Genomic DNA, 109065 nt, shown 5'->3' on the forward strand with positions numbered 1-109065 from the left:
GGGCGCCGCCCCACCACCCCCACCCTACCACCGGCCCGGACGGGGCATCCGACGCGCCCCCCCCAAACACCTCGACGCCGGCCCCCGGGGGGGCCGCCCGCCGCAAGTCCAGCTAGTTCTGGCCGATCCCCGACTTCAGGCTGACGAACCAGTCGACGGTCGGGTCGAATTCCTTACCGCCGGCGATCCGCGGGAACTCGATCGCGCGCAGCTCGTCGCCGCGCTCCTCGTCGTGGCCGACCACACCGCTCTCACCGCGCAGCGCCGCGTCGACGGCGTAGTCGGTGCATTCCTTGATCAGCGCGAGGTCGCGGTCGTTGGACGCGGCCGAACGGCTGAAGTACCCGCTCTTCTGAACCATCGTCTTCTCGGCGCCGATCCGCTCGGCGAACTGCTTGGCGAACCAGGCGCCGGGGTTGATCGTGTCCAGCTTCACGTGCCCGAACGGGTCCCGCGGGACATCCTCGCCGCGGGCCTCGAGCTCGGCCACGATGGACGGCACGCCGGCACCTTCGGACAGGAAGATGTTGACGCAGTCCTCGGAGTCCATCACCTTGCGCAGCCGCTCGGCCTCGGCGTCCAGGTCGATCGTTGCCTCCGGCACGTATACGGCGTGCACCGACCAGCCGGACTTGTCCAGGCCGATACCCGGGTTCCACTCCTGCTCGTCGACCCATTGCTGGTACTCCTGAGCCGTTGCCGCGGTCAACCATCCGCAGTTCCGGCCCATCACCTCGTGGACGATCAGCATCCGCGGGTTCGAGCTGTGCTCGGCGATGATGTTGCGGGCGAACAACGCGCCCTGCTCGGCCGCGGTCCACGCACCCAGGCTCTGCCGGATCGGGATCACGTCGTTGTCGATGGTCTTCGGCAGGCCGACCACGGTCAGGTCGTAGTCGTGCTCGTGCAGGTACGCCGCGAGGTCGGCGGCCGTGGTGTTGGTGTCGTCACCGCCGATGGTGTGCAGTACGTCGACACCGTCCGCGACCAGCCGCTCGGCCGCGACCTGGAGGGCGTTCTGCCCGTCCTGGATCAGGCCGCGCTTGACCAGGTCGGCGGTGTTGGTCAGCTTCACCCGGCTGTTGCCGATCGGGCTGCCGCCGAACTTGTGCAGCAGCGACGCCTTCGCCCGCACCTCCGGCGTGACGTCGAGGAACCGGCCGCTGAGCAGGCCGTGGTACCCGTTCAGGTAGGCGATGATCTCCACGTCGGGCGCCACCTCGGTGTAGCGCTCGATCAGTCCGCCGACGGCGGACGACAGGCAGGGCGCGAGCCCGCCGGCGGTGAGCAGGGCAACTCTGCGGACAGACTTGTCGGCAGCCATGGGCCAGGGTCCTTCCGGGAACGTCGCTGAAGTCGGCACCAGACTAGTGATGCAGACCACTCCGAGCGCTGGTTGGGGTTCACCCAGCGGACAACGGCACCGACCGTGGCGCGACCGGCGTCGAGACGATGAACGAGCTGGTGGTCTGGCCGTGCACCAGGAACTTGTCCAGAACGTCCTCGAGGGCAGCGATCTCGGCGACCTGGACGCGCATCAGGAAGCAGTCCTCGCCCGAGATCCGGTGGCACTCGACGACTTCCGGCGTACGACCGGCCAGCTCGATGATCCTCGGGATCTGGTTCGGCCCAGGCCGTAGCCGCACCCAGGCGGCGACCGGACGACCGAGTGCCGCCGGGTCGATGTCGACGCGGTACCCGCGGATCACGCCGGACTCCTCCAGCCGCGCGACCCGCTCCCGCACGGTCGGTGTGGAGACGCCCAGCCGGCGAGCCAGCTCGGTGGTCCGCAACCGGGGGTCGGCGATCAGCTCGTCCAGGATCCGAGTATTGAGCTCATCCAGCATCTGGCTTCTCGTTTCGGTAAGCACAACCGCCTCCTAGGCTCCGATCTGCCATGGAAACACGCAGACTCCGTTCTTACTGTAGTGACCGTGACAACCCTCGCAGAAGCCCCGCCCCGGGCCGGTCTCGCCGCCGGCGCCGCTGCCGTGACCGTCGTCCTGTGGGCCTCGTCGTTCGTCGCCATCCGGCATGTCGGCACCGAGATCTCGGCCGGAGCGCTGTCGCTGGCCCGGCTCGGACTCGGCAGCATCTTCCTCGGCGCCCTTCTGTTCACCCGCCGCACGCCCGCCGTACGCCGGTGGCCCACTCGGCGCGACTGGCTGCCGCTGATCGCCTGCGGCGTGCTGTGGTTCGGCGTCTACAACATCTCTCTCAACGAGGCCGAGCGGCGTCTCGACGCCGGTACGTCGGCCATGCTCGTCCACATCGCCCCACTGCTGATCGCCGTACTCGCGGGCCTTGGTCTCGGCGAAGGCTTCCCGCGGCAGCTGGTGATCGGCGGTCTGGTCGCGTTCGCCGGCATCGTCATCATCGGTACGTCGACCTCCAGCGGCCGCGCCGAGACCTGGGGCGTCGTCCTCTGTGTCGTCGCCGCGATCTCGTACGCCGTCGGCGTGGTGACGCAGAAGCCACTGCTGAGCCGACTGCCGGCCGCTGAGGTCACCTGGCTCGCCTGCACGATCGGCGCGATCGTCTGCCTGCCCTTCGCGCCCACGCTGGTCGATGAGCTCGGCACTGCCGACGCATCGACCATCTGGTGGGTCGTGTACCTGGCTGCCTTCCCCACCGCGCTCGGCTTCACCACGTGGGCCTTCGCGCTCCGCCGTACGAGTGCGGGACGGATGGGCGTGACGGTGTACGCCGTACCGGTGGTGGCGATCGTGCTCGGCTGGCTGTTCCTGGGCGAGACCCCCGCCGTACTTGCGCTGGCCGGCGGGGCGCTGTGCCTGACTGGAGTCGCAATCTCTCGGAGGACCGCATGAAGTTCGGAGTGTTCGTACCGCAAGGCTGGCGGATGGATCTGGTCGAGCTGGAGGACCCGGTCGAGCAGTGGGAGGCCATGACCGCCGTGGCCAAAGCAGCGGACGCAGGTCCGTGGGACTCGATCTGGCTCTTCGACCACTTCCACACCGTCCCGGAGCCGGTCCGCGAGTCCGTCTTCGAGATGTGGACCACGACGGCCGCTCTGGCCCGTGACACGTCTCGGGTGAACCTGGGCCAACTGGTCGGCTGCAACGGCTACCGGAACCCCGCCCTGGTCGCGAAGCTGGCCGCGACGGTCGATGTGGCGAGCCACGGGCGCATGTACGCCGGACTGGGCGCCGGCTGGTCCGAGCACGAGTGGAAGGCCTACGGGTACCCGTGGACGAGTCAGAGGGAGCGGATGGGTTCGTTCGTCGAGTCCGTCGAGCTGATCCATCGGCTGTGGACCGAGGACGACGTCGTGTTCGAGGGGCAGTACCACTCGGTCGACAAGCCGTTCGTCGTGCCGCGGCGCAAGCCCAAGCTGTGGATCGGCGGCGGTGGTGAACGCGTTACATTGCGACTAGTTGCAAAGTACGGTGACGCCTGCAACTTCGGCACCGGACGTGTCGACGTGATCAAGCACAAGCTGGCGATCCTCCGGCAGCACTGCGAGGACGTCGGCCGCGACTACGACGAGATCATCAAGTCGACCAGCCTGAACGTGTTCCCGATCGAGTCCGGCGCCGATCCGGTGACCGCGACAGCCAAGGCCCGTCGGCGGTACAGCCTGGAGGAGTTCCGGGAGATCGGTTCCGGCGGGACGTCCCATGTGTTGGCCGACGTGATCACGACGAAGGAGCTCAGCGAGCACGTGGAGCAGCTCGCCGAGGCGGGGATCGACTACGTCATCTCCTACATCCCTGGCGTCGCGTACGACCACGAGCCGATGCAGCGATACGCGGAGGACGTCGTACAGCAGTTCAGCTGAACGCGGTGCGCAGGTGCTGGTGGATGCCGTCGTACGCCGTGACCGGTGGGAGCAGGCGCTTCGGGACCTTGGTGACCACGCTGTAGTTGGCGTCCACCACGTTGGCCAGCGGGACCTCACTGACCTGGCTGAGCAGTTGGTACGCGTCCAACTTGTCGAGGCCGTAGAGCGAGCCGAGCCAGTTGACCATGTCGACCTGGCCGGCTCGCCACGCGTCCTCGAGCGGGCGGGCCGAACCGATGACGGCGAGGTACTCGTCGTTCTCCAGCCGCGGCCAGACCGGTCCGGGCGTCTTGAGCAGGTCGACGATCAGTACGACGTTCATCGCGCCCTCGACCGCCGTACCGCAGGACTCGCCCTCGCCCTGGCGGTAGTGGCCGTCGCCGACCGAGAACAGTGCTCCCTCGACGTTCACGCGCAGGTAGCAGGTCGAGCCGGCACGCATCTCCGGCGTGTCCATGTTGCCGCCGAACATGTCCGGGACCAGCGCTGACCGGACCTCACCGGCGGCGGGCGCGACGCCGACCGTGCCGAGCATCGGCTCGAGCGGCAGGGCGATCTCCAGGTCACTGCCCTGCGCCTGGAACCCGACGGTCTGGTTGACCGTGTCCACCTCGTAGATCCAGGTCCGCTCCGGCAGCGGGTCCTGCAGCGTGGCGGTCCGGTCGGTGCTGGTCAGGCCGCCGAAGAACGGGATGGTCGCCGAGGCGCCCCAGCTCCGGGCCGGCGTCAGCTCGACGAAGTGCAGCGCCAGGGTGTCCCCCGGCTCGGCGCCCTCGACGTAGAACGGTCCGGTCTGCGGGTTGACGAACGGCATGTTCAGCGAGGCGCTGGCCAGATCCGTCGTACTGCGGAGGCTGCCGGCGAATGCGTCCTCGGTCCACAACCGCAGGGCGGTACCGGGCTTGACCCGGCGTACGGGCGGCGCACCGCCGAAGGTCCAGGCGAGTTCGGCGGGCTCAGGGGTGAATTCGAGAAGGTCCACGTCTGGCAACCTAAGGTGTGCTGGAGGTGTTGTGCGAGCGATCAGCGGGTTCTCAGGCGATTCTCAAAGAAGCGACCTACTCTCGGCTGAGCGGAACTTCGAGCGGAGCGGGGCAAGACGATGCGGGTACTGGTGGTGGACGACGACCGGGCGGTCCGGGACTCGCTGCGCCGTTCGCTGGAGTTCAACGACTTCGAGGTGGTGACCGCGTCCGACGGCGCCGAGGCGCTCGCGGTGATCGGCAACGTCGAGCCGGACGTCGTGGTGATGGACGTGATGATGCCGCGGCTGGACGGCCTGGAGACCACCAAGGCCTTGCGGGCCGCGGGCAACAATGTGCCGATCCTGGTGCTGACCGCGCGGGACGCGGTCGCGGACCGGGTCGACGGCCTGGACGCCGGCGGTGACGACTACCTGACCAAACCGTTCGCGCTCGAGGAGCTGCTGGCCCGGCTGCGCGCGCTGCTGCGACGCAGCACGACGCCCGGCGAGGGCGGCCAGCGCGGCGAGGTGCTGCAGTACGCCGACCTCGTGGTCGACGTCGACGCGCACGAGGTGCACCGCGGTGACGTCGCGATGCAGCTCACCCGGACCGAGTTCTCCCTGCTCGAGCTGCTGATCCGCAACCCGCGCCGCGTGCTGGAGCGCGCGGTCATCCTGGACGCGGTCTGGGGCTACGACTTCCCGACCACGGCGAACTCGCTCGAGGTCTACATCGGCTACCTGCGCCGCAAGACCGAGGTCAACGGCCTGCCCCGCCTGATCCACACCGTCCGCGGCATCGGGTACGTGCTGAGGGACACCCCACCGTGAGCCAGCAACACCCCGACGACTTCCCGTCGTACGCCGGACGACCGCAGCAGCCGCAACAACCCGCACAACCTGTTGCCAAGAGCAACGGAAACCGCGTGGCGGCGACTGCCGCCCGGACCCAGAGCTGGTGGAACGAAACCCTCCACAAGCTGAGCCTGCACGCCCGCGTGACACTGCTCGCCGCGGTCGCGGTCGGGTTGGCGGTCGCAATCGTGAGCGTCGCGGCGTACATCACCGTGCGCCAACAGATGTACCAAAACCTCGACAACAGCCTCACCCAGCGCGCCGCCGCGGCCGCGAAGAAAGGCGTTCTGACCGACCTCACGATCCTCCAGGGCGTTCCCTCCGACGCTCTCGGCCTGAGCGACATCCGCGTCGGCGTGATCAGTGCGCAGGGGCAGCAGTTCGGGCCGCCGAACAGCCTTCTGCCGCCGATGGGTCAGGACGAGCTCCAGGTGGCACGGGAGCAGGGCAACGAGGCCAGCCTACGGACGGTCGGCGTACGCAACGGCGGCTCGCACTTCCGCGTGGTCGCCGTCCCGGCGAGCTACTGCCCGCAGGGCCGGAGCCAGGCCTGCCAGGCGGAGCCGGACAACTTCCTTCAGCCCGGGGCGCTGGTTGTCGCACAATCGCTGGGACCCATCGACGAGACCCTCCACAACCTCGGCGTGGTGCTGTGGGCGTTCGGGCTCATCGGCGTGATCGGCGCCGCGCTGGCCGGCAACGCGGTCGCGCGGTCTGGTCTGCGGCCGTTGGCTCGGCTGACCGGTGCGGCGGAACACGTCGCCCGGACCGAGGACCTGAAGCCGATCCCGGTAGGCGGCACGGATGAGATCTCGCGCCTGGCTATGGCGTTCAACGCGATGCTCGGCGCCCTCGCACAGTCGCGCGACCGGCAGCGTCGCCTCGTAGGTGACGCCGGCCACGAGCTCCGGACACCCCTCACCAGCGTGCGCACCAACCTCGACCTGCTCGCCCAGGCGGACAAACGCGGCGGACTCCGCCCCGAGGACCGTCAGCAGCTGCTCGACGACGTACGCGCCCAGATGGACGAGCTGACCACCCTCATCGGTGACCTGACCGAGCTGGCCCGCGACACACCGCAGGTACGCAACGCGGAGCTGATCGAGCTCTCCAACGTCGTCGAGGACGCGGTGATGAAGGTACGCCGCCGCGCGCCCGGACTGGAGTGGGACGTGCAGATCACGCCGTTCCCGGTCTGGGGCGACGAGCGCCTCCTCGGCCGTGCCGTCACCAACCTGCTCGACAACGCCGCGAAGTACAGCACCCCTGAGGGCGCGGAGCAGCGCAGCGACGGGCAACCGATCGGACACGTCACAGTCCGCCTGCTGGACGGCGTACTCACAGTCACGGACTCCGGCCCCGGCATCGCCGAGGCGGACCTGCCCCACGTCTTCGAGCGCTTCTACCGCTCCAGCGAGGCCCGCAGCCGCCCCGGCTCCGGCCTGGGCCTGGCCATCGTCAAACACGCAGCCGAACAACACGGCGGCATGATCTACGCCCGAAACGTCCCCGGCGCCGGCGCCCAGTTCACCCTGTGGCTCCCACACGCGGCCACGCAGACCCGCTGAAGACTTCCTGACAGGTCCTTCAGAGGATCTTCATGGAGTTCTTCGGTCACTCCGAGCGGATCTTCAGGGCCCTCTCAGGTGCGGCGGAGACAGTAATTGCCATGACCGAGAACCAGCCGCCGCAGAACCAGCCCGGCCAGAACCCGCAAGGTCCGCAGGGGCCGGAGCGGACGCAGCAGTTGCCGATGTACGGGCAGCATCAGCAACAGCAGTTCGCGCCGCAGGGTGGTCAGCCGGGTCAGCAGAGGCCGGAATCGGGGCCGCAGGGGCAGCGGCCGGGACAGTACCCCTCAGGTGGGAGTACCTACCCGCAGTTCGGCGCGCCGGGGACGCATCAGGGGACGTCTCCGGGCCCGAACTGGCCCTTCGGACCGCAGCCGGCCACGGCTACGGCCGAGAAGCCGAAGAAGCGGGCCGGTCTGGCCGCGGTGGCGCTGACCGCGCTGCTGGTCGGTCTGGCCGGCGGTGTCGGCGGCGCGGCCGTCTACTCGGCCTCCAACGACCACACCACGAACAGCCCGTCCGTGACCGCACCGCTGAACGGCAACCAGGCCGCACCCGCGGCCGCGCCGGACGGCTCGGTGCAGAGCGCCGCGGCCAAGGTGCTGCCGAGCGTGGTGAAGATCGCGGTCGCGACGTCGCAGGGCGCGGCGACCGGGTCCGGCATCGTGATCAGCAAGGACGGCCTGATCGTCACCAACAACCACGTGGTCGCGGGTGCCGGTCAAGGCGCCACGATCACCGTGATGCTGAACGACGGCCGCACGGTCAACGCCACGGTGAAGGGCACCGACCCGCTCACCGACCTCGCCGTCATCCACGCCAACGCGACCGACCTGACCCCGGCCACGCTGGGGTCGAGCGGCAAGCTCGCGGTCGGGCAGGGCGTGGTCGCGATCGGTTCGCCGTTCGGCCTGGAGGCGACCGTGACCAGCGGTATCGTCTCGGCGCTGAACCGCCCGGTGACATCGGGTGACGAGCAGCAGGACAGCACGACAGTCTTCCCAGCAATCCAGACGGACGCCGCGATCAACCCGGGTAACTCCGGCGGCGCCCTGATCGACCTCGCCGGCCAGGTGGTCGGTATCAACAGCGCGATCAAAACCGCCGGCGGATCGGGACAATCCGAAGGCGGCAACATCGGCCTGGGGTTCGCTATCCCGATCGACCAGGCCAAGCCGATCATCGACGAGCTGGTGGCCAAGGGCAAGGCCACGCATGCGCGGCTCGGTGTGACGGTCGGCGACGCGCAGTCCTCCGACGGGCTCACGAACGGAGCACGCCTGGGCGAGGTCACGTCCGGCGGTGCGGCGGACAAAGCCGGTCTCCAGTCAGGTGATGTGGTGACCGCTGTTGACGGCAAGGCGATCGCGTCAGGGGACGCGTTGGTCGCCGCAGTCCGTTCGCACCGCCCGGGCGATCAGGTCACCCTGACCGTCACCCGCGCCGGCAAGCAGCAACCCATCAAGGCAACCCTCGGCTCCGACAACGGGAACCCCACCGGCTGACCAGCCGTCGTACCAGAACCGGGACTGCGCCGCCCACCGAGCGGCGCAGTCCCTCTCGTTCTCGCGGTGAACACAGCGTTGGCTACGGTCCTCGCATGAATCTCTACGCGGCACGACCGCCTCTGACTGCCGACGAGCGCACGCAGCTGATCGGCTGGCTGGACCTGCAGCGGGTGCTGGTACGCCGGAAGCTCGAAGGCCTGAAGCCCGAGGACGAGCATCGGTCCGTGTTCCCGACGTCGCCGCTGATGACGCCGGCCGGGCTGGTCTCGCACCTGCGGTGGAACGAGCACCTCTGGTTCCACGCCGTGTTCCTGGACGAGCCGGGCGACAACCCGGGCTTCCAGAAGGAGCCGGAGAACGCCGACTGGCGGGTGGACGGCGTACCGCTCGCGCGGCTGCTGGACGAGTTCGACGCGCAGTGGGCCGACTCGAACGAGATCACCGCCGCCCATGCGCTGGACGACGTCGCCAAGGACCCCAGGTTCCAGCCGTCGCTGCGGTGGATCCTGATTCACATGGTCGAGGAGACGGCACGGCACGTCGGGCAGCTCGACACCATGCGCGAACTGCTCGACGGCGAGACGGGGTATTACTAGACCCCATGGAGATCCGGCGGGCGGACGAGCGGTTCCGGACGGTCAGCGAATGGCTGGACTCGCGGCATTCGTTCTCGTTCGGGCCGCATTACGACCCGGCGAACGTCGGGTTCGGGTTCCTGGTCGCGCACAACGACGAGACAGTTGCCCCAGGCACCGGGTTCGAGACGCATCCGCATCAGGACCTGGAGATCGTGACCTGGGTACTGCGGGGCGCGCTGGCGCACCGGGATTCGCAGGGGAACAGCGGGATCGTCTACCCGGGGCTGGCGCAGCGGATGAGTGCGGGCTCGGGGATCCAGCACTCGGAGTGGAACGACGGCGGCGAACCGGTCCATTACGCACAGATGTGGGTACGGCCGGACGCGTTCGATCTGCCCCCGTCCTACGAGCAGGCGGAGCTGGATCTGACGACGGGTGAGCTGATCCCCGTCGCCTCGGGGCTGGCCAAGCACGCCTCGAGTACGGCGATCCGCCTCAACCAGCCTCAGGCCGGGATGTCGGTCGCGCGGCTGGCCCCGGCGCAGGCAGTCGAGTTGCCGGCAGCGCCGTACCTGCATCTGTTCGTGGCGACGGGTACGGCGGAGCTCGAGGGGGCCGGCGAGCTGGGGACCGGGGACGCCGTACGGCAGGCCGACTCGGGCGGGCGTCTCACCGCCGGGCCGGGCGGCGCCGAGGTGCTCGTCTGGGAGATGTACTAGTCGATCTGCTCGCTCATGGTCCACACGTGGCGGAGGGACTGGCCGGCCACGCCTTCCGGATTCTGCGCGAAGCCTTCGACGAACTGGCTCATGTGTTGCTGCCAGCGTTGGTCGGTCGGGTCGGTGCGGAGGTACTCGACCGATGCCTCGAAATCGTCGGCGTCGACCAGGTGGAACAGGTCGCGGCCGCTGCGCCAGATCGACCAGTCGCTGATGCCGGCGGCGTGCATCGAGGCGATCAGCTCCGGCCAGACGCGAGCGTGCTCGATCTCGTAGGCCTCTTCGGTACCGGGAATCAGGCGGCTGTGCAGCGCAAGGCGGGTCACAAAGGAGCAGAATACGCCGCGTGCGCCGAGGCTGGAACGCGGTTCCAGAACCTGGCCGGGCCGATTCACGCAACCACTTGCCCCTGATTCACGCTCACTCTGACGCCAACTCCTGAGCGGTCGGCCGCGTCGTACTTGCGTGGACTGAGTAGTTTCGCCCTCGTGGCGAGATGCCACACGCCGAAGACTGTGCCCGGTGTCCACCCGTCGTCGTGCGAGAGTTGGGAAAGTGAAGCGAACCACTGCGATCGTCTGTCTGAGTAGTCTGCTGATCACGGCCGGTTGTTCCGACAGCAAATCCGGCGGCGGCAAGTCCGGGAACGACGAGCAGAAGGCCTCCGGCGCTGTCATCAAGCAGTTCGCCGACGCATGGGTGAAGGCGTGGGCGCCGGACGGCAAGCCGGACGCTGCCGGAGCGCTCACCGACAACCCGACTGTGTTCGCGAAGCGGCTCGACGACACCGACACCGCGCTGGTCGCCAGCACCGTGACGGTCACCCCGCAGGGCGACCCGAAGTGCAGCGACGCCAACAACTGCACCCAGGAGCTGGCGGTCGAGGCGCAGCTGCGCGGCATCGGCGCCATGAAGTGGACGAGTACGGCGACGGCGGTGAAGACCGCGGACGCGTGGAAGATCAAGGCCTCCGGCGACACCATCTACCCCGGCCTCGGCGACACCAACTACCTCAAGCGTGTCCGTGCCCTGCCCGCGCGTGCCTCGATCCTTGACCGCAACGGTGTCGCGCTGACCGCGAACCGGCCGGTCGTGATCGTCGGCGTCGCATCCGGCGCGGTGGCGACGCCGGCGACGTACGCCGCGTTCACGAAGTACCTGCAGGTCGACGGGACGAAGCTCGCGGCCCGCGCGAAGGCAGCCCCGGCCGGGCAGTTCGTGGATGCGATCACGATCCGCGCCGAGCAGTGGGAAGCGCTGCGGCCGACGATGGGCAAGCTGCCGGGCGTACTGACGATGGGCGGCACGCAGTCGCTGCCGCCGACCGCAACGTTCGCCAAGAACCTGATCGGCACGATGAAGACCGCGACCGCGGACACCCTGAAGAACGCCGGCCCGGCCGCGTCGGCGCAGGACCAGGTCGGTACGACGGGTCTGCAGTACGCGTTCCAGCAGCAGCTCGCGGGTACTCCGGGCGGCACCGTCACGCTGCGGGACGGCAAGACCAAGCTGACGATCAAGACCGTCTTCAGCCAGAAGGGCACTGCCGGCAAGCCGGTGAAGACCACGCTCGACACCGCCATGCAGAAGTCGGCCGAGGCCGCGCTGGCGACGAGCAAGCTGCCGGCGTCGCTGGTCGCTGTACAGGCATCGACCGGGCAGATCCTCGCCGCGGCGAACGGTCCGACGGTGGCGAGCTACAACCGCGCGTTCCAGGGCCAGTACGCGCCGGGTTCGACGTTCAAGATCGTCACCTCGGCCGCGTTGATCGGCAGCGGCGAGACCGGCGCGACCGCGCTGCCGTGCACGAACACGATCAACGTGTTCGGCAAGACGTTCAAGAACTACGACGGTCTCGCGGCGTACGGCGCGGGCACGATGCAGAAGGCGTTCAACGAGTCCTGCAACACCGCGTTCATCTCGCAGCATGCGCGGCTGCCGAAGGACGGGATGACCAAGGCCGCGGCGATGTTCGGCATCGGGCGCGACCTGAACCTGTCGATCAACGCGTACGGCGGTCAGGTACCGCTGCCGAAGGATGACGTGGCCGAGGCCGCGTCGATGATCGGCCAGGGCACGGTCACCGCGAGCCCGCTGGCGATCTCGCTGGTCGCCGCGACGGTCGACCACGGTACGGCGATGAAGCCGGTACTGGTACCGGGTAAGGACGCGGCCGGCGCAGCGGCCTCTCCGTTGCCTGCGGCAACTGTTGCGGCGCTGCGGACGTTCATGCGGACCACGGTCACCGGCGGTACGGCGAAGGTGCTGGCCGGCAACGGCGCGGTCGCGGCGAAGACCGGTACGGCCGAGCTCGTCTCCGGCGGCAAGGTGATCACCAACGCCTGGATGGCCGGCTATCGCGGCGACGTCGCGTTCGCGGTCATCGTCGAGGGCGGCGAGTCCGGCTCGCACACCGCCGGGCCGATCCTGAAGACGTTCCTCTCCAGCTTCAAATGAGGACTTGCTGAGAGTTCGCTGAGAGTAGACCTGTGGGCGGATTTCGTCACTTAGGGTTGCTGGATGGAGAGCTTGAAGTGTCCCAAGTGTCGTGGCCAGATGCGTTCGTACGAGCGCAACAGCGTCACCGTCGACCAGTGCGGAGAGTGCCGCGGGATCTTCCTCGATCGCGGTGAGCTGGAGCGGCTGGTGGACGCCGAGCTGCAGTACAACTCCCCGTCACCGCAGCCTCGCTACGAAGAGAAGCGGTACGAGGAGAAGAGGCGGTACGACGACCGCGCGTACGGGAATCAGCACTCACGCAAGAAGAAGAAGTCGTTCCTCGAGGAGCTCTTCGACTAGCGGGTGATGACCGTGCCCTGGGCGATCGCGCACAGGGTCGGCGTACCGGCGTCGTCGATCGTGGTGAGTTCGCAGGTGCACGTCGCCTGACGCCTGCCCGCGTGGGCGACCTTCGCCTCGGCCCGGAGGATCGCGCCCCGGGCCGGGCGCAGGTAACTGATCGTGAACCCGCCGGTCAGCACGTCCGGGCCGAGCGCCGAGCCACCTGCGAAGGTGATCGCGTTGTCCGCGGCGTACGCGAGAACGCCTCCGTGCAGGAAACCGTTCTGCTGCTGGAGTTCCGTACGGATATCAAGCTCCAGCGTCGCGCCGCCGTCCCCGAACGCGGTCACCCGCGCGCCGACCAACAGGCTGAACGGCTGCGCCGCCAACAGCTTCTGAGCCACTTCGAGCGTCAATTCCGTCACCCGCGCACGATAGCCGGGCTATCGTCAGGGCGTGACCACGCCTGCGGTGCTGCTCCGCCCGATCACCGAATCCGAGTACCCGTCCTGGATGGACCGCGCCGCCACTTCGTTCGCGGCCGGGATCGGCCCGGCCCGTGGGCTGGCTGAGGACGAGGCGCTCAAGTTCGCGTACGACGAGACCAAGAAGCTGCTGCCGGATGGGCCGGCCACCGAGCACCAGCTGATCTGGACCGCGTTCTCAGGCGACGAGCCGGTCGGCAGCTTGTGGATCAGCACGCGCGCACGGGTTCCGTTCATCTACGGCATCGAGGTCGACAGCAACCAGCGCGGCAAGGGGTACGGCCGCGCGATCATGCTCGCCGGCGAGGAGGAGTGCCGGCGCCTCGGCCACAAGCAGCTCGACCTCAACGTCTTCGGTGACAACAAGACCGCGATCGGCCTGTACGACTCGCTCGGCTACGCGGTCATCTCCCAGCAGATGCGCAAAGAGCTCTGATCAGACCGGCGAACTCGCCCGGCTGGTCCAGCGGAATGAGCGTGTAGCTGTCAGGAACCTCGACGAAGGTTGCCTGTGGCAATAGTTCGGCGAGACGCCGGCCGTGCTCTGTCGGCATTACCCGATCGTCCGCAGCCCAGACGACGAGCGCCGGTCGATCGAAGCGGCGCAGGTCGGCCGCGGCTTCGGTCAACAGATCTTGGTCCGCGAAGACGGCGCGGAGCATCCGCACGGTTTCCGCGCGTAGCTCGGGTTGCTCGAGCAACGGCCGGATCCATTGCGCCGTGGTCGCGTCGCCGCGCTTGGTCAACGTCCCGAAGGCGAGCGGCGACCGGCGTACCGCCTTCAGCCGCATCTGCTGCATGAACGCTCCGAACAACCGCGGCGACAACCGTCCGGACAACGCGAGCACCCGTCCCGTCAGCCCGGGCGGCAGGTTGTCGAACGCCTCGCACGACGCCAGCACAGCCTTCGCGACGCGCTTGGGCTCAGCTCCGAGCACCAGCTGCGCCACCGCGCCGCCGGTGTCGTTCCCGACGAGTACGACGTCCTGCAGGTCGAGCCGTTCGAGGAACTCGAGCACCAGGTCGGCGATCCCGCGCAGCGACAGATCGGCGCCGTCGTTCATCCGTCGCCGATGCGCTCCGAACGGAAGCGTCGGTGCGATACATCGATGGTCGGAACGCAGGTCGGAGATCACGCCGTCCCAGAGCGACGCGTCCATCAACAGCCCATGCAGCAGTACGACGACCGGCCCGTCGCCGCTGTCGACGTACTGAAGGACTCCGGCAGACAGCTCGATCTCATTCATACGGAAAGCATATTATATGAAACCCGTAGCAGATAGATATCCGGTGGACGGCGCTTTCCGGCTCGCTCTACGGTGGTTGCGGTAGCCGCATCGAAAGGACCACAGGGAGCGATGTCGTCACCTCGCCTGACTATGGGTTAGCGAACTCCGCGATCGGATCGGGTCGCGTAGCCGGGACGGACCTCGGGGTCCCCCGGCCGAATTCATGTCGGCGAAGTGCGTCCTGCGCTCTGCGCGTTTGCGCGGTGGCGCTACCCGGTCCGTAGTCATCGACTCTTTCGAAAGCGGTGTTCCTTTCGTGACGCCTGCGCACGCCCAGCCGCCTGTTATCGCGGCACATGATCTGACCAAGACCTACACGTTCCACCAGCAGCGCGCCGGACTCGGCGGAGCGCTGAAGAGCCTGGTGAAACGCACCTACGAGACCCGGCTCGCCGTCGACCGGGTCACCTTCGACATCAACCGCGGCGAGGTCGTAGGCCTGCTCGGCCCGAACGGCGCGGGCAAGACGACCACACTGAAGATGCTGTCCGGCCTGCTGTACACGACCTCCGGCGAGCTGGAGGTCCTCGGTCACACGCCGTCCGATCGCAACCACGACTACCTGCGCCGGATCGCGCTCGTCATGGGGCAGAAGACCATGCTCTGGTGGGACGTGCCGGCGATGGAGAGTCTCCTGCTGCACAAGGACATGTACGGCTTGTCCACAGCGGAGTTCGACCACAACGTCGCCGAGCTCGCGGAGCTGCTCGAGGTCGAGCATCTGCTGAACGTCCAGGTCCGCAAGACCTCGCTCGGTGAGCGGATGAAGCTCGAGCTGATGGCCGCGCTGGTCCACGGCCCGGAGATCCTGTTCCTCGACGAGCCGACGATCGGTCTCGACGTCGTTGCGAAGGCTCGCGTTCGATCCTTCCTCGCCGACGTCAACCGGGTGCGCGGTACGACGATCCTGATCACCAGCCACGACATGGACGACATCGAGGCGCTCTGCTCGCGGGTGATGATCATCGACCACGGCCGGCTGCAGTTCGACGGCGGTCTGGATGATCTGGTGCGTACGGCGCAGCCGCGCAAGCTGGTGCGGGCGACGTACGCGACACCTGTCGACGGCGACCGGCTCACCGGGCTGGACGGCGTTACGGCCGTCGAGGTGGACGGTCAGACGGTGAAGCTCGAAGCGGATCGAGAGCGGGCCGGCTTCGTGATGGAGCAGCTCACCCGGCTCGGTCCGCTGGTCGACCTCGACGTCGCGGATGCGGATGTCGAGGACATCATGCGCGACCTGTTCCTCCGCCGGAGCACGCTGGGGTACGCGTCATGAACACAGTCGCGCGCAACCTTCGCGTCGTACGGCGGATGACCGCGGCCGAGATCGCGCAGCAGTCCGTGTACCGCGGGGCGTGGATCATCTTCATGCTGGCCAACATCTGCATGCCGATCATCTCGCTGCTGATCTGGCGGACCGCGCTCTCGAACGGCGCACAACTCCCGGTCGACGAGCGGTACATCACGACGTACTTCGTGCTGCTCGGGTTCGTCACGATGGCGACGTCGTCGTGGATGGCGGCGTTTCTCGCGAACGACATCCGGCTCGGCAAGCTGTCCAGCTGGATGGTGCGGCCGGCGTCGTTGCTGGTCGGATTCGTCGCGAACAACCTGTCCGAGAAGTTCCTGAAGCTGTTCGCGCTGGTGCCGATGATCGGGATCGTCTGGTGGATCTTCCGCGACTCGATGAACATTCCGGCCGGCGTCGGGCGGTGGGCGTTGTTCGCGGTCAGCATCGTGCTCGGCGCGGTGCTGGTGTTCACGATCGACATCCTGATCGCGGCGCTGGCGTTCTGGATGGATGACGTGGGCGCGCTCGTGCAGGCGCGCGTAATCATCGCGAGCGTGCTGTCGGGCGCCGTCGTACCGCTCGCGCTGATGCCTGCGTGGTCGCGCGGCTTCGTCGACCATCAGCCGTTCCGGTACACGGTGTCGTTCCCGGTCGAGATCGTCGCCGGCCAGCTGACCGGCCGCGAGTTGCTTGCCGGGTTGGGGGTCCAGCTCGGGTACGTCGTCGTACTCGGCGCTGGCGCTCGACTCGTGTGGGCGGCGGGGATCCGGGCGTACTCGGCGGTGGGAGCGTGAAGACGTATGCCGAGGAGCGGCGCTCGCTCGACCGGAACCGGTTGCAGATGCAGTGGCGGCATGTCCGGCTGTGGCGGCGGTTCTTCGCTCAGGCGGTTGTCCGCGAGACGCATTACCGCGCGCATTTCCTGACGACGCTGCTGGTGGGCCTTGTGCAGTTGGGGTTGGGGATCGTGCCGACCTTGCTGCTGTTCGGGTTCACGTCCGAGGTGCACGGGTGGTCGCGGGCCGAGGTGATCGCGCTGGTCGGCGTGTTCCAGATCATCACCGGCCTGATCGCGACGTTCGTCGCGCCGAATCTGAACCGGATGACGACGTACCTGACCGAGGGCGAGCTGGACGGGGTGCTGCTGCGGCCGGTGTCGAGCCAGTTCTACCTGACGCTGCGGTGGATCAACGTCGCCGAGCTGACGAACGTTGCCAGCGGCATCGTCGTACTCGTGATCGGGCTGGTGCAGTCGGATCTGCGTCCTGGTTTCGGGCAGGTGGTGCAGGCCGTCGTACTGGCCGGCTGCGGGTTGGTGTTGCTGACGGCGGTGTGGTCGGCGATGTCGTTCCTGGCGTTCTGGTTGCAATCGGTGAACCCGATCGGGGTCGTCTTCCTGAGCATGGTGGAGGCCGGGCGGTACCCGTTGGTGTTCTTCCCGGTCGCGGTCCGGACGTTCCTGACGTTCGCGTTCCCGGTGGCGTTCGCGACGACGTTCCCGGTGCGGGCGCTGGCCGGCGATCTGGGCTGGGGACCGGTCGGGCTCGGGCTCGGACTGGCGGTAGTGGCAATGACACTAGTTCGGTTGGTCTGGCGGCGCGGACTGCTGACGTACTCCAGTGCGTCGAGCTGATGTGGTTATCTGTGCGGTATGAGCTGGTGGGTCCTGCACGTGGACATGGATCAGTTCATCGCGGCCGTGGAGATCCGGCGGCGGCCTGAGCTGCGGGGGCTGCCTGTCGTGGTGGGCGGGTCCGGTGATCCGACCAAACCTCGGCAGGTGGTCGCCACCGCGTCGTACGAGGCGCGCGAGTTCGGCGTACATTCCGGCATGCCGGTGCGGGCGGCGTACAAGAAGTGTCCGCAGGCGGTGTTCCTGCCCTCGGACCCGGCGGCGTACGACGCGGCGTCGGCCGAGGTGATGGACACGCTGCGCTCGTTCCCGGTCGTGGTCGAGGTCTGGGGCTGGGACGAGTGCATCGTCGGCGCCGAGACCGACGATCCGGAGGCGTTGGCCGGCGAGCTGCGCGCGGCCGTGGCCGAGCGGACCGGCTTGACCTGCTCGATCGGCATCGGAGACAACAAGACCCGCGCCAAACTCGCCACCGGCTTCGCGAAGCACGAGCGCTCGCACGCGGTGCCTTTCGAGGGCGCTTCGCTTGCCGACGCAGCCGCCGGTGTCTACCGCCTGACGGCCGCGAACTGGCGTGAGGTGATGGACCATCGCCCGATCCGCGACCTCTGGGGTATCGGCAGCCGGATGGAGAAGAACCTCAACGAACTCGGCATCACCACGGTCGCCGAGCTCGCCGCGGCCGATGTCGACGTACTGAAGAAACGCTTCGGCCCCAACATGGGTGCCTGGTACGCCGCCCTGGGCCGCGGCCTCGGCGACACGCAGGTCACCGACGTCCCGCGCGAACCGGTGTCCCGCAGCCACGAGGAAACCTTCCAGACAGACCTGGTAGAACTCCCCGACATCCAACGCGAGGTCCGCCGCATCGCCGAAGAGGTCACCCGCGAGGTGGTCGCCGACGGCCGCACCATCCAACGCGTCTGGGTCAAGCTCCGCTTCATCAGCTTCTACACCCCGATCAAGAGCCGCAAACTCAAGTCCCCGACCCAGGACCCCGAAGTCATCGCCACCACAGCCCTAGACCTACTGCAGAAGTTCGAGATCCGCCGCCCAATCCGCCTGATCGGCGTCCGCGTCGAGTTCGTCCCTCCCGCCGCCGCTAGCTGAGGATCTTCGCCATCGCTTCGTAGCTCTCCCGGACGGCTTCGGTCTTACCTAGGCGATAGCGCTCCAAGCGGATCGCCGCCAGGTGCCGAGCTTCGTAGATCCGCGCCCGCCACACGGCGTCCGGTGAGCGGTCCAACTCGCCGTACGACTCCCAGAACGCTTCCCGCTCGTCGGCCTTCGCCTGCGCCATCCGGATCGTCCAGTCCGCCGCCGGATCCCCGAACTCGGCCCGATCGAAGTCCAGCACCCCTGAGATCAACGGCTCCGGCGCCTCGGCGTCCAGCATGCAGTTGACGGTCCACAGATCCCCCGCAAGCAGCCGCGGCTCCCGCACCTCATCCAGCGGGCCCTCCGCAGCCATCGCCGCCGCTCTCCGCACGTCCGCGGCATCGAGCCCCACCCGCTCTAGGTCCTCCGCGATCTGCGTGAACGAAGCGATCACTACCTCACTCCAGGACGAATGTGCAGGCCCAGCCGGTCGACCGAAGTACGGCCCGCGTACGTCGTGCACCGAGCGCGCAATCGCACCGAGCTGCCGGAAGAACGTCGTACGCCCCGACCGCGGATACCTCCCCAACCCCTCCGGCGCGGGCACGCCCGGGAGGCACGTCTGGATCATCCAGTCCCGGTCGACGAGGTCGTGCGACCAGTCGACGGCCAGCACCCGAGGCATCAATCCCGCGATCACGCCGAGCCACGGCACAGCGGCGTACTCGTTCCGCATCAGGTGGCGCTCGGAGCCGAACTGCTCGTCCTCCGCCGGCGTCACCCGGAGAATCACCGGCTCGTCCCACCCGGCCAGCTCGACTCGGTAGACGCTGTTGTACGACCCGTATCCGAGCTCAACCGCCTGCGTCAGCTCCGCGCCCAGCGCCCGTCGGCAGATCGCCTCAAGGTCCATTACAGCTTGTAGGTGCGGGTGGCGGTCGTGGTGAAGATTGCGTCGTGTTCGGCGGGGGGTGAGGCTGGAGGTCAGGGTTTCGGCGGTTTCTACTACCTGGTTGTAGGTGGCGGCCAGGAGGCAGACGGGCCAGTCGGAGCCGAACATGACTCGGGCGGGGGTGAAGGCTTCCAGGACTACGTCGGCGTACGGCTGGAGGTCTGTGGGTTTCCAGGTGGTCCAGGGGGCCTCGGTGACCATGCCGGAGAGTTTGCAGGTGACGTTGGGGAGGGCGGCCAGCTCGCGGAGGTGAGTTGCCCAGGGCTCGAGTGGTTCGTCGATGACGGGCTTGGAGATGTGGTCGACGACGAAGGTGAGTTGTGGGAGGTTGCGGGCGGTCTGGATCGCGGCGGGGAGATGCGGGGTCTTGGTGAGGAGGTCGTACGCGAGGCCAGCGTCGGCGATGGCGGCCAGACCGCGTTGTACGTCGGGGCGCAGGAGCCAGTTGTCGTCGGGCTCATCGTGGACCTGGTGGCGGATCGCCTTCAAATAAGCGCCGTCCGGGCGGGACCGCAGCCCGTCGAGCGCCTCGGCGATATCGTCGGCTGTGAGGTCGACCCAACCCACGACACCGGCCACCAGATCGTTGCCAGCGGCAATCTCCAGGAACTCGACGGTCTCCTCGACCAGCCCGACAGTTTGGACCAGCACGGTCGACGTGACGTCGGCCGCGGCGGCGAGCGGCGCGAGGTCCTCGATCGAGAAGTTCCGCCGGATCGGATCCAGCTCCGGCCCGACCATCCACGTCTGCTGACGAACGCTCAGATCCCAGACGTGGTGATGCGCATCGACTCGACTCATGCTGCGGTTGTCCCCTCGGCCTGGATGACGTGTCGGTTCATCATCCGACACGCCGATCGTCGATCGCGTCCTGGTCCCAGTCGATGCCCAGACCGGGTACGTCGGGCGCCACGGCATGCCCCTCGAACACAGCCATCTCCGACCGCGTGATCGCCCGCAGCTGCGGGATGTGCTCGACGTAGCGCCCGTTCGGCACCGCAGCAGTCAGGCTGACGTGCAGCTCCATCAGGAAGTGCGGACAGACCTCCAGGTTGAACGTCTCGGCCAGATGCGCGACCTTCAGCCACGGAGTGATCCCGCCGATCCGCGCCACGTCCACCTGCACGATCCCGGCACCACCTGCCGCGACGTACTCCCGGAACTGCGAGACGGAGTACAGCGACTCCCCCACCGCGATCGGGATCGACGTCGACTCGGCCAGCCGCACATGCCCGGTCAGGTCGTCAGCCGGCAGCGGCTCCTCGAACCACGTCAGGTCGACCGCTTCAAACGCAGCGGCGCGGCGCTTCGCCTCGGCGTACGTCATGGACTGGTTCGCGTCGACCATGATGTCCATCGACGGCCCGACAGCATCCCGTACTGCGCGCAGCCGCTCCACGTCCTCGTGCACGCGCGGCTTGCCGACCTTGAGCTTCACACCGGGCCAGCCGGCCTTCTGCGAGGCCAGCGCGCCCGCGACCAGCTCATCGGTTGTCAGGTGCAACCAACCGCCCTCGGTGTCGTACAGCGGCACCTGTTGCCGATAGCCACCGGCCAGTCGCCATAGCGGCTCACTGGCCCGTAGACACCGCAGGTCCCACAGTGCGGTGTCCACGGCCGCGAGTGCGAGTGACGTGATCGCACCGACCGTGGTGGCGTGCGTAGACCAGAACAGGTCCGACCAGAGCTCTTCGACGTTCCGCGCGTCCTTCCCGACCAATCTGGGCAGCAGGTGGTCCTGCAACAACGCCAGTACTGCGCTGCCGCCCGTGCCGATCGTGTACGAGTACCCGACACCGGTCAGCCCGTCCGTTGTCGACAAGGAGACGAAGATCGTCTCCTGCTTCAGAAAGGCCTGTACGGCGTCGGTGCGGACGGTCTCGACCTCGAGATCGACCAGGTACGCCTCGGCCTTGGTGATCGTGCTCACCGGCAGCTCGAGACGGTTCGACGAAATCTGATCATCACGGGGCGGCTCCAGATCCTATAGGATATTGCGTACCTGATGCTCCCGCTTCACACTGGAGCCGTCAAGTGTGGGGCAGAATGAGCGTTCCGGGAGGAGTGACAGTGACGGATGCGCATGTGGGACTCGCAGGGCAGCTCGCCCGCCTGCCCCAGCGACAGGTGCTGAGCGACGACGTCTACGAGACGGTCAAGGGCCTGATCATGGACAGCGTGGTCGAGCCGGGCACCCGGCTGAACATCGACGCGCTGACCCGCGAGCTGGGCATCTCCCAGACCCCGATCCGGGAGTCGCTGGCCCGGCTGGAGTCCGACGGCCTGGTGATCAAGGAGCCGCTGCGCGGGTACCGGGTGTCGTCCCGGCTGACCCGCGAGGAGTTCGAGGACCTGTTCGAGTACCGGCTGCACATCGAGCCGTGGGCGGCCGGACGGGCGGCCGAGCGGTCCGGGGCCGAGGACCTGGCGCGGCTGAAGGCCGAGATGCTCAGCTACACCGACGTACCGGATCGTCCGTCGTACGAGAGCTACCGGGCGATGGCGGCGCACGACCAGCGGTTCCACGACCTGGTCCTGGAGCTGGCCGGCAACGAGACGGCCCGGCTGTCCTTCCAGCGGACACACTGCCACCTGCACCTGTTCCGGCTGTACTACGGTGGCGGCATCGCGACGAAGGCGTTGCGAGAGCACAAGGTAGTGGTGACCGCGGTCCGCAAGGGCAACCCGGACGAGGCGGCCGCGGCGATGCGGTCGCACATCGAAGCCTCGCGTGCCCGCCTGCGGCCCATCTTTGACCAGGACTGACTCCAGGGAGATTCTGTGGAACTGCTCCGCCTCGGTCCGATCGGCGAGGAGCGCCCGTACGTGCGCGCCGCCGACGGCACCGTCCACGACCTGACCCCGATCACCGCCGATATCGACGCCGCGTTCCTCGGCTCGGACGGGATCGCGCGGACCCGCGCAGCGCTGGACGCCGGGGAGCTGCCGGTCGCGTCCGTCGACGGCCTCCGGATCGGTGCCCCGATCGCCCGCCCGGGCTCAGTGGTCTGCATCGGTATGAACTACGCGGCGCACGCGGCCGAGGGCGGCGCCGAGCCCCCGAAGCAGCCGATCGTCTTCTTCAAGCACCCGAACACGGTCGTCGGCCCGAACGACGACGTACTCGTGCCGCGGAACTCGACCAAGACCGACTGGGAGGTCGAGCTCGCCGTCGTGATCGGCAAGCAGGCGCGGTACGTCGAGACCGACGAGGAGGCGCTCGCCTGCGTCGCGGGGTACGCCGTCTCGAACGACGTGTCGGAGCGGACCTTCCAGATCGAGGTCTCCGGCGGGCAGTGGTCGAAGGGGAAGTGCTGCGAGACGTTCAACCCGCTCGGTCCCTCGCTCGTCCCGGCCGACGAGGTGGACCCGACGAACCTCGTGCTGAGGTCGTGGGTGAACGGTGAGCCGCGGCAGGACTCGAACACGCGGGACATGATCTTCTCGGTGGCGGCGCTGATCCGCGACCTCTCGCAGTACATGGTGCTGAGCCCGGGCGACATCGTGAACACCGGTACGCCGGAGGGCGTGGCGCTGTCCGGCCGGTTCCCGTACCTGTCTCCCGGCGACACGATGGAGATGGAGATCGAGGGACTGGGCCGGCAGAAGCAGGCTCTCGGCAAGGCCTGAAAACTGTCCCCGGCCGGCTCTAGGGTCGGCCGGGTGACAGACTTCCTGGCCGACATCCGCACCTCCTACGACACCGTCGCCACCTCGTACGCCGAGCTCGTGGTGGACGGCGCGGACTGGGAGGACGCCGCCTTCGACCTGCTCGCGAAGCTCGTCGCGGGCAGCGGTCGTCCCGTGCTCGATGTCGGCTGCGGGCCTGGGCGGACGACCGGGCTGCTGGCTGAGCGCGGTCTACCGGTGACCGGTATCGACCTGTCGCCCGGGATGATCGAGGTCGCGCGGCGCGATCATCCGGAGCTGGACTTCCGGGTCGGCTCGATGACCGCGCTGGATGTCGCGGACGGCTCGGTCTCGGGTGTCGTGTCGTGGTGGTCGATCATTCACCTGCCGCGGGACGTCGTACCGCTTGCTTTCGCGGAGTTCTACCGCGTGCTGGCTCCGGGCGGGGTGCTGTTGATGGGTTTCCATGTCGGCTCGGAGACGACTCATAAGACGTCCGGGTACGGCGGGCATCCGATGAACATCTACGTGCATCGGTGGACCGCGCCGGCGCTGACGGAGCTCGCGGTCGCGGCCGGCTTCGCGCCGTACCTGGCGACCGAAATTCCGGACGACCGACTGCTCTTCCAGAAGTAGCCTCTGCGCATGACATCTCGCGTGCGATCCGTGACGTTCGATACCCACAACCCGTACGAGCTGGCCGGCTTCTGGCTGCAGGTCCTCAACGCCCCGCGCCCCGACGACGACCACCCCGGCGACCCGTACGCCGCCGTCGTGACGGACTCGATGACGCTTCTCTTCGAACAGAACGACGACGAGAAGGCAGTCAAGAACCGCGTCCACCTGGACCTCGAGCCCGACATCCCCCGCGACGAGGAAGTCGCCCGCCTCCTGACCCTCGGCGCCACCATAGCCACCGACTTCCGCAACCCCGACGGCACCGGCTGGGTAGTAATGCACGACCCCGAATCCAACGAATTCTGCGTCCTCCGCAGCGCCACCGAACGCGCAGCCACCAGCTGAACTGCCGGTCCACCCCCGCGTGCTACGCAGTCGCGCCGAGGAGCGGAGCGGCGAGAGGCGGCTGCGGAAGCGCGCGATGGGCCGGCGTACCAGGTTCTACAGGTCGTCGACGTTTGGGGTTTGGCCGGTGAAGGTTAGGCGCCAGTCGGTTGTGTGGGCGTCGACGGTGAGGTCGTAGCCCTGGCGGCGGGCGGTCAACTGGTGGTGGTCGTCGGTTACGTCGGAGACGGTGACTTTCCAGCCGCGGGCTTCGAGGGTTTCGGCGGTGAAGCCGATCTGGGCGACCGGGTCGGGGGTGGTGGGATCGCCGGTTTCGACGGTGATCGTGCAGACGGATTCGCGGCCGCGGTCGTCGGAGAGGGCGCCTTGGTCGGCGGGGCCGACGTCCTGGGTGACCGTCGGGGTCTGGTCCGGTACGACGACTGCCGCAACCGCCAGGAGTTCCGAGCGGAGGTAGTTTCGCGCTTCGGTCAACGTCACGGTGTCCGTGATACACCCTGCGGCCAACCCACGCGACACCACGCCGCGTTTTCGTTGTCAGGAAACGAGCGGTGTCTCCCCGGTGAACGTGATCCGCCAGTCCGACGCCCACGCATGTACGGCGACCTCGAACCCGTCACGCGATGCCGCGACCCGGTAGTGCCCGTCCTCCGGCGCCGACACCTCGGCGTTCCATCCTCGAGCGCGCAACGCTTCCGCCGCAGCCGAGACGGCGGCCGCCGGGTCCGGGTCCTTCGGGTTGCCCGTCTCGACCGATACCCGACACACGGTCGCGTCCCCACGCCCGTCGAACAGCACCCCCGGGTTCACAGGCCCAGGATCATGCGTGACCACCGGCTGCTGATCCGGTACGACGACTGCCGCCACCGCCACCAACTCGTTCCGCAGGAACTCCCGCCCGCCCGTCATCGCCGCGGCCCTTCCGCCCGCCGACCCCGCGTAACCCCAGTCGCCCGAGCAGTACCACCCCGCCCACCAGCACCCGACCCGCCGACGCCGGAAGCAGCAGCCCGAGCGGACTCCTGCGACGGATTACTCAGAGCCACAACCCCGTCGTACACCTTCGAGGCCGCACCCGCGACCGCGTTCAACGGCCCACCCCACGAGGTCCCCAGCACCAACTTGGTCTCCGCAGACCGACTCGTGTCAGTCGTCGTGATCGACCCCAGATCCCCACGCACCACCCGTCCGATATTCCGGAGCGCCTCGCTGTTCGGCCGGTAGTACTCGTTGTGCCAGTGCACCGACACCGCTTCGTCGTTGGCGATCGGATCGTTCGTCGCCATCCGGATCGCGTCGGGGAAGGTCGCCGGGTCAGGCCCGTGCCATTCGGAGTACGCGACGTAGTCCCCCGGCGCGCGCTCGACGTACAGCCGGCTCGGCGGCTGGACGAAGTCGGCAGCCTCATCGACGTACTTCGTGATGCCCGGCGACCCCGTCATCACCACTCGCTTCGCCCGTCCGCCGTCCAGCAGCGCCTGCCCGAGTACGTCGGTGCCGTACGAATGCGCGACCGCGGTCACCTCGGCACCGTCAGCCTTCAACTGATCGAGCTCCTGCAGGAACTCCGCCGGCCGCGGCCCGCCCTCCAACGCCGCATCCTTGCTCGCCGCCTGCACCAGCCCCTGAGGCGAGTCGTAGTCGAGCCACACCACCACGGCCGTATCCGACGGACCGGCCTCCTGCCGGATCAGGTCGCCACGATCGGACTGCCCACGAAAGGTGTCCAGGCTGTTCCCCATCCCAGGCACCAACACCGCAACGTTCTTCGCGTGCTCGACGTCCCCCAGTACTTCGACAGCCCGGCCCTGTCCCTCCGGATCGACCTTGAGGAACTGGCGCGGCCGCTGGACCGCGATGACGTTGCCCTCGGCATCCAATGCCGAGATCGTGACCGGCGTGAGCAGTTCCTTGACGGTCTCGAGCCGTCGCCGCTGGGCGTCGTTCGCAGTACCGGCGTCGACCGCGGTCTGCAGACGGATGCGGGCAGCTTCCAGCACCTCGAGATTGGCGCGATACCGCTCAGCCAGCTCGTCCATGGCGTGACTCCCCGTGACAGCCGGTCACCTGGGCGTGAGACCGGACTGACCGCAGTCTGCCAGGCGACGAGGTCCGCCGCATCCCGTCAGGCGATGGCCTGTGGATATCGCTCAGTCGAGCGCGAGTGACCAGGAGCCGACGTGCAAGGAGAGGTTGACCGCCGCCAACGGCCGTACGTCGACGTGCCGGAGCGACTCGGCCGGGGCATCGACGACGTACAGCACGATCGCCCGCGCCACCGCCGGGTGCACGACCGCGATCACCGACTCGCCGTCTTTGTGGCGCTCGGCAACATCTCCCAGCCAGTCGGCGACCCGGGCGATCAGGTCGTTCTCCGTCTCGCCGCCGGGCGCCGCGGTGTGCGGCCGCTCGAGCCACGCGGCCACCTGCGACGGCTCCGCGGCGAGCAGGTCCTCCAGCTCACGCCCGGCCCATTCGCCGTACTCACGGTCCCGCAGCGCCGGCTCCACCGTCGGGTCCAAGCCCAACGCGGAGGCGGTGCGTACGGCGGCCCGCTCGGGCCCGGCGTACACCGCGTCGGCAGACAGCTTCAGCTCCCGCGCCGCCTCGAGACCCGACGCATCAGGATCGCTGTCACCGCCGAGCACGAGTCCGCGCAGCGCGGGCGTCAGGGCATGCGCCACCACAGTCAGAAGCATCCAGAGCAGCGTAGCGGCCAACACCCCCGGAACTGCGGAGGTGGGGCTAGCGTGGCAACACCTGGTCCAGCTGGCTGCGGGAGGCGATCTCCAGCTTCGAGAAGACCTTCCGGAGGTGGTACTGGACGGTCCGGGCGCTGATGAAGAGCCGCGTGGCGATCTCCGGGTTCGAGAGCCCGTCACGAGCCATCCTGGCGATCTGGGCCTCTTGGGCGGTCAGCTCGGTCCTGGTCGGCACAACCCGCTTCCGGGCAGTGCCGCCGGCAGCCTGGAGTTCACGCCGCGCCCGATCGGCGAACCCGGCCAGTCCCATCGCCTCGAAGCCGGAGTGCGCAGTGCGCAGGTATTCGCGGGCATCCGTACGGCGACGCTCCCGTCGCAGCCACTCGCCGTACAGCAACTGGGCCCGGGCGAGCTCCACCTTCAGCGCGGTCTTCTCCAGGTGAGTGATGGCCTCGCGGTACAGCCCCTCGGCCGTCTCGCCGGCAGTGACCATCGCACGGCACCGCGCGGACACTCCGAGCGCCCAGTCCGTGCCGGTCGCGGTGGCCATCTCCTGGAGCGTCTGTGCAGCCCGGTGCGCCGTGTCGATCGCACCGGTCCGAACCGCTGCCTCAACCAGCTCACTGTGCACGAGGATGATCGAGCGGTCCTCGGCGGACCGTTGTGCCGCGTCAAGCGCGTCCTGGTACCGGCCGAGCCCGTTGGCGAGTACTGCGGATGCCCAGTCCGCGAAGGCGACGCCGATGCCTTCACCGCGTCGGCTTCCGTCCCGCTTCGTCGCCTCAGCCAGCGCCAGCGTCTCCGACCGATCCCCACGGAACGCAGCCAGCGCAAGCCGACCGTACGGCGCAAGCTTGCCGCCGGTCACCTCGTTCGCGGCCTCCGCTTCGTCAGTCAGCGACGCGGCCGCCTCCAGGTCACCGGCGAACACCGAGACATAGGCCAGCGAGGTGAGGGCCAACGCGACATCACTGAGTACTCCGGTCTGCCGAACGAGCTGCACGTGCCGCCTGGACAGCTCCGCCCACCGGTCCCCGTCCCACAACCGCAGTGCAGTCGTGGCAGCCATCCACAGCAGCTGCAACTCCTCCTCGACCGACAGACCAGGCCCGAAGCCGGCCAGCGCCTTGTGCAACGTCGGGGCACTTGCGGCGTACCCGTCCCGGTAGTAGAGCGCAGAGCCCTCCAATAGCAGGTCTACCGAGCGTGTGACTGCAGGCTGCGGCGCAGCAGCGGCCTCCTGCGCGACAGCGAGCACATCGCCGTCCGGTGTCGCCAGGTGACCGGCAAAGATCGCCGCCGACAGCGCATCCAGGTAGGTCGTACGCGCCAGCACCACGTCGACCTTCTCGAGCCGTCTGGCCGCCTTCAGCATCAGCTGCGGCGCGTCGTTCCCTCTATTGGTCAGGAACGCAAGCTGTGCGTGCACGAGATCGGCCCGAGCCCGCTGGAGCTCACTAAGCTGCTCCCCCTCGGCCATGGCGAGCAGCTCGGCAGCCGAGTCGAATGCACCGGTCTGCAGCTCGGCCTGTGCCGCCGCGAGCGCCCGACCGGCTCGCTTCACCGGATCAATCGTCAGCGCGGCGGATCGCTGCAGGAACGCAGCCGTCGCCGCAAACCCACTCCGAGCCTGCGCCCGCCCGGCCGACCGCTCCAGCTCCTCTGCGATCTCCTCGTCCGGCCCGGCCGCACCCTGCGCCCGATGCCACGCTCGCCGATCCGGGTCGGCCTCCGCGTCGGTCTCCGCGGCCAGCGCCTGGTGTACCTCACGCTGCTCGGCCGCGGACGCGGAGCAGTACGCCGCCGACCGCACCAGTGGATGCCGGAACCGGATCCGGTTGGCGAACTCCGCCAGCCCCGCATCGGTCGCCGGCGCGGCTGCCTGCGGATCGATCCCGAGCCGTACGGCGGCCCGCCGGACCAACGCGTCGTCACCGGAGGGCTCAGCCGCGGCGAGCAGGAGCAGCCGACGGGTCTCGGCCGGCATTGCGGTCACCCGCTGCACGAAGCTTTCCTCGATCCCGCTCGCGCCGGGTAGCCCGAAGCCGCCGGCCAGTTGCGCCGGAGTCAGCCCGCGCGGCAGTTCCAGCAACGCCAGCGGGTTCCCGTGCGCCTCAGCGACCAGCTGGTCGCGCACCTGCGCATCGATCGGCACCGTCAGTACGGCGTCCAGCAGCGAGCGCGCATCGGCGTCACGCAGGCCGCCGATCTGGTACTCCGGCAGGCCCTGAAGGATCGGTCCGACCTCACGAGTCGCGAAGACCAGGCCGAGCGACTCCGCACCCAGCCGACGAGCCACGAACGACAGGATCTGCGCAGAGCACCGGTCCAGCCACTGCTGGTCGTCGACCAGGCATAGCAGCGGCTGGTCTACCGCAGCCTCAGCCAGCAGACTCAGAACGCCCAGACCGATCAGGAACATGTCCGGCGGCGGCCCGGCGCTGATGCCGAACACCGTACGCAGTGCCTCGGCCTGCGGAGCCGGCAACCGATCGAGCAGACCCAGCGCGGGCGCACAGACCTGGTGGAGGGCAGCGAAGGCCAGCTCCATCTCCGACTGCACACCAGAGACCCGTACTACTTGGCCGCGGTACGCCTGAGCCGCGAGGTGGTCCATCAGCGCCGTCTTGCCGACGCCGGCCTCGCCGGACAGCACCAGCGCGCGGCTCTCCCCGGAGCAGACTGCAGCAACAAGCTGATCCAGCGCGTCGCGTTCCGCGTCACGCCCGGTCAGCTCAAGGGAGCGATGGGGAGGAAGCACAGCCTCAAGGTATCTCCGGCAGGCCAGCTCGCGGAGTGGCTAGCCAGTGGCAGATGCGAACCGGTCCACGCCTGCCGCACCCTCTAGCGGTGCCACGAGCAGCGCTCAGAGCCGTTCGGGTTCCGTAAGCGTTCTGCTGATCTGAACGGAGATGAGTGATGGGACTGGCCTGGCAACAAGGTCCACTGGGGACCGGCGCGATCGGACGGTTCTTGGTCCCGGTCGAGCTGCCGGAGCGGATGCTGTACGCCGAGCCGGCGCGGCGGCGGATGCGGGTACGGTTCGGCGACAACTGGATCGCGGACAGCGAGGACGTCGTACTGCTGCACGAGCCGGCGCGGTATCCGGTGGCGTACTTCCCGGTGGAGGACGTGGTGGCCGACGTACTGAAGTCGGAGGACCGGACCACGCAGCACAAGGACCTCGGGGCGACCGCTTGGTACACGGTGAGTGCTGGTGACGCGAGCAAGCCGCGGTCCGCGTGGCAGCACGTCGAGCTGCCGGACTACGCGAGCGAGCTGAAGGGACGGGTCGCGTTCGCGTGGCGGGCGATGGACGCGTTCTACGAGGAGGACGAGCGGATCGTCGGCCACGCGGCTGACGCGTACCACCGGATCGACATCCGGCAGACCAGCCGGCACCTGATCGTCCGCGACGGCGACCAGGTCGTCGCCGCCTCGTCCCGTGCGCTGGTGCTCTTCGAATCAGGCTTCGCGCCGCGGTGGTACGTACCGCGGGAAGACGTGACCGACGGTGCCCTCACACCGGTCGAGGGCCAGACCTTCTGCCCTTACAAGGGCCTGTGCAGCTACTACGACATCGGTACGGCGCAACGGGCGGCGTGGTCGTACGAGGACGCCTGGACCGAGGTGCGCCGGATCTCGGGGATGGTGTCGTTCGAGCCGGACAAGGTCGAGGTGGAGCTGGACGGGAAGCGGATGCGGCGGGAGCCTGGTCAGGGTGTGATCTCGCATGGAGTCGACCGCGATCTGACCGTGGAGGAACTGTCCTGATGAGCGCAGCCACCGTGTTGTCGGTCAACGTCGGAATGCCGAAGAACGTCGAGTGGAACGGGAAGACCGTCTTCACCGGCGTCTGGAAGCAGCCGGTCGACGGACCGGTGATGGTCCGGCGGTTGAACCTGGACGGCGACGGCCAGGGTGACAAGGGCGGCCACGGTGGCGAGCAGCGGGCGGTGATGGTCTACCAGATCGATTCGTACCGTCACTGGGAGAAGCACTTCGGACGGGACGACCTGGTCTACGGGCAGTTCGGCGAGAACCTGACCATCGACGGGCTGCCGGACGACGAGGTGTGCATCGGCGACCGGTACCGGATCGGTGGCGCCGAACTGGAGGTCACGCAACCGCGGGTGACCTGCTACCGGGTCGGTCTGCGGATGGGCGAGCCCGAGCTGCCCGCCCTTCTCGTGAGCCACCACCGGCCCGGGTTCTACTGCCGCGTGATCACGGAGGGACCGGTACGAGCCGGCGACGCGATCGTGAAGGTGTCGACCGGACCGGGCGCGCTCAGCGTGGCCGACACGGATGCGCTGCTGTACCTGCCACACCGGGATCGGGCCAAGCTGCAGGTCGCCGTGCAGATCCCCGCGTTGAGTCCTGGGTGGCTGGGGTCGTTCCAGGACCTGCTGGCCGCGGAAGACACGCCGAAGCCGGCGTGGGACGGCTTTCGCCAGCTGCGAGTGACCGATGTGGTTCCGGAGAGCACCGACGTGTTCTCGGTTCGCCTCGCGACGCTCGATGGCAGCGACCTGCCGGCTGCTTTGCCGGGGCAGTACCTGACCTTCCGGCTGCCGGACGCGGTGCGCAGCTACTCGCTGTCGTCGACGCCCGACTACCGCGTCAGCGTCAAACGCGAGCCGCATGGAGTTGGCAGCGGCTACATGACTCAGCTGGCTGCGGGAGCAGTCGTCGACGTCGCCGCGCCCCGCGGCGACTTCATATTGCAGGACGGTTCCACGCCCGTCGTACTGCTCTCGGCCGGGATCGGGCTGACACCGGTCCTCGCGATGCTGCACGCACTGGCCGGCAGCTCTCGCGAAGTCTGGTGGATCCACACCGCCCGCGGCCCGTCCGAGCATCCACTCGCCTCCGAGGCGCACGAACTGCTCGCGAAGATCCCCAACGGCCAAGAGCGCATCTACTACAGCTCGGTCGACGGCCGGCTCACCAAGGAGAAGCTGGCCGAGCTGGCGTTGCCGTCCGACGCAACGGCGTACATCTGCGGACCGGCCGCCTTCATGACCGACATGCAGGCCGCACTGACCGCGGTCGGGGTCACGCAGGTCCACACCGAGCTGTTCGGTGCGCTGGCGGCGATCAACCCCGGCCTGGTCGACCAGATCGCCCGTACGCCGCACCAGCCGGAGGGACCGCCCGGCGATGGACCACAGGTGACTTTCGCCCGCAGTGGCATCTCTACCGCGATGCGGGACGGCAGTCTGCTCGACCTGGCGGACGCATGCGATGTTCCGACGCGCTGGAGCTGCCGGACCGGGGTGTGCCAGACCTGCGTCACCCCGTTGCTGTCGGGAGAAGTCAGCTACTCCCCAACCCCACTCGAACCACCGCCGGACGGTCAGACGCTGCTCTGCTGCGCCCGTCCGACGACCGATCTCGTCCTGGACATGTGATGGATTACAGAATCGAAGTTCTCACTCTGCCGGTCAGCGACGTGGACGCGTCGCTCGCCTTCTACCGATCGCTCGGCTTCAACGTCGACGTCGACTACCACCCACGCGACGGGTTCCGCGTCGTCCAGGTGACGCCGCCCGGCTCGGCCTGCTCGATCCAGTTCGGCGAAGGTCTGACGGACGCGGCGCCGGGCTCGGCGCGTACCAACTACCTCGTCGTCGACGACCTCGAGGCCGCACATCGGGAATTGGTTGCCAACGGCATCAAGATCGGCGATATCCAGCACAAGGAACCGATCGACACCTGGGCCGGCGAACTCGCTCCCGGCCTCGATCCCGATCGCCGGCCCTACGCCAGCATGGCCGAGCTCGCCGACCCGGACGGCAACACCTGGACGCTGCAGGAGATCAGCAACAGATGACCCAGCTCGACCCCAGCGGCATGTCGATGACGAGTGCCGCTACCAGTCCGTTGCGCGCGTTTCTGCGCACCGAGGCGGCCAGCGCGGCGGTGCTGGTCGGTGCGATCGTGGTGGCACTGGCCTGGGCCAACATCAGCGGCACCGGGTACGAGAGCTTCTGGACGACCGAACTGCCGATCCGGATCGGCCCGCTGTCCGCGAACCTCGACCTCCGGACCTGGGTGAACAGCGGCCTGATGACGCTGTTCTTCCTGGTCGTCGGGCTCGAGGCACGCCGCGAGTTCGACCTCGGTGAGCTGCGTGAACGCCGCCGGCTGGTCCTGCCACTCGCCGCCGGCCTGGCAGGGATGGTCCTACCTGTGCTGATCTACCTGGCCTTCAACCACTCCGGAGCCGGACTGCACGGCTGGGGCGCTGCGATGTCCACAGACACCGCGCTGGCCCTCGGTGTGCTCGCAGTGGCCGGGAAGCAGGTACCGGACCGGATCCGGACCTTCCTGCTGACCGTGTTCGTCGTCGACGACGTAGTGGCGCTCGTAGTGATCGCAGTCGCCTACACCAGCGAGGTGCACGTAGTCGGGTTGCTGATCGCGATTGCGGCGTACGGCGGTCTGCTGGCGAGCAGGCGGATTCCGTACCGGCAGCGTCGGGTGGTCTTCACCGCGCTCGCTGTGGTGCTGTGGTGCGCGCTGCTGTCCAGCGGGATCGACCCGGTGGTCACGGGTCTGGCGGTCGGGCTGGCCACGTCGGCGTACCTGCCGCGACGGGATGCGCTCGAGCAGGCGACGACGCTGGTCCGGCTGTTCCGTGAGCAGCCGACGCCGGAGCTGGTACGAGAAGCGACGACCGGTCTGACCGGGACGCTGTCGGCCAATGCTCGCCTGCAGCACACGTACCACAGCGCGACGAGCTATGTGATCGTGCCGCTGTTCGCGCTGGCCAACGCGGGCATCTCGCTGCGGCCGAGTCTGCTGTCGGACGCACTGACCGCACCGGTAGCCGTCGGCCTGTTCGTTGCGTTTGTGGTCGGCAAGCCGGTTGCGGTCGCTGGGACGTCGTGGGCGCTCATGAGGACGACGCACGGCTCAGTGCGGCCGTCCGTCGGCTGGGCCGGCGTCGTGGGGAGCGGACTGATCGCCGGGGTGCCGTTCACGGTCTCGCTGCTGATTGCTGACCTGGCTCTCACCGGTAAGGCGCTCGAGGAGGCGAAGATCGGCGTACTCGCGGCCGCTGTGGCCGCTTCCGTCATCACTCTGGTCTTCTACCGCGTGATGGCCGGTCACACCCGGGCTCTACTGGGCACCGGTCCTCAGCTGGTCGATCTGGCGACTCCAGTGGACCCGAACCGCGACCATGTGCGCGGTCCGGCGGACGCCGTGGTCACGGTGGTCGAGTACGGCGACTTCGAGTGCCCGTGGACCCAGATGGCCGCACCGACGGCCCGCGAGCTGATCGCGAAGAACAGCTACATCCGGTACGTCTGGCGGCACCTGCCGCTACACGACGTCCACCCGCACGCTCAACTGGCGGCGGAGGCGGCCGAGTCGGCCGGGCGACAGGGCAAGTTCTGGCCGATGCACGACCTGCTCCTGGCCAACCAGGAGAACCTCGAACTCGAGCACATCCTGAAGTACGCCGCCGACCTGCAACTCGACCTACAGCGCTTCCGCACCGACCTCACCTCCCACGACTTCGCCACCCGGATCGCCCAGGACATCGACTCGGCCGACCGCAGCGGCGTAGCCGGCACCCCCACCTTCTTCATCAACAACCACCGCCACAACGGCCCCCAAGACCTAGGCTCCCTGACCGAGGCAATCCGCCAGTCCTTGGCAACGGCAACCTGACTGTCCCACCCGGCGGATAGTCAGGTGCGGCGCGACGGCGTCGCATTTACTCTGGGGAGATGCCGTCCGCTCATCACTTGCTCGCGTTTGCGATCACCGCGTTCATCATCATCGTGGTTCCGGGGCCCAGCGTGTTGTTCATCGTGGGCCGCGCGCTCGCGGTCGGGCGGCGCGAGGCGGTGCTGACGATGATCGGGAACACGGTCGGGGCTGCCGTCATGCTGGTGCTGATCGCGCTCGGGCTCGGCACGCTGATCGCAGCCAGTGCGATCGCGTTGACCGTGGTGAAGCTCGGCGGAGCGGCGTACCTGATCTATCTCGGGGTGCACGCGTTCCGGTCGCGGAAGTCGCTGGCGGAAGCGCTGGCGAACGGGGTCAAGCCGGGCAGCAGCCGGAAGACCGTCCGCCAAGGGTTCCTCGTCGGCGTGACCAACGCCAAGACCGCGGTGTTCTTCGCGGCCGTGCTCCCGCAGTTCGTGGACAAGGGCGCGAGCAGCCCGGCGTGGGCGCAGATCCTGGTCCTCGGGCTGATCTTCATCGTGATCGCGCTCTGCTCGGACAGCGTCTGGGCGGTCGTGGCCGGAACGGCGCGCGAGTGGTTCGCCCGCTCGCCGCGCCGGCTCGAGCTGGTCGGCGGTACCGGCGGCCTGATGATCATCGGCCTCGGCGCCAGCATCGCGGTGACCGGCTCTAAGGAGTAGTACGCCGACCCGCCAGTACGCCGATCAACGCGAGCAGCGCCGGGAACCCGAACGCCACGACGTACGCCGTGATGTCGGAATGCGGCTCGATTGCCGCGAACAACGATCCGCCGATCGCCAATACCGTTGCCGTTGACAACGAGTCACTGAGCTGCGCCGCGGAGCTGTTCGCACCCTGCTCGTCCCGCTCCGAGTACTCCAGGGTCAGCACCGACAACGTCGGGAACACGGTCCCCATGCCGAGCCCGGTCAGACTCCAACCGAGGATCCCCACGAGTACCGGCACGTGCGGGTTGAGCGTCAGCGTCGCGGTGACGATCCCCAGCACGATCAGTACCATCCCGCCCTGCAGGAACACCGAGTGCGAGAACGGCTGGTTCGGCCGGCCGCGGTACCAGGACGCCGCCGTCCAACTCAGCGCGCTCACTGTCAGCACCAGGCCCGCCAGCGCCGGCGACAGCCCGCGCTCCCGGGTCAGCATGAGCGGAAGGAACACCTCCGCACCGAACCCGGACGCCGCGACCAGACCACGCAGCGCGACCACCGACGGCAGCCCACGCCCGAACACGAACGTACCGGCCGGCAGCAGCCGCGGCCCGAACGCAATCACGCCGGCCAGACCAATCACCAGCAGAGCCACCTGCAGTACGCCGCGCTGCTGTCCGCCGTAGTGCAGCAGACCGACCCCAACGGCGGCCGCAACCGCCCACATCGCCCGCTTGTCCCACAGCTTTCCTTGACGCGCTTCGTGCTCGCCCGCCCGCGCCAGACCGGGCCGCATCACCAGAGCAGCCGGCACCGCAAGCGCCGGTACAGCGAGGAACACGAACCGCCAACTGGTGTGCTCGACGATCAACCCTGCGATCGCGGGACCGACCAATGACGGTACGACCCAGCCGGTCGCGAACGCCGCGAAGATCTTCGGGCGCAGCCGGGCCGGATACAGCTGCCCGACGACGACGTACAGCGCGACCGTGAGCAGACCCGAGCCGTAGCCCTGGATGATCCGGCCGACGACCAGGACCTCGATCGTCGGCGCGAACCCTGCGATGAGCAGACCGCCCAGGAACCACGCCGTACCGTGCCAGAGCGGCCGGGCCGGGCCCTTCAGGTCACTCCAGGTGCCCGAGACAACCATCGCGACCACACCGGACGCGAGCGGTCCACCGAACGCGAGCGCATACAGGGAAAGCCCGTCGAGCGCCTGCGCGACCGTCGGCATCGCGGTCGCGACGGCCAGTGACTCGAACGCGACGAGGGTGATCAAGGCGACCATCCCGACCGTCAACGCGCGGTACTGCGGGGAGAGGACGCCGCCTGTCTCAGTGCTGGCCGTGGGCTCGGCAAGGGTGGTCATGCCGAGAAGGCTCCGCCCTCAAGTGGACTTTAAGTCAAGGCGGCGAGCACCAAGGCAACAATCGGCGGGACGGCCTGGGTCGCCGCAGCACGAAGCATCCGGCGATCGGAGGCGAGGAGTACGACGCCGGCCCCGGCCATGCACGCACATGCGAACAGCGCGATGGCGTGGCCCTTGTCGCCACCCCAGATCAGGCCGCCGAGCGCGCCGATCGCGAGGAACAGGTTGTAGAAGCCCTGGTTGAACGCCCACGGCCGCGCGGCCGCCATCTCGGTGTCGTCCTTGACCAGGAACCGCCGATAGGTGCTCGGCTTGCGGAACAGCAGGCTCTCCATCGCAAACACGAACAGATGGAAGATGCCGGCAATCACCACGAAGACCTGCGCGATCACGCTCATGCCGGGAAGGTACCGCTAGGCCCGCCAATCCGTGGTGAAGGCACGCGCTGGGTTGTTCCGGAACACGGCGTCCGCGACGTCAGCACCGAAGTACCGCGTGATCCGCGGCCGCAGGTGCGTCAACAGGTACGGCATGCCCGGGCCTTCACCGGTGGCCGCCCGCGCGCGAGCGGTCGTCGTATCGCCGCCGAGCAGCAGGCGGTCGGCGTACCCGGCATCGATCAGTGCAGCCAAGCAGTCCATCATCCGCGGGTCGGTGGCGTTGTTGGCCCGCGACGGCCCGTCGAACGCGAGCCACGCACCCCGCTGCGCGAGGTCGAGCTGTACGCGATGATCCGGGAAGCGGTTGAGGTGCCCGAGGATGACGGCGCGCGGATCCACCTCGAGCTTGTCGACCAGCAGATCGAGTACGGCGTCTGCCGCCGAACCCAGCTCGTGGTGGATGGCGATCGGCGCATTCGTCACGTGATGCGCCTCGGCCGCGGCCCGCATCACCAGCTCGGCGTGCGCGTCGAGGACGTGGAAACCGCTGGCCACCTTGATCAGCCCCGCGCGCACCTGGGTGTCGCCGATACCCGCGGTCAGCTCGCGCACGAAGATGTCGGCGAGCTGGTCCTGCACCTTGTCGACGAATCCGTCGGGGTAGTGCTCACGCCGGTGGAGGCCGGTCGCCGCGACGATCGAAACCCCTGTCCTGGTTGAGATTCCAGGCAGCAACTCGGCGCGCCGGGTCAGCCCGTACGGGGTCCATTGCACGATCGATTGGCCACCCGCGTCCGCGAAGGCGCGTACTTCGGCCGCCGCGGCGGCCTCGTCGTCCAGCTCCTGCCCGGGTAGGGCCGCCGAGCGGAAGAACAGGTGGTCGTGCGAGTCGGTAATGCCGAGCGCGTCGGGCCGCAGGTCCCCCAGAACTGTACGAATCACAGATCCAACGTAGCGTCCCGGGGGTGCCTGCGCGGCTATCGTCTCGACGAGCGACCGGTGGTGTCAGCGACCTCGGCGGGAGCTGCCGGCGCGCGATCCCGCGGAGAACGCAGCGGCTCCGGCGGGGCGAGCCGCCGATCCCGGAGTACTCGTGCTGTAGCTCTTCGGGCCGCCCGAACCGGCGCGGGACCTGGAGCGGCCGCCCCGCGAGCCTCCGGTCGACTGGCCGGCACCCGACTGGCTTGAGCGCTTCTGGCCTGACCGCTTGCCGGTTGCCGACTGGGTGGAGCCCGAAGCGCGCCCACGGCGATTGCCTCGGCCCGATCCGTTGCCGCCTGAGCCCGCCGCGCGTTCGGTCTGCACCGGCGTGGCCGCCGGCTCGACGTACGTGCGCTCGCCGGGAGCCAGCTCGGACAGCAGCGGGTCGCCGGTGGTGAGCTTGGTGACCGTCGCGGCGATGCCGGCCTTGCGGGTCAGGTCGCGGACGTCGCGGACCTGGTCGTCGGTCATCAGCGTGACCACGGTCCCCTCGGCACCGGCGCGCGCCGTACGGCCGGAGCGGTGCAGGTACGCCTTGTGCTCGATCGGCGGGTCGGCGTGGATGACCAAGGTCACATTGTCGACATGGATGCCGCGGGCGGCGATGTCAGTCGCGACCAGCGTCTTCGCCGTACCGTCCGAGAACGCCTCGAGGTTCCGCGTGCGGGCACCCTGCGACAGGTTCCCGTGGAGCTCGACGGCGGGCACGCCCTGGGCGATCAGCTTTTTGGTCAGGGACTTGGCGCCGTACTTCGTCCGCGTGAACACCAGCGTGCGCCCAGGCGCTGCGGTCAGATCGACCAGCACCGGGAGCCGGGTGTCCGGCTGAACGTGCAGGACGTGGTGGGTCATCTTGGCGACCGGTGAGCGTGCCGAGTCGACGCTGTGCGTGACCGGGTTGGTCATGAAGCGCCGTACGAGAACGTCGACGCCGGCGTCGAGCGTGGCCGAGAACAGCAGCCGCTGGGCCGTAGCCGGGGTCGCTTCGAGGATCCGGCGTACGGCGGGGAGGAAGCCGAGGTCAGCCATGTGGTCGGCCTCGTCGAGCACGGTGATCTCCACCGCGCCGAGCTTCGCGTGACCGGCCTGGATGTGGTCCTCGAGCCGGCCCGGGCAGGCGACGACGATGTCGGCGCCCTTGCGCAGGCCGTTGATCTGCGGGCCGTGGCCGACACCGCCGAAGATCGTCATCGACCGCAGGCCGAGCGTGTCCGCGAGCGGGGTGATCGAGGCCTGGATCTGGGTGGCGAGCTCGCGGGTCGGCGCGAGAATCAGAGCGCGCGGCTGGTTCGGCCGGCGCTTGCTGCCGCTCGCGGCGAGTCGCGTGAGAACCGGCAGGACGAATGCGTAGGTCTTGCCGGAGCCGGTCCGGCCGCGGCCGAGAACATCCTTGCCGGCAAGGGAATCCGGCAACGTTGCTGCCTGGATCGGGAACGGGTTGGTCACACCGGACGCGTCCAGCGCGGCAACGAGCGGAGCCGGTACGCCGAGCTCGGCGAACGTGCGGTTGTCGGGGGCAACTACTTCGATGTCGTTGCTCTCAGCAACCACGACGTCCTGGACGGGAGCCGGCTGGTTGTTGCGCGCGGCACCTGAACGGCGCCGGCGGCGGGGACGTGCGGATGCCTCCGAGGTTGCGCTCGTGGTGCGGCGCGGGGAGGTGGATTGCGTGGGCGTGGTTGTAGACGTGGGGCGGCGGGCCGCCATAGAAGTACTCCAAAAGTCGGGGGTCGTCCTGCCCGGCGCGGCCTGGTGGGCCGCGGCGCGTGGTGGTCGACTGCTGGCGCAGTGTAGTTGCGCTCACCGGCCCGAGGCAGAACTGGGCGGGCCGTCGTTACTAGTCTACGTCACCGCGGGTCGAGAACCGGCGGATATTCACAGGACCCTCGTCACACGGTTAGGTTCTGCACGTGACGACTGAGTTCCGGGTGGACCCACCCACGGCCGCCGACGAGCGGGTACTGCTGCAGGGATTCCTCGACTTCCACCGCGGCACGCTGCTCTGGAAAGTGTCGGGATTGACCGGCGAACAACTGGTCGAGCGCTCGGTCGATCCGTCCAGCATGTCGTTGATCGGGCTCGTACGGCACCTGAGCGAGGTCGAGAAGTACTGGTTCCACCGCGCCCTCGCCGGCCACGACTCACCCCCGAAGTACTGGACCGCCGAGTATCCGGACGGCGACTTCGACCTGGCCGACCCTGCGCAGGCCGAACAGGACGTCGAAGACTTCCGCGAGATCGTGAAGCTGTCGGACACCCTGGCCGCGGCGTTCGCGCTGGACGACACGTTCAACCGCCCCAACTACGACGAGCCGTACTCCGTCCGCTACCTCTACATCCACATGATCGAGGAATACGCCCGCCACAACGGCCACGCCGACCTCCTCCGCGAACGCGTGGACGGGGCAACCGGGGAATAGCTGGTACTGCGGTCAGCCCCCGCGTGCTTCCGCAGCCGCCTCTCGTCGCTCCGCTCCTCGGCGCGACAGCTCCGCCCGCTACCCACCCACCCCCGGGCTCATCGCCCGGAGCATCCTTTCCGGCTACCGCCGGACTCTTCCGGCTATCGCCGGTGTTGCCGGCTGCCGCCGGTGTTTGCCGGCTGCCGCCGGTGTTTGCCGGCTGCCGCCGGTGTTTGCCGGCTATCGCCGGTGTGCGGGCTGCCGCCCGTGATCCGCTCGCTGGCGCTCGCGAGTGACTGCTCGGCCGGCGTCTACCCGCCGGGCGACCGCGGCCGGTGGGGTCTGTGGACAGCTCCGGAGGGGCTCGGCGCCTCAGGGGTGAGCGGAGGCACGGTCACCATCCAGCGCTATCCGCGCGGTAGTCATCCGCACCCCCAGCCGCACGGCGCTAGCGGCAGACGGACGGTGGACTGGCGATAGCCCGCCTTCGACGACAAGCGAGCGCCGGACAAGCTATCGCTCAGGAGCGCCAGCGAGCAAATCACGGGCGGCAGCCCGCACCCCCGCGGCAGCCGCACCTCGCCGGCGGCAGCCCGCACCCCGGCGGCAGCCGCACCTCGCCGGCGGCAGTCCGCAACTCCGGCGATAAGCCGGAACACCCCGGCGACAGCCGGAAGATCCCGGCGATAGCCGGGAAGGATGCTCCGGGCGATAAGCCCGGGGGTGGGTGGGCAGCGTGCGTAGTGGTCGCGCCGAGGAGCGGAGCGACGAGAGGCGACCACGCAGCACGCGGGGGGCTGATCCCACGCGCAGCACGCGGGGCGATCAACCCGCGGCGTGGATCTCTGCTGAGGCAGGATGCAACCATGACGACCTGGGTCTTCGAAGGAACCGTGCTTCCGGCCGGCGGCGCCGCGCGCGTCACGTTCGGGCCGGGTGAGATCGGCGAGGTGCTGCCGGGGCGGTACGGCGTACCCGGGCTGGTCGACTCGCACTGCCACCTGACCATGGCGCCCGGCCCGAACGGGCCCGTGCTGCAGGGCGCGGACTTCGCGGCCGAGCGGCTCGGTGAGCTGGCCGGCGCGGGCGTGAGTGCGGTCCGCGATGTCGGCGGCAAGCGCGAGGTGACCCTCGAGCTGGCTCGCACGCGGGACGACAGCCGTCCGCTCGTCCTCGCGGCGGGCCGGTTCCTCGCGCCGGAGGGCTGCTACTTCCCGCAGGCGTACGAGCCGGTCGCAGCGGAGGACCTGCTCGCCGCGGTCGAGGCCGAGATCGCTGCCGGAGCGACCTGGCTGAAGCTGGTCGGCGACTTCCCCGAGGTCGGCCCGGACGGTCCGATCCGCGGTAGCAAGGTCAGTCCGACGTACGGCCTGGATGTGGTCGGGGCGATGGTCGAGCTGGCGCACTCCCGCGGCGCCCGGGTCGCGGCGCATGTCAACACCGACCACGTCACCGACCTGATCCGGCTCGGCATCGACTCGGTCGAACACGGTACGGCGCTCACCGAGCAGGACCTCGAAACCCTGGGCGCCCGCGGCGGCGCGTGGACCCCGACGCTCTGCGCCTCGGTCGACCCGAGCCCGAACGAGACCCCGGAGCAGTCGGCCCGCCGCCGAGCCCGCTCCGAACACCTGGCATCGATCCTGCCGCTCACCGACCTGTACGGCGTCCGTGTGCTGACCGGATCCGACGTCGTCGGCACCGTCGCCGGCGAGATCGACCTCCTCGTCCAACACGGGCTCTCCGTCGAGCAGGCCCTGACCGCGGCCTCCACCGGTGCGCAGGAGTTCCTCGGTCTGACCGGCGCCGGCAACCTCGTCACGTACGACGCCGACCCGCGCGAGCACCCCGACGTACTGGCGACGCCAGCTGCCGTCGTACTGAACAACCGCCGGATCTCATGAAGGAGAAGGATCTCGACCGCTGGGTCGACCGGTACCGGAAGGCGTGGGAGAGCAACGATCCCGCGCATATCGCCGCGCTCTGGACCGAGGACGCCGCCTGGTACCGGCGACCGGACGAGCCGCCGGTGCTCGGGCGGGACGCGATCGTGGCGGCCTGGCTCGACGTCGCCGACGGTCCGGGCGAGACCGACTTCGAGTACCAGGTGCTCGGGTTCGGCGACGGGGTCGGATTCGTGCGCGGCTGGACGACGTACCTGACCAATCCTCCGGCCGAGTTCAGCAACCTGTGGGTGATCCGGCTGGACCGGGACCGGGCGCACGAATTCACCGAATGGTGGATGGAGAAGCCGCTGTGAGCTACCCTCGCGGATAGGCACTCAGGGTGCCACCGGTCCGCGGGAAGGGCTCAGCCCACCTGAAATGAGCACGGTTGTGGCAGTTGTTCACCTCCTTTCTCGCCTGACGACGCGGACAGCAGGCTCGTAGAGAGGAGGTCGGTGATGCCGACCCGAAATCTTCCGGACGACCCACACCTCGAACACCTTCGCAAGCAGGCCAAAGGTCTGCTCAAGGGCGTCCGCGCCGGGGACCGCGAGGCGATCGCGCTCGCAGACGAGTTCCATCCGGTGCAGACGCTGGCGGACGCGCAGCTGGTAGTTGCCCGCAGCTACGGATTCCCCAGCTGGCCGCGGATCGTGCGGCACCTGGAGTTGGTGGACAAGTACAGCCGGTCACCCCATCGGCAGTCCGTCGGCGGCCCGCTCGACACTCCGGAGCAGCGTGCCGACGAGTTCCTCCGGCTGGCGACGTTGCACTACGGGGAGGACGATCCGGCGCGCCAACGATCCGCCCGCGATCTGCTCGACCGGTTCCCAGAGATTGCCCAGAGCAACATTTATACGAAGGTCGTGGCCGGCAACCTCGACGCCGTCCGCGCGGACCTGAGCAACGCAGCAAAAGAAGGCGGACCGTACCGCTGGGAACCGTTGCTCTACCTCACCTACAACCGCCTGGACGCGCCCAACCAGGTCGAGATCGCGCGCCTCCTCCTCGAGAACGGCGCCGATCCCAACGCCGGCTACCTCTGGCAGGGACTGCCGTCACCGTTCACCGCGATCACAGGCGTCTTCGGCCGCGGCGAGGGCGACCAACCACCGCACCCCGATCGGGTCGAGCTCGCCCGCGTGCTGCTCGACGCCAGCGCCGATCCGAACGACAGCCAGACCATGTACAACTGCGGTCCCGGTTGTCCCCCGCCGTACGACGATGTGCATCTGGAGCTGCTGCTCGAGTACGGACTCGGCCGCGGCGACGGCGGTCCGTGGCACGAACGGATGACCACCGCGCACCCGACTCCGCAGCAACTCCTCGAGGACGAACTGGTCTTCGCGGCCTGGGCCGGTCTACTGCACCGAGCCGAGCTAGTGCTTGCCCAAGGCACCGAGCCTGAAGGCACCGGCACCAGGCATCCGGTGTACGGCGGTGGTCGCCCGTATGTGCTGGCTGCGGTCCAAGGCCACACGGAGATCGCGGACCTGCTCAAGGCGCGAGGCGCGGCGCCGCTGGATGAGATCGAGGAGGTGTACGCCGCGGCGATGCGCGGCGAGACACCGGACGTCGATGCCGGACTGGCCGCGCGTGCGGTCGCACGTCAACGTCATCTGCCCGTTCGCGCCGCCGAGATCGGCCGTACCGAAGCTCTGGAACCCCTGCAGCGGCTCGGGTTCGATCTGAATCGGATCTCGGGCGGGTCGGCGCCGATCCACCGCGCCGCACTCAACGGCCATCTCGGCACGGTCAAGAAGCTGATCGAGCTCGGCGCCGATCCCGAGGTACGCGATCCGAACTACAACGGGAACGCACTCGGTTGGGCCGAGCACAACCACCAGCAGGCGGTGATCGACTACCTCAAGGGCTTACCGCAAGGAACAGGAACGCGCTGAACACCGCAAGGTGAACGGCTCCCTGGAGCAGCGTGGCGCGCCCGGTCGCGAGCGTGAGCATGGCGGTCACGACCGTCAGCGCGAACAGCACCATCTCCTTGCCGCCGAGCCCGAGGACGAGCGGTCCACTCAGCCAGATGGACGCGATGGCGATCGCGGGGATGGTCAGTCCGATACTGGCGAGCGCTGAGCCGAGCGCCAGGTTGACGCTGGTCTGGAGGCGGTTCCGCAGTGCCGCGCGTACTGCGGCAACCGTCTCCGGCAGCAGCACCAGCAAGGCGATCACGACACCGACCACGGCCACCGGCGCGCCGGCCGACTCGACCGCGGACTCGAGTCTCGGCGAGACAGTCTTGGCCAGACCAACGACCGCGATCAGACAGACGAACAGCAAACCGAGGCTGAGCAGTGCGGTCCTCGTGCTCGGAGCGGCGGCGTGATGCTCCTCATCGTCGACGTCGCTGTTGCCGCCGGAGCGCACCGGCAGGAAGTAATCCCGGTGCCGGATCGTCTGGATGAACACGAAGACGCCGTACAGCAGCAGCGACGTCACGCCCGCGAACGCGAGTTGCGCCGAGCTGAACTGCGGCCCGGGGGCGCTCGTCGTGAACGTCGGCAGCACCAGACTCAGCGTCACCAACGCCGTCATCACCGTGAGTGCGGAGTACGACGCCTGCACGCGGAACTCCTGCACGCGGTGTCGCAGCGAGCCGACAACGAGAGACAACCCGAGGATCCCGTTGCAGGTGATCATCACCGCGGCGAAGACGGTGTCGCGCGCCAGCGACGAAGCCTTCTCTCCACCGGATGCCATCAGCGTGACGATCAGCGCGACCTCGATGATCGTCACCGCGAGCGCGAGGATCAGCGTGCCGAACGGTTCACCGACACGGTGCGCGACAACCTCGGCGTGATGAACGGCGGCGATCACGGCGGCGCCCAGACCGAGGCAGACGAGGATCAGCAGGAACGCGCCCAGGTGGCGATGCCAGGTCACCAGCAAGACAACGAAAGCGAGCGGTGGCACGACCAACGTCCAGCGCGGCAGGCCTTGGATCACGGAGTTTGTCATCCTCAGACAGCCTATCGGGAATCTGCTTGGCATCCGGCCAACATCGGGTGATGCTTCTCCCACAATGACTGTGCAGATCAGGAACGCGACCGCCGCCGACTGGCCGGCCATCTGGCCGTTCTTCCACGAGATCGTGACCGCGCGCGAGACGTACACGTACGACCCGCACCTCACCGAGGAGGAGGCCAGGGCGATGTGGATGTCGCCGCTGGAGCTTCCGCTCGGCCGGACCACGGTCGCGGTCGATGCCGACGGCACCGTTCTCGGCAGCGCGAACATGTACCCGAACCGGCTCGGCCCCGGCGCGCACGTCGCCAGCGCGAGCTTCATGGTCGACGGCAAGGCCCGCGGCCTGGGCGTCGGCCGGCTGCTGTGCGAGGACATGATCGCCTGGGCCGGAGAATCCGGCTTCCGCTCGATCCAGTTCAACGCCGTCGTCGAGACCAACGAACCCGCCGTACACCTCTGGCAGTCCCTCGGCTTCCGCATCGCCGGCACCGTTCCCGAGGCGTTCGACCACCCCACGCTCGGGTACGTCGGCCTACACGTCATGTACCGTCCGCTGCCATGAATCGTGCTCGCGGGATGTGGAAGGCGCTAGAGCCGTATCACGCGATTTCGTACTTCTCGCCGGAGACGCGGAAGGCGACTGATGCGCTGGGGTTGAAGGGCGGCTGGATGAGCTACTTCGGCTGCCGGGCGGCGCCGCTGGGCGCGGTCGGGCCGGGGCTCGTCGCCGCGATGTTCTACAACTTCCACCCGGCGATGGTCGCCCGCTCCCTGCCGGACGCGTGGACCTACGCGACCCCAGAACAGCTGCTCGACGCCCGCCTCACGGCTGTGGACAACGCCGTACGCGGGCTCTTCCCCGACGCGCCGCCATACCAAACCGTATGGTCTGGTGAGCCCGTGAAGCGCGCGGCCGAACTGGCTCGGCGTGCGGCCGAACTCGCACCGGTTGCCGGCCGACCGATCGCGGCTGCCAATGCAGCGCTGGAGTGGCCGGACGAGCCACACCTCGTGCTGTGGCAGGCGACCACGATCCTGCGGGAGTCGCGCGGCGACGGACATGTCGCGGCGCTGGTCGCGGCCGAGTTCAGCCCGTGCCAGGCGCTGGTGACGATCTCCGCGGCGGGTGGGCCGGCCAAGGAGGTCTTCCAGCTCAACCGCCGGTGGAGCGACGAGGAGTGGGCGGCCGCATCGGACGATCTGCGCAGCCGCGGACTGCTCGACGCCGAGGGCGCGCTGACCGACGCCGGACGAGCGCTTCGGCAGCAAGTCGAAGTCACCACGGACTCGCTGGCCGATCAGGGTTGGCGAGCGCTCGGCGATGAGCGCACCCGCGAGTTGCACGACGTCGTACGTCCGATGAGCGCCGTACTGATGTCGGCCGGGCTGATCCCGGCGGACAACCCGATGGCTATGCGCTGGGACTGATCCGGTCCGCCAGCGTGCGGAGCGATTGAGCCAGCTCCTCGCCAGTCGGCGCACTCTGCGGGTCGAACATGCTCTGCGCGACCACCCCGAGCAGCAGCGCCTGCAGGAGTGAGCCGATCGCCTGCACCTGCTCAGGATCCGCATCCGGGTCGACCCCGCCGAACAGCTGCGCCAGCCCTTCCCGCGCCTCACCCTGCATCTTCGTCAGCTCCGCCACGAGCTCAGGCATGGTCGCCCCCAGGCTCAGTACCTCGAACTGCGTCGCCCACAGCGCCTTCAGACGCGGATTCGAGAGACTGTCGATGACCTGACTCCAGGTCGCGACGAACTGCTCGCGCGGTCCGGTCGAGACCGCCGCACGCTCATCACCGGCGCCGGCGACCTCCGTCGCCCATTCCTCGGTCAGCAACCCGCGCAACGCCTCGTTGAGCAGCGTCTCCTTGGAACCGAAGTGGTAACCGATCGCGGCCAGGCTCACCCCAGCGGCGGTCGCGATGTCGCGCGCCGTCGTCCGGCTGTAGCCCTTCTCCAGCAGACACGCCTTCGCGCCCTCGACCAGCGCCTCCCGATTGCCCATGCCCGCACTCTAACACGTCTGTCTCACACAATCGTCTTGCACATTTGTCTAAGACCGTCGTACAGTCGTGGCACACCAACTACTTCTGGAGGGGTTCCGATGACGACAGTTCTGATTTCCGGCGCGAGTGTGGCGGGTCCGGCCCTGGCGTACTGGCTGCAGCGGTACGGCTTCACCCCGACCGTGGTCGAGCGCGCTCCGGCGCCGCGCCCCGGCGGCTACGCGGTCGACTTCCGCGGCGCGTCGATGAAGGTGCTCGAGCGGATGGGCATCCTGGACGCGGTCGAGGCGAAGGCGACCCGGATGGGCGCGATGACGTACGTGAAGGAGTCCGGGAAGGTGGCCGCGACCACCTCGTCCGAGGCGTTCAGCGGCGAGCTCGAGATCCTCCGGGGCGACTTGGTCGACATCCTGTACACGCTGACGAAGGACACCATGGAGTACCTGTTCGACGACTCGATCGTCTCGCTCGACCAGGACGCGGACGGGGTCGACGTCGTGTTCGAGAGCGGGATGCGGCGGCGGTTCGACCTGGTCGTCGGCGCGGACGGGCTGCACTCGAACGTACGGCGGTTGGCGTTCGGCGCGGAGTCGTCGTACATCCATGACCTCGGGTACTACGCATCCGTCTGCACTGTCGAGAACCACCTCGGCCTGGACCACACCGGCCAGATCTTCAACGTGCCCGGCAAGACCGTCGGCACCTACAGCGCACGCGACAACACCGAGGCGAAGGCGCTGTTCTACTTCACCTCCTCGGACCTGAAGTACGACCGGCGGAACGTGCCGTCGCAGAAGGCGATCGTCGAGGAGCAGTTCAAGGATCTCGGCTGGGAGGTGCCGACGCTGCTCGAGGGGATGCGGACCGCGCCGGACTTCTACTTCGACTCGATCAGCCAGATCAAGCTGGACAGCTACTCGCGCGGCCGGATCGCGCTGGTCGGCGACGCCGGGTACTGCGCTTCGCCGTTGTCCGGGATGGGTACGAGCCTGGCTGTCGTCGGTGCGTACGTGCTCGCCGGTGAGTTGCACGCGGCCGGCGGGGATCACGAGCAGGCGTTCGCGGCGTACGACGTACGGATGAAGGACTTCGTCGTGGCGTGTCAGAAGCAGGCGGTCGACGGGGCGATGTGGTTCATCCCGGCGAGCAAGTGGTTCATGAAGCTGCGCAACCTGACCTTCCGGATGATGCCGTACCTGCCGTGGCGGAACATGATCCGGGACATGTCGCTGAAGGTCGGCAACGCGATCGAGCTCACGACGTACGAAGACCTTCCGCTGCGGCCCGCAGCACCGCGTCGGTGAGTGCGTCGAGGACGCCGGACTCGAGCTTCCAGTGCTGCCAGTACAGCGGTACGTCGATGTATTTGCCTGAGGCAACTTCCACCAGGCGGCCGGCGGCGAGCTCGGATCCGGCGATCTGGTCCTCGATCATCCCCCAGCCGAGCCCGATCCGGACCGCCTCGTGGAACGGCGCGGAGGCGGGGATCGCGTGCGACGGAGGATCCAGCTTCCGCCGGGTCACCTTTCGGAGCAGCCTGTGCTGCAGCACGTCCTTCTCGTTGAAGACGACCATCGGGGCCTCGGCGAGTGCCTCCGGCAACGGCTTCCCGGCCAGCCAGCGTTCGGCGTACTCCGGGGTGGCGAGCGGGAGGTACCGCATCTTGCCGAGCGGTACGACGCGACAGCCCTGTACCGGTCGGGGATCGGCGGTCACCGCGGCCAGGACCGTACCGTTGCGGAGGTACTCCGCCGAGTGCTCCTCGTCCTCCTGGTGCACCAGGAACCGGGCGTTGTGGGTCCGGGACAGGTCGAGCATCGCGGGCAGGAACCAGTTGTTGAGCGAGTCCGCGTTCACCGCGAGCGGGATCCGCTGCGCGTCGACCGTACCGCGGACGGCGGCGATCGCCTCGAGCTCGAGCAGGGACACCTGGCGGGCCAGCCGGAGCAGCGCCTCACCCGCCGCGGTCGCCCGGGCCGGCCTGCCGCGCATCACCACGACCTGACCGAGACGGCTCTCCAAGGCCTTGATTCGTTGGCTGATCGCGGACGGCGTGACCCGCAGCCGCCTCGCCGCCGCGTCGAAACTGCCTTCGTCGACGACGGCCACGAACGTCTCGAGCTGCACGGAGTCGAACTGCATGATGAAGCAATCCTAATGCAGCATCAGAATCTTTAGCTGGTTTCAAGCCGCCGAACTGCCTACCGTCGAAGACATGCCCCTCTTCGCCGGATTCGCCACGTCGATTTCCCTGATCGTCGCGATCGGCGCCCAGAACGCTTTCGTACTCCGCCAGGGCCTGCGCCGCGAACACGTCCTCCCGGTGGTGCTGACCTGCGCACTCTCCGACGCACTCCTGATCTCCAGTGGCATCCTCGGCCTCGGCGCCCTCCTCACCCGCAGCCAACTCGCCCTCGACATCGCGAAGTTCGGCGGCGCCGCCTTCCTCTACACGTACGCCGCGTTGGCCGCCAAGCGTGCCTTCAATCCCGGCGCAATCACCCCCGCCGACCACGCCCCCGCCGCCCTCCGCAGCGTCGTACTCACCTGCCTCGGCTTCACATACCTCAACCCCCACGTCTACCTCGACACCGTCGTCCTCCTCGGCTCCCTCGCCAACCAACGAGGCACCAACGGCCGCTGGCTCTACGGCCTAGGAGCAGTAGCCGCCAGCTTCATCTGGTTCTTCGCCCTAGGCTTCTTCTCCAGCAAACTCACAAAAGTCTTCGCCCGCCCCCGAGCCTGGCAATTCCTGGACTCCGCCATAGCCGTAATCATGGCCACCCTGGCCACCTGGATGCTGCTTCCCTGATTTGATGATGGCTGTGGACGTGACGGTGTTGTGTGATGCGGTGGCGGTGTTTCCGGAGGGGGTTTCGGAGGCCTTGGCTGGTTGGGGTTCTGGGCAGGCGGGGTGGACCAGGGACGTTATGCCGGGGAACGTTCGGGGGGAGGGGTGGTTGTTGCATTTTCATAGTTATTTGGTGAGTTCGGGTGATGGCTTGGTGTTGGTGGATGCGGGGGTTGGGCCGGCTGGTGGGGAGGCGGCGGAGTGGTTGGGGGTGGCTGGGCGGTTACCTGGGTTGTTGGGGCGGGTCGGGGTTGAGGTGGCGGATGTGGATGCGGTCGTGTTGACGCATGTGCATCTGGATCATGTGGGGTGGGCTTCGGACGGGGTGCGGCCGTTGTTTCCGCGGGCGGAGTATGTCGTGCAGCGGGACGAGGTGGAGCATGTGCGCGGCGGGGCGACGTACTTGAGCAGGATCCGGCCGATCGAGGAGGCCGGGCAGTTGCGGGTGGTGGATGGGGAGACTGCGCTGCGGGGGATGCGGTTGGTGCCTACGCCGGGGCATACGCCCGGGCATCAGGCGGTGGTGACGGAGCGGGCGATCCTGGGTGGGGACGTTTTGGTGCATCCGGCGCAGGCTCGGTGGCCTGAGCTGACGTATGTGTACGAGCGCGACCCTGCGACCGCCGTGACGTCGCGGCGGGAGGTGCTGGCGATGGCGGCCGCGCTGGGCGTGCCGATCGCGGCCGCACACCCGAGCAACGCCCTGCAACCAGGTGCCCCGCCCGGCGCCGACCGTACGCAGGGCGCGGACGGCAGGCCAGGCGCCGGCGGCACGCAGCTCCTGCCGGTCGACGTCGCGCCGGTTGAGGGACCGGGCACCGGCGGCGACGTCTGCCCGCCGTACAAGCTTTAGCGGTAGCCCGTGGTGTCGGCCGGTTTGCCGGCGCCTTCTACCTCGACGATGTAGCGCCAGGCGTCGGGTTGGCTGCCGTCTAGGTCGGTGAAGCCGTAGAGCTGGGCGAGTTCGCCGCTCGACGTCGACTTGCCGTTCCACCGCCGTACGTCGGGATCCGCTGCGAGCGCCGCCACCGCGCGGCCGACGTACGACGGGCTCTCGGAGATCGCGAAGTGCGGGACCTTCTCGGTCGCGTCCCGCCAGTTCTCCTCGCGTACGCCGAACCCGTCGAGCATCGCCTCCGACCGCAACCACCCCGGCGTGAGCAGTACGGCGGCCGCGTCGTACTGCTTCAACTCGTGCGCCAGCGCGAACGCCATCCGGCTGACCGCGCCCTTCGCGACGTCGTAGAAGAACGAGACGCGATAGTTCGAGGCGTTGTACTCGTTCGTGCCATCCGTCATCTCGACCACGAGCCCGCCGGGTGTCTTGATCAGCAGCGGCAGCGCGAAATGGCTGGTGATCGCGTGCGTGTTCACGCCCAGCTCCAGCAGCCGCAGACCGGGCTCGAGCGAGCTCTCCCACACGGTCTTGTCCCAGTCGGGCTCGCCGTGCTGACCCCAGATGTCGTTCACCAGGATGTGCAGCGCACCCTGCTCGGCCTCGATCCGCTCGACCAACTCACGCACCTGCGAAGGATCGAGATGATCCGTCGGTACGGCGATCCCGCGCCCGCCGGCCTTGTCGACGAGCTCGGCCGTCTCCTCGATCGTCTCCGGCCGAGCCATCTCCGACTGCCGGCTCCGGGTGGTCCGGCCGGTCACGTACACGGTCGCGCCGGCCGCACCGAGCTCGACCGCGATCCCCCGCCCGGCCGCCCGGGTCGCCCCGGCGACCAACGCCACCTTCCCCGCCAACGACTTCATCGGTCCTCCTTATCCATACGTTGTACGATTATGTACCATACGACGTATGGTTAACGTCGGCAAGCGCTCCGGGCGGCCCCGCGCCGGGGAGGAGCGGCTGAGCCGGGAGACGATCCTGACCGCGGCGCTGCGGATCGTCGACGACGAGGGCATCGACGCGCTGACCATGCGGCGGCTGGCGGCGACACTGCAGGTCAACCCGATGTCGCTGTACCACCACCTGCCGAACAAGGCCGCCGTACTGGCCGGCCTCGCGGAGCTCGTGTTCGCCGGGCTGGAGCTACCCGACCCCGGCGACGCCGTCCCCTGGGACGAGCAGCTCAAGGAGGCTGCCCGGGCCTATCGCAACGGCCTCCGCCAGCACCCGAACCTGGCGCTCCAGGTGCTCTCCGACACGTCAGCAGTCTCTGACGTCGTCGTGGTCACGATGGAGCCGTTCTATCGCGCACTCGACCGAGCAGGCTTGAAGCCGCGTCAGATCTTCGAGGCGGCCAACACGCTGATCGATTTCATCCACGGGTTCAGCCTCGGCGAGGCGTCCGTGCGGGCCGAGACGTTCGAGCTGGCTCCTGACCTACTCACCCGCGTACGCGCCCTGCCGGCGGACAAGGCACCAACACTGACGCGGATCGTCGGCGAGCTTGGAGTAGACGGCCTCGCCTACGACTTCGACGACGGGTTCGAGTCCGGGCTCTCCACACTGACCGCGGGCATCGCAGCCACCGCCCGTCGCCGGTAGCGCGAGATCGCGACGCCCACGAGACACAGCGCGCCACCGCCGTACGCGAGCGGCGCCGGGCTCTCACCGAGCAGCAACCAGCCGAGGAAGATCGTGAGCGGCGGGACCAGGTACGTCGTCGCGCCCATCCGGCCGGCCGTCGTACGGGCCAACGCGTAAGCCCAGGTGGTGAAGGCGATCGCGGTCGGGAACGCGCCGAGGAACACGACCCACCAGATCGTCGACGCTCGTGCGTCACCCACTTCGTGAACCAGCGTCGGCCCGAACGGCAGACACGCGACCGCACCGATCACGCACGACAACCACGTCACCTCGAGCGCAGGCAGCCGGGCGAGCAACGGCTTCTGCGAGACGACACCGATCGCGTACGCCGCCGCGGCCACCAGACACAGCACCACACCCCACGTCTCGGCGGTGCCGTTGGACGACGACAGCCCGATCAGGACCACCCCTCCGAACGCGACGACGCTCCCCATCACCAGCTGACGCGGGAAACCCTCGTGGAGAAGAACGCCCGCCAGCAGCGCGATCAGCAACGGGCCGATGTTGACGAGCATCGCCGTCGTACCGGCGTCGAGGTGGTGCTCGGCCTCGTTCAGCGCGAGGTTGTAGACGCCGAACCAGAGCAGACCGCAGGCCAGCAGAAACTTCCAGTCACCGCGAGCCGGCCAACGCCGCGGCCGCGCGAACACGAAGATCCCGAGCAGCACACTGCCGACGAGCAACCTCCCGAGCGCCAGCGCACCGGCCGAGATCTCCTGACCGACGTGGCGGATCGCAACGAACGCCGACGCCCACAGCACCACCGTGACCGCGGCCGCACCGGCGGCCAGCACACCCTGCTTCTTCATACTCTTACAACGCCGTCGACGGTCATGGTGTGAGGCTAGGTGTCGGACGCTTCGGCGGCCACCGAACTGCGCGGCTCCGGCAGCGCGAACGGTACGACGAACGCCGTGACGAGCACCGGGATCGTCAGCCCCGCGACCAGCACCGACATCGTGAACCAGAGCGACCCGAGCGCGAACCCGCCGTACACCGCGATCGCGAAGACCTCGGCGAAGAAACCCGACACCGAGGTCACGGTCGCCCGCGCCCGGCCGGTGATCGCGTCCTGCAGCCGCGACTCCGACACCACGATCACCAGCTGCATCAGCCCGTAGCCGAGCGCGATCGGCAGGAATCCCCACGCCGACCCGCTCAAGGCCCCGGTCGCGATCAGCAGCGCCGTCGCCCCGAGTCCCACCGCAAAGATTGCCGCAGGCAACTTGTACGCCGGTCCCGCGAGCGCGCTGCCGATCGCCTGCGCTGCAACGGTCCCCGCGATCAGCAGCGGGATCACACCCGTCGTCGCACCGGTCTCCCGGGCGAGCAGCGGAAAGTACTCGTCGAATGCCAGGAACCCGCCCAGCAGCGCGACCAACGCCACCGCCCGGCGCACCGACCGGCTGACCAGCACCTCGGTGACACCTGATCGAAGCATGCGGAGGTAATCGGCGAAGGCCGCTCGGGTGCCGGACTCCTCCGCCTCACGAGCGGTCTCGACAGCTCGCGCTTCGGGGAGCGTCCACGCAACGACCGCCTGCAGCAGACCGCTGAGGACGCTGACGATTCCGGCCAGCGTGTAGCCGCCGAGCGCGAACAGCGGCGTGGCGAGAGCGGTCGCCGCGAGGTTCGTGACGAACGACGCGGAGCGGGCGCGACCGAGGACGGTCGCATAGTCGGCGGTCCGGTCGCGCGCGGCAAGTTCGTCGTACACGAACGCCTCGTACGTGCCGGAGATCAGCGCGGACGAGATCCCCCAGAGAACGAAGCCCAGCGCGAAGCCGGCGAAGGTGGGGAGCGTGATCCACGCGGCATACCCAGCCGCGCTGATCAAGGCGCCGAGGATCAGCAGTTTGCGCCGGGAGTACGTGTCCGCCCAGGCGCCCGACGGCACCTCGAGGACGAACGCGGTCGCCGACCAGATGACGAACAGCGTCGAGATCTGGGCAGCCGACAGTCCGTGATCGGCGAACAGCAGCTGGTACAGCGGGTAGAGCGGGATGAAGTCGTGGAACGCCTCGAAGGCAATAACCCGGGCGAACAGACTCTTGTCAGTGCGTCAAAGATGCGGGCTCGGCAGTCTCATGCATCGAAGATACGCGAAAATGGCGCGCGAAACCGCTGGAATATCCGTCAGAGTGGGGCGATGGAACAGGTCAGCGAACGGTTCTGGGCGAAGCTGCCGGAGGGCAGCCGTGATGCGCTCGTGGACGGATTGAGCCAGTCAGAGCTGCAGTCGGTGCTGCTCGACGTGACCCGCGAGCGGGCCGCCAAGGTGACGCCGGCGCGGCTGTTGCAGCGCTGGCAGCAGGACCGCTTCGTGCGCCCGTCGACGATCGATCCGCGCGAGCTGGTGAACACCCAGCAGCGGCTGTGGGCCGCGCTGCCGGACAAGTTCGACGGCGTCCAGCTGTCCCCGGTGACTCCCCTCGGCACGTGCTCCGCGATCGCGACGATCAACCAGCACCAGGTGGTCAGCACGATCCGCGGCACGGAGGTCGCCAGCGATCCCACCAACGAGCTGGCGATCGAGGCCGCCGTACGTCGTCGTGCCGGGCAGGAGCGGGTGCACCTGGCAACCTGCCAGCGAGTGGTACGGGCGCAGCCGTTCGACGGGCCCGGGATGTCGGCGCATTTCGAGCTGTTCGTGCTGGTGTCGAGCGCGCGTGATACCGGCTCGTGCCGGACCGAGGCCGAGCTGCTGATCGATCACTTGAGCTTCTGGCGCGACGTACTCGGTGAGAAGGCCGAGCTCAGCTTCACCGCGTTCAAGGAGTCCGCATTGCGGGACCGGATCGAGGACACGGTCAGACCGGCGCTCGGCGTCGCCTTCACCGAGGACACCGAGCGGACCAAGAGCGAGGCGTACTACGCCGGGACCGCGCTCGGCATCGATCGCGACGGCGAAGGGCTCGGCGACGGCGGCTTCACCACGTGGACCGCGGACCTGCTCGGCGACGCGAAGGAACGTTGCCTGACGTCCTGCATCTCCACCGAACGACTCACCATCATCGGAGCTTGAGCAGCCCCGCATCAGTCGGGCGGAAGCCGCACGCATCCAGGTAGAACGCGCTCAGATGCGGCTCGAAGTCGACATGGAGCCATTCACACCCGGCCTTCCGAGCCTCCTCGGCGGCCGTCAGGACCAACTGCTTGCCGATACCTCGCCGACCATGGTCGGGACGTACGGCGGTGTCCAGCACGAACGCGTGCGCCCCGCCGTCCCAGCACACCTGCACAAACCCGACCAGCCGATCGTTGCTGAAGGCACCGACCCAGGTCAGCGCCCACCGCTCCAACCGCTCACCCCACGCGCTGACCTCGAGCTCGCTCTCGAACGCGGCAGCATGCAGCTCGGACAACTCACGGTCGTCCACCGGGAAGCGCACGACATAGCTCAGGTTGGTGTCCACGCCTCAGTGCTTATCAGCACAACCGTGCTGTCCTCCATCAGATTTAGCCGGTCGCGTGCCGCACGCAGGCCGGCGAGGGTTGCCGCGCCGCTCGGTCCGGAGGAGATGCCGGCCGCGCGAAGGTCGTCCACAGCCTGCAGCGCGGCGTCGTCCTCGACCGTGGCCGAGTAATCCAGGCCTGATCGCAGAACGGGCCACGCCAGCGACGACGGCGTACCGCAGTTGAGGCCGGCCATGACGGTCTTGCTGGTCGGGATCGTGAGCAGCTCGCCCGCGAGAAGGCTGGTGGTGACGCAGGACGCGCTGGCCGGCTCGACGCCGAGCAGGGCGGGAGTCACTGCCCCGCTCCGGTAGTGGGTGACGGCTGCCTGGGCCGCCGAGCCGACGCCCATCGGGACAACCACTAGGTCAGGCTGCACGTCAATCTCGCGAAACAGCGTCGAATACCCGTCCACGATGTACTGCGGAATCACCTCGTACCCGGGCCACGCGGAGTCCTGGATCAACAGCCGATCCTCCCCCGCGTACGACGCAGCCTCCGCGACCGCAGCGTCGTACGAATCCGGTACGACGGTCACCGCCGCGCCCTCCGACCGGATCGCGTCCACGGAGGCGTCGCTCACCACATCCGGGACGAAGACGTGCGCCGCCAGCCCGAGCATCGCGGCCCGACGCGCCACAGCACGACCGTGGTTGCCGTCAGTCGCGGTGACCAACTCAGTCGCGCCCGGGTGTTCCTGCACAGCACGGTGGATCGCCCACCACGCACCCAACGCCTTGAACGCCGGCAGCCCGAGCCGCTGCGACTCGTCCTTCACCAGCACCTGACCGACCCCCAGTTCGGCGGCGAGCGCCGGGACAGGGGTCAGCGGAGTCGGGCGGTACGACGGGAGGCTCTGGTGGAACGACAACACCTCGGCCGGCGCCGGCGACGTACGCCAGGACCGCGCGGCCGGGTTCTCGTACCAGTGCACCAGCTAGGCGACGAGTGCGAACGCCTGGGCCGTTGCGGAGTACGCATGCGGGCCGGACGGGATCCGGTGCGCGGCGCGGTCCTCGACGCGGATCGCGGCGGTCTGCAGCCGGACGGGCAGGGTGGACCGTACGGCGGTAGCCAGGTCGAACTGCACCTCGGCCAGCAGGTCGGACAGCTCCAGCTCGAGCGCCCGGCAGATCGCGGCGAGGATCTCCGAGGACGGCTCCTTGCGGCCGCGCTCGATCTCGGACAGGTACGGCACCGACACCTGGGCCAGCTCGGCGAGCTCGCGCAGGGTGATCCCCCGCTCGCGCCGCAAGCGGCGGAAGACGTTCCCGATCACCTGGCGTAGCAACACGTCTGGTCCTCCTCGCCTCATGTCCTATACCGAGTGTGCCATCTCCAGCAGGTCGGCCGTACGAAGATCTGCCCTGAGCAGATTCTTGCTCACCTGTTGAGCGCCTGCTGGAGGTCGGCAGTCAGGTCCTCGGGGTCCTCCAGGCCGAGGCTCAGGCGCAGCAGGCCGTCCGACGGCTTCGCCTCGGCAGCCACGAGGCGGTGCGTGAGTGCTGCGGGGTGCTGGATGAGCGTGTCCACACCGCCCAGGGACACGGCGTGAGTGATGAGCTGCAAACGGTTGGCCACTCGGGATGCGGCCTCGAATCCGCCGGTCAGGGTGAAGGCGAGGACAGCTCCAGGACCGGATTGCTGACGTCCGATCAAGCCTTGGGGATCGGTGAGGCCCGGGTAGTAGACCTGCTCGACCATCGGCTGCGCCGACAGCCAGTCGGCGACCTTGATGGCGGTCGCCTGCTGCGCCCGTACCCGAACCGGCAACGTCTGCAGTCCCCTGTGCAGTTCGTACGCCGCCAACGGATGCAGCAGCCCACCTGTCACAGCGCGGATCTGCCGAAGCCGGCCGACCCACTCCACGCCGGCCGCGACGACGCCACCCATAACGTCACCATGACCGCCGAGGTACTTGGTTGCCGAGTGCAACACCAGGCTCGCCCCGTGCCGAGCCGGCTGCTGCAGGACCGGCGTCGCGAACGTGTTGTCCACCAGCACGGGTACGTCGCCGGCCGCCGCTGCAACCGCCGCGATGTCCACAAGGGCCACAGTCGGGTTCGCCGGAGTCTCGACGATCACCAGACCGGTGTCGGGGCGGATCGCTCCGGCGACTTCACTCGGCTGTGTGTAAGTCACGGTTGTCCCCAGGAGACCTGTGGATAACAAGTGGTCCGAGCCGCCGTACAGCGGCCGTACGGCGACCACGTGCGGACGGCCGGCAGCGACGCTGGCGAGCAGGCAGGCGGTGAGCGCGGCCATGCCCGAGCCGAACGCGACGGCGCCGTCGGTGTGCTCGAGCTCGGCCAGCGCGTCCTCGAAGCGGGCGACGGTCGGGTTCCACAGGCGCTGGTAGACGAGGCTGCCGCCGTCCGGCCCGCGCCCCTCCGCGAGCGCGTCGTACGACGCTCCGCCCGTGTTCACGTCGGGGAGCGGATAGGTCGTGGACAGGTCGATCGGCGGGACGTGGACGCCGAGAGCGGCCAGGTCGTCGCGACCGGCGTGGACCGAACGGGTGTCGAGCTGGGTCATGGCTGCCTCCTCACCTGTGAGCTTGGAATCTTCTGCGAGATTGCTGCAATAGTTCCGAAGAAAATTCGTCCACAGGGTCATCCACACGCTGTGGATTCTGTGGACGGGCTCTAGAGTGAGGGCATGCCGAAGGAACGTCGGAGCCCTGGACCGGCTCCGCGGCCGGCGCCCGGTGGCCTCGACGAGGTCGATCGGAAGCTGGTGCAACTGCTCACCGCCGACGGGCGGATGGCGAACAACGCGCTCGCCGAGGCGACCGGGATCGCGCCGTCGACGTGTCTCACGCGGGTGCGGTCACTGCGTGAGCGTGGGGTGATCCGCGGCTTCCATGCCGACGTGGATCTGGGCGCGCTGGGTCAGCCGCTGCAGGCGCTGATCGCGATCCGCATCGGCGCGCACTCGCGCGACGAGATCGACCGCTTCCGCGCGAAGGTTCCGAGGCTGCCGGGCGTGCTCTCGCTGTTCCATGTCAGCGGAGCGAACGACTATCTACTGCACGTCAGCGCAGCCACCCCGGATGCACTCCGGGAGTTCGTGCTCGATCACCTCACGGCGGATCCGGCCGTGAGCCACGCCGAGACCAGCCTGATCTTCGAGCACATCCGGGGAAGCTGAGGTCAGCGCGGCTTGAGTCCCCAGGCCTGCGCCAGCAGCTCGAACGAGCGGCGGCGTTCGGCGGGGTCGTGGATGTTTGTGGTGATGATCAGCTCGTCGGCGTCGGCCTTGTTGACTCGGCGGAGCAGGTCGGCGGCCACCTGGTCAGGCGTGCCGACGGACACCAGTCCGGCCCACTCCTCGACCGCAGCCTCTTCCGCTTCGGACCACGGGTAGTCCGCGGCTTCCTCGGGCGAAGGCAGCGGGCCTGGGCGGCCGGAGCGGAGGCGGAGCATCGAGAGTGCGTTCGCGCGGGCCAGGGCCTGGGCGCGTTCCTCGGTCTCCGCGACGATCGCGGCGAGCGCGAGCATCGCCCGCGGCTCACCGTCGTTCTCGAAACGCTGGAAGTTCTCCTTGTACGTCGCGATGACGCCGGCCGGATCGAGCGTGCCGAAATGCCCGGCGTACGCGAACCCGGTGCCGAGCGCGGCCGCCGCCTGACCGCCGTACGTGCTGGATCCGAGGATCCACACCGGCGGGAGCGGTACGTCGTCCGGCTGCGCGCTGATCGGCTCGAACGGGTGGCCGGCCGGGAAGCCTTCGACGTACGCGCGAAGTTCGGCGTACTGCTCGGTGAAGTCGTCCGCACCGAGGGCCTCGCGGCTGCGGCGCAGGGCGAGCGCGGTGCGCTGGTCGGTGCCCGGCGCGCGGCCGATGCCGAGGTCGATGCGGTCCGGGTACAGCCCGCCGAGGACGCGGAACGTCTCGGCAACCTTCAGCGGGGAGTGATTCGGCAGCATGATCCCGCCAGATCCGACGCGGATCGTCGACGTGGCGGCCGCGACCGCCGCGATCATCACCTCGGGGCTCGTGCTCACCACGCTGCGGATGTTGTGATGCTCCGCCAGCCAGTAGCGGTAATAGCCGGCCGCCTCCGCGGTGCGGGCCAGCTCGAGCGTCTCGTGCAGCGCCTCCGACGGCCGCGTGCCTGTCGGCACCGGGGAGAGGTCGAGCACGGACAGGGGCATCGGTTCGGCGCTCACGTCTGTTGCCAACCGGCGCCGCGGGCCGCCTATTCCGGGTACGGCGTGTTTGCCCGCGCGTCGCGGAGTGATCGAGCCCACCACGCGAGCTGCCGGAGCATCGCCGCCGCGGCGTGCGCCGTGGTCGGGTCCGTCGGCTCGCCGTCGTCGAAGTCCTCCTCGCGGAAGCCGAGACTGTCGCGGATCGTCACCGCGTGCAGCTCGCCGAAGACCAGCCTGAGCTGCTCGGCCGCGCGCAGTCCGCCCGACCGCCCGCCGTACACGACGAATCCGACCGGCTTCGCGTACCAAGGCCGCCGTACGGCGTCGATCGCGGTCTTCACGTCACCCGGATACGCGTGGTTGTACTCCGCCGTGACGATCACGACCGCGTCCGCGTCCGCGATCCGCCGCGGCAGCTCCACCGGCGGCACCACGCTCAGATCGATCAGGTCGAGCTTGAACTCGTCCGCCCGCTCGACCGCCCGCGCGAACCAGCGGGTGACCGCCGTACCGAATCGTCCGCTGTCGAGATTGCGCGTCAGCACGACGAGCCGCAGCGGATGAACAGTCACGCGAGGGACGTTAGTACCTCAACAAGACTTGAGGTCAAACCCCGTCTCATCCGCCGTTCGGCGGCGGCGCGGGCGGGGTGGAGGGCTGGAGCTCGGTCTGGGCCGCACTCATGAGTCGGGTCTGGTCGCCGAGGACGCCGACGGTCTGCCAGGCCTTGCTGACGGCGGCGAGCTGCGTGGAGTCGTCGCCGAACAGGTCGCGGGCCGTGGCCTGCGTGGCTTCGGCGAAGTCCCTGAACCTGCTGGATTCGGTCAGGCTGCTGGACGTCAGCGTGCCGTACCAGATCTTGCCGGCGTCGTCGTACGCGTTCCCGCCGAGGTCGGCCGCGACCAGGTAGAACGCGCGGTTCGGGATGCCGGAGTTGATGTGTACGCCGCCGTTGTCGTCCTGGGTGTCGACGTACCCGGACATGTCGGCCGGCTGCGGATCCTTGCCCAGCCGCGGATCGTCGTACGCCGTGCCGGGTGCCTTCATCGAGCGCAGCGCGACGCCCTGGACGCCCGGCAGGAACAGCCCCGCGCCGATCAGCCAGTCCGCATCCGCCGCACTCTGACCCATCGCGTACTGCTTGGCGAGCGAGCCGAACACGTCCGAGATGCTCTCGTTCAGCGCACCTGACTGGCCCTCGTACGCAAGATTCGCCGTGTACTGCGTGACGCCGTGGGTCAGCTCGTGGCCGGTGACATCGATCGAGGACGTGAAGTTCCCGAAGATCTCCCCGTCACCGTCGCCGAACACCATCTGCGCGCCGTCCCAGAACGCGTTCGCGTACCCGCGGTCGTAGTGCACCGTCGAGGTCAGCACCAGCCCGGCGCCGTCGATCGAGTCCCGCCCGAAGCACTCCTGGTACAGCGTCCAGGTCGCGCCGGTGCCGTCGTACGCCTGGTTCACCGCCTGGTCCTGGACCGCGTCGTCGCCCTCGGCGCGCACGAGCGTGCCGGGCAGGTCGGTGCCGTTCTCCGCGTCGTACACCTGGCGCTGCCTGCCGCCGGGTGCTGCGGCCGCGGTGTCACGGCCGGCCGCGGGCCGCGTTCGCAGTACGGCGTCGTGCTGCAGCGACTGCCGGTACCGGGCACGGAGGCTGGGGTCACTCGCGGACCGCTCGAGCTGCTCGAGCAGGTACGGCGGGATGATTGAGTGGAACACCACTACAGGAAAACCCCGGAAAGGGATAAACTCAAGGATTTGTGGCTGCTGCGCGCAGTGTCATTTCCTGAACGACGAAATGCGGCCTGAAAACCAACGGGACGTATTTTAACACAAGGGGTTTGAATTGCCGAATCCGGTCGACGCCGAACAGGCTCAACTGACCACGTTCTACGCCGCGCTCGACAGCGAGCGCGAGCGCACGGACGCCCGGACCGACGACGAGCAACTCGTCAGCACCCGCAACGCGCAGGCACTGCACCAGCGCGACGGACGCATCCGTGACCTCAAACTCCGGCAGGCCCGGCTGAACGCCGCCGAGGAGGGCCTGTACTTCGGCCGCCTCGACACCGCCGCCGGCGAGATCCTGCACATCGGCCGGATCGGCCTGCACGACGCGGACTACGAGCCCTTGCTGGTCGACTGGCGCGCCCCGGCGGCGCGGCCGTTCTACATCGCGACCGCGGTGGCGAACCACGACGTCGTACGCCGCCGGCACATCCAGACCCGGTTGCGCCGGGTGATCGACGTCCAGGACGAGCAGCTTGATCTCGGCCGGGAGGCGGCCGACCCGTCCAAGCCCGGCACCGGCGTGATCGGCGAGGCCGTGCTGATGAAGGCGCTCGAGGCGCGGCGGACCGGCCGGATGGAGTCGATCGTCCAGACCATCCAGGCCGATCAGGACCGGATCATCCGTTCCGAACTGCCCGGAATCCTGGTCGTTCAAGGTGGTCCTGGCACCGGAAAGACCGCGATCGCGCTGCACCGCGCGGCATTTCTTCTGTACACACATCGTGAGCAGCTGGAAAAGCGCGGAATTCTCGTCGTCGGGCCGAATGCGGCGTTCCTGCGGTTCATCGGACAGGTGCTGCCGTCGCTCGGTGAGGACGGCGTCCGGCTGGTCACGATCGCCGAGCTGTACCCGGGCCTGAACGCGACCCGCCCGGAGCCGCCGGAGAGCGCCGAGGTGAAGGGGCGGACGGTGATGGCCGACGTGATCGCGAAGGCGGTCATCGATCGGCAGTGGATCCCGGACGAGCCGGTCCGGGTCACGGTCGAGCGGACCGAGCTCACGCTCGACCCGTCGGTGTGCGCGGAGACGCACGCGCGGGTTCGCAACCGCGGTCTCACCCACAACCAGGCGCGGCCGTTCATCCTCAACGAGTTCACCGACTACCTCACGAACCAGTACGCCGAGCTGATCGGCACCGATCCGCTCGACGGGGAGCAGTTGCTCGACGAGTACGACCTGGCCGAGCTGCGCAAGGAGGTGCTCGCCGAGCCCGCCGTACAGGCTCTGCTGGAGCAGCTGTGGCCGTTGCTCAGTCCGCAGAAGCTGCTCGAGGATCTGTACGGCGACGAGGCCCGGCTGGCGACGGCCGCACCGCAGTTGTCGGAGCTGGATCGTGAACATTTGTTGAGGTACGGCGACGACTGGTCGCCGGCCGACGTACCGCTGCTGGACGAGGCGGCGGAGCTGCTCGGCGACGACGGCACCGAGGCGGCGCGGGAGCGGGCGGCGCGGGCGCGCGCAGTCGCTTATGCACAAGGGGCTTTGGACGTGCTGAGCGGTTCGGGTTCGACCGACTGGGACGAGGACGACGAGGCGGAGATCCTGACCGCGAAGGACCTGTTGGACGCGGAGGCGTTGGCCGAGCGGTACGAGGCGGATGACGACCGGACGCTGGCTGATCGGGCCGCGGCGGATCGGCGGTGGACGTACGGTCATGTCATCGTCGACGAGGCGCAGGAGTTGTCGCCGATGGCGTGGCGGGCGATTGCGCGGCGGTGCCCGTTGCGGTCGATGACCGTGGTTGGTGATGTTGCGCAGACGAGCTCGATCGGTGGCGGGACTTCGTGGGCGAGCGCGCTCGGCGAGACGTTCGACCATCGCTGGCGGCTGGCCGAGCTGACGCTGAACTACCGCACGCCCGCGGAGGTGATGGAGCTGGCCAACGACGTACTGCGGGAGGTCGATCCGTCGGCGCAGGCGCCGCAATCCGTCCGCTCCACCGGGCTGAAGCCGTGGCACGCTGACGTTCCCGCGGCCGAGCAGGCGCTGTACGTCTACAAGATGGCGGCGGAGGAGACGGCGCACGGCGAGGTCGGCGTGATCACATCCCGGAACCGCCTCGAGCTGATCCAGGAAGCTGTCGACGGCCTGGCCGGCGTAACTGTCCTCACCGCCCGCGAAGCAAAAGGCCTCGAGTTCGACTCGGTCCTCGTCGTCGATCCCGACGGCATCGTGATCGAGTCGCCGCGCGGCCTCCGCGACCTGTACGTCGCCCTGACCCGCTGCACCCAACGCCTCGGCGTGATCGGAGACCTGCCGGAGGTGCTCCGCGACTCACTCGCCTGGGGGTGAGCCCTTGCCCCGCCGGCCGAAGAGCCGCGCGAAGTTGAAGCCGAACCCCCACCCGAACGCCTTCGGCGGGAACCACCGCGGGTCGTCCGGATTCCACCAACGAGACTTGACCCGCTCCCCCGTCAGAGGACGCCAGTCGTACGGCACACCAAGAAACTTCCCAGTCTTACCGCCCATACCTCGACGGTACCTCGGTCAGTGATCGGTGCAGCAGTTCTGCTGATGTTGCAGTTCGAACGGGATCAGGACGTCGCCGGGGGCCGGCTGGACCTGGAGGACCAGGCGGCCGTCGCGGCGGACCGGGCGGAGGAAGTCGAGGGTGTCGACCAAGGTGTCGTCCTCGACCGGTACGCCGCCGATGCCCTCGAGCTGATCGATGCCGCAGCGGGTGCAAAGCTCGGCGGCGGGCAGTACGCCGTGCGCCTGCTCGTGACCGGGCCAGCGGACCACGCGTCCCGTCGTACCGAGGGCTGCTTCGACCGCGGCGACGTACGCACCGCGGACCAAGCGGCTCGGGCCCGCGAGCTCGGGCTCGGAGGCACCCGCACGAGTGATGGCCAGGCCAACGTTGCGATCGGCAACTATCTCGCGGATCGGGTCCGCGAGGTCGGCCGCGCTGGTGAGCGACACCGCGACGTGCGGACGGTCGTCGCCCGACACCATATGGGTGAGGGCGACGACCGGCTGGTCCACGGCATCGATCAGCTCGTACAACAGGTGGTCGGCAGCCGCCGTGTCCATGCTGTCGGCATCGATCGCGATGATCACAACTGAATTCCTTACTTGGGCAGCACCCAAATGGGGTTGGTGTAGAACCACAGGTCCACCCACGGGTCCGCGTCGCCGACCACATCCAGCTTGGGCCCGGCCGGATCCACAGCCGCACCCAGATATCCGGGCTGGCTGCGGTTCCCGTCGGTGCCGCGAACGCGGACGTACTGCGCCTCGTCGGCGCGACCCAGCGGATGGACAAGCTCGAACGTACCGCGTTTGCCCGACGTGTCCCACTGCTTGACGACCTTGGTGTTCGGCGCGGTGATCGTGTCCTTGTCACCGACCGGCCCGGTCACCGAGCCCCGGATGACGTCGACGCGGTTGAGCGCCGGCACGAAGTTCGCCCAGTTCGGCAGCGTCTGGGTGGTGATCCGTACGACGAGCTCGATCGCGCGGCCCTTCTTGACGACGAGCGCGCCGCCGAGCGGTTCGCCATACCGCTTGCCGACCTCGCGGACCTCGACCTCGACGCCCTTGACCAGCGCGCCGTGGTCCACCCAGACACGGCCGTTGCGTAGACCGTCCATCACGGACAGGTAGTCACGGCGGGACGCGCCGACGTGGGTGCGGCTGTAGAAGCCCGGCCAGAAGTCGCTCGCCGTGGAGTTGACCGTGTTGCCGTAGACCGGGTCCATGTACCGGCCGTCGCGGTCGAACTGGTCCTGCGACGAGCCGTCCGGACGGCGGGAGGTCTCGTTCCAGTTCACGTGCGAGTCGGAGTTCGCGGTGATCCACCACGGCTTGCCCTCGGCGAGCAGGCTGTCCCAGAGACCGCCGACGGTCGCGGTCATCCAGTCGAATCCGCCCCAGGTGCGGTAGCTCTCGGCCGGGTAGCCCGGGAACGAGTTCGGGTTCGGGGCGTTGCCGTACAGGCCGCGGGCGCCCGCCGTACCGATGCCCTTCGGGAGGCCGCCGGCCTGGTGACCGGGCGCGCCCTCGAAGCCGATCGCGATCCGCGGGTCGGCGTCGCGCCAGTTGCGGATCTCGTGCGGGCTGTCGATGCCGTTGCGGGCCGGGTGGTTCGCAAGGAACAGCGCGTCCGCGACCCGGCGCTTGTCGACCTGCTGACCGAGCCACTGGATGCCGGAGACTGCGAGGGCCTCGTTGGCGGGTGAGTTCGCGCTCGCGTTCTTCACGCTGCCGTCGTAGTTGTTCTCGAACTGCTTGAGTACGTCGACCTCGCGGCTACCCGGGGCAACGAAGACCGTGCCGTGTTCGGCGGCCGGGATGTTCCACTCGAGCCCCTGGAAGATCAGCGTGTCGCGCAACTCCGCGCGGGCCGCCTTGATCTGCGGGTTGACGAGGTCGACGCCGATCCGCGCGTGCGTGGCGCCGCCGTGGTCGGTCATGACCAGCCAGTCGAGTCCGTACGCCGTTGCGTGGCGCGCCTGGTCGATGACGCGGTACATGCCGTCGGAGCTCAGCTGGGTGTGGATGTGGTGGTCGCCGGCCAGCCAGACGTTGGGCCGGTCGCCGTGCTGGAAGATCCAGCCGTCCTTCGCGGGCGAGGTCGCCGCCGCGAACTGCGCGCCGCTGACGGCGAGCGCCGCCGTACCTCCGAGAATCCCCGCCGACCGCAGCAGTCCGCGGCGTGACACCTCGGCCGGCGTCAGATCACTGTCCGGCACCGACTCGTCGAGCGCGGCCAGGGTCGCGAGATCCAGCTCGGAATTCGGATGGTGATGATCATGGCCGTGGCTGTGGTCGTGGTCGTGCCCATGCGAATGCGGGTGATCGTGCGAGTGCCCCATCAACGGTCCTCTCCCAGGCGGATTCGGCGCGATCATCACCCGTTTGCATGACCACCAGGTGTTCCCCCGATGAACACCATTCCGGTCCGACCTGTAGACAACGCAGAGTGACGGAGCTTCAATGGCGTGCGGGGGGAATCATGAATGGAGAACCGTATACACGCACGCATTGTCACCGGCAGGATGAGCGCGGTAACGCGACGCTGGCAGCCCTGGGAGGGGCGGCGGTCGGCGTCATCCTGGTGCTGCTGACCTGGCTCGTGGTGCTGATGACGAAGGACGATCCGGCGCCACGGGCCGCGGATACCGCGCCGTCGGCGGCGGCTTCCGCACCGGTTGCTTCGGCGCCGGTGGTCACGAAGACCGTCGTACCGAAGCCGACGGTGAAGGGGACGTCGAACTCGGCGCCGGCTGTGGGGGATGTCCGGTCGTTGCCGGCCGGGTTGTTCTGCCGGGACCTGAACGCCAAGGGATACAGCTATGTCGCGGCGATCGACTACTGGCGACTGCACGGGCAGCCGAACCAGATGGATGCCGACCGCAACGGAATTCCGTGCGAGACCGTGTACTCGCGCAGCGATGTCGCCGCCTACTGGAACGGTCGCGAGATCAGCGGGGTTGTGTACTGGTCGGCCGGGTTGTACTGCCGGGACCTGGCCGCGCGAGGTGCTTCGTACGCAGTAGCGGTCAGATATTGGTGGTACTACGGCATGCCGGATCGCATGGACGCGGACAAGAACGGGATACCGTGTGAAACCGTGTACTCGTCCGCAGCAGTCAACGCCTTCTGGTATCCGTGACGCGGCGCCTCTGGGCGGTCTTTCTCGCAGCGCTGGTGGTCGTCGCCGGCGGTGGGTTGTTCGCGCTCTCAGCAGCCGGCGTCTTCAACCGCGCCCAACCCACCGCCGACCCATCGCCAACACCGACACCACAACCAAGCAAGCCTGTACAACCAAGTAGTCCAGCTCTTCCACACAGTCCTGCGCCAACGACACGGCCTTCCAACCCAGCGCCTTCGCACCCGACACCGCGGTACGTGTTCCCGGTTGGTGGTTGCCGAGCGGACGCCTCACAAAGCCATCACGACTACCCGGCCTCGGACATCTTCGCAAAGGTCGGTTGTCTGTTCGTGGCGCCGGTGAACGGGCGGGTTGATGAAGTGACTCGCGTAGACACCTGGGACCCGAAGACCAACCGCGGCCCCGACCGCGGCGGCCTCTCGGTGTCGATCGTCGGCGTAGACGGAGTCAGGTACTACGGCTCACACCTGTCAGCCATCGCACCAGGAATCCGCCCCGGCGTGATCGTCCGCGCGGGCCAAACCCTTGCCCACACAGGGAAAACAGGTAGCGCCCGAGTCACCCCACCACACCTGCACTTCGGCATCAGCTGGCCGACGAAACCAAACATGTGGTGGATCCGCCGCGGCGCAGTAGCCCCGCAACAGTTCCTCAACAGCTGGCACCACGGCGGCCAACTCTCCCCCGTCAGCACAGTCGCCAAGACGCACCGCGCGTACGGCGCAGACAACGGCTGCCGCTCGTACTGCTAGCGAGCCCGTCCGTCGCGAAGCATCCCGATCGACTTCTCGATCCGCCGCTCGCGGGTGGTGTCGGTCTTGGCCGAGGTCACCTGCAGCACGTGCCACTGGCGGTTGCTGTAACTCAACGTCTCTCCCAGAACGCCTGAGCCTGACTGTCCCGTGCAAGCGCCTCGGCCAACGGTTCCGGCACCTCGAGCTCCCGCGGAGCCGTGTCCAGCTCGACGTCGACCTCCAGCACCTCGCCGGCCGTCACCCCCGCCTCGGTACGACGCTCCGCGCTGAACCCGAGCAGGTATCGCTCACCCATCCGCGTCGGCGGTGACCTCATCAGCCCATCATCCGCGCCGGGCAGGTCATGTCGAGACAGGCGCCGCGGCTCCGACGTACCGCGTGACAGTCGGTTGAAAGGGAGAGATTGTGGCGAAGCCTGTTCTGAACAGCATGTTGATCGGCAGTACCGACGCCGAGCGGTTGAAGGCATGGTACCGCGACGGCTTCCAGGCGGAGGTCGACGGGTACGGGAACCTCAACCTCGGCGGTTTCGGACTCGTGATCGAGCAGCGCGACGACGTCGCCGCGAAGACGGCCGAGCCGGGCCGGCACATCGTGAACTTCGGGGTCGAGGACATCGAGGCGGCCGCCGCGCACCTGCGCACGCTCGACGTCGAGTGGCTGGTGCACCCCGAGGACCGCGGGGTCGGCTGGTTCGCGACCTTGATCGACCCGGACGGTAATTACGTCCAGCTCATCCAGATGAAGCCGGAGTACTACGCAAACCTTTGAGACAAGCAAGTTCGCACCGGACCTGGGGGATCCGGTGCGAACGATGAGGTTTATTCAGTTGTCTCAGGCGCATTGTGCAGAAGAGCAGTACTTATGAGAGAAGTGGCGGCAAGCGAGGGGCAGATTGCCCTCACTCGCTTGCCGCCCAATCACCGGTGCCTTGTTGATCGAGGTGAGGTGCTCGACCGGGCAAACGTTCCGGGTGGGTTGTCTGGTGAGATACGGAACGAGAAGGCGCCGGATGCTTTTCTCAGCGGGGTGCTACATCCCACATGCGCTCGCCGGGCAGGGGGTCGGGGAGCTTGTCGACGGCAGGCATCGGGTCGTTGGTGACCCGGAGTCCGGCGAACCGACGGCTCATGGCGTCTGCGTACCGCTCGGCCAACGCCGGCTCGGCGTTGTAGTCGGCGATGACGTGCTCACCGAACCAGACACGGACGCGTCGGCGCTCAATCGTCTGGATGGCGGTGGCGGTTGTCACTGGTCCTCCTGGCTGTTACTTCGGGGGCTGTACGGCCTGGAAAACGCGGGCGAGCGCGGTGCCGGTGCGCCGTGTTGTGTTCACCGTCACGTCAGATCCAACGGAGTACGACGAGCCGAGGTCACGCCCGAATTCAGAAATTCCCAGCTTTTTCGGAACCGGCCGGAACCCGTTTCTTCGCCGGTATGTTCGATTACCCGAACGGACCCCGTACCGAGACACCGCCGTCGAGCACGATCTGCTGCCCGGTGATGTACGACGACGCACCCGAAGCCAGGTAGACCACCGCCTGCGCCACCTCCTCGGACCGGCCGAACCGCCCGACCGGGATCTCGTCGACCACCTCGGCGTCGACGTTCGCATTGGCGACCGCGGTGGCGATCGCGCCGGCTGCGGCGACGTTCATCCGGATGCCGTCGCGGGCGTACTCCGCGGCGACCGTCCGCGCCAGGCTGAGGATGCCCGCCTTCATCACGCCGTACGCCGCCTGCTCGGGAGCCGCCATGAAGCCGGTGACCGATCCGACGCTGACGATCGTGCCGCCGGTGCCCTGGTCCAGGAAGACGCGGAGCGCCGCCCGGACCGCGCGAGCGACGTACCGGAGGTTGACCTCGTAGATCGTGTCCCAGTCCTCGTCGGCCATCTCGTGCAGCTTCACCGCCGGTACGAACGCGACCTGCCCGCCGACGACGGTGACGAGTACGTCGAGGCCGCCGAGCCTCTCGACCGCGGTCGCGATCATCGCGTCGATGTCGCCCGCCGAGCGGACGTCACCCGACACCGGGTACGCCGTACCGCCGCTCGCGCGCACCGCCTCCGCTGCCTCCTCGGCACGGGCCGGATCGAGGTCCGCGACCACGACGGCCGCACCTTCGTTGCCGAAGGCCTCAGTCGTCGCGCGACCGATCCCGCCGCCACCGCCACCGATCACCAGGGTTCGTTTCCCGTTCAGCTGCATGGGCGGAGCCTAAGCCTGGAGTGTCACGAGATTCATAGGGTTTCCTCAGGAAAGACACGCCGAAGCTGTCGGAACGGCTCCGTACGCTGGAGGCGTGACCATCGAAGACGCTGGAATCAGGCCACGAGGATCCGACGACGAGCGGGTCGTGGCACATGCCCTGGTAGTGCCGGAGCGGGTCATCGGCGGCGTCGTTCCGTCACCCGTCCGGCCGGGGCCAACGGGGATCGCGTCCGTCCAGACAGAGCACCTGATCGGTGACATCGGCGACGCTCTCCGGCTGCTCGACGCGGTGGAGCGCGTCCGCGGCCACGCCCACCCGCTCATCCTCGGCCTGCAGCAGGCGGTCGGGATGAAGATGCCGGCCGCCCTCGTGCTGAATGCGGTCGCCAACGGCCGCACCACGCCCGACGAGGTCTCCCAGCAGGTCGGCATCACGCCCGGCGAGGCGGAGCTGGCGATCGCCGACCTCGAGGCGCTCGGCATGGTCCGGACCACGCCGGCGCTGGCCGTCACGTCGATGGGTCAGGCCCGGCTCTCGCAGCTCGACGGTCTCACCGTCCGCGTCCTCGATGTCATCACCGGCATCCTCGGCCCGACCGACGCCGCCCACCTGGTCCGCCTTCTCCACACCGTCGCCGACGGCCTCGAGTCCGCCTCGGTCGCCGCCGCCGTCAACGACGCACTCCCGCAGGTCGTCGTCCACAACTAGTGTCGAAATACCCGTTCGGGTCTCGACGTAGCTGATGTCGGACGATCAAGGGAGGACATCAGATGTTGCACGACAGCAAGGCGTTCAGTGGGTTCTCGGTGGACAACATCGAGAAGGCGAAGGCGTTCTATGCCGACACGCTGGGGATCGACGTCGGCGAGGAGAACGGGATGTTGCGGCTGAAGATCGCGGGTAGCACCGCGATCCTGGTGTATCCGAAGCCGAACCACGTGCCCGCGGAGTACACCATGCTCAACTTCCCGGTCCCCGACATCGAGGCGACCGCGCGCGAGCTGACCGGCCGCGGCGTCAGTTTCGAGCACTACAACAACGAACAGGACGAGGTCGGCATCTACCGCGGCCAGGGCCCGTTGATTGCCTGGTTCAAGGATCCGGCCGGCAACGTGCTCTCGATCATTCAGCTGTGAGGCACGGGATCGTCGTACTGACCTAGCCGGCCGGAGTAGCGGGCGCCGTTCCGGTACGGCCAGGCGTACGCCGTACATCCGTGCAGGCCGAGGGTCTGCTGCTGCATGACCGGGGCCGGCTGGCCCGGCCCCGGGCACAGCTCATGACCGTTGCCGAGGCGATGGCCGGTTTCGTGGTTCACCATGTATTGCCGGTACGTCGTCAGCGACGCACCGAAGTTCGGTACGCCGTGCGCCCACCGCGCAACGTTGAGCACGACCGAGTCCCCGATCCGGCAGCTGGTGTACCGGTCCGGTCCCCCGCCGCAGATCACGTCCCGCGTCTGCGGCGTCACGAGCATCAACCTGAAGTCGGGCGTCGCCCCTGGCCCGACCTGCTGGAACCGCCACTTCCCCTGCGACGCCCACCCTTGCGGCGCACCGTATGTCGTCCGCACGAACTGCGCGAACGCCGCCTTGTCGACGCCGGTGATCCCGCCCTCGATCGCGATCTGGAACTTCATCAACCGGCCGCCCCGCCCGATCACCGCAGGAGCTGCGGGCAGTACGGCGTACGACTGCGTCCCCGCGACCGGGTACGCGATCATCTCCGCCGGCTTGACCGGCTTCGTCGTACGGCGTGGTGCGACGGCCGGCGACTCCAAGGCGGGCGCGGTCGTCTGGACCGAGGCCGGTACGACGTGGTCACCGTGACGCGACAACGGGCTGGCGGGCAACTCGTACAGCACTCCGACCGCGACCACCGCCGCAGTCGCGAGTCCGATCGTCCTGACAACAGTCCAGCGGCGCATTCCGGTGAGCTCCTCACACCGCGCCCGGTCGGGCGCGTCCTCACTGTCTTCTTGCCACTGTGCCCAGAAACCCTTCTCAGCTCACGGCCGCGCCTTCGCGGTCCGGAACCTCAGCGACGGGTACTTGGCCTCGATGAAGCCGAGGTCGCGGTAGAGCTCGATGCCGTAGTCGGTCGCGTGCAGCTCGACCTGGCCGACGCCGGTCTCGTTCTCGAACCAGTCCATCAGCGCGACCACGCAGGCGCGGGCCAGACCGCGCCGGCGGAAGGCGGGCTCGGTGCTGACGTTGTACAGGTGGCCGCGAACCGTGGTCAGGTCGTTCGGTCCCGGCGGGTGCTCGAACACGTTGCCCGCGGCCCCTGCAACGACACCGGCATCCGGGTCGTCGACGACGTACGCCGCGAACGTGTCGGGTGATGCCAACTGCCCGGCGAACCACTCGACCGCGCTCGCCTGCCAGGGCCCGTCGATGTCGTTGCCCATCGCAGCCAGCATCAGCCCGCGTAAACGGACCAACGACTCCGCGTCATCCATCCCGGCTCGTCGTACCTGAATGTCGTTCACGACGTCCATCCTGCCAACTTTTTGCCGAGTCAATGAATCGAAGAGGGCATGGCCCCGAGCAGAGCGCAGCGATCGTCGCGCAGCAGCCGAGCACGGAGAGCGAGACCACGGCGACGGTCGGCGTTCGTCGCGCTGGTCATCGCCGTGGTCGGCATCCTGTTGCCCGGTACGGCGTACCTGGTCGCGCGCCGGCCCCGGCTCGGCTCAGTGGTGACCTTCCTGAGCCTCACGCTGTACGGCGCCGCGGCGTACGTCGGGCTCCGTAAGCGGGACGCGGTGATCTCGTGGGCGCTGAACCCGGGCCTGCTGCTGTGGATGATCGCCGGGCTCGGCGCGATCGCCCTGGCGTGGATCATCGTGCTGGTCACGTCGTACAAGATGCTCCGGCCGTTGACCGCGGGACCCGGATCGCGGCTGTTCGGGTCGCTGGTGGTCGGCGTGGTCTGCTTCGCGATGACTGTCGGTACGGCGAGCGGTGCGCAGACCCTGATGGCCCAGCGGAGCCTGGTGAAGAAGGTGTTCGCCGGCGGGGGGTCGAAGAGCCAGACCAGGCCGACGATCGCCGCAACGAAGGACATCTGGACTCAACTGCCCCGGCTGAATGTGCTGCTGCTCGGAGCGGATGACGGCGACGACCGTCAGGGCACGCGGACCGACACCGTGATGGTCGCGAGTATCGACACCAAGACCGGCAACACGTCGCTGATCTCGCTGACCCGGAACTTCATGCGGATGCCGTTCCCCGCCGACTCGCCGCTGCACAAGATCTACCCGACCGGCTTCTGGGATCCGAGCATCGATCCGCGCAAGGAGCAGTCGGAGTTCTACTTGGACGCCATGTACCGGAACATCCCCAAGCTGCACCCCGGCGTCATCGGCCCGTCGGACAACGAGGGCGCGGACATCCTGAAGCTCTCGGTCGGCGAAGCACTCGGGCTGAAGATCCACTACTACGTGCAGATCAACCTGGCCGGGTTCGCGAAGCTGGTCGAGGCCCTCGGCGGGATCACCGTGAACATCAACTACCCGGTGCCGGTCGGCGGCAACGACGACAAGAAGATCCCGCCGAGCCGGTACCTGCAGCCCGGACCGAACCGGAAGCTGAACGGGACCGACGCGCTGTGGTTCGCCCGCGGCCGGTACGGCGTCGCGACCGCCGACCTGGCCCGTCAGGCCCGGCAGCACTGCACGATCCAGGCGCTCGTCGAACGCGCCACCCCGCAGAACGTGCTCGCCAACTACCAGGCGATCGCCGCGGCCGGCGAGCAACTGATCCGCACCGACATCCCGGAGAAGCTGCTCGGACCGTTCGTCACCCTCGGCGGACGGGTCAAGACCGCCAAGATCTCCAACATCGATCTGGACAAGAAGAAGAACTTCCCGAACGGCCGCAACCCGAACTACGCCGCGATGCGCGAGATCGTCGCGAACGCGCTCAACCCGAAGCCGACGACCCCCCGCCGCACCACGACGACCAGGCCCTCGACGGCGACCCAGCCCAAGACGACGCCCAAACCCGACGACGGCGACCTGAGCTCGGCCTGCGCCTACAACCCCGGTCCGCCCGGTTAGGCGTACCGGACTCCCAGGCCGCCGTCGACGGCCCAGTTGGCGCCGGTGACGAACGCGGCCGCTCCGGAGGCGAGGAAGCAGACGACCTCGGCAACGTTCTCCGGCGTACCGATCCGTCCGAGCGGGTGGACGCCGAGCGCCTTCTCGCGTTCGCCGGGGATGGTGTCGAAGAACTCCTCGAGCAGGTCGGTGGAGATGTAGCCGGGGCTGACCGCGTTCACCCGAACGTTGTGCGGGGCAACATCCAGTGCGAGCGAGCGGGTCATGCCGACCAGGCCCGACTTCGCCGCGGCGTACGGGAACATGCCGGCCGTCGTGAGCTTCGAGTGGATCGAGGCGATGTTCACGATCGAGCCGTGCTTGCCGTCGATCATCGCCGGCAGGACCTGGCGCGACATCAGGAACGCGCCCTTCAGGTCGACGTCGAACACGTCGTCCCATTCGGACACCGACATCTTGGCCGGGTCGGCGTACGAGTTCTTGCCTGCGTTGTTGACCAGCACCGTGACGGGTTGGCCGAGGTCGTCGGTCAGCTTTCCGACCGCCTGCCGGACCGACACCTCGTCGGTGATGTCACCGACAGCCGCGGCCACCTTGGCGCCGCTCTCCGCGAGCTCCGCGGTGGTGGCGGTGAGCTGGTCGGCCAGGATGTCGATCAGCCCGACCGCCGCGCCCTCCTCCGCCGCCTTGACCGCAACGGCCCGCCCGATCCCGCGCGCGGCCCCCGTCACCAGCACAACCTCGTTCGCCAACCGTCCAGTCACCAACGTCTCCTCAAACTAGGCGTGCTGAAACCCTAGTCGGAGACGCGGCTGGTTCAGGCGGGCTCTCGCGTACCGGTCAGGATGCAGAACTCGTTGCCGTCCGGGTCGGCCAGCTCGATGCCGTCGGTGTGTGTCTGACCGCCGTCGTGCCGGGTCGCGCCGAGCGTGATCAGCCGCTCGACCTCGGCCTCGGCATCGCCGGACGCGACGAGGTCGAAGTGCAGCCGGTTCTTCGGCGCCTTCGGGTTGACCGGCGGTCCGCCCCAGCTGATCTTCGGCCCGCCCTGCGGCGACTGGATCGCGGTCTCCTCGTCCTGGTCCCAGACCAGCGGCCACTCAAGGGCCTTGCTCCAGAAGTACCCGACGGCCTGCGTGCCGTCGGACGACAGCGCGCCGATGACCCCGGTGCCGGCGAGGAAGTTGTTCCCGGGCTCGATCACACAGAACTCGTTGCCCTCGGGATCCGCCAGTACGACGTGCTCCTCCTCCGGCAACTGCCCGATGTCGAGGTGCCGCCCGCCGAGCTGCAGCGCCCGGTCGACCATCGCCTGTTGCGCTTCCAGCGTCTGGCTGGGCAGGTCGAAGTGGGTCTGGTTCGGCCGTTCCTTGTCGAGCTCGGTCGGCAGGAACCGCAGGACGAACCCGAGCTCGTTGTCCGGCAGCACGGAGGTCCCGTCCGCACCGACTTCCCGGTCGAGCAGACCGGCCCAGAACCGCGCCAGCCCGGCAGGATTCTTTGCGTCGAAGGACAGTGCTTGGATCGTGACGCTCATCGGGACTCCTGTCCGCCGGGAAGTTCCACCGTAGGGCGGACGGAACGGGCGCCGCAAAGAGATTTAGCCGATCGACGCCGCGGCCACTCGCGCATGATGATCGGCTGTCGCGCGACTCATCGGCCGCCGAAGCAGGACGAGTTGGTGGTACAGCGGACCGGTCGCGGTCAGCAGGAGCTGATGTGCGTCTGTGCCGGCCGGGATCTCGCCGCGCTCGACGGCCCGCTGTACGACGATGGCCGTGCGTTCGTAGCGATCCGCCCAGAACTGCGTGAGCGCCTCGGCGGCTTCCGACGTACGGAACGAGGCTGCGATCACCGCCTGGGTCACCGACGGACGGGCGGTCAGCGCGGCATGCACCTCGCGGTTGACGGCGATCAGGTCGCCCTCGAGCGAACCGGTGTCGGCCGGCTCCCAGGAGTCGTCGGCGCCGGCTTGCAGGAGATCGACGAGCAGGCCGGCGACGGTCTTCCAGCGGCGATAGACCGTCGTGCGATGGACTCCCGAGCGGGCAGCGACCGCGTCGATGATGAGCCCGTCGTACCCGTGCTCCGCGAGCTCGGCCTCGACGGCCGCGAGTACTTCGGACCGCACCCGGGCCGTGCGTCCACCTGGCCTGCTTGCGCGATCGGTCGTCAGCATGTCATGATCTTAACGCAACATTCGTCGCATTAGGGAGTAGCCCAGTGATCTTCTGACCCGCCGTTCGCCAACCCCGAACCCCGCGTGAGTCAGGAGGATCCTCATGTCTACCCAGCTGTCCCTGCACGATGTCACCAAGTCCTACGACCACCGCCTGGTGCTCGACCAGATCACCTGCGCGTTCCCGCCCGGCCAGGTCAGCGGCCTGATCGGCGAGAACGGTTCCGGCAAGTCGACGCTGCTGCGAATCCTGGCCGGCCTCGAGCCGCCCACCGACGGTACGGCGACGGCCGCCGGCAGCGTCGGTTTCCTCGCGCAGGACAACCCGCTGCCGCTCGACCTCGACGTGAACGCGCTCGCCGATCATGCCCTGGCCGACCTGCGCCGGATCGAGTCGCGGATGCGTTCACTCGAAGCTTTGCTCGCCGACGGACGCACCGACGTGCTGGAGGAGTACGGCGAGCTCCAGACGGTGTTCGAGATTCGCGAGGGGTACGACGCCGACGCGCGCTTCGCCCGTGCGACGTACGGACTCGGGCTGAGCACGCTGCCCGGTGATCGGCGGTTGTCCGAGCTGTCGGGCGGCGAGTTGGCGCGGTTGCATCTGGCCGCCGTACTCGCGTCGTCGCCGGAGATCCTGCTGCTCGACGAGCCGACCAACCATCTGGATCTGTCGGCCGCGCTGTGGCTGGAGGAGCATCTGCGGTCGCGCCGCGGTACGACGGTTGTCGTGTCGCACGACCGCGCTTTCCTGGAGCGGGTTGCGTCGACGCTGTTCGAGGTGGACGGCGATACGCATCGGGTAACGCGGTACGGCAGCGGCTTCCAGGGCTACCTGACCGAGAAAGCAGCCGAGCGGGCGCGGATCGAGCGGGCCCGGCAGGAGTGGGAGGACGAGGTCGCGGCGACGCAGGTCCTCGTGCGCACGACTGCGCACCGGGTCGCGTACGGGCGGCCGATGACCGACAACAACAAGGTCGCGTACGACCGAAAGACCGGGCGCGTCAACGAGGCGGAGCGCAGCAAGATCCGGAACGCCAAGGAACGCCTGCGCCGATTGGAGGAAGATCCGCCACCGGTGTCGGCGAAGCCGCTGCGCTTCACCGCGTCGATTCGCACGACGGGCGAACCGGCCGGGCTGGATGCGGTCAGCGTCGCGGTCGAGGACCGGTTGTTGCCGATCTTCCTGGAAGTGCAGGCCGGTGCTCGCGTGCTGATCACCGGCCCGAACGGAGTCGGCAAGTCGACGTTCCTGGATGTTCTGGCCGGGGCGCTCGAGCCTTCCTCCGGGTACGTCGAGCGCAGCGGGCGGATCGGCTACCTGCAGCAGGAAGTGACCGAGGCACGACCGGAGGAGACGTTGCGGCAGGCGCTCGCGCGGCATCCGGGTGCGGCGGGTTTGGGGCTCTTCCGTCGGGACCAACTGCAGACCAAGGTCAGTGCATTGTCGACCGGACAACGCCGGCGGCTGGCGTTGGCGCGCTTGCTGACCACGCCGTACGACGTACTGCTGCTGGACGAGCCGACGAACCACCTGTCGCTCGTGCTGGTGGAGGAACTGGAGTCCGCGCTCGACCGGTACGCCGGCGCGCTGGTCGTTGTCAGTCACGACCGGCGCTTCGTCTCGCGCTGGCGCGGCACCGTGATCGAGTTGAAGGAGAACATCTATGTCAGTCAGTGAATATGCGGTTGGCGATGGGCCTTATGGCGTTGCAATTGCGGGCGGCGAGGTGTGGACGACGCTGGTGCATGCGGGTCGAGTGGCGACGACGTCCGGGAGGCAGTTCGACCTCGATGCCCCACAGTCCCGCCCGAGCGTGATCGTCGACGGTCCCGATGACGCGGTGTGGTTCACGCGGAACGGCGACGATCGGATCGGGCGGATCGGGTACGACGGGGGCGTGTCGGCGGTCGAGGTTGCCGGGGCGCCGTACGGGTTGTGTGTCGGACCGGACGACGCGTTGTGGTGCACGTTGATGAGCGCCGACGCTGTTGCGCGCGTGACGGTTGACGGCGAGGTGTCGACGTACCCGATCGGGACGAGTGGGGCGTTTCCGGCGATGATCACGTCGTACGGCGGTGAGCTGTGGTTCACGCTCAACCAGGCGAATGCGATCGGGCGGATGACTCTCGACGGTGAGGTGAGGACCTATCCGCTGCCGACCGAATCTGCTGGTCCGGTGGGGATCAGTGGGGTCTGGTTCGTCGAGATCCTCGCCGATCGCGCCGGCCGGATCACCGCGGACGGGAAGATCGAGGAGTTCGCGCTCCCGTCCGGCTCCAAGCCACATGCGGTGGCGGGCACGGCTGACGGCGGGTGCTGGGTGAGCCTGTGGGGAGCCGGCGCGGTCGCTCGATTGGATGCCGAGGGCAACATCACTGATCGCCACGACCTGGGGGAAGGGTCCGAGCCGCACGGGCTCGTGGTCGACGGTGAGTCGGTGTGGGTCGCGCTGGAGAAGGGTTCCTTGGCTCACATCCAGCCGTGAGGGTGAGGAGGTTCACCCGACGGAGGGAGGACGGCGGGCGCCTGGCGGGTGGACAGTGGTGATGTGAGCACGGTGGTGCAGGTCCGGGAAACGACCGCGCGGGTTCGCGACGTCATCGCGGTGGGGCGGCCGGCGTTCTGGGTGGTGTCGATCGTTCCTTATTACACCGGGATCCTGCTCGCCACCCGCCAGCTGATCCCGCCGGTGGAGCAATGGCCGCGGCTGATCGTCGGCGCGGTGGTGATGGGTCCGCTGGTGTGGCTGGCCGTGCTGGCGGTGAACGACGCGTACGACCTGCCGAGCGACCGGCTCAACCCGCGCAAGGCGAAGTCGCCGCTGCTCGACGGACGCATCACGCTCCGCGCAGCCAAGCGACTCGCCTTCGCGGCCGCCGTCGCCGCAGTCGGGCTGAGCCTGCACGTGGGTGTCGTGTTCGCGCTCGGCGTCCTCCTCGCTGTCCTGCTCGGCTACGCGTACTCCGTCCCGCCGGTCCGACTGAAGACCCGCGCCGGTTTCGACGTCGCCGTCAACGCGCTCGCCCTCGGCGCCTTCGGACCCCTGGCCGGCTGGGCCGCGATCAACCCGGACCTCAGCAACTTCCCTTGGCTGATGGGCCTCCAGGGCACGCTCGCCGCCATCGGCCTCTACCTCCCCACCACGCTCGCCGACCTCGAAGCCGATCGCGCCGCCGGCTACCACACGATCGCGGTCCGCTTCGGCGCGCGGACGACGTACCTGATCGGGTACTCCGCCTGGATCGCCGCCGCCGCGCTCTCCGTCGTACTCGCTGCAACCGCCACGATCATCCCCCGCAGCATGCTGCCGCTCGAGCTCGTGATGGTCCCGGTCCTCGTCGCCGCGTACCGCAAACTCATTGGTCCCGGCCAGTCCTTCAAGGGCATCATCGTGCTCGCGTCCCTGTTCCTCTTTCCCTGCGGGACGTTCGCCCTCACCTACACGGGAGTCCTCTGAGCATGTATCCGGAGATCGAGCCCTACGACCACGGCCTGCTCGACGTCGGCGACGGCAACCGCGTGTACTGGGAGGTCTGCGGCAACCCCGACGGCAAGCCCGCGCTGGCGATCCACGGCGGCCCGGGCTCCGGCGCCGGCGCCTGGTGGCGGAGGTACTTCGATCCCGCCAAGTACAAGGTGGTTCTCGTCGATCAGCGCAACTGCGGGCGGAGTACGCCGGACGCCGCCGAGCCGGACGTGGATCTGAGCACCAACACCACCGCCCACCTGATCTCCGACTTGGAACAACTCCGGCAGCAGCTCGGCATCGCGAAATGGCTTCTGCTGGGAGCGTCCTGGGGCGCGACGCTCGGGCTCGCGTATGCGGAGCAGCACCCGGAGGCGATCTCCGAGATCGTCCTGTTCAGCGTCACGAACACGACCCGGCGTGAGGTCGAGTGGATCACCCGCGACATGGGCCGGATCTTCCCCGAGGAATGGGCCCGCTTCCGCGACGGCGTTCCCGCGAACGAGCGCGACGGCAATCTCCCGCTCGCCTACAGCCGTCTGCTCCACGACCCGGATCCCGCCGTACGAGAGAAGGCTGCACGCGACTGGTGTGACTGGGAGGACACGCACGTCCGCACCCACCCGAACTGGCAGCCCGACTCCCGGTACGACGACCCCGTGCTTCGGCTGCGGCTGGCGCGACTCGTGACGCACTACTGGGGTCACGCGGCCTGGCTGGAGGAAGGCGTACTGGTGCAGGAGGCCGGGAAGCTGGCCGGGATCCCGGGCGTGCTGATCCACGGCCGGCTCGACATCAGCAGTCCGGCGGACATCGCCTGGCGAATGGCGCAGGCCTGGCCGGATGCCGAGCTGCACCTCGTCGAGCAGGAGGGTCACGGTGCCGGAGGTACCGGCACGAAGGAGTTGATCCTGCAGGCGCTGGATCGTTTCGCGTTACGGTCCTGACCGCTTCTCCGTGCACGTGCACGAAGAGCAAAGATTTGATCACTGATCTTTACAGCGATGAAACGTTCCTGAACCCTTGAGTCCCATGACTCTGACCCGCCCCGAGCTCGAGACCGACTACATCCTCAGCCGGTCCGATATCGCGCACTTCGCCGAGCACGGATTCGTGAAGCTGAAGAACGTGCTGAGTCCCGAGACGATCGCGGCGTACGAGCCGGAGATCACCGGCAAGGTGATCGAGCTGAACACGCAACACCTGCCGTTGGACGAACGCGACACCTACGGCAAGGCGTTCCTGCAGGTGACGAACCTCTGGCAGGACAGCGAGCGGGTGCTCGAGTTCGTGTCGTCGCCGCGGTTGGCGCGGATCGCGGCGCAGTTGCTGGGTGTGCAGTCGGTCCGGCTGTACCACGACCAGGCGCTGTACAAGGAGTCCGGCGGCGGAGTCACCCCGTGGCACGCGGACCAGTACTACTGGCCGTTCGCGACCGACCGCTGCGTCACGGTCTGGGTCCCGCTGCAGGAGACCCCGATGGCGATGGGCCCGTTGTCGTTCGCAGCCGGCAGCCATACCTTCGAGCACGGCCGCGACCTGCCGATCAGCGACGAGTCGGAGCGGGTCCTGCAGGAGACGCTGGCCGAGCAGGAGTTCGCGGAGGTCTCCGAGCCGTTCGAGCTCGGCGAGGTGAGCTACCACCTCGGCTGGACCTTCCACCACGCGCTGCCGAACACCACCGGCATCCCGCGCCGGGTGATGACGATCATCTACGTCGACGCCGCGATGGAGATCTCGGAGCCGGTGAACAAGAACCAGGAGGCCGACCTGGCCAGCTGGATGCCCGGCAACCAGCCCGGCGAGACCATCTCCTCCCCGCTCAACCCCGTCCTCTACTGACCCACCGCGCCTCACCCCGGCGCACAAACCCGCGCGACTTCTGTACCTATTGGTATGTACGATGCTGCCATGAACCCAGCAGAGTCCCCGATCAGCCGCGTCGTCGTGCTCGACCAGCACCTGCCGGAGGCGCTCCCGGTGCAGCGCGTCGAGGTACGCCGAATCACCATCGAGCCGCACACCGCGCTCGGCGCCCACGTCCACAACGGCCCTGTGTTCGGCAACATCGTGTCGGGCAAGGCGGTCTACCAGCAGGCCGCCGACGGCGACGTACAGGTCCTCCATCCCGGCGACGTGTTCTACGAGCCGGCGGTCGACCGGATCTCCCGCTTCGACACCGAGGACGAGGGCGTCATGTTCCTCGCGTACTTCCCGCTCACCGCGGGCCAGGACGCGACGCTCGACCTGATCTAGAGCGTCCGCTTCTGCGGGTAGATCGTCTCTCCGCGGGCCAGTTGCTCGACGAACTGCTCGATCTTCCTGGTCCTGGTCTCGGCCTTCTTCACGTTGTTCACCCGGTGCACGATGGCGAACCGGTTGGCGCTGGTCAGGATCTCGAACATCGCCTGAGCCTTGGGATTGGCGGCCAGCGCCTCGGCCAGGTCCTCCGGGATCTCGCGCGCGCTGGCCCCGCCGTACGCCTTGTCCCAACGCCCGTCGGACTTGGCGCGCTCGATCTCGGCGCGGCCGGCCGGACGCATCCGGCCCTCCTTCTCCATCCGCGCGACGAGGTCCACGTTCCGCTTGGACCACATGCTCTGCGCACGCCGCGGGGTGTACCGCTGGATGAACGTCTGCTCGTCACGGCTCTTGCGCTGGCCGTCGATCCAGCCGTGGCACAGTGCCTCTTCGAGCGCTTCGGCGTACGTGAGGCTCGTGGGTTCCGTGACGTTCTTCTTCGCGAGAACGAGCCAGACACCGTCCGAGCTTCCGTGGTGTTCGTGCAGCCAGGACTTCCAGGCGGCGGCGTCCACAATGATCAGTTCCGTACTCATGACGCAGCCTCCTGGTAGCGGGCGGCCAGCTGGGCCGCGGCATCCTTCAATTCCTGTGGGCCGACGAACTCGAGGTCACACTCGAACATCCCGAAGGTCGCGGCCAGCCCGGTCCACGACCACGCACTGAGCACGAGCCGGCAACTCGTCGGCGTGATCTCCTCGACGAACGCGCGTCGCCCGGCCCACTGCGCGATGTCCGACGCCTTCGCCTGCAGGATCGCCTCGCCCTTGCAGGGATTCTGGTCCTGGCCGTGGAACCGACTCGAGATGTACGTCGCGACGTCCGGCGCCGGCAGCTCGCGCTGGCTGAACCGCGGCCCGGTCGGCGTCTTCGGCGTCATCCGGTCGACCCGGAACGTCCGCCAGTCCTTCCGCTCCAGATCCCAGCCGACCAGGTACCAACGCCCGCCCCAGGTCACCAGGTGATGCGGCTCCACCTTGCGCGGCGGCACCCATTCGTCCGGCGCTCCGGGTGACGCGTAGTCGAACCGCAGAACCTCTTGCGCGCGGACCGCCATCCCGATCGCGATCAGCTTCTCCGAGTCCACCGTCGTACGCCGGTTCGCGTACCGATCGACTGTCGTGACCTGCAGCGCGTCGACCCGCTGCCGAAGCCGCGCCGGCATCACCTGCCGAACCGTGGCGAGCGCACGCAACGCACCCTCCTCGATCCCGGTGACCGTGGTCGTCGCGGTCTGCAGGGCGACCGCGACCGCGATCGCCTGGTCGTCGTCGAACAGCAGCGGCGGCAGGTCGGCCCCCGCGTCCAGGCGGTATCCGCCGTCAGGCCCCTTGCTCGCACGCACCGGGTAGCCCAGGTCCCGCAGCCGGTCGACGTCGCGGCGGACCGTCCGCGGGCTGACCTCGAGCCGCTCGGCGAGCAAAGCACCCGGCCAGTCGCGCCGTGCCTGCAGCAGCGACAGCAGCGCGAGGAGTCGAGCAGAGGTTTCGGACATGACTTCAGCTTCCCATGAGTAAGGGACAGAACCTGACCGCTACTGCTGGAAATGTCGTGCTCATCAAGTCCAACCGAAGGAGCCATCCGTGATCAGCACCCGAGCGCTCACCCGGGATTTCGTGGTGAGCCGTACCGAGACCGTGCACGCCGTCCGCGGCATCAGCCTGGACGTCGAACCCGGCGAGCTGGTCGCCGTCCTCGGCCCGAACGGAGCCGGCAAAACCACCACGCTTCGCATGCTCACCACCTTGATCACCCCGACCTCGGGCACCGCGACGGTCGCCGGGTACGACGTGACGACGCAACCAGGCCAGGTCCGGCGCCGGATCGGGTACTCGGCCAGGGCAACGGTGCGGGCCACACCCAGCGGGTCGGCGACGAACTGATCGGGCAAGGAGTGATCTACGGCCTCGATCGCCGGGCCGCGAAGCGGAGGACCGACGAGCTGCTCGACGCGTTGGAGCTGCGGGAGCTGGCACGGCGCAAGGTGTCGGACCTGTCCGGCGGTCAGCGCCGGCGCCTCGACGTCGCGATGGGTCTGGTGCACGCGCCGTCGCTGCTGTTCCTGGACGAGCCGTCGACCGGCCTCGACCCGCAGAACCGGGCGAACCTGTGGGACCACATCCTGCGGATGCGTGAGCAGTACGCGATGACGATCGTGCTGACCACGCACTACCTCGACGAGGCCGACACGATGGCCGAGCGCGTCGTCGTGGTGGATCACGGCGAGGTGATCGCCGACGACACCGCAAGCTCGTTGAAGGCCAAGCTGGCCGGCGACCGGCTCGCCCTGACCGTTGCTCCTGACAACCTTTCGCAACTGACGGTGCTTGCCGAGAAGTTGCCCGGGGCCCGCGAAGTCGTTGCCGTTGGCGACGAGCTCAGCGTCCGGGTCGCGGACGGCCCGGCGGCGCTGCCCGAGCTGATCGCGGCCGCCCAGCACGACGGCGTACCGATCGCGTCGGCGCAGGTGCATCGGCCGACGCTCGACGACGTCTTCCTCAACCTGACCGGCCGGAACCTGCGAGAGGCAGCCTGATGACCACCCTGACCGTTTCAGAACCGTCCCGGAACCTGCTCCGCGACACCCGGATCGTGATGACGCGCGAGTTGAAGCCGGTACTGCGTGACCCGTTCTCGTTGCTGTTCGGGATGATCCAGCCGCTGGTGTTCCTCGCGCTCTTCGGACCGCTGCTGTCGGGTTCGATGGGCGGCACGTTCGGCGACGGTGTCTGGCAATGGTTCGTGCCGTCGATCCTGGTGATGACCACGCTGTTCGGTACGTCGACGACCGGGGCGAATCTGCTGTTCGAGTTCCAGACCGGTGCGCACGAGCGGATGCTGGTCACGCCGTTGTCCCGTTCGTCGCTGCTGGTCGGCCGGGCCCTCAAGGAGATGGTGCCGCTGTTCGGGCAGGCGGTGATCGTGATCGCTGTGATGACGCCGTTCGCGTTCGACCTGCACGTCGGTGGCGCGCTGGTCGGGCTGGTGTTGCTCGCGGTGTTCGGCGTCGGGCTCGGATCGTTCAGCTACGCGCTGGCGATCATGGTGCGCAAACAGGACTGGATGTTCTGGGTCGTACAACAGACGTTCCTGTTCCCGCTGATGATCCTGTCCGGGATGCTGCTGCCGCTGGAGACCGGTCCGGGATGGATGCGGGTGGCATCGAAGTTCAACCCGCTGTCGTACGTCGTCGACGCGGAGCGGGTCCTGTTCTCGGGTGACGTGTGGTCGAGCGCGGTGCTCTGGGGCTGGGTCGCGGCGATCGTGACCGCGGCACTCGGACTGACCGTCGGGATCCGGACGATGCTTCGCTCGGCCGCGTGACCCAATTGGGTCAATGACTCGACTGGGCCGTTCGTGTCGCTGAAATTCACCTACGGTAGCGGGCAGATCACCCACCGCCCCCAAGGAGATCTGATGAGGCCCCGCCCCGCCTTGCTCACTGTCCTGACTTCGCTGGCCGCCGCCGCGCTCGCAACCTCGAGCGCGGTGGCGGCTCCGGCTCCGGCCGTCGACAACGCCCGTACAGTCGTCGCCGCGACAGACACAGATGGCGACTCGTTGCCGGACGCATGGGAAACCAACGGGTACGACGGCAACGGTGACGGCGTCGTCGATGTGGACCTGCCCGCGATGGGCGCGAACCCGAACAAGAAGGACCTGTTCGTCGAGATGGACTACATGTCCGGCCGGCTCGCCAGTACGGCAGCGCTCGACCGGATCGTCCAGGTGTTCGCGAGCGCGCCGGTCAGCAACCCGGACGGCACGACCGGCGTCACGATCCACCTCGACGCCGGCGCCGCCCGCGGTGCGACGTACAACCTGGGCGGTGGCAACGAGGTCACGTACGACGACGACCTCAACCCGTCGGCCACCCAGACCAACGCGATCAAGGCAGCCAACTTCGCGGCGGTCCGCAAGGCCGTCTTCCACTACATGATCTGGGGAGACAGCTACGACGGCGGCTGCAGCAGCGGCCAGGCGTTCAACATCCCGAACGACACGTTCATCGTCACGGTCGGCCCGAAGTGCGGGTGGAACGCGACCGACGACACCAACGTCGGCACGTTCATCCACGAACTCGGGCACAACATCGGCCTGAAGCACGGCGGCGCCGACAACCTGAACTACAAGCCGAACTACCTCAGCGTGATGAACTACTCGTTCCAGCTCGGCGGCGTGCTCAAGGCCGACGGCACGAAGTACTGGGGCTACTCGAACGTCCAGCCGACCTCGATCAATGAGGCCCGGCCGGACGAGACGGTCGGCCTGGGCAGCCTGGGCGCCGGCTACAAGACCAGCTGGAAGTGCCCGAACGGCACGACCCGGGTGACGGCCGGCGCGGCGAACGCGCCGATCGACTGGAACTGCGACGGTGACACCACCGACACGACGACGGCCGCAGACATCAACGGCGACAAGACCACGTCGATCCTGATCGCGCAGAACAACTGGGCGAACATCGTCTTCGGCGGCGGTGCCGTCGGTGGGGGCACGACGCCCCGCACCAAGACGCCGGCGTCGGAGCTGCAGGAGCTCACCCACGACGAGTGGGTCTCGATGCAGCACAAGTAGTGGTCCAAGCGGAAGCCCTCGCACCTTCAGGTGGGCGCGAGGGCTTCGGCTTGTTCAGACTGACCAGACTCCGGTCTTGGCGGTCTCGCGGGCCCAGTCGGTGAAGTCGCGGGCCGGGCGGCCGAGCACCTGCTCGACGCCGTCCGAGACGTATTCCGAGCGGTGGTTGCGGATCACCGCGAACAGGTCGCGGACGGCGTCGGCGTCTTCCTGGATCAGACCCTGCTCGATCAGTTCGGCGACGTGTGCCTCCGGCTCGAGGTCGACGTACCCGATCGGGCGGCCGGTGGCGGCGGTCAACTCGTCGGCGATCTCGGTCATGGTGAGCGTGCGCGGCCCGGAGATCGTGAGGGTCTGGCCAACGTACGACTCGTCGAGAAGGGCCGTGGTCATCACGTCGCCGACGTCGTTGGTGTCGATCCACGCCTCGGCGCCGGTGCCGGCGGACAGCCGGATCTCGCCCGCGAGCACGTGGTACCGGAGGAAGTCCTCGCTGAAACCCTGCGCGAACCAGGCCGGCTGCACGATCGTCCAGTCCAGACCGCTCGCCTTGGCGACGTTCTCCAATTCGAGCTGGCCGTCGTACACGGCGAAGTCGCGGCCCGGGCTGCCGACGCCGCGACCGGACAGCAGGACCAGGCGCCGCAGCCCGTCTGCCTGCTGGATGAACTTGCCGGCCTGCGCGAGTCCGGTCGGTCCGACCGGCGGCGCGAGGTACGCCGTCTCCGCGCCGGCGATCGTCGGCGCCCACGTGCTCTCGTCGTACCAGTCGAAGCGCTGCTCGCTGGAGCGCGAGGCGAGGCGGTACGGGACCTCCCGCGCGTCGAGTTGTGCCGCGACGCGACGACCGGTCTTGCCTTTGCCACTGAGGATCAGTATCGGGTTCATGGCTCTAGTTCACCGGGCTTGAGTGAGACAAACCATGGCCATGCGGCGCAATTTGATGTTCGAGGCGCTCATCATGCCGTACTCTCATCGCATGGACGTGCTCGACGAACTGCTGGCCGGGACCCGCGCCCAGGACGGCGTCTTCAACCTGACCATCCTGGATCTGCCATGGGCGTTGGAGATCCGGGACGAGGCGCCGCTCGCGCTCGCGACCCTCGTCCGCGGCTCGGGCTGGGTGACCCGCGAAGGGACCGCGCCGCAGCGGCTGGAGCGGGGGGACGTCGCGATCTTCACCGGTCCCCAGCCGTACGTCGTGGGCGACAGCGTGCACACCCCACCGCAACTACGGATCCACCCCGGCGGCATCTGCGAACCGTTGCCCGGGGCACCGGCCGACTACTCGGCGCGGCTCGGCGTGCGGACGTACGGCAGCCGCAAGTCCGGCGAGGTAATGGTTGCCAGCGGCACCTATCAGTTGGCGGGTGATGTCAGCCGGCGACTGGTCACCGCGCTGCCGCCGGTCCTCGTCGTACCCGCCTCCGAGGTGGCCGGTTCGGTGATGGAGATGATCACGAGTGAGATCCAGCGGGATGCGGTCGGCCAGCAGACCGTGCTGGACCGATGGCTCGACCTCGCGCTGATCACCACCCTGCGCGCGTGGTTCGACCGGCCGGACTCTCATGCGCCGGGCTGGTACCAGGCCCAGACCGATCCGGTCGCCGGTACTGCGTTGCGCTTGCTGCACGAGGATCCGGCGCACCCATGGAACGTCACCGACCTCGCCGACAAGGTCGGGGTGTCGCGGGCCTCGCTGGCTCGGCGGTTCACGGCCGTGGTGGGCGAGGCACCGATGAGCTACCTGACCGGTTGGCGGATCACGCTCGCCGCCGATCAGCTGCGGTCGACCCGGGACACGGTCGAGACGATCGCCCGGCGGGTCGGGTACGCGAATGCCTTCGCATTGAGCGTTGCGTTCAAACGGGTCCGCGGAATCACGCCTACGGACCACCGCCGGGCGGCGTGAAAGCTTAAATGCGGGGGTTGAACGATACGATTGAGGCTCATGGAGATCGCGTTGAGCCTCGACGAACTGCGGCAGCTCAGCCTCTGGAGCGCGGACTGCGCCGAGCGGGCATTGCCTCTCTATGAAGCCGTCGCTCCCGACGATCGCCGGCCGCGCGAGGCGATCGAGGCCGCCCGCGAATTCGGTGCCGGAGGCAACAGAACGAAGGCGATCCGGACGGCTGCGTGGGGCGCCCTGAAGGCGGCAGGTGAGGTAAGCGATCCGGCCGCGGAGGCTGCGGCGCGAGCAGCCGTTGCGGCAGCGGGTTCGGCGTACCTGCATCCGTTGGCGGCAGCCACTCAGGTGAAGCACATCATCGGAGCGGCGCAGTATGCGGCGTACGCGCACGAACTGGCTGGGCGTGACCCCTCGAGCGTCGTCAGCTGGGCGATCGACCGAGTGCCACCCGTGGTCCGGGATGTACTGCGGCGCTACCCGGACGGCACGCCCGGCCGCAGTCGGCTCGGCGAGCTACACCGCCAACTGGAGACGGCGCTCAGGCAACCGTCGCCTTCATGAACGCCAACGCCTGCGGCCACGCCAACCGGAACGCGTCCGCATTCACATCCTTGTCGTGCCGCGACTTGTCCGAGAACCCATGGTCCGCACCCGGGAAGTACTGCGTGAACGTCGCCCCGGCCGTCCGTGCCTGCAACACCGTCTGCAGCGTCTCGAAGTCAGAATTCGGTACGGCGGTGTCCGCGCTCGGGTAGCTCACCAGCACCGGCGCCGTGATCCCGGCCGCCTCGGCGATCGCGTCGTACGTGTGATGCGGCGGCCGATCGGACGGGACCGTCGGGTGGAAGGCGACGACATTCGTCACCCGCTGATCACGCGCCCCGAGCAGGAACGCGAACCGCCCACCGAGGCACCACCCGATCACACCGACCTTGCTGCACCCGAGCTCGTCGACGAGGTAGTCGAGCAAGGCGCTCTGCTCGGCGAGGGCAGTGTCGTCGTCCATCTGCCGCAGCAAACCACTCAGCTCCTGCCGACTGGTGTTGTCCGTACTGCGCCCCTTGAACGGATCCCACGCCAGCGCGGTGATCCCTTCGCCGGCCAGCTCATCGGCCCAGGCCCGCACCTGCTCACCGATCCCGGTGATCATCGGCAACAACAACATGCCGGCCCGCCCCACCCGCGCGAGATAAGCGTCCTGCTCCCCAACCGTCACAGTCACACCCATGCGCGCATCTTAGACGCCGACGGTCTGGTGCTCCGGCTCGATGACGCCGATGATGCGGGCCTGGTCGCGGCCGTAGGGCTGGCCGAGGTACTTCATTGCGATCTGGTCGACGAGGGCCCAGCCGGCGTCGCCGTCGATCCATTCGGTGACGCGGCCGCGGATGATGACGGGCTCGTACGGGTTGTCGACGGGCGCGAGCGACAGGGCCACGCGCGGGTCGCGGCGGAGGTTGTGGGCCTTCTGGGAGTCGGGGCCGGTCAGGAAGATGATGCGGTTGTCGAGCGTCGTGACCCACAGCGGGATCGAGTGCGGCGACCCGTCCGGGAGAACGGTGGCCAGGTGAGCGATCGAGTTGCTTTCGACGGCACGGCGTACGGCGGGCTTCAACATGGTTCTGCTCCTTCAGCGGACGACTGCGTAGTGGAGGTGGGTGACGCCCGGGGCGGGCACTGCTTCGACGAGGTTGAGCCGGACCTGCTCGGGCAGCTCCTGGAAGAACGGCCGGCCGCCGCCGAGCAGGATCGGCACCTGGTGGAGGACGAGCTCGTCGACGAGGCCGGCCTTGAGCGCGGCCGTCACGACACCGCCGCCCATCAGACCGACGTCCTTGCCGCCGGCGATGTCGCTCGCCGCGACGACTGCGTCCTCGATGGTGTTGGCGAGCGTCTGCTGCTCACTGATCTCCGCGACCGGACCGTGGCTCAGCACGACCAGCGGCGCCTTCGCGTGCGGGCTGCCGCCGCCGAAGTGGCTCGAGTCGTCGTACGTCTTGTGACCGGCGATCACGGCGCCGACCCGGCCGGCGAGCGCATCGAACATCTTGGCGCTCGGGGCGCTGAGCTTGAAGCCGTCGAAGACCTGGCTCGGGGTGTCGCCGTCGAAGTACCAGTCGAACAGCATCGGCGCGTCGCCGAGGCCGCGGTCCGGACCGGAGTCCCGACCGGTGATGTATCCGTCGACCGAGACCGCGAGGGCGCAGAGGATCTTGCTCATCGTTCCGCCTTCCGTTTTGGGTTCCTTGAAGGAACGCTAACATGTCGGGGTTCCCTCAGGGAACCCCAATTGCTAGACTGATTTCATGCAGCGCACAGACTTCAGTGAGATGGCGTGCTCGATCGCGCGCACGCTCGATGTGATGGGCGAGCCGTGGTCACCGTTGATCCTGCGCGACATCTGGGTCGGGATGGCGCGGTTCGAGCAGATCCAGGCGGACCTCGGGATCTCCCGCAAGGTGCTGACCGAGCGGCTGAACCATCTGGTCGACCGCGGCGTGCTCGAGCGGCGCCCGTACGACAAGCGGCCGCGGTACGAGTACGTGTTGACCGGCAAGGGCCTGGAGCTGATGGACGTCCTGATGGTGATGGTTGCCTGGGGCGACAAATGGCTGGCCGGCGAGGCAGGGCCGCCGGTGCTGTACCGGCACCACGCCTGCGGGGAGATCAGCCACGTCGAGCTGAGCTGCTTGCACTGTGGCAAGCCGATGCACGCCAACGACATCGACGTACTCCCCGGCCCGGGCGCGGCCGCTTAGGCGCAGTACGGGCGGAACTCCTCCAGATCGCTGTCGACCCGCGCGATCCGCTCGAAGCCCCACGTGTCCACGCCCGGACGGTCGACGTTGCGCGACACCCGCGCCGACAGATCCCGCAGCCCACGGGCGAGCAGCGCGAACTCGAGATGATCGAGGTCCAGGTCGTCGGCGCCGTACTCGTCGAGGAACTCCGGGATCCGCCGACCGTCGGCCGCGACCCACACGTCGTACTCGCGGGGTCCGATGACGGCGTTCTCCCAGTCGAGGATCGCCGCCACCTCACCGTCATCGCCGATCAGCACGTTCAGCCCGTGGAAGTCCGTGTGGCACAGCACGTCGCGCACCGGCCCGAGCCGCGATCGCACCTCGTCGAACCGCGCCAGCGCTGACGACACCACATCCGCCCGATCCACGATCCACGGGTGCTGCAGCTGGTCTTCGAGAGCGCGGATGTGCGGCTCGCTGGTATCGGCGTGCGGCAACATCACTTGCAGGGGCGCATCGTGGACCTGGCGGAGAGCCCGGGCCGCCACCTTCCAATCGTCCCACGTCGCCGTACGCCCTTGTATGTAAGGGAAAACGGCATAGGCACGATCCCCGTCCATCGCGGACAAGTCACCCTGGATGGTCCGAAGCGGTTCCACGACGGGCAGTCCGAGCGCGTGCAACTCCGCCAGCAGCTCCAGCCCGATCGGCTGCTCGCCCTCTTTCCACACCTTCACGAACCAGGTGCCGTCCGCGACCCACCCGTCGGTCGCGAACCCACCAGGGTGCGGTTCGAGCGAGGACACGCTCAGGCCGTAGTCGCGCTCCAGATCCACGACCTCATCACATCACCTCTGGGCGGCCAACATCCGGAGTACGGCGGCGTTCACCAGGATCAGGATGAGCACGGAGAAGATCAGCAGGGCAACCTGGGCGGGCAGCAGCGCGATGCCAAGGCCGATCAGGAGGACCGGGATGGCGAGGCCGGCGTACGCGATCAGGAAGAGCGCGGCCAGCACCTCTCCGCGGGAACCGGGATCTGCCAGCGACGCGGCGGTCGCGACCGCACCGCGGAAGACCAGCCCGACGCCCGCCCCGGCGACGACGCCGCCGATGACGAACAGGTACAGGTTGGGGATCAGGCCGCCGACCGCCACCCCGACCAGTCCGACCGACATCGCGACCAGGCCCAAGCGGAGCTGAGCCGGACGGCTGAGGCGGACGAAGATCACCTGACTGGCGGCACCGGCGATGAAGACCGCGAACGTGACGACGCCGGCGAGCAGACGCGAGGTGTGATGCAGTACGCCGGCCAGAAACGTCGGCGCCAGCGAGGTGAACAGGCCGAAGATCGCGAACGCCGCGAACGCACCGATCGCCGACGCGAAGAACAACGGCTTGGCCGACGACGGCAGCGCCACCCGCTGCGGCCGGTACGCCGGTCGCTCCTCCAACCGCTCCACGGTCTCCGGCACGAGCGCGATCCCGACCGCGCTGAGCAGCAGCAGCACCAGGAAGATCTCGTACGGACGCTGCAGCGGCGCCGACACGTACTGCGCGAGCAGCCCACCGATCAGCGGACCGAACGCGAGCCCGCCGAGGTTCACCATGCTCGAGATCAACGCCGACCGGCTCGGGTCCTCCCCCGGCCGCGCGATCTGCCGCAGCTCGGACAGGTGCGCGGTAGCGGTCGCGGTCAGGACGCCGACCCCGACGCCACAGATGAAGCGCGCCACCAGCAGACCAGGAACCGACGACCAGATCAGGAAGATCGCCGCAGCCAGCGCCTCCGCGAGTACGGCGAGCAGCGCGACCCGACGGCGACCGAGCCAGTCACTGACATGTCCGGCCAGGTACAGCGACGCCATCACACCGACTGCGTAGCTGGCGAAGATCACCGTGATCACGTACGTCGGGAACCCGTCCCGGTGCTGATAGATCGCGTAGAGCGGAGTCGGGATCGTCGAGAAGGCCATCGTGATGAGGAAGGCCGCCGCGATCACCCAGAACCCGGGAGCATGAGCGAGCCGGATCCGTACGCCGGTCCGCGAAGACGTCATGGTGGACATGTTTCCAGCGTGCCGCGTTGGATCTATCGAGTCCAACGAAAGTTCTTGCACGCTGTTATCGTCAACATCGATAATTGAGCCTGTGGACAGCCGGCAGCTCGAGTACTTCGTCGCCGTCGCCGAGGAACTGAGCTTCACCCGGGCGGCGCAGCGGCTGTTCACGGTGCAGTCCACGGTGTCGGCCGCCGTCCGTGCCCTCGAGACCGATCTGAAGACGACCCTGTTCGACCGCTCGACCCGGCGGGTGGTGCTGTCGACCGCGGGTCAGGCCTTGCTGCCGGAGGCGAAGGCTGCGTTGGAGGCCCTCGACCGCGCGCGGGCCGTCGTCGAAGAGGCATCGGCCGGCCTCCGCGGCAACATCCGGATCGGGACACTCGCGCGCTTGCGCATGGTCAACATGGCCGAGCTTCTCGGCGCATTCCACCGCAAGTACCCGTTGGTCGAGGTCCAGGTCACGACTTCGCCGACCGGCTCCACCGGTCTCGCGGACGACATACGCCATGGTCGGCTGGATGTCGCACTGCTCGGTCTGCCGAAGCCCGAGCTCGCCGGGCTCGAGGTGCGCGACCTCGCGACGGTCCGGTTCGTCGCGTTGCTGCCGTCCGGGCACGGGCTGGCGCGGCAGTCCGCCGTACGGCTGGAGGAGTTGGCCGGTGAGCGGTTCGTCGACATGCCGGCCGGGTTCGGGAACCGGAAGATGGTCGACCGGGCTTTCGACACGATCGGGATGCCGCGGCGGATCCAGATCGAGGTCCCGGAACTGACGACGATTCCCGACTACGTGCGGGTCGGGCTGGGGGTTGCCGTCGTACCCGATCTCGAGCTGGCCGAGGAGCCCGGCGTCGCCAAGGTGCCGATCAAGGGCACCGAGCTGACCTGGACGTTGTCGGTGGCAACGGCGGCCGGACGACGACCGAGCAGGGCAGTGACCGCCCTGCTCGATCTGATCGGGGACAGCACCCGCCCGTACTTCTAGGCGGCCCAGATCGACCAGTCCGGCAGCTCGACGTACCGGCGGAGTGCGGCGACACCGCTGAGCCAGCCGGTCCAGGCGCCGTACGGCGGGTTGGCCTCGTCGAACCCGCTCATCACGAACGTCAGCCGCGTCTTCCCGTCGGACTCGGCGAGCTCCCAGCTGCTGATGCCGGACGGTCCCCAGTCCGTCGCCATCTTGCGGCCCTCGACCAGGTCGACGATCTCCACGCCCGGGCCGGCCTCGAACCCGCCCATCGCGAACCGGCCGCCCTTGCGCAGATCGATCTCGATCGGGAACCCGAACCAGGCCGACGCCTTCTCGGACTCGGTCAGCGCCGAGTACACCTGATCGATCGGCCCGTCGATCAGCACCTCGCCCTCGAAGACCGGCGAGGTGAAGTCCGGCCGCGTCGTCAGCTCGCGACCCTCGACGTGGTCGACGAGGTTGGCCAGCGCGAGTGACCAGAAGGTCTGCAGTACGCCGCGGATGTTGGCGCCGCTGATCGCGTCCGCGTAGTCGAAGTGCGTCTGCGACAGCTTGACCACGGTCGCGTCGTCGCCGTCGGGGGTCAGCGTGATCTCGGTGGTGGTCTCCTCGCCGCCGAGCGTCCAGGCCAGCGTCAGCGTGCTTCCGTCGTACCCGACGACACGTTGATGTGGCGCGTCGCCCTCGGGGATGTAGCGGCCCCAGAACTCGAACGTGCCGGGCAGATCGACGTTCGAGTGCTCGCCGAGCCAGAGGTTGAGGGCCTTCGGGTCGGTCAGCGCCTGCCGGACCTCGTCGATCCCGGCCTTGGCGCGGACTTGCAGAACGAGCGGTTCAGTCATGGTCTTGGTCTCCTTTGGGGTAGCAGGCCACGGCGAGCTTGAAGGCGTCGCCCTCAGTGCCGCCGTAGCGCGAGAAGAGGTCCTGTAGCGTGCCGCGCAGGTCCTCGAAGAACTCCCGCCGTCGGTCCGGTGGGACCCGGATCTCACCGGACACCCCGATGGACGGCAGCTCCGGAGCCGACCGATCCAGCGCGGCGATGTCGGTCTGGACCTCTTCCATCAGGTCCAGCACGTAGCCGAGGCTGAGCTCGTCCCGGGTCCGGCGGAGTCCGCCGATCCGGCCGACGAGCGTCGGCGACAGCCAGTACGAACGGGCCGTCGCCTGGTAGATGCCCTCGTGGATGCCGCGCACCTTGCGCTCGTCCACCTGGGTCACCAGTCCCGCCTCGACGAGGCGCTTGACGTGGTAGTAGACGCGCTGCGGAGTCTGCCCGAGCTGCTCGGCCACCTCGCTGCAGGTGGCCGGCTCGGCCAGCCGCCGCAGTACCTCGATCCGCTGCGGCTTGAACAGCGCCTCGGCCTGTTCGAGCTGCTCCAGGTGCATCACGTCTCTCATCACACAAAGGACTTTGTACGTAAAAATCTCTTTTGTCAATCGATCGGCTTACATCACCGGGGAATGTAAATCGCCCGTTGTTCGTTGTACGGAGTGCTTCGGTGATGCGTCACCGAGCAGACACCCAAGACCTGGGAGCCTTTGCTACGGATCGTCCGGCACGTTCCTGCCGGCGGAGGAAAGGAAGCGCGACATGGCAACTGTCTCGTTCAAGGGAGCCACTCGGATCTACCCGGGCGGCGACGTCCCAGCTGTGGACAACCTTGATCTCGACATCTCTGACGGTGAGTTCATGGTGCTCGTCGGACCGTCGGGCTCGGGTAAGTCGACCGCGCTGCGGATGCTGGCGGGGCTCGAAGAGGTGAACGAGGGCTCGATCTTCATCGGCGACCGCGACGTCACCAACGCACCGCCGAAGGAACGCGACATCGCGATGGTGTTCCAGAACTACGCGCTCTACCCGCACATGTCGGTGGCCGACAACATGGGCTTCGCCCTCAAGATGCAAGGCATCCACAAGGAAGAGCGCGCCAAGCGCGTCATGGAGGCCGCCAAGCTGCTCGGCCTCGAGGAGTACCTCGAACGCAAGCCGAAGGCACTGTCCGGCGGCCAGCGCCAGCGCGTCGCGATGGGCCGCGCGATCGTGCGCAGCCCGAAGGTCTTCCTGATGGACGAGCCGCTGTCGAACCTCGACGCCAAGCTCCGGGTCCAGACCCGCACCCAGATCGCCGAACTGCAGCACCGACTCGGCGTCACCACCGTCTACGTCACCCACGACCAGGTCGAGGCCATGACCATGGGCGACCGCGTGGCCGTACTGAAGGACGGCGTCCTGCAGCAGGTCGACACCCCGCTGAACCTGTACGACCGGCCGAAGAACAAGTTCGTGGCCGGCTTCATCGGATCGCCCGCGATGAACCTGATCACCGCCAAGATCGTCGACGGCGGCGCCAAGATCGGCGACTACGTCGTACCCGTCGCCCGCGAGCTGCTGGCCAAGGCCGGCGACGACAAGACCCTGACACTCGGCATCCGCCCAGAGGCGCTGCACATCGCCGACGCTGGTCTGCCGGTGAAGGTCGCCGTGATCGAGGAGCTCGGCTCGGACGCCTTCCTGTACGGGACCGCGGACCACGCCGAGAACCAGCAGATCATCGCCCGGATCGGCACCCGCCTGCACAACGACAAAGGCACTCTCGTGCACCTGGCCCCCGACCCCGACAGGCTGCACCTCTTCTCCACCTCCACGGAGGAGCGCCTTGTAGCTTGATCTCGTGGGCCATTGGGATCGGGACGCACTTGGTGTGATGGAGCTGCCGTCGGGTCGGCTCGTTCGCGGACGTAGTCTGCGGCGGGGCCCGGCGGCAGCGCCGTTTCCGACGTACGGCGTGTATCTGCTCGGGTCGGAACCGCCCGACGTGCCGTGGGAGACGCGGTGGATCAAGTGGCCGGACTTCCGGCTGCCGGTGGATCGCGCGGCGGCGTTGACGATCTTTCGCGAGGCGCTAGCCCGGGCCGAGACCGGGCGGGTCGAGTTCGCCTGCGGCGGTGGACGAGGACGGACCGGTACGGCGCTCGCCTGCCTCGCCGTACTCGATGGGGTGCCTGCTGATCAGGCCGTGTCTTATGTCCGCGAGCACTTCGAGAAGCACGCGGTGGAGACGCCGTGGCAGAAGCGGTACGTGCAAAATCTGTTGACCCGGGGCTGAGCTCTCGCGTTGGGTTCGAGATGTGAGCATTGAGCGGACCAACCCCAGCGGACTCCACACGACCCCCGGCTACCACCACGTCACCACAGTCAAGACGGACACTCTCGTCTACCTCGCCGGGCAGTGTCCTTTGCAGCCGTCCGGCGACCTGGCCCCGGGCGGTCTGGAAGGGCAGACCGCGCAGGTCATCAGCAACATCCTGACGGCGCTCGAGTCTGCGGGCGCCACTCCGGAGGACGTCGTCCGCACTGTCATTTATGTCGTCAGCCCGGACCGCGAGGACCTCTCCGCCGTGTGGACGCAGCTCAACGCGTCGCCGCTCGGCCCCGCGTTCACAACCGCGAGCACGCTGCTCGGCGTGGCTCAGCTGGGGTTCCCGGGGCAGCTGGTCGAGATCGACGTGACCGCGGCGCTGTGATCGTTCCCGCTGAGGTCGTCGAGTACGACGAGCGCTGGCCGCTCTGGTTCGCCGAGATCTCCGCGGACCTGGAGCCGTACCTCGACGGCCTCCCGCACGTGATCGAGCACGTCGGCAGCACCGCCGTACCCGGTCTGGCCGCGAAGCCCATCATTGATGTGGACGTCGTCGTACCGTCTGCCGGCTTGGTGCCGACGGCGATCTCACGGTTGGTTGCCGCCGGCTACCGTCACGAGGGCGATGCCGGGATACCCGGCCGAGAGGCGTTTGCGCTGCCTGTGGAAGTTGCCCACTACCACCATCTCTATGTGGTTGTTGAAGGCAACAAAGCCCACTTGGACCACGTTCTGCTCCGCGACCATCTGCGTGCCCATGAGGCCGACCGGGAGCGGTACGCCGCCCGCAAACGCGAGCTGGCGCACCTGCTCACCACGGACCGCACCGACTATGTCGAGGGCAAAGGCGCGCTCGTCGAGGAGCTGATCGCTAGAGCTGATGGTTCGCCTGCAGCCGGCGGTCCGGGTCGTACCGCTCCCGGAGCTCCGTCAGCCGGGTGAACGTCGGCTCGTCGTAGACCTCCCGGAGGTCGATGCCGGCGCCGTTGAAGTTGAGCAGCCGGCCGACCGTCAGCTCACGCCACGGCTCCAGTACGGCGTTCTGCAGCTCGCTCTCGTCGTCCGCGCCGGGTGAGATCACGGTGATCGAGTACGCCGCGTCGCGATGGCAGACCGCGTTCGCGACCGCCGGCTCCCGGGTCAGCGCGCCGCCGAGCTGACGGATGGCGATCACGCACCGCGTCGACGCTTCCGGACCGGCCAGCTTCGGCAGCGTCGCCAGCGCGGTCGGGTCGAGGTCGCTGACCAGGACATTGCGCGAGTTGAACCTGTCCGGCCGATCCGGCTCGGCGAAGATCTTCCCCGACTCGACGTACGGCAGCTCGCCGACCGTGTCCATCGCCGGCTCCCCGATCGCCCGCAGCGGCTTGATCAGCTCCTCGCCGTTGTCACCGAGAATCGCGAGCTGCACCTGCGCGATGTACTTCCCGCGCAGCGCCTGCGGGATCGGCAGGATGTCCGGCAGCGGCACGAGCGCCACCGCGGTCGTCACCTCGTCCGGGACGGTCTTGGTCCACTGCTGCCACACCTCCAGCACCTCGGGGTGCTCGGCGAGGTCGAAGTACAGACTCCCGCCGAACAGCGTCGGCACCTCGAACAGGTCGATCTCGATCCCGGTGACTACGCCGAAGTCCCCGCCACCACCTCTCGTCGCCCAGAACAGGTCGTCGTCGGCGTCCCGTCGTACGCCGTCCATGGTCACGAGCTCGATCCGCCGGACGTGGTCCGCGGCGTACCCGAACCGCCTCGCCATCAACCCGAGCCCGCCGCCCAGCGTGTACGAGATCGCCCCGACCCCCGGGAAGCTCCCCGACAGAGGCGCGAGACCGTACGGCGCGGTCGCGTCGAGCACGTCGCGCCAGGTCGCACCGGCCTCGATCCAGGCTGTCTTCCTCTCCGGGTCGACCGTGACGTGGTTGAACGCTTTGGTCGCGATCAGCACGCCGCCATCGATGCCGCTGGTCAGACCGTGGCCGGACGCCTGCACGGCGATCTTCTTGTCGTGGTCGATCGCGTAGCGCACGGCTTCCTCGATCTCGGTCGCGCTGGTGACCGGGAAGATCACCTCGGGCCGATGCGGGTCCCGCCGCTGGTACCCAAGGCGCGCATCGTCGTACTCCGGGCTTGTCGTCGTCAGCATCATGAGACTCACGCTATGGGCCCTTCCGGACAGATCTTGTCCGCAAGGCATCCTGTTGTCATGGATATGCCAGGCCGTCTGCTTCGGCTGCTGTCGCTGCTGCAGAGTCGCCGCGAGTGGTCCGGTCGCGAGCTGGCCGACCGCCTCGGCGTCACCGAGCGGACGGTACGACGTGATGTCGACCGGCTCCGGTCGCTCGACTACCCGGTCACCGGGACGACCGGGACCGCGGGCGGTTACCGGCTCGGATCCGGGACGCATCTGCCGCCGCTCCAACTGGACGACGACGAGGCGATCGCCGTCGCACTCGGTCTGGTCGGCGCGGCCGGCGGCGGGGTGAGCGGGATGGCGGACAGCTCGATGAGCGCGCTGGCCAAGCTCGAGCAGGTGTTGCCGGCGCGACTGCGGCCCCAGCTCGCGGCGGTGAGTTCGTCGGCGGAGGCGATCCCGCGGCCCGGCGTACCGCAGGTTTCACCGGGGGTGCTCGCGGTCCTCGCAAGCTGCTGCCGGAACCACGAGATCGTTGCCTTCGACTACCACGGCCGGGCGCGCGGGGCGACGCGGCGGCGGGTGGAGCCGCATCAGCTGCTGACGTTGGCGTGGCGATGGTACCTGCTCGCGTTCGATCCGGGGCGGGACGACTGGCGGATCTTCCGCGTCGACCGGATCTCCGACGTTGCATCGACGCTGCACCGCTTCACCGCTCGGGAGCTGCCGGCGGCGGACGCGGCGACCTATCTGGTTGAGTCGTTCACGTCGGCGCAGTACCAGCAATCCGTCCACTTAACAGTGCAGGCGCCGGCTCACGCCGTGTCCGCGACCTTCGAAGGGATGGTCCGCGGGATCGTCGAGCCTGTTGATGCGTCGTCCTGTGCGGTCCGGTTCAGTGCGGACACGCCCGCTCTGTTGCTCACACAGGTCGCGGCCATTGCTGCGATCGCCAACTTTGCCGTCGACCACGCCACCCCGGAGACGGCTGCGCTCATCGCTCATGTGGGTGGGCGACTCGCGCAGTCCTTCTCACGCCGCGATCAGGCCGATTCCGAGGGTCAGCACTCCGATGGCGAGTGAGGCCGCGCCGGCCCAGAGCACCCAGAGGAACTGATTCGGTTGGGTGCGGTCCTTGCCGGCGGACGATGCGAAGAAGCCGCCGGACATCAGGATCGCCGCCACCGGGATCGCCAGCCGCGCGACCCAGAGCCAGAATCCGGTCAGGCTGGTCTGGTCGACGTACAAGAGCCCGACCAGGCTGAGGATGACCAGTACGCCGGCGTGGGCGTGGCCGGCCCGCGCGAACGACTTCTGGAAACCGGTCATCGGCACCTGGCCGCGGACGATCTTGGTCATGAAGTAGCCGCCGAACTGGATCGTCACGATGGTCAGCAGGATGACGCCGGCGATGATGCGGGATTGGTCGGTCATACGAGCACGCTCTCTTTGACAGGGGTGGTGGTGTTCGCCGTACGCGCGACCCAGATGGCGACGGCGAGGTACAGGATCTGTTCGGGGATGCGCTGCCAGAGCGGGGTCGCCTCGCCGCCGGCGAACGGTACGTGCGCGACCGCGGCGTGGATGTTGGCCGGCAGGAGCGCGACGAACAGGGCGGCCAGCGCGTAGCCGGCCGGCTTGCGGGTTGCGGTGATGACCAGGCCGGCGGCGCCGAGCAGTTCGAAGACGCCGGTGAGATAGACGAGCGCGTCGGCGTACGGCAGGAACGGCGGCACCATCCGCACCATGTCGGCGTGGTTCGGCATCACCGTGACGCTCGCGGGAACGAAGTGTGCGCTCGCGGTGAACAGCAGCATCACCGCCATCGCGTGGGCCGCGGCGACCGGCCAGGTCGTGAAGCGTCGTACCCCGAGCGCACCCAGCGCCCGGAAGCCGACGGCTCCGAGGATCAGTACGAGCGGGATCATCCGACTCGCCTCCTTATAGATAGTTGCAGTATCCGCTTATGGATACTGATACTATCCATGCCAAGCGAGTGGAAGGCAAGCGAAAATGCGAATCGGGGAACTGAGCAAGGCCACCGACGTCCCGGTGCCGACGATCAAGTACTACCTGCGCGAGGGCCTGCTCCCCGCCGGTGAACTCACCAGCCCGAACCAGGCGTCGTACGACGAGACCCACGTCCGCCGGCTCCGCCTGATCCGTGCGCTGATCGAACTCGCCCAGGTCCCGGTGGCGACCGTGAAGGAGATCCTTGAGTCCCTCGACTCCGACACCGAACCCCTGCACGAACAGATCGGCCGCGCCCACCGAGCCCTCACCCCCACGCGCCGCCTGACCTCGACCGACGAGGCCCGGGCCGCCGCCACCGCCCAGGTCACCGAACTGATCGAGCGCCGCGGTTGGACGGTGGAGCCCGAGGCCCCCGCCCTCGCCACGCTCGTGGACACGATCGCGGCGATGCAGACTCTCGGCCAGGGCCACCTGTCCGAGTACCTGGACACCTACGCCGAAGCTGTCGAGAAGTTCACCGAGCTCGACATCGCGGCCGTGAGCGCCCGCCCCACCCGCGACCAACTGGCCGAATCAGTTGTCATCGGCACCATCCTCGGCGAGACCCTGATCTCGTCCCTGCGTCTCCTCGCCCAGGAGTCCATCTCGGCCAAGCGCTGGGGTCGCGGTTAGCCGTCGGCCAGCCCTGGGATGATCTTCGCCAGCGCCTTGTGCAGCGTGCGCCGCTCGCTCTCGGTCAGCGGGTCGAAGACCAGTTGCCGTACCAGCTCGACATGGCCCGGGGCGGCCTTCACCAGCTCCGCGTAGCCGGCTTCGGTGAGGATCGCGTTCGTGAAGCGACCATCGTCCGGGTCGGGTTCACGGCGTACCACACCGCGGTTCTCCAGCCGGCGGATGAGGTGGGACAGCCGCGACAGCTCGGAGTTGGTGAGAATCGCCAGCTGGCTCAGGCGCATCGTGTGGTCCGGCTGGTCCGACAGGCCGGCCAGGACGTAGTAGTCGAGGAAGCTCAGGCCCGAGTCGCGCTGCAGCTGGGCGCCCAGCACGGTCGGGAGGCTGGCGATCACCAAGTGCAGGGCCTGCCAGGTGTCCAGCTCCTCCGCGGTCAGCCAGCGCGGCTCGACCTTTCGGGCTCTTTCGGCGGCCATGGGGTGCAGCATAGGCCACTCGAGGCTTGACTTGAATCTTCAAGTGACCGGTCGTACCGTGGTCGCTGGCATGAAGATTCAAGTCATCCCCTCGAAGGAGTTGTCGCTGTGAGCGACCTGAAGATCGCGATCATCCTCGGCAGTACCCGTCCGGGCCGCAACGGCAAGGCGGTCGCTGATTGGGTGCTGGACCAGGCCCGGACCCGGACCGGCGCGACGTACGAGCTGATCGATCTGCTCGACTACCCACTGCCGCACCTCGACGAGTCGATCCCGCCTGCGGCCGGTCAGTACGCCGGCGAGCACACGAAGGCATGGGCCGAGAAGATCGCGGAGTACGACGGCTTCGTATTCGTCACGCCGGAGTACAACCACTCGACGTCCGGCGTCCTGAAGAACGCGATCGACTACCTGTACGCCGAGTGGAACAACAAGGCGGCCGGCTTCGTCTCGTACGGCTCGCTCGGCGGAGCCCGCGCGATCGAGCACCTCCGCGGCATCAGCGCCGAACTACAGATCGCAACCGTCCGTCAGCAGCTCTCGTTCTCGATGTTCACCGACTTCGAGAACTTCTCCACCTTCCGCCCCGGCCCGCAGCACGAGGACGCCGCCACCATCCTCTTCGACCAGCTCGAGTCCTGGTCCGGCGCCCTCAAGCGAATCCGCGTAGACGTCCCGATCGCAGCCTGACCCCCACCCCGACCGCCGACGTGGTCAGCCGTCGTGAGCCATATCGACGAACCGCGAGTAATGCCCCTGAAAGGCAACGACCACGTCGGCAGTCGGCCCGTTCCGGTGCTTGGCAACAATAAAGTCCGCCTCACCGGGCCGGGTCGACTCCCGCTCGTAAGCATCTTCACGATGCAGGAGAATTACTACGTCGGCATCTTGCTCCAGGGAATTATGGAGAGCAATTCCATTAGCCACGAAGTTGTGCGTTCCGAGGACGGTCGCATCAAATACCTCTTGCTCGCCAAGGCTCTCGACTTTCACGATCGTGTCCCAAAAGATGTCGTTCGTCGCGAGCAAGTCGAGGTCCGCGATGTCGAGGATATTCGCAACGTCAGAGAGACGCTGACGTGTCGGAGAACCCGCGAAGAGGCGGCCCGAACTGCGCACACCGAGTGCCGCGCCCAAGGCTGCCCTGGTCATACCACGCTCACGCATGGCCTCCTTCACCTGATCCCAGACCTGAACCGGGACGGTGTCGAGCTTTGGTGCCGCCGAAATAGCCTGCAAGTAGCCACGGACTTCCCGGACCTTCTCGCCACGTAAGCCGTGGACGCCGATCTCATCGCAGAAACGTCGCTGATTTTCCACGCCATCAATCTTCAGTTGATAGCAGTCGCGATACCCCGCCTTCCTAGCTATATGAATCCGGCTGAAGATGTTGTGGCGGAGCAGGAGGCGGGCCAGGTCGTCGGTCAGGCGGCGGCTGGTGCTGGCGTAGTAGATCCGCGCCTGGCCGGCCTTCGCGTCCCAGCGGACCGAGCCGTCGGTGGCCCACAGGTGGCGGATGAAGTGAGCGACCTGCTCCTTCGGCAGCGCGAAGACGCCGGCCGGGATGAACTTCTCGTGGCTGCGGAGGCCGAACAGACCGAGGCCGTCGAGCCAGGCGGCGATCGGGTTCCGCTTGCCGCGCGCCAGTCGGTACGGCGCGGGTAGGCGGAGCGTGCTCACCCGGGCGGCGGCGTACTCGTCGCGGATCGCGGTGATGCCGAACCGGCGCTGAGCCGCCTCACCGACCGCAGCCAGGTTGGCCTCGTCGATGCTCGCGTAGCGGATCGGCTGCCGCTTGACGAAGGAGCCGTCGCCGAGCAGGTGAGCAAGGAGCGTGAGCTCGTCCTCGTCCCAGGGCGTTACGTCGAGCGGTGCCGGAACGTGCCGGAGCGATCCCAGTCGCGCTCCGGGCGACAGCTCCCCCAGCGGCTTCCATCCGTCGTACGTCAGGAACGGGTGGTTCGCGGTGGCCTTGATCTCCCGGCCCGACGCGAGCTTCAGCCGGAAGACCTCCTTCACCCCACTCGGGAAGGCATGCGTCAGCGTGCGCGGCACCAGCTTGAGCCGGTCGTCGAGCGACCAGACCGGGATGTCCCGGGCGTCCGTCGCGAGCAGCTCGGCGAGCGAGATCTCCGCACCGTTGTCGGCTCGCATCAGCCGGGTGTCCGCGGTCAGGCAGCCGGACTCGCGGAGGTCGGAGGCCATGGGGCGTTTGTCGGAGCGTTGTTCTGAGCCTCGGTTGAGCTGGCAGATGGCTACTACGGGGAGCTCTAGTTCTTTGGCGAGGAGCTTGATGGAGCGGGAGAACTCGGAGACTTCGAGTTGGCGGGACTCGACCTTCTTGCCCGAGGTCATCAGCTGCAGGTAGTCGATGATGATCAGTTTGAGGTCGTGGCGTTGTTTGAGGCGGCGGGCCTTGGCGCGGATCTCCATCATCGTGAGGTTCGGGGAGTCGTCGATGAAGAGGGGGGCCTCGGAGACCTCGCCCATCTTGCGGGCCAGGCGGGCCCAGTCCTCGTCGGTCATCTTGCCGTTACGCATGTGGTGCAGCGGCACCTTCGCCTCGGCGGAGAGCAGACGCATGGTGATCTCGTTGCGGCTCATCTCCAGCGAGAAGATGCACGAGGTCAGGCCGTGCTTGATCGAGCAGGAGCGGGCGAAGTCCAGGCCCAGCGTGGAGTTGTGGGTCGGGATCATCGTCTTGCCGGCCAGGTACAGATGGTCGGCGTTGTCGACCTCGACGCAACGCACCGGTACGCCGACGACCGGGTCGACCCACTCCACCCGGCGCTCGCCCTCACCGCCGAGCGCGGCCGGGAAGCCGTGCCCGGTGATCTGCCGCGGCGCCGACCCGGGGATCGACGGTGTCAGTCCGGGACTCGCTGACATCGCCGTGTACAGGTCGGCGGTCGTGCAGACCACCGGGCGGCCGCCGTCCTCGACGAGCCACTGGTGCTCGGCGTCGGCGACGATTGCACTGCCGTCGGAGAACGACAGCCGGAAACAGGGCCGGTCGACCATCACCTCGGTCGCCGCGACCACGGTCGTCGGCAGCCCGTTGGCATCGAGCAGCTGGTCGCCGACCGCGACCTCGCCCATCGTGGTCCAGCCGGTCGGCGTCGGCAGCGGGGTGTCGAGGGCGAGCGCCTTCCCCATCGCGGGACGCGCGGCGACGATGATCATCTGGCCGGGGTGCAGCCCGTTGGTCAGCTCGTCGAGATCGGTGAACCCGGTCGGCACGCCGACCATCGCGTCACCACGGGAGTCGATCGCCTCGATCTCGTCGAGGGTGCCCTCCATGATGTCCTTCAGCGGGGCGTAGTCCTCGGCGGTCCGCTTCTCGGTGACCGAGTAGATCTCCGCCTGCGCCTCGTCGACGACATCGTCCACCTCGCCCTCACCGGCATACCCGAGCTGGACGATCTTCGTGCCCGCCTCGACCAGCCGGCGCAGGATCGCCTTCTCGCGGACGATGTGCGAGTAGTACGACGCGTTCGCCGCGAGCGGCACGGACGCGACCAGCGTGTGCACATACGGCGCGCCGCCGATCCGGGCCATGTCGCCGCGCTTGGTCAGCTCGGCGGCGACGGTGATCGCGTCGGCCGGCTCGCCCCGCGCGTACAGGTCGGTGATCGCGTCGAAGACGCTCTCGTGTGCCGGCCGGTAGAAGTCGGTGCCGCGCAGCGTCTCGATCACATCGGCGATCGCGTCCTTGCTCAGCATCATCGCGCCGAGCACGCACTGCTCGGCCGCCAGGTCCTGCGGTGGGGTGCGGTCGAAGCCCATCTCCGGCCGGCGCTCTTCGTGACCGCCGTCCTGACCCCCGCGGAACTCCGCCACGCTCACTTCGCCCGACCTCCTCGTCCGCCGCCGCCCGGCCACTGTGGCCCGGTTCGAACACCTGCTCGAACCGTAGCCCGGCCCGCCGACAGTTTCCGGCAGCAGGCCTCGCGACCGTACGCCGCTCCTGTCACCCAAAGCCACCCAGCCATCCACAGGGGGTGTGGACGAACTGTGGGAAACTCCGTGAGGGGCTGTGCACAGGCTGCGAACAACCCTGTGGATATCTGTGGACGTTTGCCCACAACATCGCCCTGACCTGCGGTTTCTCCAGTGCACAACTGTGGAGAAGAAAAAGTCTGAGACGAATTTCCAGAGTCCCCGCCGGTCGTGGGTAACCTCGCTCCGGTGAGACGCAGACGATGGGTGGGCGAACAGGATCGCGAGATCCTCCGGCTGGCCGTCCCGGCGTTCTTCGCGCTGGTTTCGGAACCGCTGATGCTGCTCGCCGACTCCGCGATCGTCGGCCACCTCGGTACGCCGCAACTCGCCGCGCTCGGCGTCGCCGGCACCATCCTGCAGACCCTCGTCGGCATCTGCGTCTTCCTTGCCTACGGCACCACTTCCGCGGTCGCCCGGCGGATCGGCGCCGGCGACCACAAGGGCGCGCTGGCGCAGGGCATCGACGGACTCTGGCTGGCGTTGCTGCTCGGCGTCGTACTGGCGCTGCTCGGGCTGGCGCTTGCTCCGCAGGCGATCGCGGCGTTCGACCCGTCGCCCGAGGTGGCTGACTACGCAACCACTTACCTGAGGATCTCGTGCTTCGGCATCCCGTCGATGCTGCTGCTGCTCGCCGCGACCGGCGTACTGCGTGGACTGCAGGACACCAAGACCCCGATGGTCGTCGCGATCACCGCCAACCTCGCGAACATCGGTCTCAACGTCCTGCTCGTCTACGGCATCGGCCTGAACATCGCCGGCTCGGCCCTCGGTACGGCGCTCGCGCAGACAGGCGCCGGCGTCGCGCTCGTGGTGGTCGTCGTCCGCGGTGCCCGCCGTGACGGCGCCAAACTGCGACCCGATCGCCCCGGCATCCTCGCGTCCGCGCAGATGGGCGTACCGCTGATCGTCCGGACGTTGACGTTGCGTGCGGCAATCATCCTGCTCACCTTCGTCGCCACCGCGCTGGGTACGACGTCGGTCGCCGCGCACCAGGTCGCGTTCACGCTTTGGTCGTTCCTCGCCCTCGCCCTCGACGCCATCGCGATCGCCGCGCAGGCGCTCACCGGTCGCGCGCTCGGCGCCGGTGACGTGGCGGGTACCCGCACGATCACCCGACGGATGATGTGGTGGGGTCTGTTCTCCGGTCTGATCGGCGGCCTCGCGTTGTGGGGCCTGCGCGGCGTCTACGTCCCGTGGTTCACCAGCGATCCCGACGTACGCCGTACTCTCGCGGCGATCATCATCGTCGCCGCACTGTGGCAACCGGTGAACGGCGTCGTGTTCGTCCTGGACGGTGTGCTCATCGGCGCGGGTGACGGGAAGTACCTGGCCGCGGCGGGGGTCGTCGCGCTCGTGCTGTACGTGCCGCTCGCGCTGGCGGTGCTCTGGCTCGGCGGCGGGATCGTCGCGCTCTGGTGGGCATTCGGCGGGTACATGCTGCTCCGCTTCCTCACCCTGACGCTACGCGAGCGCCGCGACGGCTGGCTGGTCACCGGCGCTACCCGCTGACCCCGCGGTGCGGCATCGTTGAGCGGAAGGAAAGGAGCGGCATGCCCGACACCGACGACCAGTCCGTCGAGCTCGACCCCGTGCAGCGGGAGTCCGGTGACGACGACACCGAGGGCCATCGCGAGCGGCGTGCCGCGCAGGCGCGGGCCGAGGCCGACCGGCGCGTGGTCGCCGATCTGACGGCCGACGA

At 68.2% G+C, this 109065-nt stretch carries 122 protein-coding genes (1 of these 122 cut by a window edge); 65 read left to right on the forward strand and 57 right to left on the reverse strand.

Features of this window, described 5'->3' with window-relative positions; genetic code table 11:
- Positions 1-112: 112 nt before the first annotated feature.
- Both ACFWUU_RS26830 and ACFWUU_RS26835 read right to left on the reverse strand, forming a co-directional pair.
- Entirely contained in the window at positions 113-1324 is a 1212-nt protein-coding gene (locus tag ACFWUU_RS26830) for a pyrophosphate--fructose-6-phosphate 1-phosphotransferase (protein WP_380179287.1), read from the reverse strand.
- Positions 1325-1403: 79 nt separating this feature from the next.
- On the reverse strand, positions 1404-1847 hold the full coding sequence (locus tag ACFWUU_RS26835) for an Lrp/AsnC family transcriptional regulator (RefSeq protein ID WP_380179289.1): 444 nt from the start codon (positions 1845-1847) through the stop codon (positions 1404-1406).
- 87 nt (positions 1848-1934) lie between these two features.
- On the opposite strand from ACFWUU_RS26835, the gene ACFWUU_RS26840 reads away from it, so the two are divergent.
- A complete protein-coding gene (locus ACFWUU_RS26840; RefSeq protein ID WP_380179291.1) occupies positions 1935-2828 on the forward strand; it encodes a DMT family transporter in 894 nt (297 codons plus the stop codon).
- On the forward strand, positions 2825-3799 hold the full coding sequence (locus ACFWUU_RS26845) for a TIGR03560 family F420-dependent LLM class oxidoreductase (protein ID WP_380179293.1): 975 nt from the start codon (positions 2825-2827) through the stop codon (positions 3797-3799). The genes ACFWUU_RS26840 and ACFWUU_RS26845 overlap by 4 nt, the downstream gene beginning before the upstream one ends.
- On the opposite strand, the gene ACFWUU_RS26850 is transcribed toward ACFWUU_RS26845, so the two are convergent.
- Positions 3792-4784, reverse strand: a complete 993-nt coding sequence (locus ACFWUU_RS26850; RefSeq protein WP_380179295.1) for an acetamidase/formamidase family protein — start codon at positions 4782-4784, stop codon at positions 3792-3794. The two genes, ACFWUU_RS26845 and ACFWUU_RS26850, sit on opposite strands and share 8 nt — an antisense overlap.
- A gap of 120 nt (positions 4785-4904) precedes the next feature.
- On the opposite strand from ACFWUU_RS26850, the gene ACFWUU_RS26855 reads away from it, so the two are divergent.
- The 5 genes from ACFWUU_RS26855 to ACFWUU_RS26875 all read left to right on the forward strand — a co-directional run bounded on the left by ACFWUU_RS26855 (position 4905) and on the right by ACFWUU_RS26875 (position 9997).
- Positions 4905-5597, forward strand: a complete 693-nt coding sequence (locus ACFWUU_RS26855; RefSeq protein WP_130442918.1) for a response regulator transcription factor — start codon at positions 4905-4907, stop codon at positions 5595-5597.
- Positions 5594-7189 (forward strand): sensor histidine kinase, encoded by a 1596-nt coding sequence (locus ACFWUU_RS26860; RefSeq protein ID WP_380179297.1) that lies wholly within the window; start codon positions 5594-5596, stop codon positions 7187-7189. The genes ACFWUU_RS26855 and ACFWUU_RS26860 overlap by 4 nt, the downstream gene beginning before the upstream one ends.
- Before the next feature lie 101 nt (positions 7190-7290).
- Positions 7291-8697 carry a S1C family serine protease gene (locus ACFWUU_RS26865; RefSeq protein WP_137256098.1) on the forward strand — a complete coding sequence of 469 codons (1407 nt, stop codon included), beginning with the start codon at positions 7291-7293 and terminating at the stop codon, positions 8695-8697.
- 95 nt (positions 8698-8792) lie between these two features.
- On the forward strand, positions 8793-9296 hold the full coding sequence (locus ACFWUU_RS26870) for a DinB family protein (protein WP_380179299.1): 504 nt from the start codon (positions 8793-8795) through the stop codon (positions 9294-9296).
- Between the two features lie 5 nt (positions 9297-9301).
- The gene (locus ACFWUU_RS26875) at positions 9302-9997 is read left to right on the forward strand and encodes a pirin family protein (RefSeq protein ID WP_380179301.1); all 696 of its coding nucleotides are present in this window, start codon (positions 9302-9304) and stop codon (positions 9995-9997) included.
- On the opposite strand, the gene ACFWUU_RS26880 is transcribed toward ACFWUU_RS26875, so the two are convergent.
- Positions 9994-10392: an L-rhamnose mutarotase gene (locus tag ACFWUU_RS26880; protein WP_380179304.1), complete on the reverse strand. Its 399-nt coding sequence runs from the start codon at positions 10390-10392 to the stop codon at positions 9994-9996. The genes ACFWUU_RS26875 and ACFWUU_RS26880 overlap by 4 nt on opposite strands.
- Positions 10393-10552: 160 nt before the next feature.
- Between ACFWUU_RS26880 and ACFWUU_RS26885 the strand changes: the two genes are divergently transcribed.
- Together ACFWUU_RS26885 and ACFWUU_RS26890 are read left to right on the forward strand one after the other, a co-directional pair.
- Complete coding sequence (locus tag ACFWUU_RS26885) at positions 10553-12454, forward strand: penicillin-binding transpeptidase domain-containing protein (protein WP_380179307.1); 1902 nt, start codon at positions 10553-10555, stop codon at positions 12452-12454.
- A gap of 63 nt (positions 12455-12517) precedes the next feature.
- Entirely contained in the window at positions 12518-12796 is a 279-nt protein-coding gene (locus ACFWUU_RS26890) for a zf-TFIIB domain-containing protein (RefSeq protein ID WP_380179309.1), read from the forward strand.
- Here the strand turns inward: ACFWUU_RS26890 and ACFWUU_RS26895 are convergent.
- Positions 12793-13203, reverse strand: a complete 411-nt coding sequence (locus tag ACFWUU_RS26895; protein ID WP_380179311.1) for a PaaI family thioesterase — start codon at positions 13201-13203, stop codon at positions 12793-12795. The two genes, ACFWUU_RS26890 and ACFWUU_RS26895, sit on opposite strands and share 4 nt — an antisense overlap.
- A 31-nt stretch (positions 13204-13234) precedes the next feature.
- Here ACFWUU_RS26895 and ACFWUU_RS26900 point away from each other — a divergent pair, with 31 nt between their 5' ends.
- Positions 13235-13699, forward strand: a complete 465-nt coding sequence (locus ACFWUU_RS26900; RefSeq protein ID WP_380179313.1) for a GNAT family N-acetyltransferase — start codon at positions 13235-13237, stop codon at positions 13697-13699.
- Here ACFWUU_RS26900 and ACFWUU_RS26905 read toward each other — a convergent pair.
- Positions 13668-14510 (reverse strand): alpha/beta fold hydrolase, encoded by an 843-nt coding sequence (locus ACFWUU_RS26905; RefSeq protein ID WP_380179315.1) that lies wholly within the window; start codon positions 14508-14510, stop codon positions 13668-13670. The genes ACFWUU_RS26900 and ACFWUU_RS26905 overlap by 32 nt on opposite strands.
- A 298-nt stretch (positions 14511-14808) precedes the next feature.
- Here ACFWUU_RS26905 and ACFWUU_RS26910 point away from each other — a divergent pair, with 298 nt between their 5' ends.
- From ACFWUU_RS26910 to ACFWUU_RS26925, 4 genes are read left to right on the forward strand one after another with little or no spacing between them, the layout of a single operon-like run.
- Positions 14809-15831: an ATP-binding cassette domain-containing protein gene (locus tag ACFWUU_RS26910; protein WP_380179317.1), complete on the forward strand. Its 1023-nt coding sequence runs from the start codon at positions 14809-14811 to the stop codon at positions 15829-15831.
- Positions 15828-16640, forward strand: coding sequence for an ABC transporter permease (locus ACFWUU_RS26915; protein ID WP_380179319.1), 813 nt, complete (start codon positions 15828-15830; stop codon positions 16638-16640). The genes ACFWUU_RS26910 and ACFWUU_RS26915 overlap by 4 nt, the downstream gene beginning before the upstream one ends.
- Complete coding sequence (locus ACFWUU_RS26920; protein WP_380179321.1) at positions 16637-17479, forward strand: ABC transporter permease; 843 nt, start codon at positions 16637-16639, stop codon at positions 17477-17479. Before ACFWUU_RS26915 ends, ACFWUU_RS26920 begins: the two co-directional genes overlap by 4 nt.
- An 18-nt stretch (positions 17480-17497) precedes the next feature.
- Positions 17498-18589: a DNA polymerase IV gene (locus ACFWUU_RS26925; protein WP_380179323.1), complete on the forward strand. Its 1092-nt coding sequence runs from the start codon at positions 17498-17500 to the stop codon at positions 18587-18589.
- Here the strand turns inward: ACFWUU_RS26925 and ACFWUU_RS26930 are convergent.
- Positions 18582-20330 carry an amidohydrolase family protein gene (locus ACFWUU_RS26930; RefSeq protein ID WP_380179325.1) on the reverse strand — a complete coding sequence of 583 codons (1749 nt, stop codon included), beginning with the start codon at positions 20328-20330 and terminating at the stop codon, positions 18582-18584. The genes ACFWUU_RS26925 and ACFWUU_RS26930 overlap by 8 nt on opposite strands.
- A 40-nt stretch (positions 20331-20370) precedes the next feature.
- A complete protein-coding gene (locus ACFWUU_RS26935) occupies positions 20371-21459 on the reverse strand; it encodes a mandelate racemase/muconate lactonizing enzyme family protein (protein WP_380179327.1) in 1089 nt (362 codons plus the stop codon).
- A gap of 140 nt (positions 21460-21599) precedes the next feature.
- Between ACFWUU_RS26935 and ACFWUU_RS26940 the strand changes: the two genes are divergently transcribed.
- The 4 genes from ACFWUU_RS26940 to ACFWUU_RS26955 are packed head-to-tail and all read left to right on the forward strand — an operon-like array spanning position 21600 to position 24182.
- Positions 21600-22295 carry a GntR family transcriptional regulator gene (locus ACFWUU_RS26940; RefSeq protein ID WP_380179329.1) on the forward strand — a complete coding sequence of 232 codons (696 nt, stop codon included), beginning with the start codon at positions 21600-21602 and terminating at the stop codon, positions 22293-22295.
- 15 nt (positions 22296-22310) lie between these two features.
- A complete protein-coding gene (locus ACFWUU_RS26945; RefSeq protein ID WP_380179331.1) occupies positions 22311-23159 on the forward strand; it encodes a fumarylacetoacetate hydrolase family protein in 849 nt (282 codons plus the stop codon).
- Between the two features lie 33 nt (positions 23160-23192).
- The gene (locus ACFWUU_RS26950) at positions 23193-23795 is read left to right on the forward strand and encodes a class I SAM-dependent methyltransferase (RefSeq protein WP_380179333.1); all 603 of its coding nucleotides are present in this window, start codon (positions 23193-23195) and stop codon (positions 23793-23795) included.
- Positions 23796-23804: 9 nt separating this feature from the next.
- Positions 23805-24182: a VOC family protein gene (locus ACFWUU_RS26955; protein WP_137256081.1), complete on the forward strand. Its 378-nt coding sequence runs from the start codon at positions 23805-23807 to the stop codon at positions 24180-24182.
- Between the two features lie 96 nt (positions 24183-24278).
- Here ACFWUU_RS26955 and ACFWUU_RS26960 read toward each other — a convergent pair whose 3' ends face one another.
- The 5 genes from ACFWUU_RS26960 to ACFWUU_RS26980 form a co-directional block, all read right to left on the reverse strand.
- Entirely contained in the window at positions 24279-24662 is a 384-nt protein-coding gene (locus tag ACFWUU_RS26960; protein WP_380179335.1) for a hypothetical protein, read from the reverse strand.
- Between the two features lie 57 nt (positions 24663-24719).
- Positions 24720-25091 carry a hypothetical protein gene (locus ACFWUU_RS26965; protein ID WP_380179337.1) on the reverse strand — a complete coding sequence of 124 codons (372 nt, stop codon included), beginning with the start codon at positions 25089-25091 and terminating at the stop codon, positions 24720-24722.
- A complete protein-coding gene (locus tag ACFWUU_RS26970) occupies positions 25088-26221 on the reverse strand; it encodes an alpha/beta hydrolase (protein ID WP_380179339.1) in 1134 nt (377 codons plus the stop codon). Before ACFWUU_RS26970 ends, ACFWUU_RS26965 begins: the two co-directional genes overlap by 4 nt.
- Before the next feature lie 111 nt (positions 26222-26332).
- A complete protein-coding gene (locus ACFWUU_RS26975; protein WP_380179341.1) occupies positions 26333-26881 on the reverse strand; it encodes a histidine phosphatase family protein in 549 nt (182 codons plus the stop codon).
- 46 nt (positions 26882-26927) lie between these two features.
- Positions 26928-29645 carry an AAA family ATPase gene (locus ACFWUU_RS26980; RefSeq protein ID WP_380179343.1) on the reverse strand — a complete coding sequence of 906 codons (2718 nt, stop codon included), beginning with the start codon at positions 29643-29645 and terminating at the stop codon, positions 26928-26930.
- Between the two features lie 158 nt (positions 29646-29803).
- On the opposite strand from ACFWUU_RS26980, the gene ACFWUU_RS26985 reads away from it, so the two are divergent.
- Genes ACFWUU_RS26985 through ACFWUU_RS27005 form a run of 5 tightly spaced genes read left to right on the forward strand, consistent with a single transcriptional unit; the run spans position 29804 to position 35268 of the window.
- A complete protein-coding gene (locus ACFWUU_RS26985; RefSeq protein ID WP_380179345.1) occupies positions 29804-30658 on the forward strand; it encodes a DUF427 domain-containing protein in 855 nt (284 codons plus the stop codon).
- Positions 30658-32298 (forward strand): MOSC domain-containing protein, encoded by a 1641-nt coding sequence (locus ACFWUU_RS26990; protein WP_380179347.1) that lies wholly within the window; start codon positions 30658-30660, stop codon positions 32296-32298. Before ACFWUU_RS26985 ends, ACFWUU_RS26990 begins: the two co-directional genes overlap by 1 nt.
- Positions 32298-32720 carry a VOC family protein gene (locus tag ACFWUU_RS26995; protein WP_380179348.1) on the forward strand — a complete coding sequence of 141 codons (423 nt, stop codon included), beginning with the start codon at positions 32298-32300 and terminating at the stop codon, positions 32718-32720. Before ACFWUU_RS26990 ends, ACFWUU_RS26995 begins: the two co-directional genes overlap by 1 nt.
- The gene (locus ACFWUU_RS27000; protein ID WP_380179351.1) at positions 32717-34567 is read left to right on the forward strand and encodes a Na+/H+ antiporter NhaA; all 1851 of its coding nucleotides are present in this window, start codon (positions 32717-32719) and stop codon (positions 34565-34567) included. The genes ACFWUU_RS26995 and ACFWUU_RS27000 overlap by 4 nt, the downstream gene beginning before the upstream one ends.
- 59 nt (positions 34568-34626) lie before the next feature.
- Positions 34627-35268 carry a LysE family translocator gene (locus tag ACFWUU_RS27005; protein ID WP_380179354.1) on the forward strand — a complete coding sequence of 214 codons (642 nt, stop codon included), beginning with the start codon at positions 34627-34629 and terminating at the stop codon, positions 35266-35268.
- On the opposite strand, the gene ACFWUU_RS27010 is transcribed toward ACFWUU_RS27005, so the two are convergent.
- The 4 genes from ACFWUU_RS27010 to ACFWUU_RS27025 form a co-directional block, all read right to left on the reverse strand.
- A complete protein-coding gene (locus ACFWUU_RS27010) occupies positions 35258-36625 on the reverse strand; it encodes an MFS transporter (RefSeq protein ID WP_380179356.1) in 1368 nt (455 codons plus the stop codon). The genes ACFWUU_RS27005 and ACFWUU_RS27010 overlap by 11 nt on opposite strands.
- Positions 36626-36654: 29 nt before the next feature.
- On the reverse strand, positions 36655-37023 hold the full coding sequence (locus ACFWUU_RS27015) for a DUF1304 domain-containing protein (RefSeq protein WP_380179358.1): 369 nt from the start codon (positions 37021-37023) through the stop codon (positions 36655-36657).
- Between the two features lie 15 nt (positions 37024-37038).
- The gene (locus tag ACFWUU_RS27020; protein ID WP_380179360.1) at positions 37039-37947 is read right to left on the reverse strand and encodes a phosphotriesterase; all 909 of its coding nucleotides are present in this window, start codon (positions 37945-37947) and stop codon (positions 37039-37041) included.
- A gap of 63 nt (positions 37948-38010) precedes the next feature.
- Positions 38011-39537, reverse strand: coding sequence for a DEAD/DEAH box helicase (locus ACFWUU_RS27025; RefSeq protein WP_380179362.1), 1527 nt, complete (start codon positions 39535-39537; stop codon positions 38011-38013).
- 359 nt (positions 39538-39896) lie between these two features.
- Here ACFWUU_RS27025 and ACFWUU_RS27030 point away from each other — a divergent pair, with 359 nt between their 5' ends.
- From ACFWUU_RS27030 to ACFWUU_RS27045, 4 genes are all read left to right on the forward strand, one after another.
- Positions 39897-40406: a DinB family protein gene (locus ACFWUU_RS27030; protein WP_380179364.1), complete on the forward strand. Its 510-nt coding sequence runs from the start codon at positions 39897-39899 to the stop codon at positions 40404-40406.
- Between the two features lie 848 nt (positions 40407-41254).
- Positions 41255-42292 carry an amidohydrolase family protein gene (locus ACFWUU_RS27035; RefSeq protein WP_380179366.1) on the forward strand — a complete coding sequence of 346 codons (1038 nt, stop codon included), beginning with the start codon at positions 41255-41257 and terminating at the stop codon, positions 42290-42292.
- Complete coding sequence (locus ACFWUU_RS27040) at positions 42289-42648, forward strand: YybH family protein (RefSeq protein ID WP_380179368.1); 360 nt, start codon at positions 42289-42291, stop codon at positions 42646-42648. Before ACFWUU_RS27035 ends, ACFWUU_RS27040 begins: the two co-directional genes overlap by 4 nt.
- A 144-nt stretch (positions 42649-42792) precedes the next feature.
- Positions 42793-44235 (forward strand): ankyrin repeat domain-containing protein, encoded by a 1443-nt coding sequence (locus ACFWUU_RS27045; RefSeq protein WP_380179370.1) that lies wholly within the window; start codon positions 42793-42795, stop codon positions 44233-44235.
- Here ACFWUU_RS27045 and ACFWUU_RS27050 read toward each other — a convergent pair.
- The gene (locus tag ACFWUU_RS27050; RefSeq protein WP_380179372.1) at positions 44201-45307 is read right to left on the reverse strand and encodes a calcium:proton antiporter; all 1107 of its coding nucleotides are present in this window, start codon (positions 45305-45307) and stop codon (positions 44201-44203) included. The two genes, ACFWUU_RS27045 and ACFWUU_RS27050, sit on opposite strands and share 35 nt — an antisense overlap.
- Positions 45308-45371: 64 nt before the next feature.
- Between ACFWUU_RS27050 and ACFWUU_RS27055 the strand changes: the two genes are divergently transcribed.
- Positions 45372-45878: a GNAT family N-acetyltransferase gene (locus ACFWUU_RS27055; RefSeq protein ID WP_380179374.1), complete on the forward strand. Its 507-nt coding sequence runs from the start codon at positions 45372-45374 to the stop codon at positions 45876-45878.
- The gene (locus ACFWUU_RS27060) at positions 45875-46744 is read left to right on the forward strand and encodes a hypothetical protein (RefSeq protein WP_380179376.1); all 870 of its coding nucleotides are present in this window, start codon (positions 45875-45877) and stop codon (positions 46742-46744) included. Before ACFWUU_RS27055 ends, ACFWUU_RS27060 begins: the two co-directional genes overlap by 4 nt.
- Here the strand turns inward: ACFWUU_RS27060 and ACFWUU_RS27065 are convergent.
- Complete coding sequence (locus ACFWUU_RS27065; RefSeq protein ID WP_380179377.1) at positions 46728-47321, reverse strand: TetR/AcrR family transcriptional regulator; 594 nt, start codon at positions 47319-47321, stop codon at positions 46728-46730. The genes ACFWUU_RS27060 and ACFWUU_RS27065 overlap by 17 nt on opposite strands.
- A gap of 99 nt (positions 47322-47420) precedes the next feature.
- Between ACFWUU_RS27065 and ACFWUU_RS27070 the strand changes: the two genes are divergently transcribed.
- Positions 47421-48626, forward strand: coding sequence for an FAD-dependent monooxygenase (locus ACFWUU_RS27070; protein WP_380179379.1), 1206 nt, complete (start codon positions 47421-47423; stop codon positions 48624-48626).
- On the opposite strand, the gene ACFWUU_RS27075 is transcribed toward ACFWUU_RS27070, so the two are convergent.
- Complete coding sequence (locus ACFWUU_RS27075) at positions 48577-49464, reverse strand: LysR family transcriptional regulator ArgP (RefSeq protein ID WP_380179381.1); 888 nt, start codon at positions 49462-49464, stop codon at positions 48577-48579. The genes ACFWUU_RS27070 and ACFWUU_RS27075 overlap by 50 nt on opposite strands.
- Before the next feature lie 73 nt (positions 49465-49537).
- Here ACFWUU_RS27075 and ACFWUU_RS27080 point away from each other — a divergent pair, with 73 nt between their 5' ends.
- Together ACFWUU_RS27080 and ACFWUU_RS27085 are read left to right on the forward strand one after the other, a co-directional pair.
- Positions 49538-50134: a LysE/ArgO family amino acid transporter gene (locus tag ACFWUU_RS27080; RefSeq protein ID WP_380179383.1), complete on the forward strand. Its 597-nt coding sequence runs from the start codon at positions 49538-49540 to the stop codon at positions 50132-50134.
- 172 nt (positions 50135-50306) lie between these two features.
- Positions 50307-51026 carry an MBL fold metallo-hydrolase gene (locus ACFWUU_RS27085; RefSeq protein WP_380179385.1) on the forward strand — a complete coding sequence of 240 codons (720 nt, stop codon included), beginning with the start codon at positions 50307-50309 and terminating at the stop codon, positions 51024-51026.
- On the opposite strand, the gene ACFWUU_RS27090 is transcribed toward ACFWUU_RS27085, so the two are convergent.
- A complete protein-coding gene (locus tag ACFWUU_RS27090; RefSeq protein ID WP_380179387.1) occupies positions 51023-51934 on the reverse strand; it encodes an SDR family oxidoreductase in 912 nt (303 codons plus the stop codon). The genes ACFWUU_RS27085 and ACFWUU_RS27090 overlap by 4 nt on opposite strands.
- A 46-nt stretch (positions 51935-51980) precedes the next feature.
- Here ACFWUU_RS27090 and ACFWUU_RS27095 point away from each other — a divergent pair, with 46 nt between their 5' ends.
- Entirely contained in the window at positions 51981-52673 is a 693-nt protein-coding gene (locus ACFWUU_RS27095) for a TetR/AcrR family transcriptional regulator (protein WP_380179389.1), read from the forward strand.
- Here the strand turns inward: ACFWUU_RS27095 and ACFWUU_RS27100 are convergent.
- Positions 52595-53524: a DMT family transporter gene (locus tag ACFWUU_RS27100; RefSeq protein WP_380179391.1), complete on the reverse strand. Its 930-nt coding sequence runs from the start codon at positions 53522-53524 to the stop codon at positions 52595-52597. The genes ACFWUU_RS27095 and ACFWUU_RS27100 overlap by 79 nt on opposite strands.
- 35 nt (positions 53525-53559) lie before the next feature.
- On the reverse strand, positions 53560-54762 hold the full coding sequence (locus ACFWUU_RS27105; protein WP_380181764.1) for an MFS transporter: 1203 nt from the start codon (positions 54760-54762) through the stop codon (positions 53560-53562).
- Positions 54763-54864: 102 nt separating this feature from the next.
- Here ACFWUU_RS27105 and ACFWUU_RS27110 point away from each other — a divergent pair, with 102 nt between their 5' ends.
- The gene (locus ACFWUU_RS27110) at positions 54865-55740 is read left to right on the forward strand and encodes a hypothetical protein (protein ID WP_380179393.1); all 876 of its coding nucleotides are present in this window, start codon (positions 54865-54867) and stop codon (positions 55738-55740) included.
- Here the strand turns inward: ACFWUU_RS27110 and ACFWUU_RS27115 are convergent.
- The 4 genes from ACFWUU_RS27115 to ACFWUU_RS27130 form a co-directional block, all read right to left on the reverse strand.
- On the reverse strand, positions 55727-56131 hold the full coding sequence (locus ACFWUU_RS27115) for a GNAT family N-acetyltransferase (RefSeq protein ID WP_380179395.1): 405 nt from the start codon (positions 56129-56131) through the stop codon (positions 55727-55729). The two genes, ACFWUU_RS27110 and ACFWUU_RS27115, sit on opposite strands and share 14 nt — an antisense overlap.
- Entirely contained in the window at positions 56116-57105 is a 990-nt protein-coding gene (locus ACFWUU_RS27120) for a pyridoxal-phosphate dependent enzyme (protein WP_380179397.1), read from the reverse strand. Before ACFWUU_RS27120 ends, ACFWUU_RS27115 begins: the two co-directional genes overlap by 16 nt.
- A 3-nt stretch (positions 57106-57108) precedes the next feature.
- Positions 57109-57465, reverse strand: coding sequence for a helix-turn-helix domain-containing protein (locus ACFWUU_RS27125; RefSeq protein ID WP_380179399.1), 357 nt, complete (start codon positions 57463-57465; stop codon positions 57109-57111).
- 89 nt (positions 57466-57554) lie between these two features.
- Positions 57555-58706 carry a trans-sulfuration enzyme family protein gene (locus ACFWUU_RS27130; protein ID WP_380179401.1) on the reverse strand — a complete coding sequence of 384 codons (1152 nt, stop codon included), beginning with the start codon at positions 58704-58706 and terminating at the stop codon, positions 57555-57557.
- A 123-nt stretch (positions 58707-58829) separates the two neighbouring features.
- On the opposite strand from ACFWUU_RS27130, the gene ACFWUU_RS27135 reads away from it, so the two are divergent.
- Positions 58830-59321, forward strand: a complete 492-nt coding sequence (locus ACFWUU_RS27135) for an Lrp/AsnC family transcriptional regulator (RefSeq protein ID WP_137256047.1) — start codon at positions 58830-58832, stop codon at positions 59319-59321.
- A gap of 2 nt (positions 59322-59323) precedes the next feature.
- Here the strand turns inward: ACFWUU_RS27135 and ACFWUU_RS27140 are convergent, their stop codons facing one another.
- The 3 genes from ACFWUU_RS27140 to ACFWUU_RS27150 are packed head-to-tail and all read right to left on the reverse strand — an operon-like array spanning position 59324 to position 62044.
- Positions 59324-60343: an LLM class flavin-dependent oxidoreductase gene (locus tag ACFWUU_RS27140; RefSeq protein WP_380179403.1), complete on the reverse strand. Its 1020-nt coding sequence runs from the start codon at positions 60341-60343 to the stop codon at positions 59324-59326.
- Positions 60344-60372: 29 nt separating this feature from the next.
- Positions 60373-60897: an NADPH-dependent FMN reductase gene (locus ACFWUU_RS27145; protein WP_380179405.1), complete on the reverse strand. Its 525-nt coding sequence runs from the start codon at positions 60895-60897 to the stop codon at positions 60373-60375.
- A gap of 46 nt (positions 60898-60943) precedes the next feature.
- Positions 60944-62044, reverse strand: a complete 1101-nt coding sequence (locus tag ACFWUU_RS27150; RefSeq protein WP_380179407.1) for a M4 family metallopeptidase — start codon at positions 62042-62044, stop codon at positions 60944-60946.
- 127 nt (positions 62045-62171) lie between these two features.
- Here ACFWUU_RS27150 and ACFWUU_RS27155 point away from each other — a divergent pair, with 127 nt between their 5' ends.
- A complete protein-coding gene (locus ACFWUU_RS27155; protein ID WP_380179409.1) occupies positions 62172-64409 on the forward strand; it encodes a HelD family protein in 2238 nt (745 codons plus the stop codon).
- Here the strand turns inward: ACFWUU_RS27155 and ACFWUU_RS27160 are convergent.
- Genes ACFWUU_RS27160 through ACFWUU_RS27170 form a run of 3 tightly spaced genes read right to left on the reverse strand, consistent with a single transcriptional unit; the run spans position 64392 to position 66934 of the window.
- A complete protein-coding gene (locus tag ACFWUU_RS27160) occupies positions 64392-64586 on the reverse strand; it encodes a DUF5808 domain-containing protein (RefSeq protein ID WP_380179411.1) in 195 nt (64 codons plus the stop codon). The genes ACFWUU_RS27155 and ACFWUU_RS27160 overlap by 18 nt on opposite strands.
- Before the next feature lie 18 nt (positions 64587-64604).
- Positions 64605-65177, reverse strand: coding sequence for a hypothetical protein (locus tag ACFWUU_RS27165; protein ID WP_380179413.1), 573 nt, complete (start codon positions 65175-65177; stop codon positions 64605-64607).
- Positions 65178-65188: 11 nt separating this feature from the next.
- The gene (locus tag ACFWUU_RS27170; RefSeq protein WP_380179415.1) at positions 65189-66934 is read right to left on the reverse strand and encodes a histidinol-phosphatase; all 1746 of its coding nucleotides are present in this window, start codon (positions 66932-66934) and stop codon (positions 65189-65191) included.
- Positions 66935-67074: 140 nt separating this feature from the next.
- On the opposite strand from ACFWUU_RS27170, the gene ACFWUU_RS27175 reads away from it, so the two are divergent.
- Positions 67075-67734 carry a hypothetical protein gene (locus tag ACFWUU_RS27175; RefSeq protein ID WP_380179417.1) on the forward strand — a complete coding sequence of 220 codons (660 nt, stop codon included), beginning with the start codon at positions 67075-67077 and terminating at the stop codon, positions 67732-67734.
- Positions 67735-67970: 236 nt separating this feature from the next.
- Positions 67971-68486, forward strand: a complete 516-nt coding sequence (locus ACFWUU_RS27180) for a M23 family metallopeptidase (protein WP_380179419.1) — start codon at positions 67971-67973, stop codon at positions 68484-68486.
- On the opposite strand, the gene ACFWUU_RS27185 is transcribed toward ACFWUU_RS27180, so the two are convergent.
- Positions 68483-68602: a YdeI/OmpD-associated family protein gene (locus ACFWUU_RS27185; RefSeq protein WP_380179421.1), complete on the reverse strand. Its 120-nt coding sequence runs from the start codon at positions 68600-68602 to the stop codon at positions 68483-68485. The two genes, ACFWUU_RS27180 and ACFWUU_RS27185, sit on opposite strands and share 4 nt — an antisense overlap.
- Entirely contained in the window at positions 68599-68805 is a 207-nt protein-coding gene (locus ACFWUU_RS27190; RefSeq protein WP_380179423.1) for a hypothetical protein, read from the reverse strand. The genes ACFWUU_RS27185 and ACFWUU_RS27190 overlap by 4 nt, the downstream gene beginning before the upstream one ends.
- Positions 68806-68894: 89 nt before the next feature.
- On the opposite strand from ACFWUU_RS27190, the gene ACFWUU_RS27195 reads away from it, so the two are divergent.
- On the forward strand, positions 68895-69260 hold the full coding sequence (locus ACFWUU_RS27195; protein WP_137256037.1) for a VOC family protein: 366 nt from the start codon (positions 68895-68897) through the stop codon (positions 69258-69260).
- A gap of 250 nt (positions 69261-69510) precedes the next feature.
- On the opposite strand, the gene ACFWUU_RS27200 is transcribed toward ACFWUU_RS27195, so the two are convergent.
- Positions 69511-69741, reverse strand: coding sequence for a hypothetical protein (locus ACFWUU_RS27200; RefSeq protein ID WP_130443046.1), 231 nt, complete (start codon positions 69739-69741; stop codon positions 69511-69513).
- 193 nt (positions 69742-69934) lie between these two features.
- The gene (locus tag ACFWUU_RS27205) at positions 69935-70699 is read right to left on the reverse strand and encodes an SDR family NAD(P)-dependent oxidoreductase (protein WP_380179425.1); all 765 of its coding nucleotides are present in this window, start codon (positions 70697-70699) and stop codon (positions 69935-69937) included.
- Positions 70700-70793: 94 nt separating this feature from the next.
- On the opposite strand from ACFWUU_RS27205, the gene ACFWUU_RS27210 reads away from it, so the two are divergent.
- Both ACFWUU_RS27210 and ACFWUU_RS27215 read left to right on the forward strand, forming a co-directional pair.
- Positions 70794-71411 carry a MarR family transcriptional regulator gene (locus ACFWUU_RS27210; RefSeq protein ID WP_380179427.1) on the forward strand — a complete coding sequence of 206 codons (618 nt, stop codon included), beginning with the start codon at positions 70794-70796 and terminating at the stop codon, positions 71409-71411.
- A gap of 62 nt (positions 71412-71473) precedes the next feature.
- Positions 71474-71839, forward strand: a complete 366-nt coding sequence (locus ACFWUU_RS27215; protein WP_380179429.1) for a VOC family protein — start codon at positions 71474-71476, stop codon at positions 71837-71839.
- Here ACFWUU_RS27215 and ACFWUU_RS27220 read toward each other — a convergent pair.
- Both ACFWUU_RS27220 and ACFWUU_RS27225 read right to left on the reverse strand, forming a co-directional pair.
- On the reverse strand, positions 71830-72630 hold the full coding sequence (locus ACFWUU_RS27220) for a DUF3152 domain-containing protein (protein ID WP_380179430.1): 801 nt from the start codon (positions 72628-72630) through the stop codon (positions 71830-71832). The two genes, ACFWUU_RS27215 and ACFWUU_RS27220, sit on opposite strands and share 10 nt — an antisense overlap.
- Positions 72631-72711: 81 nt before the next feature.
- Positions 72712-73203: a GNAT family N-acetyltransferase gene (locus tag ACFWUU_RS27225; RefSeq protein ID WP_380179432.1), complete on the reverse strand. Its 492-nt coding sequence runs from the start codon at positions 73201-73203 to the stop codon at positions 72712-72714.
- A gap of 39 nt (positions 73204-73242) precedes the next feature.
- Here ACFWUU_RS27225 and ACFWUU_RS27230 point away from each other — a divergent pair, with 39 nt between their 5' ends.
- The gene (locus tag ACFWUU_RS27230; RefSeq protein ID WP_380179434.1) at positions 73243-74766 is read left to right on the forward strand and encodes an LCP family protein; all 1524 of its coding nucleotides are present in this window, start codon (positions 73243-73245) and stop codon (positions 74764-74766) included.
- On the opposite strand, the gene ACFWUU_RS27235 is transcribed toward ACFWUU_RS27230, so the two are convergent.
- The 3 genes from ACFWUU_RS27235 to ACFWUU_RS27245 form a co-directional block, all read right to left on the reverse strand.
- Positions 74763-75530: an SDR family NAD(P)-dependent oxidoreductase gene (locus tag ACFWUU_RS27235; RefSeq protein ID WP_380179436.1), complete on the reverse strand. Its 768-nt coding sequence runs from the start codon at positions 75528-75530 to the stop codon at positions 74763-74765. The genes ACFWUU_RS27230 and ACFWUU_RS27235 overlap by 4 nt on opposite strands.
- Before the next feature lie 53 nt (positions 75531-75583).
- Positions 75584-76303 carry a VOC family protein gene (locus tag ACFWUU_RS27240; RefSeq protein ID WP_380179438.1) on the reverse strand — a complete coding sequence of 240 codons (720 nt, stop codon included), beginning with the start codon at positions 76301-76303 and terminating at the stop codon, positions 75584-75586.
- Positions 76304-76366: 63 nt separating this feature from the next.
- The gene (locus ACFWUU_RS27245) at positions 76367-76945 is read right to left on the reverse strand and encodes a TetR/AcrR family transcriptional regulator (RefSeq protein ID WP_380179440.1); all 579 of its coding nucleotides are present in this window, start codon (positions 76943-76945) and stop codon (positions 76367-76369) included.
- A 103-nt stretch (positions 76946-77048) separates the two neighbouring features.
- Here ACFWUU_RS27245 and ACFWUU_RS27250 point away from each other — a divergent pair, with 103 nt between their 5' ends.
- From ACFWUU_RS27250 to ACFWUU_RS27275, 6 genes are all read left to right on the forward strand, one after another.
- A complete protein-coding gene (locus ACFWUU_RS27250) occupies positions 77049-78626 on the forward strand; it encodes an ABC-F family ATP-binding cassette domain-containing protein (protein WP_380179442.1) in 1578 nt (525 codons plus the stop codon).
- Positions 78613-79434, forward strand: coding sequence for a virginiamycin B lyase (locus tag ACFWUU_RS27255; protein ID WP_380179444.1), 822 nt, complete (start codon positions 78613-78615; stop codon positions 79432-79434). Before ACFWUU_RS27250 ends, ACFWUU_RS27255 begins: the two co-directional genes overlap by 14 nt.
- Positions 79435-79497: 63 nt before the next feature.
- Complete coding sequence (locus ACFWUU_RS27260) at positions 79498-80406, forward strand: UbiA prenyltransferase family protein (protein WP_380179446.1); 909 nt, start codon at positions 79498-79500, stop codon at positions 80404-80406.
- Between the two features lie 2 nt (positions 80407-80408).
- Entirely contained in the window at positions 80409-81362 is a 954-nt protein-coding gene (gene pip / locus ACFWUU_RS27265; RefSeq protein WP_380179448.1) for a prolyl aminopeptidase, read from the forward strand.
- An 85-nt stretch (positions 81363-81447) separates the two neighbouring features.
- On the forward strand, positions 81448-82257 hold the full coding sequence (locus ACFWUU_RS27270; protein WP_380179450.1) for a phytanoyl-CoA dioxygenase family protein: 810 nt from the start codon (positions 81448-81450) through the stop codon (positions 82255-82257).
- A 69-nt stretch (positions 82258-82326) separates the two neighbouring features.
- Positions 82327-82671, forward strand: coding sequence for a cupin domain-containing protein (locus ACFWUU_RS27275; protein ID WP_380179452.1), 345 nt, complete (start codon positions 82327-82329; stop codon positions 82669-82671).
- Here ACFWUU_RS27275 and ACFWUU_RS27280 read toward each other — a convergent pair.
- Positions 82668-83252 (reverse strand): YdeI family protein, encoded by a 585-nt coding sequence (locus ACFWUU_RS27280; protein ID WP_380179454.1) that lies wholly within the window; start codon positions 83250-83252, stop codon positions 82668-82670. The two genes, ACFWUU_RS27275 and ACFWUU_RS27280, sit on opposite strands and share 4 nt — an antisense overlap.
- Positions 83249-84211 carry a YafY family protein gene (locus ACFWUU_RS27285; RefSeq protein ID WP_137256022.1) on the reverse strand — a complete coding sequence of 321 codons (963 nt, stop codon included), beginning with the start codon at positions 84209-84211 and terminating at the stop codon, positions 83249-83251. The genes ACFWUU_RS27280 and ACFWUU_RS27285 overlap by 4 nt, the downstream gene beginning before the upstream one ends.
- Positions 84212-84299: 88 nt before the next feature.
- On the opposite strand from ACFWUU_RS27285, the gene ACFWUU_RS27290 reads away from it, so the two are divergent.
- The 4 genes from ACFWUU_RS27290 (at position 84300) to ACFWUU_RS27305 (ending at position 87291) form a co-directional block, all read left to right on the forward strand.
- Positions 84300-84599 carry an ATP-binding cassette domain-containing protein gene (locus tag ACFWUU_RS27290; protein ID WP_380179457.1) on the forward strand — a complete coding sequence of 100 codons (300 nt, stop codon included), beginning with the start codon at positions 84300-84302 and terminating at the stop codon, positions 84597-84599.
- A gap of 11 nt (positions 84600-84610) precedes the next feature.
- Positions 84611-85252: a DUF4162 domain-containing protein gene (locus tag ACFWUU_RS27295; protein WP_380179459.1), complete on the forward strand. Its 642-nt coding sequence runs from the start codon at positions 84611-84613 to the stop codon at positions 85250-85252.
- Positions 85252-86040 (forward strand): ABC transporter permease, encoded by a 789-nt coding sequence (locus ACFWUU_RS27300; RefSeq protein ID WP_380179461.1) that lies wholly within the window; start codon positions 85252-85254, stop codon positions 86038-86040. Before ACFWUU_RS27295 ends, ACFWUU_RS27300 begins: the two co-directional genes overlap by 1 nt.
- A 93-nt stretch (positions 86041-86133) precedes the next feature.
- The gene (locus ACFWUU_RS27305) at positions 86134-87291 is read left to right on the forward strand and encodes a hypothetical protein (protein ID WP_380179463.1); all 1158 of its coding nucleotides are present in this window, start codon (positions 86134-86136) and stop codon (positions 87289-87291) included.
- 54 nt (positions 87292-87345) lie between these two features.
- Here the strand turns inward: ACFWUU_RS27305 and ACFWUU_RS27310 are convergent, their stop codons facing one another.
- Positions 87346-88179, reverse strand: a complete 834-nt coding sequence (locus tag ACFWUU_RS27310) for an NAD(P)H-binding protein (protein WP_380179466.1) — start codon at positions 88177-88179, stop codon at positions 87346-87348.
- A 91-nt stretch (positions 88180-88270) separates the two neighbouring features.
- Between ACFWUU_RS27310 and ACFWUU_RS27315 the strand changes: the two genes are divergently transcribed.
- Both ACFWUU_RS27315 and ACFWUU_RS27320 read left to right on the forward strand, forming a co-directional pair.
- Positions 88271-89203 (forward strand): AraC family transcriptional regulator, encoded by a 933-nt coding sequence (locus ACFWUU_RS27315; protein WP_380179469.1) that lies wholly within the window; start codon positions 88271-88273, stop codon positions 89201-89203.
- Positions 89204-89242: 39 nt separating this feature from the next.
- Positions 89243-89761: a putative immunity protein gene (locus ACFWUU_RS27320; RefSeq protein ID WP_380179471.1), complete on the forward strand. Its 519-nt coding sequence runs from the start codon at positions 89243-89245 to the stop codon at positions 89759-89761.
- On the opposite strand, the gene ACFWUU_RS27325 is transcribed toward ACFWUU_RS27320, so the two are convergent.
- From ACFWUU_RS27325 to ACFWUU_RS27335, 3 genes are read right to left on the reverse strand one after another with little or no spacing between them, the layout of a single operon-like run.
- A complete protein-coding gene (locus ACFWUU_RS27325) occupies positions 89739-90428 on the reverse strand; it encodes a dienelactone hydrolase family protein (protein ID WP_380179473.1) in 690 nt (229 codons plus the stop codon). The genes ACFWUU_RS27320 and ACFWUU_RS27325 overlap by 23 nt on opposite strands.
- 9 nt (positions 90429-90437) lie before the next feature.
- Positions 90438-90818, reverse strand: coding sequence for a TIGR03618 family F420-dependent PPOX class oxidoreductase (locus tag ACFWUU_RS27330; RefSeq protein WP_380179475.1), 381 nt, complete (start codon positions 90816-90818; stop codon positions 90438-90440).
- A gap of 12 nt (positions 90819-90830) precedes the next feature.
- Positions 90831-91421: a dihydrofolate reductase family protein gene (locus ACFWUU_RS27335; protein ID WP_380179477.1), complete on the reverse strand. Its 591-nt coding sequence runs from the start codon at positions 91419-91421 to the stop codon at positions 90831-90833.
- Positions 91422-91506: 85 nt separating this feature from the next.
- On the opposite strand from ACFWUU_RS27335, the gene ACFWUU_RS27340 reads away from it, so the two are divergent.
- On the forward strand, positions 91507-91959 hold the full coding sequence (locus ACFWUU_RS27340) for a winged helix-turn-helix transcriptional regulator (RefSeq protein WP_380179479.1): 453 nt from the start codon (positions 91507-91509) through the stop codon (positions 91957-91959).
- Here ACFWUU_RS27340 and ACFWUU_RS27345 read toward each other — a convergent pair.
- A complete protein-coding gene (locus ACFWUU_RS27345) occupies positions 91956-92780 on the reverse strand; it encodes a phosphotransferase enzyme family protein (RefSeq protein ID WP_380179481.1) in 825 nt (274 codons plus the stop codon). The two genes, ACFWUU_RS27340 and ACFWUU_RS27345, sit on opposite strands and share 4 nt — an antisense overlap.
- Positions 92781-92792: 12 nt before the next feature.
- On the reverse strand, positions 92793-94013 hold the full coding sequence (locus tag ACFWUU_RS27350) for an MFS transporter (protein WP_380179483.1): 1221 nt from the start codon (positions 94011-94013) through the stop codon (positions 92793-92795).
- Between the two features lie 82 nt (positions 94014-94095).
- Between ACFWUU_RS27350 and ACFWUU_RS27355 the strand changes: the two genes are divergently transcribed.
- Positions 94096-94989, forward strand: a complete 894-nt coding sequence (locus tag ACFWUU_RS27355; RefSeq protein WP_380179485.1) for a LysR family transcriptional regulator — start codon at positions 94096-94098, stop codon at positions 94987-94989.
- Here ACFWUU_RS27355 and ACFWUU_RS27360 read toward each other — a convergent pair.
- Together ACFWUU_RS27360 and ACFWUU_RS27365 are read right to left on the reverse strand one after the other, a co-directional pair.
- Complete coding sequence (locus ACFWUU_RS27360) at positions 94986-95816, reverse strand: SRPBCC domain-containing protein (protein WP_380179487.1); 831 nt, start codon at positions 95814-95816, stop codon at positions 94986-94988. The two genes, ACFWUU_RS27355 and ACFWUU_RS27360, sit on opposite strands and share 4 nt — an antisense overlap.
- On the reverse strand, positions 95809-96372 hold the full coding sequence (locus ACFWUU_RS27365) for a transcriptional regulator (RefSeq protein WP_137256007.1): 564 nt from the start codon (positions 96370-96372) through the stop codon (positions 95809-95811). Before ACFWUU_RS27365 ends, ACFWUU_RS27360 begins: the two co-directional genes overlap by 8 nt.
- Before the next feature lie 193 nt (positions 96373-96565).
- Here ACFWUU_RS27365 and ACFWUU_RS27370 point away from each other — a divergent pair, with 193 nt between their 5' ends.
- The 4 genes from ACFWUU_RS27370 to ACFWUU_RS27385 are packed head-to-tail and all read left to right on the forward strand — an operon-like array spanning position 96566 to position 99056.
- Positions 96566-97642 carry an ABC transporter ATP-binding protein gene (locus ACFWUU_RS27370; RefSeq protein ID WP_380179489.1) on the forward strand — a complete coding sequence of 359 codons (1077 nt, stop codon included), beginning with the start codon at positions 96566-96568 and terminating at the stop codon, positions 97640-97642.
- A 4-nt stretch (positions 97643-97646) separates the two neighbouring features.
- Positions 97647-98081, forward strand: coding sequence for a protein-tyrosine phosphatase family protein (locus ACFWUU_RS27375; protein ID WP_380179491.1), 435 nt, complete (start codon positions 97647-97649; stop codon positions 98079-98081).
- Between the two features lie 22 nt (positions 98082-98103).
- On the forward strand, positions 98104-98499 hold the full coding sequence (locus ACFWUU_RS27380; protein WP_380179493.1) for a RidA family protein: 396 nt from the start codon (positions 98104-98106) through the stop codon (positions 98497-98499).
- Positions 98496-99056 carry a GrpB family protein gene (locus ACFWUU_RS27385; protein ID WP_380179495.1) on the forward strand — a complete coding sequence of 187 codons (561 nt, stop codon included), beginning with the start codon at positions 98496-98498 and terminating at the stop codon, positions 99054-99056. The genes ACFWUU_RS27380 and ACFWUU_RS27385 overlap by 4 nt, the downstream gene beginning before the upstream one ends.
- Here ACFWUU_RS27385 and ACFWUU_RS27390 read toward each other — a convergent pair.
- Positions 98986-100257 carry an FAD-binding oxidoreductase gene (locus tag ACFWUU_RS27390; protein WP_380179497.1) on the reverse strand — a complete coding sequence of 424 codons (1272 nt, stop codon included), beginning with the start codon at positions 100255-100257 and terminating at the stop codon, positions 98986-98988. The two genes, ACFWUU_RS27385 and ACFWUU_RS27390, sit on opposite strands and share 71 nt — an antisense overlap.
- A gap of 57 nt (positions 100258-100314) precedes the next feature.
- Between ACFWUU_RS27390 and ACFWUU_RS27395 the strand changes: the two genes are divergently transcribed.
- Positions 100315-101325: a helix-turn-helix transcriptional regulator gene (locus ACFWUU_RS27395; RefSeq protein WP_380179499.1), complete on the forward strand. Its 1011-nt coding sequence runs from the start codon at positions 100315-100317 to the stop codon at positions 101323-101325.
- Here the strand turns inward: ACFWUU_RS27395 and ACFWUU_RS27400 are convergent.
- Positions 101275-101676, reverse strand: a complete 402-nt coding sequence (locus tag ACFWUU_RS27400; protein WP_380179502.1) for a hypothetical protein — start codon at positions 101674-101676, stop codon at positions 101275-101277. The genes ACFWUU_RS27395 and ACFWUU_RS27400 overlap by 51 nt on opposite strands.
- Entirely contained in the window at positions 101673-102170 is a 498-nt protein-coding gene (locus ACFWUU_RS27405) for a hypothetical protein (protein WP_380179505.1), read from the reverse strand. The genes ACFWUU_RS27400 and ACFWUU_RS27405 overlap by 4 nt, the downstream gene beginning before the upstream one ends.
- A gap of 85 nt (positions 102171-102255) precedes the next feature.
- Between ACFWUU_RS27405 and ACFWUU_RS27410 the strand changes: the two genes are divergently transcribed.
- Positions 102256-102888: a MerR family transcriptional regulator gene (locus ACFWUU_RS27410; RefSeq protein WP_380179507.1), complete on the forward strand. Its 633-nt coding sequence runs from the start codon at positions 102256-102258 to the stop codon at positions 102886-102888.
- Here ACFWUU_RS27410 and ACFWUU_RS27415 read toward each other — a convergent pair.
- A complete protein-coding gene (locus ACFWUU_RS27415) occupies positions 102885-103364 on the reverse strand; it encodes a MarR family winged helix-turn-helix transcriptional regulator (protein WP_380179509.1) in 480 nt (159 codons plus the stop codon). The genes ACFWUU_RS27410 and ACFWUU_RS27415 overlap by 4 nt on opposite strands.
- Positions 103365-103472: 108 nt before the next feature.
- Between ACFWUU_RS27415 and ACFWUU_RS27420 the strand changes: the two genes are divergently transcribed.
- Positions 103473-104054, forward strand: a complete 582-nt coding sequence (locus ACFWUU_RS27420; protein WP_380179511.1) for an NADPH-dependent FMN reductase — start codon at positions 103473-103475, stop codon at positions 104052-104054.
- A 24-nt stretch (positions 104055-104078) separates the two neighbouring features.
- On the opposite strand, the gene ACFWUU_RS27425 is transcribed toward ACFWUU_RS27420, so the two are convergent.
- Positions 104079-107210 carry a replicative DNA helicase gene (locus ACFWUU_RS27425; RefSeq protein ID WP_380179513.1) on the reverse strand — a complete coding sequence of 1044 codons (3132 nt, stop codon included), beginning with the start codon at positions 107208-107210 and terminating at the stop codon, positions 104079-104081.
- 342 nt (positions 107211-107552) lie between these two features.
- On the opposite strand from ACFWUU_RS27425, the gene ACFWUU_RS27430 reads away from it, so the two are divergent.
- Together ACFWUU_RS27430 and ACFWUU_RS27435 are read left to right on the forward strand one after the other, a co-directional pair.
- Positions 107553-108875 carry an MATE family efflux transporter gene (locus ACFWUU_RS27430; protein ID WP_380179515.1) on the forward strand — a complete coding sequence of 441 codons (1323 nt, stop codon included), beginning with the start codon at positions 107553-107555 and terminating at the stop codon, positions 108873-108875.
- A 41-nt stretch (positions 108876-108916) separates the two neighbouring features.
- Positions 108917-109065, forward strand: the 5' end (the start) of a protein-coding gene (locus ACFWUU_RS27435) for a hypothetical protein (protein WP_380179517.1). It continues 598 nt past the right edge of the window; the window shows 149 of its 747 coding nt (coding positions 1-149); the start codon lies at positions 108917-108919; the stop codon falls past the right edge of the window.

Origin of the sequence: Kribbella sp. NPDC058693 (assembly GCF_042715335.1) — a bacterium.
GTDB lineage: Bacteria > Actinomycetota > Actinomycetes > Propionibacteriales > Kribbellaceae > Kribbella > Kribbella jiaozuonensis.

Bases quoted from the DNA above. Each gene is read 5' to 3' on its own strand.
- ACFWUU_RS26985 (WP_380179345.1), top strand. From the start codon at position 29,804: ATGGGACTGGCCTGGCAACAAGGTCCACTGGGGACCGGCGCGATCGGA.
- ACFWUU_RS27240 (WP_380179438.1), bottom strand. From the start codon at position 76,303: ATGAGCGTCACGATCCAAGCACTGTCCTTCGACGCAAAGAATCCTGCC.
- ACFWUU_RS26875 (WP_380179301.1), top strand. From the start codon at position 9,302: ATGGAGATCCGGCGGGCGGACGAGCGGTTCCGGACGGTCAGCGAATGG.
- ACFWUU_RS27305 (WP_380179463.1), top strand. From the start codon at position 86,134: ATGAGGCCCCGCCCCGCCTTGCTCACTGTCCTGACTTCGCTGGCCGCC.
- ACFWUU_RS27370 (WP_380179489.1), top strand. From the start codon at position 96,566: ATGGCAACTGTCTCGTTCAAGGGAGCCACTCGGATCTACCCGGGCGGC.
- ACFWUU_RS27410 (WP_380179507.1), top strand. From the start codon at position 102,256: ATGCGAATCGGGGAACTGAGCAAGGCCACCGACGTCCCGGTGCCGACG.
- ACFWUU_RS26835 (WP_380179289.1), bottom strand. From the start codon at position 1,847: ATGCTGGATGAGCTCAATACTCGGATCCTGGACGAGCTGATCGCCGAC.
- ACFWUU_RS27135 (WP_137256047.1), top strand. From the start codon at position 58,830: ATGCCGAAGGAACGTCGGAGCCCTGGACCGGCTCCGCGGCCGGCGCCC.
- ACFWUU_RS26925 (WP_380179323.1), top strand. From the start codon at position 17,498: ATGAGCTGGTGGGTCCTGCACGTGGACATGGATCAGTTCATCGCGGCC.
- ACFWUU_RS26965 (WP_380179337.1), bottom strand. From the start codon at position 25,091: ATGACGGGCGGGCGGGAGTTCCTGCGGAACGAGTTGGTGGCGGTGGCG.
- ACFWUU_RS27005 (WP_380179354.1), top strand. From the start codon at position 34,627: ATGCCGTCCGCTCATCACTTGCTCGCGTTTGCGATCACCGCGTTCATC.
- ACFWUU_RS27400 (WP_380179502.1), bottom strand. From the start codon at position 101,676: ATGACCGACCAATCCCGCATCATCGCCGGCGTCATCCTGCTGACCATC.
- ACFWUU_RS27310 (WP_380179466.1), bottom strand. From the start codon at position 88,179: ATGAACCCGATACTGATCCTCAGTGGCAAAGGCAAGACCGGTCGTCGC.
- ACFWUU_RS27320 (WP_380179471.1), top strand. From the start codon at position 89,243: ATGGAGATCGCGTTGAGCCTCGACGAACTGCGGCAGCTCAGCCTCTGG.
- ACFWUU_RS27365 (WP_137256007.1), bottom strand. From the start codon at position 96,372: ATGAGAGACGTGATGCACCTGGAGCAGCTCGAACAGGCCGAGGCGCTG.
- ACFWUU_RS27215 (WP_380179429.1), top strand. From the start codon at position 71,474: ATGTTGCACGACAGCAAGGCGTTCAGTGGGTTCTCGGTGGACAACATC.
- pip (WP_380179448.1), top strand. From the start codon at position 80,409: ATGTATCCGGAGATCGAGCCCTACGACCACGGCCTGCTCGACGTCGGC.
- ACFWUU_RS27090 (WP_380179387.1), bottom strand. From the start codon at position 51,934: ATGAAGTCGTTGGCGGGGAAGGTGGCGTTGGTCGCCGGGGCGACCCGG.
- ACFWUU_RS26830 (WP_380179287.1), bottom strand. From the start codon at position 1,324: ATGGCTGCCGACAAGTCTGTCCGCAGAGTTGCCCTGCTCACCGCCGGC.
- ACFWUU_RS27170 (WP_380179415.1), bottom strand. From the start codon at position 66,934: ATGGGGCACTCGCACGATCACCCGCATTCGCATGGGCACGACCACGAC.
- ACFWUU_RS27405 (WP_380179505.1), bottom strand. From the start codon at position 102,170: ATGATCCCGCTCGTACTGATCCTCGGAGCCGTCGGCTTCCGGGCGCTG.
- ACFWUU_RS27045 (WP_380179370.1), top strand. From the start codon at position 42,793: ATGCCGACCCGAAATCTTCCGGACGACCCACACCTCGAACACCTTCGC.
- ACFWUU_RS27340 (WP_380179479.1), top strand. From the start codon at position 91,507: ATGCAGCGCACAGACTTCAGTGAGATGGCGTGCTCGATCGCGCGCACG.
- ACFWUU_RS26995 (WP_380179348.1), top strand. From the start codon at position 32,298: ATGGATTACAGAATCGAAGTTCTCACTCTGCCGGTCAGCGACGTGGAC.
- ACFWUU_RS27080 (WP_380179383.1), top strand. From the start codon at position 49,538: ATGCCCCTCTTCGCCGGATTCGCCACGTCGATTTCCCTGATCGTCGCG.
- ACFWUU_RS27275 (WP_380179452.1), top strand. From the start codon at position 82,327: ATGAACCCAGCAGAGTCCCCGATCAGCCGCGTCGTCGTGCTCGACCAG.
- ACFWUU_RS27285 (WP_137256022.1), bottom strand. From the start codon at position 84,211: ATGTCCGAAACCTCTGCTCGACTCCTCGCGCTGCTGTCGCTGCTGCAG.
- ACFWUU_RS27015 (WP_380179358.1), bottom strand. From the start codon at position 37,023: ATGAGCGTGATCGCGCAGGTCTTCGTGGTGATTGCCGGCATCTTCCAT.
- ACFWUU_RS27160 (WP_380179411.1), bottom strand. From the start codon at position 64,586: ATGGGCGGTAAGACTGGGAAGTTTCTTGGTGTGCCGTACGACTGGCGT.
- ACFWUU_RS27205 (WP_380179425.1), bottom strand. From the start codon at position 70,699: ATGCAGCTGAACGGGAAACGAACCCTGGTGATCGGTGGCGGTGGCGGC.
- ACFWUU_RS27055 (WP_380179374.1), top strand. From the start codon at position 45,372: ATGACTGTGCAGATCAGGAACGCGACCGCCGCCGACTGGCCGGCCATC.
- ACFWUU_RS26990 (WP_380179347.1), top strand. From the start codon at position 30,658: ATGAGCGCAGCCACCGTGTTGTCGGTCAACGTCGGAATGCCGAAGAAC.
- ACFWUU_RS27040 (WP_380179368.1), top strand. From the start codon at position 42,289: ATGAAGGAGAAGGATCTCGACCGCTGGGTCGACCGGTACCGGAAGGCG.
- ACFWUU_RS27330 (WP_380179475.1), bottom strand. From the start codon at position 90,818: ATGTTGAAGCCCGCCGTACGCCGTGCCGTCGAAAGCAACTCGATCGCT.
- ACFWUU_RS27035 (WP_380179366.1), top strand. From the start codon at position 41,255: ATGACGACCTGGGTCTTCGAAGGAACCGTGCTTCCGGCCGGCGGCGCC.
- ACFWUU_RS26970 (WP_380179339.1), bottom strand. From the start codon at position 26,221: ATGGACGAGCTGGCTGAGCGGTATCGCGCCAATCTCGAGGTGCTGGAA.
- ACFWUU_RS26870 (WP_380179299.1), top strand. From the start codon at position 8,793: ATGAATCTCTACGCGGCACGACCGCCTCTGACTGCCGACGAGCGCACG.
- ACFWUU_RS27000 (WP_380179351.1), top strand. From the start codon at position 32,717: ATGACCCAGCTCGACCCCAGCGGCATGTCGATGACGAGTGCCGCTACC.
- ACFWUU_RS27220 (WP_380179430.1), bottom strand. From the start codon at position 72,630: ATGCGCCGCTGGACTGTTGTCAGGACGATCGGACTCGCGACTGCGGCG.
- ACFWUU_RS27100 (WP_380179391.1), bottom strand. From the start codon at position 53,524: ATGAAGAAGCAGGGTGTGCTGGCCGCCGGTGCGGCCGCGGTCACGGTG.
- ACFWUU_RS27130 (WP_380179401.1), bottom strand. From the start codon at position 58,706: ATGACCCAGCTCGACACCCGTTCGGTCCACGCCGGTCGCGACGACCTG.
- ACFWUU_RS27360 (WP_380179487.1), bottom strand. From the start codon at position 95,816: ATGACTGAACCGCTCGTTCTGCAAGTCCGCGCCAAGGCCGGGATCGAC.
- ACFWUU_RS27335 (WP_380179477.1), bottom strand. From the start codon at position 91,421: ATGAGCAAGATCCTCTGCGCCCTCGCGGTCTCGGTCGACGGATACATC.
- ACFWUU_RS26955 (WP_137256081.1), top strand. From the start codon at position 23,805: ATGACATCTCGCGTGCGATCCGTGACGTTCGATACCCACAACCCGTAC.
- ACFWUU_RS26845 (WP_380179293.1), top strand. From the start codon at position 2,825: ATGAAGTTCGGAGTGTTCGTACCGCAAGGCTGGCGGATGGATCTGGTC.
- ACFWUU_RS27300 (WP_380179461.1), top strand. From the start codon at position 85,252: ATGACCACCCTGACCGTTTCAGAACCGTCCCGGAACCTGCTCCGCGAC.
- ACFWUU_RS27230 (WP_380179434.1), top strand. From the start codon at position 73,243: ATGGCCCCGAGCAGAGCGCAGCGATCGTCGCGCAGCAGCCGAGCACGG.
- ACFWUU_RS27225 (WP_380179432.1), bottom strand. From the start codon at position 73,203: ATGGACGTCGTGAACGACATTCAGGTACGACGAGCCGGGATGGATGAC.
- ACFWUU_RS26915 (WP_380179319.1), top strand. From the start codon at position 15,828: ATGAACACAGTCGCGCGCAACCTTCGCGTCGTACGGCGGATGACCGCG.
- ACFWUU_RS27390 (WP_380179497.1), bottom strand. From the start codon at position 100,257: ATGATGCTGACGACGACAAGCCCGGAGTACGACGATGCGCGCCTTGGG.
- ACFWUU_RS27065 (WP_380179377.1), bottom strand. From the start codon at position 47,321: ATGGGCAATCGGGAGGCGCTGGTCGAGGGCGCGAAGGCGTGTCTGCTG.
- ACFWUU_RS27110 (WP_380179393.1), top strand. From the start codon at position 54,865: ATGGAACAGGTCAGCGAACGGTTCTGGGCGAAGCTGCCGGAGGGCAGC.
- ACFWUU_RS27325 (WP_380179473.1), bottom strand. From the start codon at position 90,428: ATGGGTGTGACTGTGACGGTTGGGGAGCAGGACGCTTATCTCGCGCGG.
- ACFWUU_RS27175 (WP_380179417.1), top strand. From the start codon at position 67,075: ATGAATGGAGAACCGTATACACGCACGCATTGTCACCGGCAGGATGAG.
- ACFWUU_RS26975 (WP_380179341.1), bottom strand. From the start codon at position 26,881: ATGCTTCTGACTGTGGTGGCGCATGCCCTGACGCCCGCGCTGCGCGGA.
- ACFWUU_RS27075 (WP_380179381.1), bottom strand. From the start codon at position 49,464: ATGCAGTTCGACTCCGTGCAGCTCGAGACGTTCGTGGCCGTCGTCGAC.
- ACFWUU_RS27245 (WP_380179440.1), bottom strand. From the start codon at position 76,945: ATGCTGACGACCGATCGCGCAAGCAGGCCAGGTGGACGCACGGCCCGG.
- ACFWUU_RS27280 (WP_380179454.1), bottom strand. From the start codon at position 83,252: ATGAGTACGGAACTGATCATTGTGGACGCCGCCGCCTGGAAGTCCTGG.
- ACFWUU_RS27010 (WP_380179356.1), bottom strand. From the start codon at position 36,625: ATGACCACCCTTGCCGAGCCCACGGCCAGCACTGAGACAGGCGGCGTC.
- ACFWUU_RS27270 (WP_380179450.1), top strand. From the start codon at position 81,448: ATGACTCTGACCCGCCCCGAGCTCGAGACCGACTACATCCTCAGCCGG.
- ACFWUU_RS27350 (WP_380179483.1), bottom strand. From the start codon at position 94,013: ATGTCCACCATGACGTCTTCGCGGACCGGCGTACGGATCCGGCTCGCT.
- ACFWUU_RS26930 (WP_380179325.1), bottom strand. From the start codon at position 20,330: ATGAGTCGAGTCGATGCGCATCACCACGTCTGGGATCTGAGCGTTCGT.
- ACFWUU_RS26855 (WP_130442918.1), top strand. From the start codon at position 4,905: ATGCGGGTACTGGTGGTGGACGACGACCGGGCGGTCCGGGACTCGCTG.
- ACFWUU_RS27250 (WP_380179442.1), top strand. From the start codon at position 77,049: ATGTCTACCCAGCTGTCCCTGCACGATGTCACCAAGTCCTACGACCAC.
- ACFWUU_RS27095 (WP_380179389.1), top strand. From the start codon at position 51,981: ATGGTTAACGTCGGCAAGCGCTCCGGGCGGCCCCGCGCCGGGGAGGAG.
- ACFWUU_RS27315 (WP_380179469.1), top strand. From the start codon at position 88,271: ATGGACGTGCTCGACGAACTGCTGGCCGGGACCCGCGCCCAGGACGGC.
- ACFWUU_RS26890 (WP_380179309.1), top strand. From the start codon at position 12,518: ATGGAGAGCTTGAAGTGTCCCAAGTGTCGTGGCCAGATGCGTTCGTAC.
- ACFWUU_RS27255 (WP_380179444.1), top strand. From the start codon at position 78,613: ATGTCAGTCAGTGAATATGCGGTTGGCGATGGGCCTTATGGCGTTGCA.
- ACFWUU_RS27395 (WP_380179499.1), top strand. From the start codon at position 100,315: ATGGATATGCCAGGCCGTCTGCTTCGGCTGCTGTCGCTGCTGCAGAGT.
- ACFWUU_RS26905 (WP_380179315.1), bottom strand. From the start codon at position 14,510: ATGAATGAGATCGAGCTGTCTGCCGGAGTCCTTCAGTACGTCGACAGC.
- ACFWUU_RS26865 (WP_137256098.1), top strand. From the start codon at position 7,291: ATGACCGAGAACCAGCCGCCGCAGAACCAGCCCGGCCAGAACCCGCAA.
- ACFWUU_RS27070 (WP_380179379.1), top strand. From the start codon at position 47,421: ATGACGACAGTTCTGATTTCCGGCGCGAGTGTGGCGGGTCCGGCCCTG.
- ACFWUU_RS27190 (WP_380179423.1), bottom strand. From the start codon at position 68,805: ATGAGGTCACCGCCGACGCGGATGGGTGAGCGATACCTGCTCGGGTTC.
- ACFWUU_RS27415 (WP_380179509.1), bottom strand. From the start codon at position 103,364: ATGGCCGCCGAAAGAGCCCGAAAGGTCGAGCCGCGCTGGCTGACCGCG.
- ACFWUU_RS27060 (WP_380179376.1), top strand. From the start codon at position 45,875: ATGAATCGTGCTCGCGGGATGTGGAAGGCGCTAGAGCCGTATCACGCG.
- ACFWUU_RS27050 (WP_380179372.1), bottom strand. From the start codon at position 45,307: ATGACAAACTCCGTGATCCAAGGCCTGCCGCGCTGGACGTTGGTCGTG.